This is a genomic window from Bradyrhizobium sp. CAR08, from assembly GCF_052871955.1.
Genome location: NZ_JBIXJX010000005.1, coordinates 1 through 113482, shown reverse-complemented (window position 1 = coordinate 113482; position 113482 = coordinate 1). Strand labels below are relative to the sequence as shown.

Below are 113482 nucleotides of genomic sequence, written 5' to 3'. Positions count from 1 at the left end.
TCTCATCAGGCTCGGCTATTTCAGCGATCAGAAAGCCAAGGTTTTTCAGGATCTTAAGGCGATAGGCCGGGCCTTGGGCATGCCCACCTCGGTGCTGGTCGATCCTCAAGGCTGCGAGATCGCGACGATCGCGGGGCCGGCGGAATGGGCGAGCGAGGATGCGCTCAAGCTGATCCGGGCTGCGACGGGCAAAGCCGCAGCGTCGTTCTAAGCGATGATGTTTTAGGCGGTGACGTTGAGGTTGCTGCCGACGCCAGCGCCGACATTGGCAAGCGAGGGCTGTCCGGCGCCGAGCAGCGTCAGGACGGTGGATTTCTCCGCATCCGCGTTCTGCTTCATCAGCGTCGCCGAGATATTCGACTGCAGCGCGCCTTGCTGAGAGGCCAGCATGCTGCTGACCATCGCCATCATGTCCATTACGCAAACCCTCGTACCGGCGGTAACCTAGAGGCGGGCGGTTAACGGGACATGAATTGTCGCGAGTCGCCGTAAGGTAGGCTTTCTCCGTCTCCCGGCTCTGCTGCGTATCGCTAACGCGCTGCGCAATGTCCCGGCACGAAACCCCTTATCTCGTCGGAATCGGCTTGGCGCCGCGGTAGTCGTAAAAACCGCGCTGGGTCTTGCGACCGAGCCAGCCCGCCTCGACGTATTTCACCAGCAGCGGGCACGGGCGGTACTTGGAGTCGGCGAGGCCCTCATGCAGCACCTGCATGATCGACAGGCAGGTATCGAGGCCGATGAAATCAGCGAGCTCCAGCGGGCCCATCGGATGGTGCGCGCCGAGCTTCATCGCCGCGTCGATCGCCTCGACGTTGCCCACGCCTTCGTACAGCGTGTAAATCGCCTCGTTGATCATCGGCAGCAGGATGCGGTTGACGATGAAGGCCGGGAAATCCTCGGAGACCGCGACCTGTTTGCCGAGCTTGCCTACGAATTCCTTTGACGCCTCGAAGGTCTGGTCGTCGGTGGCGATGCCGCGGATCAACTCCACCAGTTCCATCAACGGCACCGGATTCATAAAGTGAATGCCGATGAAGCGTTCGGGCCGGTCAGTGGCGGCGGCCAGCCGCGTGATCGAGATCGAGGAAGTATCGGAAGCGACGATCGCCTCGGGCTTCAACACAGCGCAGAGATCGTGAAAAATCTTGCGCTTGACCTCTTCCTTCTCGACGGCGGTCTCGATCACGAGATCGCAGTCCGCGAGATCGTCCAGCTTCTCGCCGGCTACGATACGCGCCATCGCCTTGGCTTTGTCGTCCTCGCTGACGGCCTTCTTGGAGACCTGGCGCGTCAAATTGCCGTTGATCGTGGCCATGCCTGACTTGAGGCGGTCGGTCGAAATATCGTTGAGCACCACGTCGAAGCCGGCCAACGCAGCGACATGCGCGATGCCATTGCCCATCTGCCCCGCGCCGATCACGCCGACCTTCTTGATTACTGCCGCCATAATGTCATCCACCGGAACGGCGCGCTATCAACCGCGCCTGCCTATCCCCCTGAGCCGGGAGGTCTGATTTAATCAGAACCCGGCCTCGAAACCTAGATTGGATCGCTTCGAAGGCGTGTCCCGCGCCAAAGAAAACGCCTCAAAAAGCAACACCGGCCGGAGTTTATAGCTCCGGCCGGTGTTTAGCGCGTTTTACTTGCCGAGCTTGCCGAGTTCGGCCGTCAGCTCCGGAACCGCTTGGTAGAGGTCGGCGACCAGGCCGTAATCAGCGACCTGGAAGATCGGCGCGTCCTCGTCCTTGTTGATCGCGACGATCACTTTGGAGTCCTTCATGCCGGCCAGATGCTGGATCGCGCCGGAAATGCCGACCGCGACATAGAGCTCGGGGGCCACGACCTTGCCGGTCTGGCCGACCTGCCAGTCGTTCGGCGCATAGCCCGCATCCACCGCCGCACGCGAAGCGCCGACACCGGCGCCAAGTTTATCGGCGAGCGGCTCGATGTACTTTGCGAAGTTCTCGCGGCTCTGCATGGCGCGGCCACCGGAGACGATGATCTTGGCCGAGGTCAGCTCGGGACGGTCACTCTTCGCGACCTCCTCGCCGACAAAGGACGACAGGCCCGGATCGGCCGCCGCCGCGACGCTCTCGACCGACGCGCTGCCGCCTTCACCCGCTGCGGCGAAGGTGGAGGTGCGCACCGTGATGACCTTCTTGGCGTCCTTCGACTTCACCGTCTGGACGGCGTTGCCGGCGTAGATCGGGCGCTCATAGGTGTCGGGGGCGATCACCTTGGTGATCTCCGAGACCTGCATGACGTCGAGCAGGGCCGCGACGCGCGGCATCACGTTCTTGAAGCGCGAGGTCGCGGGCGCGACGATGGCGTCATAGGACGGCGCCAGCGAGACGATCAGCGCGGCCAGTGGCTCGGCCAGATCGTGCGCGTAAAGCGCGCCGTCGGCGAGCAGCACCTTCTTCACACCGGCGAGCTTTGCGGCGGCGTCCGCCGCGGCCTTGGCGTTCTCGCCGGCCACCAGAACCTCGACGTCCGCGCCGAGCGCGGCCGCCGCGGTCAGGGCCTTGTTGGTCGCATCCTTGAGCGACGCATTGTCGTGTTCGGCAATCAGAAGCGTCGTCATCAGAGCACCCCGGCTTCGTTCTTGAGTTTCGACACCAGCTCGGCGACGTCCTTGACCTTGACGCCCGCCTTGCGGCCCGCCGGCTCGGTCGTCTTGAGAACCTCGAGGCGCGCGGTGAGATCGACGCCATAATCGGCGGCAGTCTTGTCCGCAATCGGCTTCTTTTTGGCCTTCATGATGTTCGGCAGCGAGGCGTAGCGCGGCTCGTTGAGACGGAGATCGGTGGTGACGATCGCCGGTCCCTTCAGCTTCACGGTCTGCAAGCCGCCGTCGACTTCGCGGGTGACCTTGAAGTCGCTGCCTTCGACCTCGAGCTTCGAGGCGAAGGTCGCCTGCGACCAGCCGAGCAGCGCGGCCAGCATCTGGCCGGTCTGATTGCTGTCGTCGTCGATCGCCTGCTTGCCGAGAATGATGAGGCCCGGCTGCTCTTCGTCCGCAATCTTCTTCAGGATCTTGGCGACCGCGAGCGGCTCGACCGCACCCTCGGCCTTCACCAGGATGCCGCGATCGGCGCCCATGGCGAGACCGGTGCGGATCGTTTCCGACGCCTGCGCCGGTCCGATCGAGACCACCACGACTTCGGTCGCCTTGCCGGCTTCCTTCAGGCGCAGCGCTTCTTCGACCGCAATTTCGTCGAACGGGTTCATCGACATTTTGACGTTGGCGAGTTCAACACCCGATCCATCGCTCTTGACGCGGACCTTGACGTTGTAATCGACCACCCGCTTTACCGGCACCAAGACCTTCATCGATCCTCTTTCACTCAATCTGGGAGGGGGTTATCAACTGGCGCGGAACCTAAAGGCCTGATCCGGCCCGGTCAACGCGCGAAGGGGTCTAATTTTGGCGCCCAGAAATGCGCGGCCCAATGGGTCAGCGATTCTGGCCCGGAACCCAGAGCACGTCGCCGGCGCCGTCTTCGTTGACCGCGCGGCTGGCCACGAACAGGAAGTCCGACAGGCGGTTCATATACTGGATGCCAGCGGCACCAACAGGTTCGTCCGGCCGGGCCGCCAGTTCCACCATCACGCGTTCCGCTCTGCGGCAAATCGTACGGGCGACATGGAGGTAGGCCGCGGCTGGCGTGCCGCCCGGCAGCACGAAGGAGGTCAGGGGTGCCAGCTTGTCGTTGAGCGCGTCGATGTCGCGCTCGAGCCGCTCGACCTGGCTTGCCACCACCCGCAGCCGCTCCGCCTTGCCCTCACGTTCGGGCACCGCGAGGTCCGCGCCGAGGTCGAACAGATCGTTCTGGATGCGGCCAAGCATCGCGTCGAGCTCGGGCGCATCCCCGGTGTGAAGCCGGACCACGCCGATCGCAGCATTGGTCTCATCGACCGTCCCATAGGCCTCGATGCGCAGATCGTATTTCGGCCGGCGCTCGCCCGAGCCGAGCGCTGTCGTGCCGTCGTCACCGGTTTTCGTATAGATGCGGTTGAGCACGACCATGTTAACGCCCCATCGCCCACACGGCGGCCATCGCGATGACGATCGCCACGAACTGAAGCAGCACGCGCCAGCGCATCAGCTTCTGCGAGGTGTTGGGCGAGCCGCCGCGCATCATGTTGATGAGACCGAGCAGCAGCACCAACGCCACGGCGCCGACCGCAATCGGCAGGATGAAAGTACTCAGGAGAGATGCCATTCGAGGGTAAATAACACCCTCCGCGCCGGTCCGCCATGGCGTTCCCGATCTGGCTTTTAAGCCAATAATATCAGAAGCTAGCTGGATGAATCTGGATTTGCGCCAATTGCCTATCCTCTTGACCTGTCCCCGCCTGCGGGGAGAGGTCGGAATGCGTTTCCCGCGCGCGGGAAGCGGAAGCAGCAACAGCAGTGCAGGTGGTGCGTGAAGGCAATCCGCACCATCTACCTTGTCGTAATGGACGCGTTCTACACGTTCCTCGCCGATGACGGCTGGGCGATCGCGAGCCACATCGCGCTGTCGACGCTGATGGCGCTATTCCCGTTCCTGATCGTCCTGACATCGCTCGCCGGCTTCTTCGGCTCCAAGGAACTCGCCGATCAGGCTGCGAGCCTCATGCTCCAGGTCTGGCCCAAGCAGGTCGCGGATTCGATCTCGGGGGAAGTCCACGACGTGCTGACCACGACCCGCACCGGCCTATTCACCATCGGCGCGGTGCTGTCGGTCTACTTCGCCTCCAACGGCGTCGAGGCGCTGCGGGTCGCACTGAACCGCGCCTATGCGGTCGTGGAGATGCGGCCCTGGTACTGGCTACGGCTGGAATCGATCGCCTACACGCTGATTGCGGCCTTCACCGCGCTCGCCATGGCATTCCTGATCGTGCTCGGGCCGCTGCTCATCGAGGCCGCGCGTGCGCACATCCCGCTGTTCGTTGAATCCAACGAGAGGATCCTCACCTGGCTGCGCTACGGCATCACCGTTGGCGCGTTGGTGGTGGCGCTGATGATCCTGCATACCTGGCTGCCGGCGGGACGGCGCCGGTTCCTCCAGATCCTGCCCGGCATCGTCTTCACCATCGTGGCGTCGCTGATCTCGGGCATCGTGTTCGGGCAATATCTGGCGCGCTTCGCCAATAATTATGTGACGATGTATGCGGGGCTCGCCTCGGTGATCATCGCGCTGGTGTTCCTGTATTTCATCGCCGCGATCTTCGTTTACGGCGGCGAGCTCAATGCCGCGATCATCAAGTCGCGGCTTCCTCACGGCGTGTCGCTGCAAGCAGCGCAGTCGCTAGCGCCCGCGGAGACACGGGCTTGACCAGAAATGCGTCGGCGCCGGCCTCGCGTGAGGCGACTTCGTCTTCGCCGCGACCTGACACCCCGATGATGGGGATCTGAGCCAGCGGCGTCGCCATGGTGCGGATCCGCCTGATCGCCTCGACGCCGTTGATGCCCGGCAGCACCATATCCATCAGCACCGCGTCGAAGGCGCCCTGCGCGAGCCGGTTCACCGCGTCCTCGCCGCGCCCGATGAATTCGGCATGATGACCGAGCTCGGTCAGGATGGTGTTGAGCACGACGCGGCCGAACGGATTGTCCTCGACGCTGAGCAAGCGCAGCGCCGGGACCGCATCCATCTCGGCTTCGCCCTTCGACTTGCGGGACTTGCCCGATCCCGTGGCACACACCGACACCGTCAACGTAAAGGTGGCGCCGCCGCCGGGCCGAGGGGCGACCGTGATGTCGCCGCCCATCGCGCGCGCCAATTGCTTCACCGACGACAGGCCCAGGCCGGCGCCGCCGAAGCGCGAGGCAATGGTGACATTCGCTTGGGTAAACGGCCGGAACAACCGTTTGATCTCGGGCATGGTGAGGCCGATGCCGCTGTCGGACACCGCGAAGGCGACACCGACGCTGCCTTTGCCCTTTGCTTTACCTTTGCTCTTGCCCTTGACGGAACGCCAGGGAGCGACCGTGAGCGCCACGCCACCGTGCTCGGTGAATTTCACGGCATTGTCGATCAGGTTCTCGAGCGCGGCGCGCAGGCGGACGGGATCACCGACCACCAGCCCCGGCAGCTTCTCCGAGATATCGACCTCGGCCTGGAGACCCTTGGCCGCGGCGCGACCGGCCAGCGAATCGCCGGCGTTGCGGGCGAGCGTCCGCAGGTCGAACAAATCCTGCCGCAGCGAGCTTCCACCCCCGACCCCCTTCCCGGTCCCCTTGCCACTTCGGGCGGCATCGACGAACAGGGTGGCAAGGTTCGCCAGATGCTCGGCCCCGGCCTTGATCGTGTCGGCCCAGCGTCTTTCCCGTTCCCCGAGATCCGAAGTCGCGAGCAGGTCGCTGATCGCGAGAATGCCGGTCAGGGGGGTGCGGACCTCATGGGCAAAGGCGGCAAGCGCGGCCTGGACGACGTCCGGCTCGACCCGCTTGGTGCTGCGCTTGCGCAACCGGGCGGTCGGCCCGGAGCGCTTCCGAGCCACTCGCTTGGACGTCCGCGTAGTGCGCGCTGCGCGCGTTTTCGCCGCCATAACTCCCCTTCGAAGTATCCCCTTCGAACCCCGCGCTGTCAGGCGAGCATGGCACGGCGGAACACCCGGAGTCACGGCGCCGTTTGGCTAACCCCCAGAGAAACTTAACCTAATCCCACCAACCGGCGGATACCGGCCGGCGTGGCGCCGCCGGCGCGCAGTTCACGAAGGCCGGTCGAGCTGGTTGATTTCGACAGCTTCCGGCCGCGCTCGTCGCGAAGTAGCCCATGGTGGCGGTAGACGGGTTCGGGCAGGTGGAGCAGAACCTGAAGCAGACGGTGGACCGAAGTGGCGTGGAACAGGTCCTGGCCCCGCACGATCTCGCTGATGTCCTGGAGCGCATCGTCGACAACAACGGACAGATGGTAGCTCGTCGGCGTCTTCTTGCGGGCCACAATGACGTCGCCCCAGGCTTCTGGCCGCGCCGGGACGACGCCACGCTCACCATCCGGCCCCTCGCCCAGTTCGTTCCAGCTCAGGCCCACAGCGCGGCGGCAGGCGGCTGCCATGTCGAGCCGAAGCGCATAAGGCGCACCGGTGTCGATGAGGCGGTCGCGCTCGTCCGCGGACAGCGATCTGGCGGCGCCGGGATAGAGCGGCACGCCGTCGGGATCGCGCGGCCACGGCCCATCCGCTTCACGCGCCGTAACCAGCCTTGCGATCTCGGCGCGGCTTTCGAAGGCTGGATAGACCAGGCCGAGCGCCGAGAGCCTGTCCAGCGCCGTCCGATACGCATCGAGATGCTCCGACTGCCGCCGCACCGGCGTCTCCCAGGCGATGCCGAGCCAGGCGAGGTCTTCGTAGATCGCTGTCTCATATTCCGGCCGGCAACGCGTCGCGTCGATGTCCTCGATCCGCAGCAACAGCCGCCCACCGGTCTCGCGCGCGCGGTCGGAATTGAGCAGCGCGGAATAAGCGTGGCCGAGATGCAGGTAGCCATTCGGGCTGGGGGCAAATCGGAAAACGGGTGGCGACATGCTTCGGAACTCATCATGGCCGGGCATAGCCGTCTAGACGGATGGCGTCGCTTCCGCTCGCCTGTGTCCCGGCCATCCACGTTCTTCGGAGCGGCGCACCGATCGTGTCAAGGTCCCCGAGAATGCGATGATCACCAGCCGTGCTAACAATGATGCACGTTGGAAAGACGTGGATGGCCGGGTGAAAGCCCGGCCATGACGCCGGAGAGAGTTGACGATTGCCATGACCATCCACCTCGAAACCCAATCCGATCTCGAAGAGGCCGTCCACGCGCTGGTCAAGCGCGATCCGCGCCTGAAGCCAGTGCTGGCGACTGCCGGCATGCCGGCGTTGCGGCGGCGCGAGCCGGGTTTTGCGGGGCTTGCCCACATCGTCTGCGGGCAACAGCTCTCGACTGCGAGCGCCGCGGCGATCTGGGGACGGTTGTCCGCCGCGTTCGATCCGTTCGACCACGAGGCTGTCCGCCGCGCCCGCACCGACCGGCTGGGGCGGCTCGGCCTGTCCGCCGCCAAGATCAAGACGCTGAAACATCTCGCGCGCGAGATCACCGCAGAACGGCTGAACCTCGACGTGCTCGCGGAAGAAGACGCCGATGCCGCGCATCACACGTTGATCGCACTGCCCGGCATCGGACCCTGGACCGCGGACGTCTATCTGCTGTTCTGCCTCGGCCATGGCGACGCCTGGCCGGCCGGCGACCTCGCCGTGCAGGAAGGCATCCGCATCGGGCTCGGCTTGCAGGCGCGGCCAACGGAGAAGCAGATGGCGCCGCTCGCCGAACCCTGGCGCCCCCTGCGCGGAGCGGCGGCACATCTGTGGTGGAGCTATTATCGCGCGGTGAAAAAACGCGAAGGCGTCATCGCGGGATCAGCCTAGAGCTAGTTCCGTTCCGATGGAATCGGAACGGGGCTCTAGTGTTTTGTTTTGACGCGTTTTCTTGACGCGAACCGGTGTCCACTTCGCTCGAAAACGCTCTAGCCCCGCAGCCTGACGCGATCGGTCCGGGCGCAATCGGCGACGAAGTCGATGACGGCCCGCACCGCCGGCAGTTCGACGAGGTCGGGATGGGCGAGCAGCCACAGGTCCGCCACGCTGGCGAGCTTCTGCGGCGCGACACGCACAAGATCGGGATAGCTTTCGGCGACAAAGCACGACAGGGCGGAGATTCCGAGTCCGGCGCGGACCGCCGCCAGCATGTCGCCCTGGGACGAGCAGCGCATCACCACCCAGGCCTGACGCGTGACGACGTCGCTCCAGCGCGCAAGCTGGAGATTGGAGGTCTGATCGGCGAAACCGATGACGCTGTGCCCCTTCCACTCGCCGCGCCGTTCCGGCAAGGACCGCCCGCCGGCGTAGCCGCGCGAGGCGTAGAATCCCGTGCCGAGACGGCCGATCTTGCGGCCGACCAGATTTTCCTCGCCGCTGTCGAAGGGGCGCAACACCACGTCCGCCTCGCGCCGGCGCACGCTCGCCGGAAACGGATGGGTGATGATCTCGAGCTGGACGTGATCGTGCGCGCGCAGGAACGCAGGCAGGCGCGGCATCAGCCAATGCGAGGCCAGCGTTGCGCCGATCGATAGCTTGACGGTCCCGCGCGCCTTATGCCCTCCGGCCGAGACTGCCGTCTCCGCCCGCAGCGCGGCCGCCGCCATTACCTCGGCGTGCTCGCGCAGCGTCCGTCCATCCGCCGTCAGCGCAAGGCCGTCGGCGGCACGCGCCACCAGCCTGGTGCCGAGCTGGGCTTCCAGCGCCGCAATCTTGCGGCTGACGGTGGGATGGCTGCTGTGCAGCCGGCGCGCCGCGCCGGTGAAGCTGCCGGTATCGGCGACCGCGAGGAAGGTCTTGCAAAGGTCCCAGTCCATGAGCGGCCTCTGTTCAAATCTGAATAGTCGCCGTTCAATATTGAACGATAGGAGGCCCCACTCCAACCCCTATAATGACGTCAAATGAAACATGGGCGGCAACTCGCCCGCGACAATCAAAGAAGGAAACGCCTCGTCATCCGCCTGCCGGCGGGCTGCGTTTCCGGGAGGACATTATGGCGCTGCCCGCTCTCTTGAAGGATTCGCTCGAGCTGCCCGTGGTCGGCTCGCCGCTCTTCCTCGTCTCCGGCCCTGAGCTGGTGATCGCCCAGTGCAAGGCCGGCGTGGTCGGCTCGTTTCCGGCACTCAATGCCCGTCCGGTGGAAAAGCTCGACGAATGGCTGAGCCGCATCGAGGACGAACTCGGCGAATACAAGTCGCGCAATCCCGGCAAGAAGGTCGCACCCTACGCCGTCAACCAGATCTGCCACGCCTCCAACGACCGGCTGATGAAGGACATGGAGACCTGTGTGAAGCACAGGGCGCCCATCATCATCACCTCGCTGCGACCGCCCGCCGAGCTCGTCGAGGCCGCACACTCGTACGGCGGCCTCGTGTTCCACGACGTCATCAACGTCAAGCACGCGCGCAAGGCCGCCGAGCAGGGCGTCGACGGTCTGATCCTGGTCTGCGCCGGCGCTGGAGGACATGCAGGAACGCTCTCGCCTTTCGCACTGGTACGCGAGGTCAAACAATGGTTCGACGGTGCGATCCTGCTGTCGGGCGCAATCAGCGACGGCTTCGCGATCGCCTCCGCGCTGACGCTGGGCGCCGACCTCGCCTATATGGGCACGCGCTTCATCGCGACGAAGGAAGCCAACGCTGACGAAGCCTACAAGTCGGCGCTGACGCAGCACACCGCGCATGACATCGTCTACACCAACCTCTTCACCGGCGTGCACGGCAACTATCTCGGGCCTTCGATCGCCGCGGCCGGGCTCGATCCGGACAATCTGCCGGCGGCCGACAAGACGAAGATGAATTTCGGCTCCGGCGGCAACATGAAGTCCAAGGCGTGGCGCGACATCTGGGGCTCGGGCCAGGGTATCGGCCAGATCGCCGACGCGCCGCCGGTCGCCGAGCTCGTCGACCGGATGAAACGGGAATTCGACCAGGCCCGACAGGATTTCCTGATGCGCGTCAGCGCCTGACGTCTCGGACCGACAATAAAACGGGAGGACACCATGAAGCTGGCAGCCGCACTGATCGGGATGTCGTTGCTGATGCTCGCCGGCGGCAGCGCCCATGCCGAAGGCAGCGACGAGATCCGCATCGGGCAGACCCTGCCCTACAGCGGCCCGGCCTCCGGCTTCGGCGCGATCGGACGGACGCAGGAAGCGTTCTTCGAGAAGGTCAATGCCGAAGGCGGCATCAACGGCCGCAAGGTCAAGTTCATCACGCTGGACGACGCCTATTCGCCGCCGAAGACCGTCGAGCAGACCCGCAAGCTGGTGGAGCAAGAAGAGGTGCTGATGATGTTCGGCTCGCTCGGCACCGCCACCAACAGCGCCGTGCAGCGCTATCTCAACGCCAAGAAAGTGCCGCAGCTGTTCGTGCTCTCCGGCGCCACCAAATGGGCCGATCCGCAGAAGAACCCGTGGACCATGCCGGGCATGGCGGCCTACGAATCCGAGGGCGTGGTCTATGCCAAATACATTTTGCAGGCCAAGCCCGACGCCAGGATCGCGATCCTCTCGCAGAACGACGATTTCGGCCGCGACTATGTCGCCGGCTTCAAGCGAGCGCTCGGGCCTAAGGCCGCAAGCATGATCATCGCGGAAGCGAGCTACGAGACCAGCGCGCCGACGATCAGCTCGCAACTCTCGACCTTGAAGGCCTCGGGCGCCAACGTGCTGTTCGGCGTCGTGCTCGGCAAGTTCACCTCGCAAATGGTCAAGGGCGTGGCCGAGATCGGCTGGAAGCCGGAGCTGTTCTTCGTGCCGACCTCGGCGTCGTCGATCTCTTTCCTGGAACCGGCAGGGCTCGACAACGCGGTCGGCCTGATCTCGTCGAGCAATCAGAAGGACACGATGGACCCGCAATGGGTCGACGATCCCGGCGTGAAGGAATACTTCGCCTTCATGAAGCGCTACATGCCGGCCGCGGACCTCTCCAACTCCAACTACGCCGCGGGCTATCACTATGCCACGCTGCTGATGACGGTGCTGAAGGGGTGCAAGGATGATATCAGCCGCGACAACATCATGCGCCAGGCGGCCTCGTTGAAGGATGTGAAGCTGCCGCTGCTGCTGCCGGGAATGGCGGTTACGACCGGCCCCGACGACTATCTGCCGTTCCAGCAGCTTCAGCTCCGGCGCTTCAATGGCAAGAGCTGGGTCGGCTTCGGCGACGTGCTGGATGATCGCTAGACGAGCGGGATGAGGAGACGCCATGATCATCAGCGGCGAACGCCAGATCAGCTATGACGACATCCGGGCTCGGATCAGGCGGGCGATGAGCGGCTTCCGCGCCCTGGGGCTTGCCGAGGCCGCGCCGGTCGCGATGATGCTGCGCAACGATTTCGCTCTGTTCGAGGTGGTTGCGGCCTCGGCCGCGCTGGGCAGTCCGGTGGTGCCGATCAACTGGCATTTGAAGGCCGAGGAGGTCCGTTACATCCTGGCCGACAGCGGGGCGAAGATCCTGGTCTGCCACGCGGATTTGCTGCCGCAGATCCGTGACGGCGTACCGGCGGATGTCCTTCTCCTGGTCGTCGCGACGCCGCCCGAACTCGCAGCGACCTTTTCGATCCCTGGGGAACTGACCGAGATCCCGGTGGGACTGACCGATTGGGACCGCTGGCGCGACGACCATCCGCAGGCGCAGGAGCCGCCGCGGCGGGCCGCAGCGATGATTTATACATCCGGCACCACGGGCATGCCGAAGGGCGTGCGGCGCATGCCGATGCAGCCCGAACAGGCGGCCGCCTCCGAACGCGTGGGCGGGATTGCCTATGGCATCAAGCCGCGGGAAGACCAAATCGTGCTGATCAACGGCCCGATGTATCACTCGGCGCCGCATTCCTACGGCATGCTGGCGTTCCGCAGCGCTTGCACCATCATCCTCCAGGCGCGGTTCGATGCCGAGGAGCTGCTGGCGCTGATCGAGCGCCACCGCGTCACGCACATTCACATGGTACCGACCATGTTCGTCCGGCTGCTGCGGTTGCCCGAAGCGGTCAGGCAGCGCTACGACCTGTCGTCGCTGCGTTTCGTCGTGCACGGCGCCGCCCCCTGCCCGCCGGACGTCAAGCGCGCCATGATCGACTGGTGGGGACCGGTCATCAACGAATATTTCGGCTCCACCGAGACCGGGATCCCGGTGTGGCACTCGGCCGAGGAAGCACTGAAGAAGCCTGGCACGGTCGGCCGCCCCATCGAAGGCGGCATCGTCAGGATCTTCCGCGATGACGGCAGCCCGTGCGGTGCAAACGAAGTCGGCGAAATCTACATGCGCCAGACGTCAGTGCCCGATTTCGACTATCACGGCAGGTCGCAGGCAAGGGCCGAAGCCGGCCGTGACGGCCTGGTCAGCGTCGGCGACGTCGGTTACCTCGACGCGGACGGCTATCTGTTCCTGTGCGATCGCAAGCGCGACATGGTGATCTCCGGCGGCGTCAACATCTATCCCGCCGAGATCGAGAACGTGCTGATCGGAATGCCCGGCGTGCGCGACTGTGCCGTGTTCGGCATCCCCGACGCGGAATTCGGCGAACGGCTGTGCGCCTTTGTCGAGCCTGAATCGGATGCCGAGCTCTCGGCCGACGCCGTCCGATCGTTCCTGCGCGGGCGGCTTGCCAATTTCAAGGTGCCAAAGGACGTCGAATTCCGTGACGCGCTGCCGCGCGAGGCCACGGGAAAGATTTTCAAGCGCAAGCTGCGGGAGCCCTATTGGACGATGTGAGGACAGGCAACGCCGTCCGAGAGTGCCGGACCGCATAAACGGGAACGAGTGGCAATCGTTCCTGCGCCTCTCCAATATTCGGCAGATTGAAGACGCGCGCTTCCGTCGCAAATGGAAGAGCAACCAATTCGAATCTCGCCTGTTGTCGACCGGCACAATCAACAGCCGGAGAATAAAAAATGTCTCGTCTCACCATGCTCGCCGCAGCTCTGCTGCTGCTCGGATCAGCGCCTGTCAGTGCACAGTCACAGCCTGCGCAGAGCGGGCCGGGCAACAACGCCGTCAACAGCTCTGATCACAACAACTCCAACGCACCGGTCGCGGGCCGCAACAGCTTCACCGAGGGCCAGGCGAAGTCGAAGATCGAGGGCGCGGGTTATTCCAATGTTTCCGGACTGCAAAAGGACGACAACGGCGTCTGGCGCGGCAAGGCCGACAAGGCCGGGACCAAGGCGGACGTGAGCGTCGATTTCCAGGGCAACGTGAACCCCGCCAAGTAAGGAGGATGAAACATGACGACCACTATTTCTCGACTCTATGACACCTATTCGGATGCGGAACGTGCGGTCAGGCGTCTGGAGGCCGCGGGCGTGCCGCACTCCGACATCAGCATCGTCGCGAACAATTCCGATAACTGGTACGGCTCCTCCACCGGCAAGGTTGACCGTGATCGCGACGGCGTCGACGATCGCGCCGAAGGTGCCGGCACGGGTGCCGGCATCGGCGCAGGCCTCGGAAGCGCGGCCGGCCTGCTTGCCGGACTCGGCCTGCTGGCCATTCCGGGACTCGGACCGGTGGTTGCCGCCGGATGGCTGGCTTCGACCGCAGTTGGTGCCGCGGCCGGCGCCGCGACGGGCGGCATCGTTGGCGCGCTGACCGAAGCCGGCGTCTCCAAGGATGATGCGTCGCGCTACGCGGAGGGCGTCCGTCGCGGCGGAACGCTGGTATCGGCGCGGGTACCCGACCAGGACAGCACACGTCTCGATGCCCTTCTGCACGAGAAGGCCGTGAACCTGCAGGAACGGAGCGCCGCCTGGCAAAAATCCGGCTGGAACGGCTTCGATGCCGCAAGCCCGCCGTTGTCACCCGACGATGTCGGCCGTGAGCGTGAGCTGTACGGCGCCGGCACGCGGATGAGGTAGGGATGTTCCGCTCGCCGCCACGCCAGCGGCTGTGAATCCCAAGAGCGCGAGGGAGGCTCCACCAAGGTGGAGCCTTTTTCGCGTGCCCCTCCTCGAACACCACGAGGGTGCCGCAGGTCTCTCTCAACGAGCGCATTCCGCTGAAGCAGGGCCACATGTTCTCACTGCTCGGGTAATCGGCTATTGGCCGTCTGCGAAACAGTATAGCTTTCGACCGTAGAGGAAACGCCGCGGAGACGGCACGAGGTCGCGCATGCTGGACAGGACCAAGGACATTGTCGCATCCGCGCAAGCCTGGCTCGATGAGGTCGAGCTAACGCTGGGCGCAGCCGATAGCGCTGCGCTGGATCGTCTTTTCCTCGCCGACAGCTATTGGCGCGATGTGCTGGCACTAAGCTGGAACCTGCAAACGATCGGCGGCGGCGACTCGATCAAGCGGGAGCTGACAACGCTCGCGGCAAAGGCTGCGCCGGGCAGCTTCAAGATTGCGCCGAACCGAGCGCCACCGCGCTGGGTGACGCGTGCCGGGACCAACACTATCGAGGTGATCTTCAATTTCGAAACCGCACTGGGGCGCGGCAGCGGCATCGTCAGGCTTGTGCCCGACGCCACCGACGGCGACCGCCTGAAAGCGTGGACGCTCCTCACCGCGCTCGACGAGCTCAAGGGCTTCGAGGAGCAGCTCGGCACCTCGCGGCCGCGCGGCCAGGCCTATTCGCGCGACTTCCGTGGACCGAACTGGCTGGACTTGCGCAACGGCTCGCGCGACTACGCCGATCGCGATCCCGCCGTGCTGGTGGTCGGCGGCGGCCAGGCCGGGCTCGCGATCGCGGCGCGGCTGAAACAGTTGAACATCGACACCCTGATCGTCGATCGCGAGGCGCGGATCGGGGACAATTGGCGCAAGCGCTACCACGCGCTGACCCTGCATAACCAGGTGCAGGTCAATCATTTGCCCTACATGCCGTTTCCGCCGAGCTGGCCGACCTATATCCCCAAGGACAAGCTCGCCAACTGGTTCGAAGCTTACGTCGAGGCGATGGAGCTGAACTTCTGGACCGGCACCGAATTCGAGGGCGGCGCCTACGACGATGCGAAAGACCACTGGACCGTCACACTGCGGCACACCGACGGCAGTGAGCGTATCATGCACCCGCGCCATGTGGTGATGGCAACCGGCGTCAGCGGCATCGCCAATGTGCCTGTCATTCCGACCCTGGATAACTTCAAGGGCACGCTGCTGCATTCGAGCCGCTACGAGGACGGCGAGACCTGGACAGGCAAACGCGCCATCGTCATCGGCACCGGCAATAGCGGCCACGACATCGCGCAGGATCTTCACTCCAGTGGTGCCGAAGTGACGCTGGTGCAGCGTTCACCTACGCTCGTCACCAATATCGAGCCGTCGGCCCAACTCGCTTATGCGACCTACAATGAGGGCACGCTCGAGGACAACGATCTGATCGCGACCTCGATGCCGACACCGCTCGCGAAAAAGACCCATGTGATGCTGACGGAGCAGTCGAAGGAGCTCGACAAGGAACTGCTCGACGGGTTGCGGCGCGTCGGCTTCAAGCTCGATTTCGGCGAGGCCGGCACCGGCTGGCAGTTCAAATATCTCACCCGTGGCGGCGGCTATTATTTCAATGTCGGCTGCTCCAACCTCCTCATCGAGGGCGCGATCAAGCTCAGGCAGTTTTCCGACATCGAGAGCTTCGTCACCGAGGGCGTTCGCATGAAGGACGGCACAACCCTTTCGGCCGACCTGATCGTGCTCTCGACCGGTTACAAGACACAGGAATATCTGGTGCAGAAACTGTTCGGCGACGCCGTCGCCGACCGGGTCGGCCCGATCTGGGGCTTTGGCGACGGCCTCGAGCTGCGTAACATGTATACGCGCACCAGGCAGCCCGGCCTCTGGTTCATCGCCGGCAGCCTCGCGCAATGCCGGATCAACTCGAAATATCTGGCGCTGCAGATCAAGGCGATCGAGGAAGGGATTTTGGGGCAGGCTGGAGCGGCAGCGGCGAGCACCGCTTGAACAACACCGTAGAAGCAGTGTCGCACCACGATAACGAACAAGAGGAGAATTCATGCCAGCCATTCTCGGCACCGGCGAGCACCGCTACCGCGTCGTTGAAAACTTCGCAAAGCTGCCGGACGGATGGCAGCTCACCGACGTCGCCTCGGTCGCGGTCGACAGCAAGGACCGCGTCTACGTCTTCAACCGCGGGGCCCATCCGATGGTCGTGCTGGACCGCGAGGGCAATTTCTTGCGAAGTTGGGGCGAAGGCCTGTTCTCGCGCGCCCACGGCCTGCACATCGATGCCGACGACAATCTCTATTGCACCGATGACGGCGACCACACCGTGCGCAAGTGCACCACCGACGGCAAGGTGCTGCTGACGATCGGCATCCCCGAGAAACCGTCGCCGTTCATGAGCGGCGATCCCTTCCACCGCTGCACCCACACCGCGCTGTCGCCGAAGGGTGAAATCTACGTCTCCGACGGCTATGGCAATGCGCGCGTGCACAAATTCACGCCCGGCGGCAAGCTGATGACAAGCTGGGGCGAACCCGGCACCGATCCCGGCCAGTTCAACATCGTGCACAACATCGCCACCGACGCCGACGGCTTTGTCTATGTCGCCGACCGCGAGAACCACCGCGTGCAGGTGTTCGACGGCAACGGCAAGTACGAGACGCAGTGGAACAATCTGCACCGCCCTTGTGCGCTATGCTGTTGCGGTGGGGCTAAGAGCCCGACCTTCGTCATCGGGGAACTCGGCCCTGGCCTGGCCGTCAACCGCAAGGTGCCCAATCTCGGCCCGCGGCTCTCGATCGTGGACGCCAAGGGCAACCGCATCGCGCGGCTCGGTGGCGAGGAAGGCCCGGGCGTTGCGAGCGGCAAGTTCCTGGCGCCGCACGGCATCGCACTGGATTCCAGGGGCGACATCTATGTCGGCGAGGTCGGCGTCACCGACTGGAAGACCAGCTTTCCGGACGAGGAGATGCCGGCCGTGGTGCGCGCGACGCGATGTTTGCAGAAGCTGGAGCGCGTGCGGGAGTAGCTGCCTCGGCACATCCACGTCGCGCTGTCAGGATGACGCTGCCTCAACGGCCTCGGACTTGGAAATCACAGCGTTTTGCGCGCTTTGCCACCCCCCGGCCGCATTGCTTGTGCCGGAATAAGTCGCTCAACGGGCTTCACAATCCCGTCACGCTGCATGTAGTATGTCAGTTACGTGCTGCTTCGCAGCGTACATTGGAGGCCAGGAGCGTTACTTGAACGCACATGTCTCGCAAGGCCATTGGCCGGTGTTGGTGCTGAATGCGGACTTCCGGCCGCTGAGTTACTACCCACTGTCTTTGTGGTCGTGGCAGGACGCGATCAAGGCGGTATTCCTCGACCGCGTCAACATCGTCGCGCATTACGATCAGGCGGTCCATAGCCCCACGCTGCAAATGCAGCTGCCGAGCGTCGTCTCGCTCAAATCCTTCGTCAAGCCGACCACCCACCCTGCCTTCACCCGATTTAACGTCTTCCTGCGCGATCGTTTCGCCTGCCAATATTGCGGCTCGCCCGAAGACCTCACCTTCGACCACATCATCCCGCGCAGCAAAGGCGGCCAGACCACCTGGGAGAACGTGGTCGCGGCGTGCTCGCCCTGCAATTTGCGCAAGGGCAATCTGACGCCGGTGCAGGCCAAGATGTTTCCACGCCAGCACGCCTTCGCGCCGACCGTGCACCAGCTCCACCGTAACGGCCGCCTGTTCCCGCCGAACTATCTGCACGACAGTTGGCTGGATTATCTCTACTGGGATACGGAGCTGGATCCGTAACGTCGGCGTGCAGGCCCTCGGCAATCCATCGTTGACTCGCGCCGCCCAACGCCGGGAGAGATCAGCGAGCTTCTATCTGCGCGCCTGCTCCAGATCGATCTGATAGACGGAAATCCGGTCGATCTCGAATGCGACGGTAGGCGGCGACTCCGCGTCGACCGGACCGACGCCGAGAAAGAATTTGGATCCGATCGCGAGATTGACGATCATGTACATGGGATCGTCGAAACCGATCGGCACCTTGATGTCGGACACCGGTCTGCGGTCGATGAAATAGACCAGGCGATCCTCCTCCCACAGCACACCGTAAGTGTGGAATGCGCTCGACGCGTCGCCGACCGCGAAGTCGAAGCCGCAGGACTGAATCTTCTGGGTCGAGGGAATCCGCCAATGCGTCGTCATCACGAGATCGCCCGGCTTTTCGCCGCGGCCTTCCAGCACGTCGACCTCCGGCGGCCAGCCACCGTCATCCGCCAGCATCCAGAACGCCGGCCACACTGCGTGCCCGACCGGCACCTTGGCGCGGATCTCGAAATAGCCGTGCTTCTGCGCGAACGTGCCCTGGGTCGTCAGTATCCCGGAGATGTACTCGTTGTCGAACAGCACCGGCTTCAACCCCGGCGGGGTACGGCTGGCGACGATCGACAGCACGCCGTCCTTGACCTTGAACGGATCGAGCCCGAGCGGCGCCGCGTTGCGCCCCGCATAGCGCGGATCGACATAGATCTGTTGCTCGCCATTGGCGCTGGTCTTGCGCTTGAAGTCGGAGCCGTCGCCGCCCCAGTAACGCGCCTCCGGCCAGGCCGCGCCGCCGGCGTAATGCGGCACCCAGCGTCCGTTTGCCAGCGGATGCTCGTCAAAATCCTCGTTGAAGGTCCGGCGTAGCGGCAAGAAGACCAGCGAGGCCGGATTGACCTTCTCCAGCCGACGGCACTCGATGGTGGAGGGATCGGTCGTGACCTGCAGCGACATGCTCATCGGGGCACCGTCGAGATCGTCCTGCGCGATGGCCGGCGCGGGCACAACGCAGAGACCGATCGCAGCCAGAGCGCCCCTCGTCCAACGCTCGATCATCACCGCACTTCGAAGACGCCAGAGGAAAGGCCGAGGTTAGCTTACTCATATCGGAACCGGCAAGAGCGGGCCGGCGACCGCGCGCCAATTCAGGAGCGCCGCTTGCACACGCGATCCAGATTTTCGTGCACTTAGAAAAATTGGGACGCCTAGGCAGCGCTCGGAAGGCGAGCGGCAGGCTCCTGCCGGGACGGAACTCGGGGCGCCGGCATCCGTTCAGAGTCGAGGCCGGATGTCGCGCGGGCGCCAGTTGTCCGCGACAGACATATCCGGTCCCGCCACAGCACGAGGGGAGAATAGTCATGGCCACAAGCGAGACGGATCACGTCTACAAGATCCTGGAACTGGTCGGATCGTCCGAGACGTCGATCGAGGATGCGATCAAGAACGCGGTCAGCCGGGCCGCAAAGACCGTTCGCGAGATGAAATGGTTCGAGGTGGTGCAAACGCGCGGCCATATCGAGAACGGTGCCGTGCGCCACTACCAGGTGACGCTGCGGGTCGGCTTCACGCTGGATGAGTGAGGCAGAAAGGCCCGGCGCGCGGGGTCAGCCTGGTTAGCTCGACGATAGCCCGTCAATTGTCGAGGATTGTTCCGACCGGAAGCGCACAATCCGCACGGAAGTTGCAACAGCCCGTTAAGGCCAAAGTGAGAGGTTTGCGCCGAAATGGAGCAAGCCTGATGACCACGGGCCGCGAACTCGGAAAGACGCGCCTTCCGCTCTGGGCAGCGGGTTTCGTCATCCTGACCTGCTTCGCCATCCTCGGCTTGAGCGCCTGGCGTGAATGGGAAACACGCAATGCCGATCTCAAGAACGCCGAGATCGACGTCGCCAATCTGGCGCATTCGCTGATCCAGCACGCGGACGACACCTTCGAACTCGTTGATACAATCCTCGTAGGCCTGGTCCACCGGCTCGAAATCGACGGGACGGGTCCGGACACGATCACCAAGCTTCAGGCCTATCTGCCGACACGAAAATCATCGGACCGGATCCGCGGCATCTTCGTTTATGACGCGAGCGGGCAGTGGCTTGCCACGACCGAGCGGCTCGACTTCTCCAAGCTCAACAACAGCGACCGCGAATATTTCCAGCGTCATCGGGACTCGCCGGAGATGGGCACGCTGATCGGACCGCCCGTGAAGAGTCGAGCCGGGGGCCAATGGGTCGTCACCGCGTCCCGCCGGATCAACGATGCCGACGGCGGCTTCGCCGGCGTTGCCCTGCTCACGATCGACGTCGGCTATTTCGTCAAGTTCTACGAGCGGTTCGACATCGGTACGAACGGCTCGGCATCGCTGCTCAACGATAGCGGCATCATGCTGGCGCGCAGCCGCGACGACAGTGGCGCCTTTGTCGGACGCGACCTGTCCAATGCGCCCTTGTTCAAGGGATGGGAAAGTCGCCCCGCCGCAGCAGTCTACTATTTCAAGTCGCCGCTCGATGGCGTCCAGCGGCTGAGCTATTACCAACGCAGCAGCCGCTATCCCCTAATGGTGCTGGCGAGCAAGTCGCGGGACGACGTGCTGGCGCCGTGGCGGCAAGCCGCGGCTGCGCGCACCACCTTCGTCCTCGGCCTCGTGCTGCTGATCGCGGTGATCGGCTTCTACCTGGTCCGTCAGCTCGTACAGCGGCAGCGTACGGCCCAGGCCCTCGTCGTCAACGAAGCAAACTTCCGCCTGTTGGCCGAGCAATCCAGCGACATGGTGACCCGGATCGGGCTGGACAACCGGCTGCTCTACGTTTCCCCCTCGTGCGTACGCATCACGGGCTGGTCCTCCGACGAGCTGCTATCCACCTCGGCCCTGGCCGGCATTCACGCCGACGACATGGAGCGGGTCGAGCAGGCTATCGCCGCGCTTAAGAATGGCGAGGCCGAGGAGACGCGGTTCGTCTATCGCCACCGTCATCGCGACAAGGGCGAGATTTGGGCGGAGGCGGCGTTGCACGTGACCCTGGCGTCGGACAGCGGTGAGATCGACGGCGTCGTCGCGGTGGTGCGCGACATCACCGAGCAGAAGGATCTTCAGGACAAGCTCGCCTCGCTTGCAACGACCGACGGCCTCACCGGACTCGTCAACCGGCGCGCGTTCGACGAGCGCCTCGCCGAGGAATGGGCCCGGGCCCGGCGCGATGGCACGCAGCTCTCGCTCCTGCTGATCGATGTCGATCATTTCAAGAAGTTCAACGACCAATACGGGCATCTGGCGGGCGACGGATGCCTGCGCGCGCTGGGCCGGATCCTATCAACCCACACCAAGCGCCAGGCCGACGTCGCGGCGCGCTACGGTGGCGAAGAATTCGCCGTGCTGTTGCCGAACACCGGTCCCGAGGGCTGCGCCGAGGTCGGCGAAGGGATTCGCAAGGCTCTGCACGATCTCGCCATGCCGCATGCGCAAAGTCCCCCCTCGCGCCTGGTGACCGCAAGCGTTGGCGGCGCGACGAGTCTGCCGTCCCAAACCACGGCGGACTGCAGCACGCTGGTCGGCGCCGCCGACCGCGCGCTCTACGCCGCCAAGGACAACGGCCGTGACCGGCTGGTGATGTCGGGACAGGTCGTTCCCTGGCCCGCCAGGAGCGCGTGACGGATCGACCGTTGGCCCGATTTGTTGCCTGCGCTCCAGCGCGGTATGGCTTGGATCACGGCCGGATGTTCGGCCAATCCGAGAGTGCTGCGGTGACCGGTCAAATCAAACTCGTCCTCTTCGACATGGACAATGTCCTCTGCGACTACGACAGGGCAAAGCGTGTCGCATGGCTGGCGAAGGTTGCGGGGACCACGAGCGAATCCGTCCACAAGGCGATCTGGGACAGCGGCTTCGAGCTGCTCGGCGATTCCGGCACACTCGATGCCGCGGACTATTTGCGGGGTTTCGGCGACCGCATCGGCTATCCGCTGTCACTGGACGAGTGGATCGAGGCGCGACGCCGTTCAATGCAGGCCGATCGTGCCATGCTGGAGATTGTCGGCAGCTTGCGTCAAACCGTCGACATTGCCGTCCTGACCAACAACACGACGCTGGTCGCCGACCATATCGCAGCGCTGCTGCCGGAATTGCCACCGCTGTTCGGCTCGCGAATCTACGCCTCGGCCCGGTTCAAGACGGCGAAGCCGGACCCGCGCTGCTTCCGCCTCTGTCTGTCGGAGCTCGACGTCAAACCGGAGAACGTCCTGTTCGTCGACGATCTCATGGCCAATGTCGCCGGTGCGCGAGAGGCGGGCCTGTTCGCGCATCACCACACCTCGGTTGAGGCTTTCAGGCGGGCCCTGTCGGAGCACGGCCTGCTTCACGCATGAATGCGCGATCCGCTTTTCCCGGCGTCAGGCGAGATGGCACGCCACAAAGTGCCCGCCTGCTCCCTCCTTCAGCTCCGGTGCGCTTTCCGCGCAACGCGGCTGGGCGATAGGACAGCGGGTGTGGAAGTGGCAGCCCGACGGCGGCTTCATCGGGCTCGGAACGTCGCCCTTGAGGCGGATACGCTCGCGCTTGAGCTTGGGATCGGGCACCGGCACCGCCGATAACAGCGCCCTCGTGTAGGGATGCTGCGGATTGCGGTAGAGGTCGCTGGCCTTGGCGAGCTCGACGATACGGCCAAGATACATCACCGCGACTCGGTCGGAGATGTGCTCGACCACCGACAAATCGTGCGCAACGAAGAGATAGGTGAGGTTCAGCTCCGCCTGGAGATCTTCCAGCAAGTTGATGACCTGCGCCTGGATCGAGACGTCGAGCGCAGACACCGGTTCGTCGCAGACGATCAGTTTCGGCTCGACCGCGAGCGCACGCGCGATCACGATGCGCTGGCGCTGACCGCCGGAGAATTCATGCGGATAGCGGCGCATGTGCTCGGCCTTGAGCCCGACCTTCACCAGCAGGCTCGCGACGCGATCCTCACGCTCCTTGGCGGATGAGCCGAGCTTATGGATGACGAGGGCTTCGCCGAGGATGGCGCCGACCGTCATGCGCGGATTGAGGGAGGCGAACGGGTCCTGGAACACAAGCTGCATGTTCCGCCGCATCGCGCGCAAATCGTTGCCGCCGAGCTGGCGGACATCCTGACCGTCGAACACGACCTCGCCGTCGGTCGGTTCGATCAGGCGCAGCACGCAGCGTCCCGTCGTCGACTTTCCGCAGCCGGATTCGCCGACGAGGCCGAGCGTCTCGCCGCGGTTGACCGAGAACGAGACCCCATCGACGGCATAAACGCTGCCGACCTGGCGCGACAACAGGCCGCCATGCACGGGAAAATATTTCTTCAGGCCGCTGACGCGGAGCAGGGGCTCGGTCATGCTGCGCCTCCCAACTGCGTATCTCCCAGATGACAGGCCATACGGTGGCCGGGCGCGATCTCGCGCAGCAGCGGCTCCCTCTCGGTGCAGACGCTCATGGCGTGGCGGCAGCGCGGGGCGAAGCGGCAGCCGACCGGCGGATTGATCAGGATCGGCACCGAGCCGCCGATCGCCTCCAGCCGCACCTTGTGCTCGCTGGCGAGATCGATGCGCGGGATCGAGCGGATCAGTCCCTGGGTATAGGGATGGCCGGGATTGCCAAAGAGGTCGTCGACGGGCGCCTCCTCCACCACCTTGCCGGCATACATCACGACGACGCGTTGCGCGGTCTCGGCGACGACGCCCATGGCATGGGTGATCAGCATCACCGCCATGCCGAAGCGTTCCTTCATGTCCTGGAGCAGGTCGAGGATCTGCGCCTGAATAGTGACGTCGAGGGCCGTGGTGGGCTCGTCGGCGATGATCAGTTTCGGCTTGCAGGCGAGAGCCATCGCGATCATCACACGCTGGCGCATGCCGCCGGAGAACTGATGCGGATAGTTGTGCACGCGGCCTTCGGCGTTGGGAATCTGCACCAGCTTGAGCATCTCGATGGTGCGATCGAGCGCCTGTTTCCTGGTGACATTCTCATGGCGGCGCAGGCTTTCGGCGATCTGCTCGCCGATGGTCAGCACCGGATTGAGCGAGGTCATCGGCTCCTGGAAGATGAAGCCGATCTCCTTGGCGCGGATCTCGTCGAGCTGACTGCTCGTCAGCGGCACGAGATCGCGGCCCTCGAAGATGATCTCGCCTGCCGCGATGCGGCCCGGCGGCATCGCGATCAGCTTCAGGATCGACATCGCGGTGACGGTCTTGCCGCAACCGGATTCGCCGACGACGCAGAGCGTCTCGCCGCGGTTGATGGAGATGTCGACACCGTCGACCGCCTGGAGGATGCCGTCGTCGGTGGAGAAGTGGGTTTTCAGTCCCTTGATCTCGAGCAGCGGCGCCATCAGATCACCCGCCGCGCATCGAGCGCGTCACGCAGGCCGTCGCCGATGAAGTTGATGGCGACCACTGCGATGAAGATCGCGCCGCCCGGGAACAGCGCCCAGTGCGGGCCGATGTCGAGAAAGTCTTTCGCGTCATAAAGCAGCCGGCCCCAGGTCGGCGTATCCGGCGGGAAGCCGAGGCCGAGGAAGGACAGCGTCGATTCCGCGATGATGGCTGCGGCCACGTCGATGGTGCCGGCGATGATCACCGGACCGAGCGCATTGGGCAGGATATGGCGCACCACCTGCCGTACCGGGCTGGCTCCGAGAGCGCGCGCGGCTTCGACGAATTCCTTCTCGCGGATCGACAGGAACTGGGCGCGAACGAGGCGAGCGACCGGCATCCAGCGCAAGCCACCGATCACGAGCACGATCAGGATGAAAATGCCGCCCTCGGGGCCGAACGCTGCCTTCAGCCCGTCGCGGAAGAGATAGATCAGCAGCAGCAGCAGGGGCAATTGCGGCAGCGACAAAAAGAGATCGGTGAGCCACATCAGCCCATGGCCGAGCGCGCCGCGCGACATGCCGGCGAGCGCGCCGATCAGCACACCGACAAAGACCGAGACCAGCATCGCGGCGAGACCGACCGCGAGCGAGATGCGCCCGCCATAGATCATGCGGGCGAGGATATCCTGCCCGAGATCGTCGGTGCCAAAGGGATGGGCCAGCGACGGCCCCTGCATGCCCGCCACGATGTCGATGTCGTCGATCTTGACCCGCCAGATAAAGGGGCCGACCACCACCGCCAGGATCAGAACGAGGAGCAGGAACGCGCTGACCACGGCAAGCTTGTGGCGGCTATAGCGCCGCCACGTCTCGCGCCAGGGCGAGTAGACGCGCCGCTCAGCGGAGGGAGATGCGAGGGTCAAGCCAGCCATAAAGAACGTCCGCGATGAGATTGAACAGCACGACCAGGCACGCAAAGACGAAGGTGACGGCCATCACCACCGGCGTGTCGTTGGAAAGGATGGAGGAGATCAGCAGCGAGCCGATGCCGGGGATGCGGAAGATCTGCTCGGTGACGATGGCGCCGCCGAACACCGCCGGGATTTGCAACGCAATCAACGTGACGACCGGGATCATCGCGTTGCGCATCACATGCTTGATGATCACCCGCCTCTGGCCGATGCCCTTGGCGCGCGCGGTGGTGACGTAGTCGAGCCGGATCACGTCGAGCATCGCCGAGCGCACGAAACGCGTCATCGACGCAGCCTGGAACAGGCCGAGCACCGCCACCGGCATGATGGCCTGACGGATCATCTCCAGCACCCAGTGAATTCCCGTGCCCTTGATGTCGGTCGTGTAGACGAAAGGCAGCCAGTCCAGCGTGACCGAGAAGATCAGGATGAACAGGATGCCGGTGAAGAAGGTCGGCAGCGAGAAGCCGACAAAGGCGAGCGTGTTGGCGACCTGGTCGAACAGCGAATAAGGTTTCGTCGCGGCGTAGACCCCGACCGGGATCGCGATCAAGAGCGCAAGGATCTGCGCCGAGCCGATCACGTACAGCGTCGTTGGCAGTCGCTGGAGAATGAGCGTGTCCACGTTCATCCGGCTGACGAAGGAGAAACCCCAGTCGCCGTGCAGCATGGCGTTGAGCCAGTGCAGGTAACGAAGGTAGATCGGATCGTCGAGGCCGAACTTCGCCCGAAGCGCGAGAGCGACTTCGGGCGGCACGTTCGGATTGGTCGCTAGCTCGGAGAAGGGATCGCCCGGGGCGAGTGCGAGCACGACGAACAGCACGAGCGAAATTCCGAGCAGGCTCGGAATCGCGATCAGGAGGCGACGCAGGACATACTGGCTCATGAAGAAGGACCGCTCTAGGCGTGCGTGATCATTCTTCGCGGTACCAGTCGAACAAATTGTCGGTCTCGTTGGCCCAGCCGGAAACGACCGGGCGCAGATTGTTGGCGGCCGCCTCGACCTTCAGACGGTGCTGCACCGGGATGAAAACGATGTCCTGGTACATGAGATCATTGGCCTTGATGTAGAGCGCCGCGCGCTTGACCGGATCCATTTCGCCGTCGGCGGCCAGGATGGTCGCGTCGTACTCCTTGTTGACCCAGCGCGGGAAGTTGGTGCCCTGCCACTTGTTCTCCTTGGTGGCGACGAGGTTCGAAAGGTAACGACGCATGTGCTGCGACGGATCGGGCTGGCTCAGCGGGATCTGGAACATCTCCATGTCGGCGTAGAACTTGGAATAGGTGTCGGGATTGCCGACGTCGGAGGAGAAGAACACGGAGGCGACGACCGATTTCAGCTCGACGTCGATACCCGCCTTCTGGCAGGCCTGCTTGACGATGGCCTGCGTCTTCTGGCGCGGCCCGTTGATCGCGGTCTGGTAGAGGAGCTTCAGCTTCTTGCCGTCCTTCTCGCGGATGCCGTCGGCGCCCGGCTTCCAGCCGGCGTCGTCGAGGATCTTCGAGGCCTTCTCCACGCTGAACTCCCACGAGGTGTTCTTGGACACGAATTTTTCGGGCCCGTTGAGGAAGTTGGCGGTGGTGCGGCCGGCGCGGCCGTAGATGGCCTTCTTGACCGATTCGCGATCGATCAGCAGCGAGAGCGCCTTGCGCACCGCTGGATCAGAAAACAGCGGGTGCTTGGTCTTTATCGAGGAGCGTTCGCCATCGACCTCGGTGTTGGGATCGGTGAAGTTCAGCGCGATGAATTCGGTGTCGCCGCCGACGGCGTAGACGGTTTTTCCCTTGCCGCCCTTCTCCAAGCGCAGCAGCACGTCGTCCTCGACCTGAATGTTCCAGCCGAAATCATATTCGCCAGTCTGGATCACCGCGCGCGCGGCAGAGACGGCGTCGCCGCCGCCCTTCATCTCGATCGAATCGAAATAGGGGCGGTTGGCCATGTGATAATCGGGATTGATCACGCCGCGGACAAGATCGCCCGGCTTGAACTCGACGAACTTGTAGGGGCCGGTACCGACCGGCGAGAGGTTGGTCGGCGCCTCCCGCGACTTGGACCCCATATAGTCCTTGAACAGATGTTTCGGGATGATGGTATTGGGAGCCCCGACAAAAGCGTCGGCCCAGAACGGCGTCGGCTTGTTGAAGAGGATGCGGACCGTGAGGTCGTCCACCTTCTCGACCGTGATGTCGCGGAGCGTCGCAATGGTCAGTGCGGAGGTCGCCGGATCCTTGGCATATTCCCAGTTGAAGACGACGTCGTCGGCCGTGAACGGCGTGCCGTCATGCCATTTGACACCGGGCTTGAGCTTCCAGGTCACTGACTTGCCGTCGGCGGCGAGGCCGCCGTTCTGGATCGAGGGAATTTCGGCGGCCAGGACCAGCTTCATGTTGCCGTCGGGATCCCAACAGGCAAGCGGCTCGTAGAACAGGCGCGCGCCGTCCTGGTCCTTGGTGCCGGTGGCAAAATGCGGATTGAGCAGGGTCGGCCCCTGCCACCACAGCAGCTTGAGCGCACCACCGCCGCCGCGCTTGGTCGGCTTGTAGGTGGAGGCGCCCTCGGCCATGGCGACGCCGCCAAGGGCGAGGATCTGGTTGGCCAAAGGCGCGGTGAGACCCACGGCGGCAAGACGCTGAATGAAGCCGCGGCGATCCATCCGCCCGTCCTTCACGTCACCGATCATCGAACGCAGTTCTTTATCCAGCATGGTTGTCCCCGTCTGGTTCCCGTATGGATGCAGGCGGTCGCGCGAGGCGACCACCGGGCTTGGCTGGCGGTAGATGGCACACCGAATGGGGTGCGCGTCAACTGCGACCGTGTGTATGCAAACGGTCTTCTGACTGTCTGTTGGGCAAAACCATATTCCGCAGCCCATCCGCTCGGCAATCCAGCATCAAAACACGCTGAATTCCGCGCTGCACTGCAGAAAATTTGATCGCCGCATCAGACGAAGTATCGAGGCGAAATTCTACGCCACGGACATGTCGAGCGGCGGCGCGACGTGGTCTGGCAGCGGACAGACGTAAGGCGTCTTGGCTGTCCGCTTCTGGAGGTCAGCCTTGGCAGCCTTGATCAGCTCCGGGTCCGTCAGCGCCTTGATACCGATGCCGGCCATCGCCTTGGCGGCCTGCACCATGGCCTTGTGCGCATGCGCGCTCTTGCCCTGCGCGACCACCTGCCAGGTGTGGAAGGGCGTACCGATTGCAACCGTGGGTGCGTGGACCTGCACGGTCGGCACCACCCAGCTCACGTCGCCGACGTCGGTCGAGCCGACCAGCGGATTGCGCTTGGCATCCAGTGGCACCAGGAAGTCAGCCAGCGGCCGGTCGGTCGGCTCCATGCCGATCGCGTAATAGACCGACTCGATGTCCTTGTCGCTCAGCGTTGCGCGGATCTCCGTGGCAAAGCCCTTGTCTGCGTCGTCGAAATGCGGCGGTCCGAGCTCTTCCATGACCCGATGCAGCGCCTGCTCCAGCGGCGTGTTCGGCAGGATGTTGGAGACCGCGGAGATGATCTTCATCTCGACCTTGGTCTCGGTCATCAGCGCCGCGCCGTCCGCGATCTTGCTCACGCGTCCGACCAGCTCGTTCATGCCGGGCAGATCACGGGCGCGGATCGAATAGCGCACGCGCGCATGCGCCTGCACCACGTTCGGGGCGATGCCGCCGGTGTCGAGCAGCGCGTAGTGCACGCGCGCGTCGCTCGGCATGTGCTCGCGCATATAGTTCACGCCGACATTCATCAGCTCCACGGCGTCGAGCGCGGAGCGGCCGAGATGCGGCGAGGCCGCCGCATGCGAGGTACGGCCGGTGAAGATGAAATCGGCGCGGGTGTTGGCGAGTGACGGCGTCACCGCGACTTCCCAGAAGCTGTGCGGATGCCAGGTGATGGCGATGTCGGCGTCTTCGAATGCACCGGAGCGCACCATGAAGGCTTTTGCCGCGCCGCCCTCCTCCGCGGGGCAGCCGTAATAGCGCACGCGGCCCGGCACCTTGTTCTCGGCAAGCCAGTCCTTCACCGCCGTCGCGGCGAGGAGAGCTGCGGAACCCAGCAGATTGTGACCGCAGCCATGGCCGTGGCCGCCAGTCTCGACCGGACGATGCTCCGCGACGCCGGCCTCCTGGCTCAGGCCCGGGAGCGCGTCATATTCCCCCATGAAGGCAATGACCGGTCCGCCCTCGCCCCATTCGCCCGTCACCGCGGTCGGAATGCCCGCGACCTGCTCGGTGATGCGGAAACCCTGATGACGCAACTCGGCGAGATGCTCGGCGGCGGATCGCGCCTCGGTGTAGCAGACTTCGGGCATGCCCCAGACCTTGTCGCTGAGGTCGATGAAACGTGCCTTGATCGTGTCGATGCCACGCCAGATGTCGCTGCGGTTGTCCATGCTTCGGCCCCGTGATCCCTCGGTCAAACGAAGCGGCAATGGTTAGCAGCTTCATTGTACCGCGCCTAGCACCTCGCCGGACAGCAGCCATGCGGCCAATGCCGGAGGCCCGCTCGACCGACCGTGCATCAAGCCTTCCCGCGCCTTTCAAAGATTTCATCCGGTGCCTCGGGAATAGTTGGGGAACGAGGCTTTCAAGACGGCCTCCTCCGGCCTAAATTATCCGTGCTTCGCGCGTCGTTCCGCTAATCGGCGGAGCGATGCTCTCAGCCAGGAGAACTCCATGCCCGCCCTGACCGAATGGAGAGTGCCACCGGCCAATCAGCCGCGTGCGAGCGATTACGGTTTCGATCTCGACCGCGCGCTCGCCTCCGTCGTCGGCCTGCATGCCATCATCCCGCCGGACGCCTTCAGTGCCGAGACACTGGGCACCGAACGCGCCGGCAACGGCGTCGTGATCGACGATGGGCTGGTGCTCACCATCGGTTACCTCATCACCGAAGCAGAGTCGGTGTGGCTGCATGTCGGAGACGGGCGCGTAGTGGAGGGACATGTGCTCGGCTTCGATGCCGTCACCGGCTTTGGCCTGGTGCAGGCGCTCGGCCAGCTCGATGTCGCCCCCTTGCCGCTCGGGATCTCGGCCGAGACCCGGCTCGGCGACCGCGTCGTGGTCGGCGGCGCCGGCGGACGCACGCGTTCGGTCGCGAGCCAGATCGTGGCCAAGCAGGAATTCGCCGGCTACTGGGAATATCTGCTGGACGAGGCCATCTTCACCCATCCCGCGCACCCGAATTGGGGCGGCACGGCGCTCCTCAACGAGCGCGGCGAGCTGATCGGCATCGGCTCGCTGCAGCTCGAACGCGAGCGCGAGGCCAAGGCCGAGCACGTCAACATGATCGTGCCGATCGACCTGTTGAAACCGATCCTGGACGATCTGCGCAAATTCGGCCGCGTCAACAAGCCGGCACGGCCGTGGCTCGGACTGTTTTCGACCGAGATCGACAACCGCGTGGTTGTGATCGGGATCTCCGCCAATGGTCCCGCCGCCCGTGCCGAGCTCAAGACCGGCGACGTCATCCTCGCGGTCGACGGCGAGAAGGTCACGAGCCAAACCGGCTTCTACAAGAAGCTGTGGGGCCTCGGCGCTGCCGGCGTCGACGTGCCGCTGACGGTACATCATGAAGGCGTCACCTTCGACGTCACGGTGACCTCGACCGATCGCTACAAGCTCTTGAAGGCGCCGAAGCTGCACTGACGATCAGAACTGACGCAGGGAAGCGACGATGAGCGAGGCCGTCGTTGACGATATCGTGGCCGTGCTGCCGCCGCTGCTCAATGCGCTGGAGGCGCTCGCCTTTTTTCAGCGCAACCTGCACCCGCCGGCCTTCGGCTCCGTGATGAATGCGATTGGCGCTCCCGACGAGGCGTTGCAAACGGCGCGTGCGGCAATCCGAGCATGGCCGGAGCAGTTCACCGGACTGCGCGAGCAGCTCGATCGTGCCTGCGACGAGACGCTCGCCGCCTTTGCCGGCCTGCGCGAGGTCGAACGTGGCAATGGCGACCTCGTCGCGGTCTTCCGCGCACTACGCCATGTGCCGCGCGCGCAGGAGGCACTCTATCCGCTGGCCGTGCGGTTTCCGCCGGTCAGCAGCTTCTTCTTCAACGCCGCGAATCGCGAGAATGCCGACCTGTTGTCGCGGCTCGAAGCCGGCGCGGACGCGCACACCGGCATCATCCACGATCACAACGAGCCCGGCAGCCGCGGCGGCTTTTCGGTCTACGTGCCCGAATATTATACGCCCGATCGCGCCATGCCGCTGGTGATGGCGTTGCACGGCGGCAGCGGCAACGGCCGCGGTTTCCTGTGGAGCTGGCTGCGCGATGCCCGCAGTCTTGGTGCGATCCTGGTGGCGCCGACCGCGACCGGCCCAACCTGGGCGCTGATGGGTGACGATTCCGACACGCCCAACCTCATGCGCATTCTCGAAACCGTGCGCAGCCGCTGGACCATCGACGCCTCGCGCATGCTGCTCACCGGCATGAGCGACGGCGGCACCTTCTGCTACGTCACCGGCCTCGACGGCGCCTCGCCCTTCACGCATCTCGGGCCGGTGTCGGCGACCTTCCATCCGCTGATTGCCGAAATGGCTGACGCTGCGCGTCTGCAGCGCCTGCCGATCTTCATCGCGCACGGCAAGCTCGACTGGATGTTTCCGGTGCAGACCGCGCGGCAGACGCAGGCGGCCCTCGCCGCCGCCGGCGCCGACGTCACCTATCGCGAGATCGACGACCTCAGCCACACCTATCCGCGCGAGATCAACGCGGAGCTGCTGCAGTGGCTGAATGAAGAATGAACAACCTCTCCTTACCTGCGCCCTACTGCCGCGGAACAATCGATCCGGGCCGACGTTATCGCCCGTCATCGGAGGTTTCGCCATGCGGATGTTTCTTGGAATGATTTTGGGCGCGCTGCTGCTCGGCTGCGGCGTGTATGTCTATGACTCCATGCAGACGTCGTCGGTTGCTCATGGCGAGGTCGCGACGACCAATCGCACCATCGTAAACTGGGATGTCGCCAAAGCCGATTGGGACGCGCTGCGCGATCGCGCGCACAAGGACTGGGTCCGCATCTCCTCCAAGTAACGACGTGGTATCGTGAATGAGGCGCCGTCGCGGGTCCGCGGCGGCGCCTTCGTATTGCGCGGTGAATATCGCTCGGCTCAGTTCATCTTGGCCTTGCGGGCGTCGGCGATGACCTGCTCGAACTCGTTCATGCTGAGCACGCCGGGCACGCGGTATTTGCCGACGATGAAGGACGGCGTGCCGCGGAAACCGAAGGCTTCGGCCTGCTCGTTGTTGCGCTTGAGCACGGCGTCGATGTCCTTGGCGTGATCGGCGAGATCGCGCTTCAACCGATCCATGTCGACGCCGGCCGCCGCGAGCAGTTCGTTGATGCGCGGCTCCGTCAGGCGCGAGCTGACGCCCATCATGGCGTCATGGGCCTGGTGGTACCTGTCCTGGAATTTCGCCGCCAGCGCGGTCCGCGCCGCCGTGACCGAAACCGGACCGAGAATCGGCCAGTCCTTCATCACCAGCCGGACCTTGCCGTCGTCCTGGATGACCTGACGCAACTCGGGCTCGAGCTTGCGGCAATAGGGGCAGTTATAGTCGGACCATTCGATGATGCTGATATTCCCGTCGGGATTGCCGGCCACGGGAACGTCGGGATCGCGCAGCACCTTGGCTTCGGTCAGCACCTCGTCTTCGTCGATTGCCGCCCGCGCCGCGGTGATCCCACCGGCGACAAGGGCGCCCGCTCCAATCAGCGTCAGCGCCGCGCGCCGCGTCGGCACAAGGCTCTTATTCCTGAATCCAGCCATATCTCGTTCCATTTCGGTCCCATTTCCGTGGATACGGTCCGAGACTGGGAGTTGTTACAGGTCATATAGAGTGTCGCGGCGCCGATGTCATCGCCACGCTATGCCGGTATCGGGGCCGGCGCTTGGGAAGCGGCAACGCGGGGCAGCATTGCCATCAGCGTGCCGGTCATCGTGGCGATCAACGTGACCTTGCCCTCGTGCTCGGCAAACGCCCTGGCCTCGCAAAAGGTCAGCGTGCGGCCGGGCTTGACCACCTCTGCCTTGAAGACGAAACGCTCGCCCCGTGCCGGCGCGAGCAGCGTAGTCTTGAACTCGACGGTGAGGATATCGGCCTCGCGCGGCATCAGGGTGAAGGCGGCGACACCACAGGCATTGTCGAGGCCTGCGGTAATGATGCCGGCGTGGACAAAGCCGTTCTGCTGTGTGAGGGCCGGCGAATGCAGCATGGCTAATTCAGCCTCGCCCGGCGCAAGGCGGACGATCACGATACCGTGCGTGTGCATCGCCGGCTGGCCGTCGAACATGGCGATGGCAGCCGCGCGATAGCCCGGGTTCTTCGGCTCATATGCAGCCATGGCTCAGGCCTCCGCCTTCTCGGCGAGGTGCCTCAAGGCCACCTCGCGGATGGCATCCGTGAACGGCACCGATTTGCGCTGGCTCCGGTCCATGTGCACGCCCGTGATCTCGCAGAACGCGGCGATCTCGCCGGTCTCGGCATTGGTCATGTCGTGCCGGAAGCGGATCGATTTGTCGCGGATCTCAAGCAGATGGCTGCGGATCTCGACGATGTCGCCGGCGCGCAGCTCGCGCTTATAGGTGATGTTCTGCTGCACGGCGGCCATGCCGCGGCCGGAGCCGCGCAGATAGCTCGGCGTCAGCCCGAGGCGGGCGAACAGATTCCAGTTGGCCTCGTCGAATTTGCCGACATACCACATGATGTTCATATGGCCGACGTGATCGCACTGCCATGGATAGACCGTGCCGCGATAGGTCGCCTCCTGCTCCATCGCAATTCTCCCTGGCCTTTTCTGCCTTTGATTGTCGATACGGTAGCGTATCAACCTCCTCCCGCGTTAGCAATACGGCACCGTATCAAGAATCGGCGAGGCTGCCTGCATGAGTGACGGCAAAGGCGATGTCTGGGTCGAGGCAGGGCTCACCGAGCTCGCCCGATCGGGAGTCGAGGGGGTTCGGGTCGAGGTGCTCGCCAAGAACCTGGGCGTCACCAAGGGCGGCTTCTACCGCCGCTTCGCCGACCGTGCCGCGCTGCTCGGTGCCATGCTGGAGCGCTGGCGCGAGGGGCGCTCAATGGCGATCGCGCAGCAGACGAGCCTTGATGGCCAAGAGCCCCGCGAACGGCTGCGGGCGGTGATCCAGCTCTATTCCGAGCGGCTCAATCCCGACGGGATGGCAATCGAGCTTGCGATCCGGCAATGGGCCCGCTCGGACGAGGGCGCCGCCGCGGCGGTGGCGAACGTAGACGCGGCGCGGCTGAAGCACGTCACCGAGCTCTATCGCGCGACCGGCCTCGATACCGAGGCAGCCGAAGCGCAGGCCTTCCTGTTCTACTGCTTCATCTTCGGCCAGAGCCTGCTGTTCGTCGAGCGCGGCCCGCGCAAGCGATCGCAGCTCGTCGCGAAATCGGCCGAGAAGCTACTGGATTAAAGCAAGAGGCCGGAGCTTGGCTCCGGCCTCTGCGTCGTCTGGAAGCGTCAGGCGGCGCCCTTCAGCTTCTTGTTGCATTCGCTGTAATAGCCGCCGCCCTTCTCGATCCACTTCATGCCGCCATTGCCGTTGGTGGCCTTGTTGGCGTTGTACTGGTCGACGCAGGTGTGCAGGCGCCCCTTGCCGGGGGTCTCCTTGGCGTATTTCGGATCGACCGCGTTCGGATAGATCGCGGGGCCGGCCGGCAGGGTCGGGGCAGCAGCCGGGGCGGCCTCCTTCTTCGCCTGCTTCGGCTCGGCGGGAGCGGCGGGCGCAGCAGGAGCGGCCGCGGTCGGCGCAGCCGCTGGCGTCGCGTCCGCGCCGCACTGGGCCTTGCGGAAGTCATTCCACTTCGTGGTGCCGAGCGACCCGTCCTTCTTGGCGGCCTGGTATTTCGCGCTGCACTCCTGCGAGGTCAGCGCCTGCGCCGGCGCACTTGCCACCAGCGCGGCAAAGCCCGACAGCGCAACTGCACATAGCAACTTTGATTGAATGGTCATCCTTGGTCTCCTCCTTGATCTTCCCCCGAGGGAAGTGAACCGAGGATTGCTATCCTAGCGTGCCGCCCGCCCGCGACAAGGAAGCGATGGCTGCTGCCGCCAAAATATAGTGATCCTCCACGTTCCAATTATTCATGTCGCGTTCAGCAACGCCAGCCGACTTTCGCGCCCTTCGCAATTCCCGCAAGAAGAGTGCAGCACCATGACCCTCACATCTCGCCTCGCCGTCGTCGCTCTCGCCTCCCTGCTCGCCACCGGCACCGCCTTCGCGCAGACCGCCGCGCCGGCAGCAAAGACCGACACCAAAACCACAACCGCCGCCCCCATGGACAAGAAGGCACCGAAGGAGCACTCGGCCGAGTCGCTCGAATGCTCCAAGCAGGCCGACGCCAAGGGCCTGCACGGCAAGGAGCGCAAGAAATTCCGCTCCGAATGCATCAAGACCGCCAAGGCCGGCATGGCCGCGCCGGCTGCGGAGAAGAAGTAAATCCTTCCCCCCTGCTCGCGGCTTCGGCGAGAGGCGCGCGCATTGCGGTATGACGTGGCCGCAATTGTGCGCCTCTTGTTGATTTGCGATAAGGTGGTGTGAAGCAAATCACCGCCTCCCTGCCGTTCGAATGGCCGAGCCGTGCCAAGATGTTGAGCACGGTGGAAACGCTCGTCATTGGCACCGCCGGGGGCCTCGTGTTTCTGCTCGCGGGCCTTCCGGGGGGATTGATCTCGGGCTCCATGATCGCGGTCGGGATCGCCGCGATCGCCGGTCGCCAGCTGACGCTGCCGCCGATCCTGACCCAGACGGTGCTGGTGCTGCTCGGCATTTCGTTAGGATCAGTCGTCTCTCGCCACCTGCTTCAACAGGTCAGTGCCTATCCGCTCACCATCGGGCTGCTCGCGCTCGCGACCTTCTGCTCGACCTTCGGCTCCAGTTATTATCTCCAGCGCATTCACGGCTGGGACCGCACCTCGGCCTTCCTCGCCGGCAGCCCCGGCGCGCTGTCGCAGATCACGATTTTGGCGGTCGAGCGCGGCGCCGACCTGCCGGGCATCGCGGTGGTGCAGACCATGCGCGTCATCATCCTCACCGCGGCCCTGCCGATGGTGCTGGCGTTCGCCGGCGTCGCGCCCTCCGTCGCGCCATCGCTGACGACGACGATCGCCTCGCCGCTCGACCTCGTCGAGCTGGTCGCGGCCTCGCTGGCCGCGGCACTCCTCCTGCGGCTGATCAGGTTTCCGGCGAGCTGGATGTTCGGTGCGATGATCGGCTCAAGCGTGCTGCATGGCGCCGGTTGGGTCGAGGGCGGCCTGCCGGACTGGGTACGCGGCGTGGCGCTGGTCGGCATCGGCGCCCTGATCGGCAGCCGCTTCGCGCGGATGAGGATCAAGACGCTCGCCGGCCACATCAACGCGGCACTGGGCTCGTTTGCCATCGCCATCGCCGTTTCCGCGATCTTCGTCGGCATCGTGGCGCTCACCACGCAGGTGAAATTCTCCGACGTCGTGGTCGCCTACGCACCGGGCGCGATGGACGCCATGCTGGCGCTGGCCCTGACGCTGCACATCGATCCGATCTTCGTCGGCGCACATCACCTCTCGCGCTTCGTCTTCGTGACGATCGCGACGCCGGGCATTGTGCACCTGTTCGGCCGGACGCAGGACGATGTGGATGATTGAGCCTCAGCGCTTCACCGTCGCAACGAATCCCCACGCGGCGATCGCAGCCATCAAGAGCGAGATCAGCACGTTGTAGCCGGCAAGCGAGAGGCCGAGGAAGCGCCACTGCACCTCGTCGCAGCGGACCACCTTCACGGTGTCGAGCCGCGACAGCAGGTCGGTGGCGCTGCCGAGATTGACGACGGGACCGGAGCAGTCGGTCGGTCCCTTCCAAAAGCCCCATTCGACGCCGGAATGATAGGTGCCGAGCCCGGCATTGGCGATGCTCGCGAGCGCAAGGATCGCCAGGCCCGCGAGCAGCAGCGGTCTCGGCGCACCGCCCCGCGCCGCGAGTGCGATGAGCAGGCCGAGCGGGATCACGAGGTAATAGGCGTAGCGCTGCTCCAGGCAGAGCGGACAGGGCACAATCCCGAGCACCAGCTGGAAGAACCAGGCGCCCGCGATGGTCGCGGCTGCCGTCAGCGCGACCGCGAGCGAAGCGGCCAGCGCAGGGGTCGTGGCCGCCGGTTTGAACGCAGGTATTGCGGCACTCTGGGTTGTCACGGCAGCCTCTTTTCGATGGGTCGCTTTCCAAGGCTGTAACCCCGGCTCATGCGGCTGTCGAGAACGGCCCGGATCACTTTGGCGCGGGTTGACCCCGCTTGGTCCATGGCTATAGTCCGCCGGCTTCGCGACGCCCGCCTAGGGCCGACCGAGGGCCCCTGTGGCGGAACTGGTAGACGCGCTCGACTCAAAATCGAGTTCCGCAAGGAGTGCTGGTTCGATTCCGGCCAGGGGCACCAACTAGGCTGTTCAAGCCCGTTCTAAATCGTCCGCAACCATCCGCAGTACTCCAAACCTGGCGTTGCTCGGTACGCGTCAGGCCCGACTTCCGGCTCGATCTTCAGATGGCCGAGATGTCCAGCTTCGAGCCATCGGTCAGACGCGACAGCCGGAACGGTGCGGGATCGACGCAAGGAGTGTCGTTGACGAGAAGCTGTGCGGCCAGATAGCCAAGGCCCGGGCCCAAACCGAAGCCGTGACCCGAGCAGCCCGCTGCGAGGACGAGGCCTTCCACCCGGTCCACCTTCGACACGACAGGCACTGCATCCGGCGTGCAATCGACGAAGCCGCCCCAAGCGCTACCGAGCTTTATTTCGCCGAGTTGGGGGAAGGTTTTCCGGACACTCGCCACCACTTGGCTCACCAGCCATTTCAAGGGCGGAGGATCCAGCACGCGATTCTGTTCGAAGATCCGATCGTCGTTGGTCAGCAGCGCCGTCATTGAATCCGGCCCCGAAACGAACGATTGGCCGACGCCAATCCTGACGTTCTTCAGGCGACGCAAGAACTGCGGCATGAATTCCCGGCTGTACCGGATAGCCTGGGGCGTGATTTCGAGGTTCGCCTTGCCGCTGATCGCAAGCGTATAGCTGCCGTCCAGTCGACGCGTGATCGTGCAGTAGGGTGTGGAGACCGCCTCGCCTATGTTGATTGTCGGGGTGGAACGCAGCGCGGTCTGACGGATGCTCGCTTGGGGAAAACTGATCCCGAGCGGCCGAAGGAAGCGCGAGGACCAGGCGCCGGCGGCGCAAAGCACCGCGCTGGTTCTGATATAGCCCTTCTCCGTGTGCACGCCTGCAATCTTGCCATTGGCCAAGTCGAGCGCCCGCGCGGCGCATCCCTGGTGGATCGTGGCGCCCAGAATTCTGGCCCCTTCGGCGATAGCCGGCGCGGCGAGCGCAGGTTCGGCCTTGCCGTCCCGAGCCGAATAGGTCCCGCCGACCCATTTGTCGCGCGCTTCGGGGACGCGCTCGGCCACCTCCGCCCGGCTCAGCACGCGGGTGTCGACGTCGTACTCCCTGGCGACCTCGCGCCACCTTTCCCAGCCGGCGAGCACAGCCTCGTCGTGGGTCGCATAGACGAGTCCGCAGCGCCGAAATCCGAGGTCCCGATTGATATCGCGCGTGAGCTCGTCCCACAGCCGCATAGAGATCACCGAGAGTGGCAGTTCGCGGCGATCGCGGTTCTGCTGCCGGCACCAACCCCAGTTTCGGCTCGATTGTTCACAGGCGACGTGACCCTTCTCGAGGAGCGCCACAGAGAGGCCGCGCTTCGCCAGGTAATAGGCGGCCGTAGCGCCGAGGATACCGCCGCCGACTATGACGACATCGGCCTCGGCCGGGAGACGCTCATCGCTGTGAATGCGCTCGACATGGGGCGACATGTTCCAACGAACCTCGGCTGCCAAGAACGCGGAAGCAAAATTCCGATCAACCCTTCATCGCATCAGGCGCCCGATAGAATGTGCTGAAATCATCTAGGACTTCGCAAGATGTTCGGGTTTTTGAGCGCTTGAGCGATACGAGCTGCTCAAGCGCGATCGTCCCAGTTCGGCGCAACGGCGGCGCGACCTGCTTGTCCACGGAGACTGGACCGCTTTTCGATGCCCCAGAAAAATGGACCCAGACCGTCGCGATTGGCTCGGCGACACCGGGACGAGTGATGTCCTGAACCACGAGCGTCGAGAAGGCACCAGCGCGGCGGCAAAGCCCATTTCGGCGCCCGAAGTCATCTTCCGCACTGTCTCGATCGTCTTCCATACGCCGACATAGCCGGGTTTCATCACAAAGCTGTCGCCGGCGCGGAAAATGCGAGGCTCCTTGCCTTCCTCGGTCAGCTCCACCACGCCGGAAAGGATGTGGCAGTACTCAAAGGTCTCGCCCTTGATCGAGCGGTTCTCGCCAGGCGTGGCTTCCCAGACTCCGGTCTTCACCGAGTCGGCGCGGGAGGAGTCCTGCTCCCAGGTCCTGAGGTCATCGAGGCCGGACCGGCGAAGGCCGGTCGACGGCGTCAAGCGTTTGCTCCGATCGCAGGCAGACGGTCTAGCCTTCGAGGTCGTGAGCGGTGCCGGCATCCATGGATGTGCCGGGTTCGAGCAGCACGACCTCGCAGACGTCGTCCAGCGCGACAGGGCAATGCTCTACCCCATGCGGGACCACGATGAACTCGCCTTGCTCGATGATCTCGTCCCGATCACGAAACTTCATCAGCAGGCGGCCTTTGTGCACCAGGAAGAGTTCGTCACCGCTCCTGTGAAAGCGCCAGGCGAACTCGCCCGCGAACTTGGCGAGCTTGATCTGCATGTCGTTAATCTGACCCGCGATCTTCGGAGACCAAGTCTCCTTGAGCTGCCCGAACGAGCTGGCCAGGTTCTTCTTGTGGAGCGGCGAGAGATGCCGGTTCAGAGCGGCCACGTCACGGATGATGGCCCCAAGCTGGCGAGCGACGTCCTTGTCGTCGGCCGGATACTTGCCGTCCAACGCGGCCGTGCCGATAGTGAAGCCGGCGGCTCCTGCGTCCTTCAGGATGGCGATCCGCTCAGGCGTATCAATCGAGCCGGCCACATAGACGGGCTTGGGCACCGCCGCGCACACCGCCTTGATGAGGGCCGGGACGTCTTCCTTGGAGCGATAGGCGAGCAGGTCGAGGCCATACACGCCCTCCCGCACGGCGAGCGCCTGGGCGCTCTCAACGATCTCCTCGATGCTCCCTTCGAGCACGCTCGGATGACCGGTGATGCGACCCGGGAAGGGGCAGTATTGAATGCCGGTGCCAGCAAGGATCGGCAACACGTCGTCAACATGTGTGCCGCCGAGCAAGACGTCGACGCCGATTTCAACCGCCGCTTTCGCCGAAACGATCTCACTTTGCCGGTCGAGTGAGACGACTTCGAGATAGGAGGTGGCGCCGTCTGCCTTGATGACCCGGTTGAGAACTTTGAGTCGATCAATCGGCAGGCCGATGTCCTTGAAACCGATGTGGCGAACGCCAAGCCTCAGGGCGGTCTTGAGTTGTTCAGAGGCGTCCCCGACGGTGCGATCGTTGCGCGTGAGCATGAAGATAAAGCGAAGGCCCATTAGACTACCCCTTCTTTGGTCTTAATTTGCGCGGCGACGAGCCTTCGCGCGTAAGCCAGCGCGGTCTCGAGACTGCCGGTGTCGGCGATGCCTCGGCCCGCAATGTCGAATGCCGTGCCGTGATCAGGGCTTGTACGGACGAACGGCAGGCCGAGCGTGATGTTCACACCCTTTTCGAGGCCGAGATATTTCACCGGAATCAGGCCCTGATCGTGATATTGGGCCACGACCACATCGAAGCGGCCCTTGCGGGCCTGCATGTAGACAGTGTCCCCGGGCCAGGGGCCACTGGCGTTGATGCCCTCGGCGCGGGCCGCTTCGATCGCAGGCCGGATGATCTGGATTTCTTCGTCGCCGAAGAGACCACCTTCGCCGGCATGGGGGTTGAGCCCTGCCACTGCAATGCGCGGCGCCGCGATCCCGAGGGCCTTGCCGCCCTCATTTGCGAGCCGGATCGCCGACATCTGGGCATCGAAATCCGCTTGGTCGATGGCTTTGCGCAGCGACATGTGGATGGTGACGAGAACCGTGCGGATATCATCGTTGGCCAGCATCATCGCAACGCGCTCCGCACCACCATAGTCGGCGAGGATTTCGGTGTGCCCGGGATAGCGAATGCCCGCGCTTGCCATCGCTTCCTTGTTGATCGGTGCGGTGACGATGCCGCTGACCTTGCCGGCCTTGGCTGCCGCGACGGCGGCGACGACGGCATCGAAGGAAGCTTGGCCGGACATGGCGCTGACGCTCCCGAGCGGAGGCGGCGCGATGATTTGCGTCGCCTCGACAACTTCGATGGACCGCGGCTCAGAGCGCGCCTCTTCAGGTCCGGCGATACGCCTGACCGTCAGCTCGAGACCCAAACGATGGACGATATTCTCCATCACGGCGTAGCTGCCGAATACAACCGTGCCTTCGCCGGCCTTGGCCAATGTCTTCGCCACGATCTCCGGGCCGATGCCGGAGGCATCGCCCATTGTGATGGCGAGGGGAGCGGATTGGGTCATGATACAACCAGTTCTAATACCGAGGTGCCAAGGCGGAGCTGCGTGATCGCACGACGCAGCGTATCGTCGTCGCCAAAGCCGCCTGCCTTCATGGCGATCAGCAGCTCTCGTCCATCTCCGAGGGACGTGCGGCCAAGCGGAAAGCCTGGCTCCAGCTCTTGCAGGATCTCGAACTCACAAATGTCCAGGCCATCCAGGATCGCCTCCATGGTGTCCCCGCCTGTGGCGATCACCATATCGAAACGCTTGTCGGCCACCCGTCGAGCCGCATTTTGAGCAATGTCGCGCAGGACGGATCCGGGATCATTCATCCGTTCGATCGGAGCCTGCAGCAGAGCGATTCCAGGCTCCATTGCGATGCAGCCGGCCTGACGATGGCTGCGCGGATTGGCGCTGCCGATCGCAACAAGAATGTCGCCACTAACCGCGGCGGTCACGTCCGACGCAACCGCAAGCGGCGCAAGACGCTTCGCCAGGGCAAGGGCCATGCCCGGAGAGCCCACCCATAGGATCGACTCCGGATCCGGCAGGGCCGCAACTTGTTTGTCGAGATCGGCCTGTGTCGCAGCATCAAGGATGACGACCCTTCCGATGGAGGCCGGAACGACCTCAGGCAGCCGAGAATGTCGCGCCGGATGGACGGGGTCGCGACCGTATTCGGTCTCCGTTACAGGAATGCCGTCCACAAGCTGAACGCCGTCGACGGTTGTACGCCCAGCGCCAGGGAACGCAGGTGCAAAGACCAGCATCTTGCGGCCGCTTACGGTGAAGGCCGCTTCCATCTCGGCCGTCACATGCCCGCGAAGAGTCGAGTCGACGGTCTTGTAGAGGACAACCCGCGAAGCGAGCTGCTGGGCAAGTTCTGACTGCCGCCGCGCCGCTTGCGAAGCCGGCACTGATCTAGATCCGCTATCAACGGCGACAATCGTGGCCTCCTGGTGCGGCAGCCGGCACCGGCCGACAACGGCTTGCAAACCGCGCTCGACAAACGGACCGGCCCCATCGGCGGCGCTGGTCAGGTCGTCGGCTAGGATACCGATTGTGTATTCGCCATTGGTTCGCATGGATCAATTATGCTAAGCAAATTCAACATAAAAAGCGATATTTTTTGCGCTACATTGGTGATATGAGATCACCAATGAGGCGATCAGAAATACCTTCATTGGACGACTTGCGTGCGTTCGAGACCGCTGCGCGGCTGGGGTCGGTTCGGCTTGCCGCGAACAGCCTTGCCTTGACCCATGGGGCTGTGAGTCGCCGTATCACCAAACTGTCGGAAGACCTTGGCTTCAAACTCTTCGAAAAAAGCGGACGTGGCTTGAGTCTCACTGCCTCTGGAGAAGTGCTCAACCTCACACTCGGCCGTTTCTTCACCGAGCTGGCGACAACCGTTGAGAGCTTGCGTGCTGCCAACGCACAGCAGAACTCCCTCGTTCTCTCATGCGAGCCTTCAGTCGCTATGCGCTGGCTTATTCCACGGCTTGCAAGCTTTCAGGCCGTCCATCCCGACATCGCTCTACATCTGTCAGTCGCCGGCGGCCCCGTCGAGTTTCGCCGCGATCGGATCGATATGGCTATACGTCGGCTCGACTTTGCGCTCCCAGAGGCGTGGCACGTCCGGCGCCTTTTTCCTGAAAGGGTAGGACCGGTCATGAGCCCTCAGCTCGCAGCGGTGTTTGCCTCAGGAAACTACATCGCCCTAGGTTCGAAGACTCGGGCGGACGCTTGGTCGCGATGGCTTTCCACCCACCCGTCGGTGCGGCGCCCCGCGGAGATACGCTTCTACGATCACCACTTCCTCATCGTCGAAGCAGCATTGGCGGGATTGGGCGTTGCCCTCAGCCCGCGGGTCCTTGCAACGGACGACGTAGATAGAGGGCGGCTCATCGCACCTGCCGGTTTCGATCCGGACGAAAGCCACTATGGCCTCATCTGGGCGGGAGAAACTGAACTGTCTGGGAAAGCGAACTATCTTGCTTCATGGCTGCAGGAACAGTGCAATCTGATCTAATGATTCAACTTCGCGCTCCTCAAGGGCTCGGCGCTATCAAGCGTTGAACCCGACTTGAGAAGGTGTTCTGCGATCCGACGCGTGTGCGATCACCGCCGGAAACACTTTCGCGTCAGCGGAAGCCGATTCGCTTTCCGAGATGAATTTCATCGATAGAATCCGAGAACGGCCTTGGTCTCGAGATATTCTTCCATGCCCTCGCGGCCGTATTCCCTGCCGTTTCCGGAACGCTTGTATCCGCCAAAAGGTGCGTTCGGGTCCCAGTCGGGATAGTTGAGATGAACTTGACCAGACCGGATCTGCCCGGCGACCGCCTGCATCGTTTCAATATCCGTGCCCTGCACATGCGCGCCGAGGCCGTAGACGGTATCGTTGGCGATCTCGACCGCCCCGTCGACCTTATCGTAGGGAATGATCGACAGCACCGGGCCGAAGATCTCCTCCTGCGCAATTCTCATGTCGCGATTGACGTTCGAGAAGATGGTCGGCCGCGCATAGAGGCCGACCTGAAGGTCGTTGGGCCGCCCCGGCCCGCCAATGACAAGCTTGGCGCCTTCCTCCAGGCCGATGCCGATCATGGCCTGGATACGCTCGAACTGCGGCGGGTTGGCGATCGGACCATGGGTCGTGCTTTCCGCAAGCGGATCGCCGACCACCAATTCAGAAGCGGCCGCCGCCGCCAGGATCTCGACCTTTGCCATCTGTGAGCGGGACACAAGCATACGCGTCGGTGCGCTGCAGGATTGGCCGAGATTGCGGAAGGCGGCGGCGACACCGAGCGGAACAGCCCGGCTCAAATCCGCATCCGGCAAGATGATGTTCGGTGACTTGCCGCCGAGCTCCTGTGCGACGCGCTTGACGGTGGGCGCCGCTGCTTGCGCGACGAGAACGCCTGCCCGCGTCGAGCCGGTGATCGAGATCATGTCGACTTGCGGATGCGACGCCAGACCGGTCCCCACGACTGGACCTGCCCCGTTGACGAGGTTGAAGACGCCGGGCGGACAGTCGGCATCGTCCATCACCTTGGCGAACAACAGGGCACTCAGCGGCGAAAGTTCGCTCGGCTTCAACACCACCGTGCAGCCAGCTGCCAGCGCCGGAGCGACCTTGGCCGTAATCTGGTAGAGGGGCCAATTCCAGGGGGTGATGAGACCACAGACGCCGATTGCCTCGCGCATAATCGCGGTGCTGCCGCGCGCGGCGATGAACGGATAGGTCGCGAGATTGTCACGCGCGACGCGGATATGTTCGGCAGCGAGCGGCACCTGGGCGCGGCGCGCGTAAGTGATGGCGGCCCCCATCTCGCACGTGATGGCCTGCGCAAACAGCTCCAGCCTATCGAGAAGCAAACCGTGAACCCGGTCGAGCAGCGCCGCCCGCTCGGCAGCCGGCTTACGGGACCAGCCGGTAAAGGCTTTTCTCGCGGCTGCGACCGCGCAGTCTACATCCTCATCATCGCCGAGCGCGATTTCTGCGACCGGCTGCTCGATCGCCGGATTGACGACGATCGCCGTCGCCAACCCGGTCGGCTTCCGCCATTCTCCGTCGATGTAAAATTTGCCGAGGAAGCCGGCTTCCGTCAGGTATCGAACGGCCGAGGTCATTGGAAGCGATCCTTGATCCGGTAATAGGCGCCGACCAGCGGAAGCTGGGCATGCGCAAATCGCCGCCCGATTCTGTTTCAGATCTACCAACCGCGCATCCGCGGCCACTGAGCTTCGATTGCGTCACTTCCCGCCGAGATGACATTGTAAAGTTCGTGCTGTGACGCCATCGCGCAGGCATGATTGGGCAGAATCCTGACCTTCGCGCCGATCGGGATATGCGGGAGGGCTGCAGCCGATCTGGACCTTATGGCGAGGATGCCGTGCTCCTGGCTCGCCTGCGCGACGATCAGATTCGGATAGAGTTGGCCGGACAGATCGCAGACGAGACCGTAACCTTGGTCGACCCGCTGCGCCGCGGTGCCGCGATCACGTGACAGTGCCATCCAGCCCGCATCGACCAAAATCCATCCCTTCTCCGGCTTCGTGCCGATGACGGTGGCGAGAACCGAGATCGCGATGTCGTCGGTCGTGCAGACACCGACGCCGTGCATCACCAGATCGAAGAACATGTAGACGCCGGCCCGCATCTCCGTGACGCCGGTCAGGCCTTCGGCGAAATGGGCGGTCGGCGTCGAACCGACACTTACGACCGGGCATTCATGCCCCGCCGCCCGCAATGTCTCCGCGGCCGCCACGGCCACGGCCCTTTCGTTCTCTGCGGCCGCGACGAGGGCATCGGACGAGCAAAGGCTGTAGGATTCGCCGGCATGGGTGAGAATGCCGGCGAGCGTGACGCCGGCCTCGGCCAGGGCCGCCGCGACGGCGATGAGCTTGGGATCGGTGGCGGTCAGCCCGCCGCGATGGCCGTCGCAGTCGATCTCGATGAAGGCGGAGGGCGTCACGCCGGCGGCGCGCGCTGCCGTTCCCAACATCGCCGCCTGTTCAGGCGAATCGAGCAGCACCTTAAGGTCAACGCCGGCTTTGCGGAGACGCATCGCCCTTTCAGCGGTGTGCGGTGCCACGCCGACGGCATATGTCACGTCACGGAAACCGTACTGCGCGAAGTACTCAGCCTCCGCCAAGGTGGAGACCGTGATCGGCCCCGGCCCGGAGGGATAGGCGCGCCGGGCAACCTCGATGGATTTCGCGGTTTTCATATGGGGGCGCAGCACGACGCCAGCCGCGGCCATACGAGAGGACAGACGGGCGAGATTGCGATCCAGCCGGTCTTTGTCGAGCAGGAGGGCCGGCGTCGCCAGTGCGCCGACCGTCGCGGTTATCTTGCGTGGCGCGGCGTTCTGGCTATCCGTCCGGCGCATATCGGGGCGTTGCATCTCAAGGTCTCCTAGCCGAACGACTGGTTGGCGACCGCGAACGTGCGCGCCGGCCCGGTCCATGGCATCTGCGTCCCCAAGACCATGGTGGTGGCGTCGCTGACCTTCTGCAGGCCGATGTTTCCAAGCCAGTCACCGAGTTGCGAGGAGGCCGAGGTGTCGATCCGGACGAAAACACTCCCGAGGGGCGCGAGCGCGGCCCCGATTAATGCGCGCGCATCGGTCGGGCTTTCGGCGACCACAGGGCCGATGACATGTCCGCGGCCGAAGAGACGGGAAATGGCGTAGCCGCGGGGTATGCCGTCACGCAGCAGGACATAGCCGCAACCGACCTCGATCAGCCGGTTCAGCATCTCGCGCCTCATCCAGCCGGTGGCCTCGTGATCGAGACCGACTATGGCCTCGAAGTCCGACGGAACCATCGCTCTGACGTTCCCGACCGGCGGCATGTCGCGGCCCTGGCGAGGAACGCCGTGATGCTGGTGCAGCATGCCGATGCTGGCGAAGCCGCGGCGTGCGTAAAGCGCAAGGCCTTCGGCGGTCGAATTCAGCGTGACGATTCGTGGTCGTGCCGCCGCGAGCAGCGCGTCCATCAGCCGGGCCCCGTACCCCCGTCCCTGAACGGCTTTCGAGACGATGACCATTCCGGCGGAAGCATGGGTGTCGCCGTAAGGCCACCACAGCGCGGTCCCCACCACAGCACCCGCACTCGTCACCACGAAACCGCGGCCAAGCTGCAGCGCAAATTCCCAATCCTTGAGCAGATACGGCCAAGACATCTCCTGCGAGAGCTTCAAGGCACCTTTCAGATGCGCTCTCGCGAAAGGGACTAGGGCCACGTCTTCAATCTCGCGTTCTCCGGCTTGGGTAGCTTCGGTTGCCATGATGCGTCGACGTCTCATGCTTGGGTTAGCGGACTAATCGTCAGTGCCTGACACGGCGAGGTCCATCTGACGATGTTCCCGCGAATTGCAGCGTATCTTGGCTGCGACAGCATTACGCGATCAGACTGACACAGAGTTCGGCAGGGAATTGCATTGATGATCCGATAGAAGGGACGATGTGCTGTCAGCGTCTCGCCACGCCGCAGCGCGATCCCGTTCCGGCATCCGATGGCCCGGAACGATACCGGGCATCAACCGCGGATCGCTCCGATAGCGCGCTTGAACGAACGCTGCGACCTCGTCGGGTGACAGCACCGTAAATACAGCCACGGCTGAAACACTCTTCGATCCGGAATCGACCCTTCAACAGGTTGCACCCTGCGTGATGTCCGCAATGTAGTTCTTTATAGCTTGTGCATTCGGGGGAAGGACTTTGACTCGCCTCGGCAGCCCTTCTAGTCCATCGAACCGTAGCGGACGATCTGGTTGCCGGCCTAACGCTTCCTTGATCGTCGTAGCGAATTTGATTGGCTGTGCAGTTTCGAGCACAAGCATCGGCGTCTCGGGGCTCACATGCATGCGCCCGACCGTCACACCATCCGCAGTGTGAGGATCGATCATTGTGTTGTAGCGCTCCCACGTGTCACGGATCGTCGCCAGTCGATCGGCATGAGTGCTCCTGCCGCTGCGGAATCCGAAACGCGCCGCCGCCGTTACGAAGCTGGGATCACCGCTGAGGTCAAACGAACCGCATTCCCAAAGTTGGTTCTCAAACAGCGATTTCGTCCGACGGGCGTCGCGACCGAGCAAGTCGAACACGAAACGCTCGAGATTTGACGCCTTGGAGATGTCCATGGAAGGACTCGATGTTTCAAGCGTGTCAGCTCGGCTTCTGACGCGATAAATGCCGCTGCGGAAAAACTCGTCGAGCACGTCGTTTTCGTTGGTCGCAAGGACGAGACGGGATATTGGAAGTCCCATCATGCGCGCAACATGACCAGCGCAGATGTTTCCGAAGTTTCCTGAAGGCACGGAAAAGTCAACGCCTGCTGACCTCCCTTCGGAGACTTGAAAATAGCCGGAGAAGTAATAGACGACCTGCGCGACCAGTCGGGCCCAGTTGATCGAATTCACCGCACCTATCTTATATCGTCGTTTGAATTCCAGATCGCTGGACACACATTTGACGATGTCTTGGCAGTCGTCGAACACGCCATCTATGGCGATGTTGTGGATGTTGTCGTCCTGCAGGCTGAACATCTGAGCTTGCTGAAAGGAGCTCATCCGTCCGAGGGGCGACATCATGAAGACCCGCACCCCTTTCTTGCCGCGCATTGCGTATTCCGCAGCGCTCCCGGTGTCGCCACTGGTCGCCCCAAGAATGTTCAATTCGTCGTGCCGCCGTGCCAGTTCGTACTCGAGCAGATTGCCGAGCAACTGCATGGCCACGTCCTTGAACGCCAGCGTAGGACCGTTCGACAATTCCTGGAGGTAAAGCCGCGTCTCCAGCTTTCGAAGCGGAACGATGTTCGAGGTTCCAAAGATCTCGGGCGTGTAGGTCTTTTCGCAGATTGCCTTCAGGTCAGCGGGCGGAATATCGCTGACGTAGAGCGACAGGACCTCGAAGGCCAGGCTGGGATAGGACAAGGCACGCCACGCATCCAATGTAGCGGCGTCCACACGCGGGTAGGTCTCAGGTACGTACAGCCCGCCATCCTCGGCGAGGCCTTCAAGCAATGTTTCGCAGAACTGTCTGCGACCTGAATGTCCGCGCGTGGATACGTAGTGCATCGATGCTCTTCTTTCGAGAGGCGGCAGTGCCGCCAGCTCCATGACCTGAGTTGTACCTTTGGGAATGCCCGATGGAGTTTCCAGCCGTCAGCGGCGGTCGCGCCACAGCGCGAAACGATCCTGCATCCGATATCCCCAGATCATGGCGGGCATGAACCAGGGATCGCCACGATAGAGCGGGATGGAGTCCGGCGGACGGAAGTCAAAGGCGGTGCGCGCCCGTTCGTGGTTTCCGATCAGCTTGTGGGCCGCGTGCATCCCGATCCAAGGCGCCCAGACGACGCCTGAACCGCAGAAGCCAGTGGCATAAACCACACCGTCCTCTTCGAAGATGCGCGGGAGCATGTCGCGATTCATCGCCACATTGCCGAACCAGCTGTGCGAAAGGCGAACATTCTCGAGTTCGGGGAAAAGGTTCACCAACCCCTTGCGCAGCAGGAGCTTTGGAGCCACCGGGTTACCGACACGAGAGCTGTCGCGCCCCCCTAACAGGATACGTTTGCCGTCGGGCGATGGGCGGTAATAGAACCCGACCTGGCGGTTCTCGGTCATCATCATGCGTTTGGGCATCAGCCGCTCCATGACGTCAGGTGCGAGCTCCTCGGTTGCAATGATCCGGCTGCGAACCGGGACCAGCCTGCGGCGCAGGAAGGGAACGGCGCTATCAGTATAGCCATTCGTGCAAACCAGCACCTGACGCGCCTGCACCGAACCGGCCGAGGTCACGATACGGAATCCGGAACCATCTCTCTCGATGGAGATGACGGGCGTATCCGCATGAACCGCGACGCCCGAAGCGAGCGCCACGCGAAGCAGTTCAGCGTGAAACTTCGCCGGTTGTAGCCCTCCGATATCCATCCGGACTGTTCCACCCCGGTAGACATCGGTGCCGATGTAGCTGTGCTGCTCGGCATAAGGTACGGCGTGAGACTCGATCCGCAGCCTCTTCGCTAATACTTCCGCGCTACGCGCCATCGTGTCGTACTGCTCATATCCGAACGCGCCCTTGAACTGCCCGACCAGCTGGAAATCGCAGGCAAGCCCCTCGGTCTTGATGAAATCGTAAAGGAACTCGCGGGCGATCTTGCCTTCCGCCTCGATTGCCAGCGCCTTGTCTGCGCCGAAGCGTCGGGAGATCGCGGCGTAATCCGGCCGTATGCTCGCGCTGGTTATTCCACCGTTGCGCGTCGAGGCTCCCTCGCCCGGACTCATCGCGTCAAAGGCCGCAACCGAGCGTCCCTCGCGCGCCAGCACCAGCCCGGCCGAAAGAGAGGCATAGCCAGCGCCCACGATCAGCACGTCAAGTTTCTTGGGAAGAGTCTGTTGAGGCAGCGACCTAAGTGGTGCAGCTTCCCACCAATAGGGCGTGTCCTTCTTTGCGGCTCTGGGCTCGTGCATGTCGCTGACTTCTCGTGTGTTAAAAGTGGCCTTGGATTACTGACAAGACGGATTCTGATCAGCCAACGCGATGCTTGCGACGTCTACGCTATCAAGAGGTTCTGCTGGATAGCCTTCAACGCTGTCCGCTGCCTGCCACCTGGGCTCAAGCCGTCAAATGTGGTCATCTCTAACGTCAAGCGCATCGCGCAGCCCGTCGCCGATGAAGTTGAAGCTGGTCACTGCGATCGTAATCGCAGCGCCTGGAATGATGGCAAGCCAGGGAGCGCTGGCCAGATATTGCTGGGCGCCGTTGAGCAGATTGCCCCAGCTGGGCAGCGGTGGTTGGATGCCGTAACCAAGGAAACTGATATAGGCCTCCAGAAGAATCGCACGGGCGACGGTGAGGCTTGCGGCCACGATGATCGGACCCGTGGCATTGGGCAGAATTTCGCGAAGCATGATGTGCCTGCCGCTCAGACCGACCATGCGCGCGGCCTGGACAAACTCGCGCTCGCGCAGCGAACGGACCTCGGCTTCGACGATCCTGGCAACCTCCATCCAGCTCGTGACAGCTATGATGACAGTGATCATCATCGGGCTGGGCCGGAGCGTCGCGGCCAACGCCAGCACGAGGAAAATCGAGGGGAAGGAAAGAAAGCCATCCACCGTGCGCATCAGCGCGGCTCCGATCCAGCCCCCGCGATAGCCTGCGGTCACGCCGACGAGCGTTCCGATCAGCGTTGACAACAACATCGCGGAGAATCCCACCAGTAGCGAGACACGCCCGGCCATCAAGAGTCGCACGGCCAAGTCTCGCCCCAACGGGTCGGTGCCGAAATAATGATGACCGCTCAAGGGAGGAGCAAAGCGGGCGCGCAGATCTATATAGAGCGAATCGTAAGGCAAGGCGTAGGGGCCCACGACGCACGCCAACACGAGCAGGGCGATCATCGCGAACCCGAGCAGCGCCAGATGGTGTCGCATGAACCGGCGCACCCCGCGGCTGTGCCACCAGCGAATTGGAGGGAGGTGGGCGGAGATGTCAGTCATAACGGGGGACTCCTGTTGACGGCACGAACCTGCGTCTTCAGCTGAGACGAATGCGCGGATCGACGAGTGCGACAAGGATGTCTGCGACGAGATTGCCCAGCACGACAAGGATGGCTGAGAATATCAACAGCCCCATGACCATCGGATAGTCACTGTAGCCGAGGCTGTCGAGAAACAGCCGCCCCATTCCCGGCCAAGTAAAGATGGTCTCAGTGACCAACGCGCCGGTCAGAATGCTCGGCAACTGCACCCCAGCCAGGGTGATCATCGGCAACAGCGCATTGCCGACGACATGCTTCAGCAGGATGCGGCGCTCACTTAGGCCCTTGGCACGAGCCGTCTTGACGAAATCCTGGCTCAGCGCATCAAGGGTCGCGGTGCGCATGTAGCGGCTCCAGACCGCGACATGGACCAGCGACAGCACCAAGCTTGGCAAGATCAGGTGATGCAAGTAGTCCAGCACCGATCCGTCGCCGATCGTGTACATGTTCCCTGCAGGCACCCAACCGAGCTTCAACGTGAAGATATAGATGCCGACGAGGCCGAACCAGAAGGTCGGGACCGACAGCGCGACCATGGCGCCAATCGTCGCGCAATAATCGAACAGGGAATAGCGGTGGGTGGCACCGCGGATCCCGATCCAGGAACCAAGGGCGATGGCCAGTGCCGTGGACGTCCCCATCAGCAGCAGCGTAGCGAAGAGGTGACGCCCAATCACCGCCAGCACCGGCGTTCCGTCGCGGAAAGAGTGACCCCAGTCGCCCTGAACCAACCGCCAGGCCCAATCAAAATACTGAATCCACAACGGCCGGTTCAGCCCGAGCTGCTCTGCCAGTCGCTCAATGTCCTTCTGGGTCATGCCGGGATCCAGCCCGAACTGCGCGAGAGGACCGCCCGGCATGAAGTTGAGCACCGTGAAGCCAATGATCGAGACGATCACCAACAGCACGATGCTCTGCGAAAAGCGATTAAGCAGGAACCCGGGCATTCGAGTCTCCATGTTAGCTTGACAGCGCCTAGGCGCCGCCCTGCGCCTATACGGGCCTCGGGCGGCGATACGTCAACTCGCCCAAGACCAAGCCAGCGCGTTCCAGGATTCGGTGCGCGTGTTGACGTTCGGCACGACGCCGGAAATGCCCTTCTTGTTACCCTGGACCGAATTGGTCTGGTACAGCGGTAGGAAGGGCAGGTCGCGGCGAACGAGCTCTTGTACGCGACGGTAGATCGAGCGCCGCGCGTCCGGATCGAAGCTGCGAGCGCCTTGGTCGAGCAAGGCATCGACCTCTGGATTTGAATACTGCGCATTATTCGAACCACGCCCGCCCTTCGCTGCAATCGCACGCGAGTGCAAGCGATTGGTCACGTCCGGGTCGGCGCCGATCAGATACGTGCTGCCGACGATCACGGAATCGAATTGCGATTGCTGCCAGAACTCGCCCCACATCACCGCGGCGGGCAAGTTCGATATCTTCATCTCGACGCCCAACTGAGCAAATGTCTGCTGCAAGAACTGCTGCACCTGCTCGCGAAGCGGATCGCCTGACGTGGTCGAGCTGGCAAAGGACAGACGGACGCCGCTTTTGGCACGAACGCCATCCCGCCCGGGCGCCCAGCCGGCTTGGTCGAGGATCTGGCGCGCGCGGTCCAGATTGTATGCGTGTGCCGGAAGATTGGAGTTATAGTAGGTGGACTGCCTCGGCATGAAGGTCTCCGTCGGAGTCGGCACGCCGTAATAGAGCCCCTGGATGATCGATTCCTTGTCGATCGCTGCGTAGAGCGCCTCACGGACTGCAAGTTCCTTGAACTGTGGACGCTCCAAATTCAGGTAAAAGGACTCGAATGAAGCCTTTGGGACCAGTGTCACCACTCGGTTCGCCAGCGCCTTGGCTTCCTCGTAATGATCAGCTGTGATGTACGGCTGCCCCATCAGGTCCACATCACCGCTCTTGAACTGAGTGTAGAGGACGGTGAGATCGGGAATGTATTTGAAGATCAGCTTCTCGATGTGTGGGCCTTCTCCGAAATATTCGGGGTTAGCCACGAGTTCGAGATGATCGCCTGCAACCCGCTTACCCCATTTGAATGCGCCGGTGCCGACCGGCGCCTGGTTGAAGGCGGCGTTGTTTGGATTGGCCTCCTTCTCGAGGATGTGCTTGGGCACGATGAAGGTTTCGGTCAGGAACGAAAGATAAGGCGCAAAAACCTGTTCCATTCGCCACGAGATCTCCGTGGGCGAGATCACCGTGATGTCGCGCACGAGGGCATGGCCAGCTGTGCGCCAACTCCGGAAGGCGGGATTGGTGATCAGTTCGAGGGTGAATTTCACATCCTCGGCCGTGAAGGGTTTGCCGTCGTGCCAGCGCACACCGTCACGCAGACGGATGCGCCATTTGAGGCCGTCCTCCGAAATGCCGCCGTTCTTCTGGTTCGGTACTTCGACGGCAAGGTTGGGCTCAATCTCACCCTTTGGGTCGATCCGGAAGAGCGCGTCGAAAACCGAGAAATGCACACCATCATCGACTTCAATGTGCGCCATCAGCGGATTGAAGACGGTCGGCTCTTGTCCAAGTCCGACGACGATGCGACCGCTCGGTTTGGCGGGGGCCTTCTGAGCGAAGGCGGGCGTACCCAACAGGCCTGGTGCAGCGAGGCCGGCAGCCCCGGCCACCATCAATCGAAGTGCATTGCGCCGTGAATAGCTCGAGTCAAAATAGGCTTCCGTCATGACCTCTCCTCGTTCTTGGCTGTGTCCCGCCGGTATTCATTGACTCCCGCGAGCGCGCGAGCGCCCCTTGGCTGCTCGCCGGGGATGGCAGCGACGAGCTCGCGCGTGTAGGCGGATTTCGGGTCCAGGAAGATCTGCGACGGCGGTCCGCGTTCGATGATCTGTCCTCGATGCATGACGGCGATCTCATCGCAAATCTGGCTGGCAACGCGCAAATCATGCGTGATGAAGATCATCGAGACGCCGGTCTCCCGCTGAATCTGATCCAGCAGCTTCAGGATTTGGGCCTGGATCGAGACATCAAGCGCGGAGACGGCTTCGTCGGCGATCAGCAGTTGTGGTTTGAACATCAGCGCACGGGCGATGCCGACGCGCTGGCGCTGACCGCCGGAAAATTCGTGCGGATAGCGGTCGAAGGCGCCTGAATCCAGGCCGACATGGGACAGAAGCTCCCGCGCCCGCTCACCAGCCTCTCTGTGCGGCACGCCATGCGCGACCGGCCCGACTGTGAGAATTTGCCCGACCGTCGAGCGCGGGTTGAGCGACGCAAAAGGATCCTGGAAGATCATCTGGATTTTTGGCCTTAGCGGCCTAAACTCGGCCTCGGTAAGCCGGGCGACGTCGCGGCCTTCGAAGAAAATCGAGCCACCGTCGCTCTCCATGAGCTTGATCAGCAGCCGCCCGAGCGACGATTTGCCCGAACCGCTTTCTCCGACAACGCCTAGCGTGCGGCCCTGCGTGAGATCGAACGAGACACCATTGACCGCAGGCACGATGCGCTGCGTACGGAAAAGCGCACTGCCGCTACAATAGGTCTTGACCAGACACTCGACCTTCAGGATTGACGCCCTGTCGGCGGCTTCCAAGGGATTGCGGTCCTTGCCGGTCAGATGCGGCACGGCCGCGATCAGGCGGCGCGTATAGAGGTGACTGGGCGACTTGAGCACCTGCTCGGCACTGCCTTGCTCCACGCAATGACCCTTCTCCATCACCACAACGGAATCGGCAATCTCCGCCACGACTCCAAAGTCATGGGTGATGAACATCACGCTCATTCCCTTGCGGCGCTGAATGTCGCGGATCAGTTTGAGGATCTGCGCCTGCGTCGTCACGTCGAGGGCGGTCGTCGGCTCGTCCGCAATCAGGATCGCGGGCTCAAGAGCCAGAGCCATGGCGATCATCACCCGCTGCCGTTGCCCGCCCGAAAGCCGGAAAGGATACTGGTGATACATGAGTTGCGGATCGGGAAGGCCGACCTCAACCAACAAGTCTATGGCGCGGCTGCGACGGGATTTCGCGGTCCCAACGTCGTGCGCTGCCATCACTTCCTCGATCTGCGCGCCCACGGTCATCAGCGGATTGAGCGCTGAGAGCGGATCTTGAAAGATCATCGAGACGACGCGGCCGCGAAGGTTGCGGAGCTTATCGGGCGAGATGGCTACGATGTCGGTCCCATTCAGGTCGATCGAACCCGAGGCAACACGTATCGCCTTGGGCAGAAGCCCCATGATCGCATTGGCTGTGACCGACTTGCCCGATCCGGACTCTCCAATGATGCACAGTATCTGACCCCGCTTCAGATCAAAGGAGACGTTCTCGACGGCGTGAGCCCGCTCCATCCCGGCCGGCAGGCTCACGGTCAGGTCGCGCACCGAGAGTGCCACATCTTCCGAAGCTACAGCCTGAGAGGCAGAGGCCATTTGAACAGTCTCCCCTTTCAACGGCGTTGGGTCATTCTGCTGCGGATTGGCTCTTCGGCCATTGTTGCCGCCGCGACGATCGGACAGGTCGAAAATTCGCCGCTCATTTTGCCATTCCCTGTTCGGAGAGTGCGACATGATTCAAAGCTTGGTGCTCGACAGGAAAAAGCTGTCGCTCAAGCCAAAACATCGGACGAGCGGCCAACTCGATCACTGAATCGAAGTTCGTGGAGCTAACAGTCCCATCCAGCTTGATTGCTCTTGTGGAGGTCTGTTCCTGGACAAGGCTCATCCAGCGTCCCTTTAGAACTTCTGCCACTGATCGACATTGACCCGGCATTCGCGAGTTTGACTGCTTCAATCACCCCAGAGTCGCCGAAACGCGCCGTATGGGCAGCAGGAAGTTCTGAAAACGAAGTGCCATCTGGCATTTCAGTCTGCGCCGCGACGAGAGAACTCTCAGGCGGCCTGCCTTGTGCACGGCACGGCTGCACGCGCTCAACGCCTGATGCCCTGGTGCTTTGGCGAATGAGGTGGGCGCGAGCAACGTGTTCTCGCAATAATAGCTTGAACAGTAGTCGGCAAACCGCAGAATATTCCGTCTAATCACAAATTCCCGCAGAGCACCTGCCGCGAATGCTCAGCTACGATAGGTCAAACGCCGGGAGTCCTCGCTTCATGAGTGCGCCGCTCATCCATATTGAATCAAGCCCGTCTCTGCCTCAAGAGGCTGACGTCGTCGTCATTGGCGGCGGCGTGGTGGGCGTGTTCACGGCTTACTATCTCGCCCGCCGCGGCGTTAAGGTCGCCTTGCTAGAGAAGGGGCGTGTCGCCGCCGAGCAGTCCAGTCGCAATTGGGGATGGTGCCGTCAACAGAATCGCGACGCACGCGAGCTACCGATCGCCACCAAGAGTCTCGATCTTTGGGAGAGAGTAGCACAGGAGACCGGGGAAGACACGGGCTTCCGCCGCTGCGGGCTTCTCTATCTGTCGAATGACGAGAATGAGCTGACCGGCTGGGCGAAATGGCGCGATTTTGCAAAGACGGTCGGCGTTACGACACACATGTTGAGCACGAACGAAGCGAGCGAGAGAGGCAAAGCGACGGGCCGCAAATGGAAAGGCGGCGTCTCCTCTCCGACCGACGGAACGGCAGACCCTTCGAAGGCTGTGCCCGTGGTCGCGCGTGCGATGATGACGGCTGGCGGCACGGTGCACCAGCACTGCGCCGCTCGCGGCGTAGAGCTCCGTGCCGGCCGGGTGAACGGCGTAGTGACCGAAATGGGCACAATCCGGACCAACGCGGTGGTCATGGCAGGAGGGGCCTGGGCATCTTCGTTCTGCAACCAGCTCGGCATTCGCTTCCCGCAGGCGTCCGTGCGCCAGTCCATTCTCGCCGTGGCTCCTGGCGCGGCGGGTCTGCCCGACGCCCTGCACACCGCAGTCGTGTCGCTCACGCGGCGTGGCAGCGGCGGATACACGCTGGCGATAAGCGGGCGCGCGCGAGTCGATCCAACGCCGCAGCAATTCAGGTTCGCCCGCGAATTCGTGCCGATGTTTGCTCGCCGCTGGCGCAGTCTCGCCCCTGGAGCATTCGAGGGCATACGCCAAGGTCATGAATCCTGGGCGAAGTGGGCGCTCGATGAGACGACCCCGATGGAGCTGAACCGGACACTTAATCCCCGTCCCGACATGCGGCAGATTCGGCTGACACATAAAAGAGCTTGCGAATTGCTGCCTGAACTCCGTCGCGTCGCAATCTCCAATGTCTGGGCCGGCTATATTGACAGCACACCGGATGGCGTTCCCGCCATCGGTGAGGTCGGGGCGATTCCGGGCTTTATCCTTGCGGCCGGGTTCAGCGGACACGGTTTTGGGATTGGTCCCGGCGCAGGGCACCTGATCGCGGACATCATTACTGGTACTGCACCGATCGTCGACCCGCGTCCATACAGGCCGGAGCGGCTGAAAACGGGTGCCTGGGGCAAGGTCGCCGAGTTCTGAAAAGCAATCTCTCCGCCCGGTGGGAAAGGATGCTGGTTGGTGCTATGACAGTGCGTATGACGCTGAAGCCTCAAAGCCTTGACGCCGCTATGGCTCCCATCTCATGGCATTGCCTATGAAGCTCGATAAGATCGACATCAGGATTTTATGCGAACTGCAAAAGAACGGGCGGACTTCCAACGTCGAGCTCGCAGAGCTGATAAACCTTTCCCCGAGCCCGTGCCTGATGCGCGTCAAGAGGCTCCAGACGGAGGGCTTCATCACCGGCTATTCCGCCCAGATCGACGTCTCCAAGCTCGGACAAACTCTGACTGTGTTCGCCGAGATCACGCTCAAAAATCATCGCCAGATCGATTTCGCGCGCTTTCTCACGACTATCGAAAAGATAGATTCGGTCGTCGAATGTCATCTGGTTTCGGGCGGATATGACTACCTGGTGAAGTTTATCACAGCGGGAATCAGCGAATATCAAGCGCTGATGGAACGTCTCGTCGAGATGGATATCGGAATCGACAAATACTTCAGTTTTGTCGTGCTGAAGTCCCCGATCGTGAAATCCCATCTGCCTCTCGAAAGCATATTCAATAGCTGAAGAACAATCCTCCACCCCGGGGAGCATGGGCAGATCGCCGGGCCGGCGCTACGGCTCAGGCTTTTTCTGGCCTCGGAATGACAGGCGCAGTGATCATCCTTTCATCGCCGCGCGGACGTCCCTGTCTTCGAGGGTTTGGTCGAGCGTCATGCGAGTTCGTTCGATGATGCCGTCGATGTCCGCATCCGTGCAGCAGAGCGGGGGCGCAAGACCCAGCACGCCCTGGGCAAAGGCGCGGATGACGAGGCCGTTGTCCCATGCGCGGTCGAATATGCGGCGCGCGGCGTCAGCTTCCGCCGGCAGGGGCGTCTTGCGCTCCTTGTCCGTGACGAGCTCGATTGCGGCCAGCATGCCGCGACCACGGACATCGCCGACAAGTGGATGATCGGCAAGCGCGCGAAGGCCTTCCATCAGGCGGTGCCCCGCCTTTCGGCCGTTTGCCAACAAGCCATTTTCGTAAAGATCCAGGCACGCGAGCCCGACCGCTGCACTGACGGGATGCGCGGAATAGGTGTAGCCGTGGCCGACGGCCGTCTTGCCGGCTCCGTCCGCAATCGTGTTGTAGACGCGGTCGGACATGAAAACGGCTCCCATCGGCACATAGCCCGACGTCAGACCCTTTGCGGTGGTCATGAAATCCGGCACGACGTCGTCTTCTTCGCAGGCGAAAAATGGGCCGACACGACCAAAGCCAGTGATGACCTCATCGACTACGAACAAAATATCGTTCTCCTTGCAAACGGCGTGCATGGCTTTCAACCAAGATGGCGGTGGCACGAGGACACCCCCTGATCCCTGAATTGGCTCGACGTAAAAAGCCGCAATGCGATCTGCGCCAAGTTCGGCGATCTTGGCTCGCAGGGCCGCGACCGACGCAGCAATGATAGCCTGAGGATGGGAACCGACAGGATTACGATAGGTATAGTGCGACGGAATTTTGTGCTGCCAGCTATAAGGTACCCCAAAGCCCGCATGAAAGGCGGGGATCGCGGTCAAGCCGGACCCTGCCGTCGACGATCCGTGGTAGCCATGCTCGACGGAAATGAACTGATCCTTCTGCGGCGTACCCTTGGCATGATAATAGTACCGAATAAATCGGATTGTGCTGTCGACGGCATCGGAGCCACCTAGCGTGAAGTAAACATGGTTCAGATCGCCAGGCGCCAATTCGGCCAACCTGGCGGCCAGCCGGATGGCCGGATCGGAGCCCAACCCGAAATAGCCCGTCGCGTAAGGCAGCTCGCGCAACTGCTTCGTGGCAGCTTCAACGATGCTCTCTTGTCCGTACCCGACGTTGACACACCACAGACCAGCAAACCCGTCGAGCAATTGATGTCCCGATGCATCGGTCAGGGTGGCGCCCTTCGCTGATCTTAACACCCGCACACCCAAGGCCTCGTGACCGCGATAGGATGAGACCGGGTGAACCAGATGTGCGCGGTCCAGCTCGATCAGCGAATTGCTCAACATTTCGGCCTCCATATCAACCCGAAACGCAAAGTAGGATATCGACGACAGCAGTTCCTCCCAAGCTGCGCCTGAGCCGAAGGAGTTTTGACTTTCGTTTTTGATCGACGCCGCATCTTATACCGCGGCGGCGTCCGCCGCGTGGCGGTGCTGTTCAACTCGAAAGGTTGCTTGGCGCAACTCTCTGCCAAGGCTTCGAGCCGATACGACACAATCTGCTTCCGGCTCCAGCGAAAGCGGCGCTTTATCTTACGCGATGCTCATTATGATGCTTGTCGTACTGGCACGCGGTGCCGAGAGGATTGGAGGATACCACGACATGACCGAGTTCCGACCGAAATATATCACTTTCGATTGCTACGGCACGCTGACGAATTTCGACATGGCCGGTGCGGCAAGGCGAGTCTACGGCTCCCAGCTTTCTGCCACGACGATGGCAAGTTTCATCAAGGATTTCGCCGCCTATCGCCTGGACGAAGTTCTTGGCGCGTGGAAGCCATACTTCGAGGTCGTGCATAATTCGGTAGAGCGCGCGTGCAAGCGCAACGGTGTCGTATTTCGGCCGGAGGATGCCCAGCGTATCAATGAAGAGATCCACACATGGGGTCCACACCCCGACGTCCCGGCGGGTCTGGCCAAAGTTGCCAGGGAGATTCCGCTGGTCATCCTGTCGAATTCCATGAAGAACCTCATCATGTCGAACGTCGAGAAGCTCGGCGCGCCCTTCCACACGGTCATCACGGCCGAGGAAACCGGCGCCTACAAGCCGCACATGAAAGGCTTTGAATACATGCTGGACAAGCTTGGCTGCGGTCCGGAAGATATCACCCACGTCTCATCCTCCTTCCGCTACGACCTGATGACAGCCTACGACCTGGGCATCAAGAGCAAGGTGTGGGTGAACCGCGGTCATGAGCCCGCGAATCCCTTCTATGAATACACTGAGGTCGCTGACATCGGCGAGCTCGCCGCCGCAGTCGGCTTGGAGCCCCTTCGAAGAAGTGCGTGAAGGCGTATCCTTTTCGGGCTCTTTCGCGGCACGTAGACCTTCGAAAATTTCAGTAGAGACTGTTGCGTGATGAATAAAGGGGGCGGTTCAACCGCTCCCTTTTTCTGTGTTCGAACTACTCATCCGACAGAATTGTGTTACTTTGCTGTCGAGGCATCATGCTGTTTACCCGCGCGGACGCGGTCCGCCGCAAAATCGAAGAACCCTTCGATTCCCTCTCCTGAAACCAGGAATCGCCCCCCTTATTCCAATCCGCCGACATGAAGCGTTTTGATCTCAAGATATTCATCTATCCCGAGCTGGGATCCTTCGCGCCCCAGCCCGGACTGCTTTACACCGCCGAACGGCGCGACCTCGGTCGAGATCAGGCCGGTGTTCAGGCCCACCATGCCGAATTCCAGCGCCTCGGCAACGCGCCACGAGCGCTTGAGGTTTTCAGTGTAGAAGTAGGCGGCAAGGCCGAAGGGCGTGCCGTTCGCGATCGCGATCGCTTCGTCCTCCGTCTCGAAGCGGAAAAGCGGCGCGACTGGTCCGAACGTCTCTTCTGAGGCCAAGAGCATGTCAGTCGTTGCCTCACCGAGCACGACGGGGCGGGCATATTGCCTACCTTCCGGCATACGTTCGCTCTGCGAGATGATCCTCGCGCCTTTGTCCAGGGCGTCTGTGACGTGCCGCTTGATCTTTTCTATCGCCGCGCCATTGATCATTGGTCCGATTTCGACACCTTCTTCGGTGCCGGCACCGACCTTCATTTTTGCGACCCGGCTGGCGAGCCTTTTCGCAAAGGCATCGTAAACGCCGGATTGCACCAGAATGCGGTTGGAGCAAACGCAGGTCTGTCCGCCATTACGAAACTTCGACGCAATCGCGCCCTCGACGGCCCGGTCAACATCGGCATCATCAAAGACGATGAACGGCGCGTTGCCGCCGAGCTCGAGGCTGAGCTTCTTGATGTTGGCGGAGGCGCCTTTCATCAGCAATGCGCCGACGCGAGTCGACCCGGTAAACGAGATCTTGCGGACAGTTTCATTGTCCATCAGTTCCTGGCCGATTTCCGCGGGCATGCCCGTCACGATATTAATCACGCCCGCCGGGATCCCTGCCCGCTGCGCAAGAACGCCGATCGCGAGCGCCGAAAATGGCGTAAATTCAGATGGCTTGATGACCACGGTGCAGCCCGCAGCAAGCGCAGGTGCCACCTTGCGCGTGATCATGGCGTTAGGAAAGTTCCAGGGGGTGATGATCCCGCAGACGCCTACCGGCTCTTTCCGCACCAGAATGCGGCGATCGGCAGTGGGTGAAGGGATGGTCGATCCGTTGATCCGGCGTGTCTCTTCCGCAAACCATTTTACGAAGGATGCCCCATAGCGGATTTCTCCGAGCGATTCAGCAAGCGGCTTACCCTGTTCCAGAGTCAGCAAGAGCGCCAGATCCTGCTCATGCTGCCGCATCAGCTCATACCAACGCTCCAAAAGTGCCGCGCGTTCTGCATGAGTAGTCTTCTTCCAAGCTTTGAACGCATCAGCCGCAGCGTTGATTGCAGCCGCAGTCTCGTTACGCCCCATATCGGGGATGGTACCAAGGACGTTCTGGCTGGCAGGATCAATGACATTGACAGTGGCTTTCGCGCTCGCATCTCGCCAATTGCCGCCGATCAGCCCTTGCTGGCGAAACAGATCCTTGTCCTTCAATGCAATCATCTACATGTTCCTTTGCCTTCGGGCCCAACTCCGCCATTCCTGCTTGCCAACCGAGCAGGTCTGCACGACGAGAACGCTCTTGGATTTGCGACTGGCGAGCAAAGCCGGCTCATTTGAGCAATAAAGGCCGCACACCGCATTTTTTCATCGAGAATTGCCTGACGGCGCTGAAGCCGGTCAGGCGCGACTTTGAAAGTCGATTGTTCTGCCAAGCCAGATTTCGACCGCTCTGAGCATTGCGCTCAGTCATAAGCGCTGACGTAGATCTTTCGCACGGTCTCGATCGTGCGCCAGACGCCGACAAAGCCCGGTTTCATCACGAAGCTGTCGCCGCCGCGGTAAGTCCTGGTCTCACCACCCTTTTCCTCAATTTCGATGAGACCCGAGATGATGTGGCAGAACTCGTAAGTGGTGCCTTTGATGGAATGGGTCTCGCCGGGCGTTGCTTCCCAGACGCCGGTCAGCACCTTCTCGGCTTTGGAGGCGTCCTGCGCCCAGGTCTTGAAGGATGGATTGCCCGAAATGAGTCGTTCCGGAGCAGGCAAGGTGTTCTTTGGTGCGAAGTCCGGATTGGTATCGATAGTAATCAGAAGTGACATGGCATTATCCCTGGTTAATAGCCGAGTGTTCGATCAACAAGCCCGATCGGATTTTTTCCCGCGCGGTGGCGCCTGATGTTTTCTACGACGGATTGTGCCGCCGTATGCGGTTGCGTCACGGATGCGATGTGCGGCGTTATCATGACCTTCGGATGTGCCCAGAGCGCATGGCCTTCCGGCAGCGGCTCGGGGTCAGTGACATCGAGCATAGCTGCTGCAAGGCGGCCGCCGTCGAGCGCCTCGATGAGTGCGGCCTGATCGAGCTGCGGGCCGCGGCCGACATGCAGCAGTCGCGCTCCCATCGGCAAAAGCGAGAAGAGTTTTGCGTTCAGGAGGCCGCGGGTTTGCTCCGTCAGGGGCAGAAGACAGACGAGAATATCCGTTCCACTCAGGAAACTGCCCAGCTGATCGTCGCCATGAAAGCAGGTGACGCCCCCGACCACCTTTTTGCTGCGGCTCCATGCGGCAAGGGAAAATCCAAAGGGCTTGAGGCGATCGATTGCCGCTTGCGCCAGCATCCCAACGCCCAGGAAACCCACGCGGCGTTCGGTCGCCTGTGGAGTGACAATATCTTGCCACTCGCCCCTTCTCTGCTGCTCCCGATATGCGAGCATCTCGCGATGGAGCGCCAGCACGCCAAGCACGACGTATTCCTGCATCATGCGTATGATGCCATCCTCGACCATACGCACCAGCATCACATGATCGGGTATGATCTCGGGCACGAACTGGTCGACTCCGGCACCGATCGAAAAGAGCACCTCCAAATTGCGATAACGCGAGACGTCGTCCGGCACGTTCCAGGTCAGCAGATACCGCACCTTTTCCGGGTCGATGCTTTTCCTACCCTGGTAGAATTCCAGATCGGGGAGCTCGCGCGCAAATATCTGGCGGAAAATTGCGCCCCGAGCGGCATCGGAATTGAAAAGAAACCCCATCTAGGGACCCTTCGTGTCACGCGGCGAGATGCTCGATGACTTGTTGGCGCGCAGCGAGCTCGCCGGACATCTACAGCCTAGCGGCAAGCAGAAGCTTTCTCTGCCGAATATCGGTGCGCTATATGCCGAACATTTCGAACACTTGCACCAAAACAGGTGAAACCTGCTGGCTTTCCGTGCAATGCTGCGGCAAACACGTCTGCTGTCGCAACTGGGCAGCAGGTTCATAAAGCACGACAAGCCATAGACGTTGGCATTCCGCGAAGGAATGAACTGAGATGGGACGATCCGTACGCCTGAAGTCCTTCGAATTGGTCGCGCGCGACATTCGAGACGTTGATGTGAAGCTGCTCCACGCGCTCTCGATTGCCGTCGGCTGGCCGCATCGGCCAAAGGACTGGGATTTCCTGCGCCGCGCCGGTCAGGGCATCGTCGCTGTTGACGGCATCGGGCGCGTTTTCGGAAGTGCGATGTGGTTCCCCCACGGACGCGAATTCGCCACCATCGGCCTGGTACTCACATCGCCGCGCACCCAAGCACAAGGTACCGGCCGATGGCTGATGGAACAGGTGTTCGAACGGTGCGAGGATCGGAATCTTGCCCTGAACTCGACCGATGCTGCCTATCATCTTTATCTGTCCCTCGGCTTCACCAAGGAAGCGGTCGTGTATCAGTGGCAGGGAGAGATCGTATCACCCCTTCCACCGACATCAGTTCTGGATGGCGAATTGAGGTCGGCGTCAGCCGAAACTCTCAATGAGATTGCGGCGCTGGATGAGCGCGCGTTCGGCACGAGCCGCCGGGAGCTGCTTGCTCTGCTTTCGGAAGGTGCGTCAATCTGTGTACTGCGCCGCGACGGCAAGACCGTCGGCTACTCCATGAAGCGCGAATTCGGGCGTGGTCACGTGATCGGTCCCATTGTCGCCAGCAATGATTATGACGCGATCCATCTCACGGCCGTGCATCTTAAGGATCTCACCGGCCGTTTCGCCCGCGTCGATACCCGGGAGCAGACGGGCCTGTTTGCTGACTATCTTCAGCAGAGCCGCCTCGCGATCAGCGAGACGGTCACAACCATGTCCAAGGGGCGGCGATTCCTCAACCGAAAGGAAAACGAGCCGTGGGTCTACGGATTGGCCGCTCACGCGTTGAGCTGAGCTGTGAAGCGAATTGTTAGTGGCGCCTGTCCCACGAATATAAATGATAACGACCACTTATTCGGCAACTTCGATTCCGGAGTGTCGGAAAAATTTTCGCGGCGAATTTCGACATTCCGAGCAACAAAACTAAACCGCTGAATGTTGCGACTATTCCCTACGTGGCCGCTCCCTCCCCATTCAAGCTACGGCCCGAAACGGTTTCCGCCCATGCGTTGTTCCGCGATGCCGGCAGCCGCTCAAGTGGCAGAACTCTGGATGCTACCCATGCAGAGGTATTTGATTTCCAGATAGTCCTCGATGCCGTATTTCGAACCCTCACGGCCGTTGCCGCTCTCCTTGACGCCGCCGAACGGTGCAACCTCGGTCGAGATCAGGCCTTCGTTGATACCGACGATGCCGTACTCGAGCGCTTCGGCAACGCGCCAGACCCGTGATATCGCGGCCGTAGAAATAGGCCGCAAGTCCGAACTCGGCATCGTTCGCAAGGCGGATCGCTTCCTCTTCAGTCTTGAAGCGGAATACGGGCGCGACCGGGCCAAAAGTTTCCTCCCGGAAGATCAACATGTCCGGCGTGGCGTCCGCCAATACCGTCGGTTCAAAAAACGTGCGGCCAAGCGCATGGCGCTTCCCACCGATGGCGACGCGCGCTCCCTTGGAAACCGCATCGGAAACATGCTCTTCGACTTTCTCCACGGCGGCGATGTCGATCAGCGGACCAATCGCGACGCCGGGCTCGAACCCGTCACCGATCTTGAACGCACTAACCGCCTCAGCCAGACGCGAGACAAACAAATCGTAAATCTTGTCCTGCGCAAGGAAGCGATTGACGCAAACACAGGTCTGGCCGGCATTGCGGTATTTCGAAGCCATCGCGCCCTTGACCGCGGCATCGATGTCCGCATCGTCGAAGACGATGAACGGCGCGTTGCCGCCGAGCTCCATCGATGTCCGCTTCACCGTCGACGCGCTCTGCGCCATCAGCTTCTTGCCGATTTCGGTCGAACCCGTGAATGTCACCTTGCGTACGATCGGATTGGAGGTCATTTCGCCGCCGATCGCCGACGCCGAACCCGTGATGACGGACAGCACACCTTGAGGGACGCCTGCCCGCTCCGCCAGCAGCGCAAGCGCCAGCGCGGACAGTGGTGTCTGGCTTGCCGGCTTGACGACCATGGTGCAACCCGCCGCCAGGGCCGGGCCCGCCTTGCGCGTGATCATCGCGGCCGGAAAATTCCACGGGGTGATTGCGACACAAACGCCGATCGGCTGCTTTAGCACGATGATGCGTCGGTCGGCCGTGAACCCCGGGATCGTATCGCCATAGACGCGTTTTGCTTCCTCGCCGAACCACTCGACGAAGCTTGCGGCATAGGCGATCTCGCCCTTGGCTTCAGCGAGCGGCTTGCCCTGCTCCGCCGTCATGATCGCACCGAGATCGTCCTGGTTCGCCATCATCAGATCGAACCAGCGTCGCAGGATCACGGCGCGCTCTTTCGCGGTACGGGCTCGCCACGCCGGTAGCGCAGCGTTGGCGAATTCGATCGCCCGCCGGGTCTCGGCCATCCCCATGTTGGGGACATGTCCGACCACGGCGCCGGTCGAGGGATTATCGACCGTGATGGTGGCGCCGTTATCGGCGGCTACCCACGCACCTGCCACCGGACAGGCATCGCGCAACAGGGTCGGATCTTTGAGCGTGAGTTTCGAAGCCATGATGAAGACAGCCAGGTTGGAATTAACACGTTATGATGCAGTTCGGCATGAAGCATTCAGCGCTAAGTGGAGTCGTGGCCGCTCAGAAACTGCGTCACGACCTCGATCTGTTCGTCAGCGATCAGGGCCGGCGCATGCCCGCAGTCCGCGACGGTGTGAACGCGGACATTGCGATTGCGCCGCATCATGTCCATGAGGACGCCTTCGGAAAGCAAATCCGATTGCTGCCCGCGTATGACCAGAATGGGGGCATCGATCGCATCCCAGTATTTCCAGAGATCGACGCTGTAGTGCCAAGGGTTTCGAAAGGCCTGAGCGATGTTCGCATCGCACAGCGGCTTGAAGCAGCGCCCCTCCACGCTCCAGGCCACGCTATGCGTTGTCAGATGCCGCCAGTGCACATCCTCCAATCGCCCGAAAGGCGCCAGAACCCGCCGGTAGTAGCCTTCGGCCTGTTCGATCGTCTCAAACGATTTGGGCGCCTCGTTGAGATTGGCACCGAGACGAAGCAATCCGGTCCAGGGCAGATAGGGTCCGATATCGTTGATGACGATGCGACGGATCGGACTGCCCGGAAGGGCGGCCAGCACCATCCCGATCAAGCCGCCAAGCGACGTTCCAACCCAATCGATCTCCGTTGCACCAAGAGCTGCCATCAACACGGTCATGTCGCTGCAATATTGCGGCAAGGCATAGTCGCTGCTGTCGTGCAGCCGTTCGCTTTGTCCGCGGCCCGGCAAGTCCGGGCAGACGACCTGCCGCCCTGCCATTGCGAGAACTGCGGCGAGGTGATCGAAGTCGCGGCCGTTTCTGGTCAAGCCATGGACGCAGAGCACCGGCCGCACCGCGGGCGCGGGCCCCCAATCCGTGAATGCGATACGATGGAAGCTGCGCCGGGTCAGCCCGCGCACCGATCCGGTGCGGTCGGGCGCCCTCTGCCGTCCTTCAGGCCAGTCCGCGGGGCGCAACTCGGTGGATTTCAGCCCCATCGGTCTATTCGACAAACCGGTGGGCGTCGGCCGAGGTTTCGAAGATATGCGGCGCGACGTCGCGGCGGGCCAGCGCGTCGCCGAGCTTCAGGCGCATGAATGCGCTGGTGGTGTAGCGCGAAGCATGATCGTAGCAGGTCCGCTCGACCTCGGCGGCCATTGAAAACCATTTCTCCGTCATGTCGGGAGCGATGTAAGACGAATCGTAGTTGACGACTGCGGAAAACCGGCGTCCGACACGATGGAAGAGTTCGAGGATCGACGCCCGGATTACCTCGACGTCGGCATCTCTATGGACCCGATAGCCGTCAAGTCCGAGAAAAAGCGTGTTGCGATCGGCATCGTACGACAGCCGCTCCGCCAGCGGCCGATTGAGCAGCCGGTCGTCGAGCTGCATCAGGGCCTCGCTGAACAGCGAAACATCCATGGATTTCGGTGCGCGAATGATGGGCCGAAAGCCCATGAGCGCGAGAATGTCGCGCTCCATATCGATACCCGGCGCGATCTCGATCAGTTCGAGACCCTCGGGAGTGAGGCGGAACACGCATCGCTCCGTCACATAGAGAACGGGCTGCCTGGTGGTTGCGGCAAGCTGGCCCGAAAACGTGATCTGATCCACCTTGTCGATGAATTTCGAGGACTTGCCTTCGCTGAGGATCTTGAGCTGACCATCCACGACCGACGTCTTGAGCCCACCGGTGGTGAAGGTGCCTGCGAAGATCAGCCGGCGCGCATTCTGGGATATGTTGATGAAGCCGCCCGCGCCGGCCAGGCGGCCATTGAACAGGCTGACGTTGACGTCGCCGTGGCCATTGACCTGAGCCATGCCGAGACAGGCCAGATCGAGCCCGCCGCCGTCGTAGAAATCGAACATCTGGTTCTGGTCGATGATCGATTCTGCATTGATCGAAGCACCGAAATCGAGGCCGCCTTGCGGAATGCCGCCGATGATGCCGGGCTCGGCAGTCAGCGTCACAAAGTCGAACAGCTTTTCTTCGGCGGCAACCGAGGCAACTCCCTCCGGCATGCCGATGCCGAGATTGACCACGCCGCCCATCGGCAATTCCAGGGCGCAGCGGCGCGCAATGATCTTGCGGTTATCCAGCGCCATCGGAACATTGCGATCGGCCGGCGCGCGCAATTCGCCCGAAAATGCTCCGTTGTAACCAGTGGCATAGGTCTGGACATGGTTTTCGGGCTGCGCAACGACGACGCAGTCGATCAAGACGCTCGGAATTTTGACGTGACGCGGATTGAGCGAGCCGGAGGCGGCGATGCGCTCCACCTGCGCGATGACGAACCCCTTGCAGTTCTTGGCAGCCGTTGCCAGCGCCAGATTGTCGAGGGTCAAGGCCTCCTTTTCCATCGAGATATTGCCGTTGTGGTCGGCGGTGGTACCTCTGATGATCGCAACGTTGAGGGGAAATGCCTTGTAGAACAGCCATTGTTCGCCGTCGATTTCGATCATCCGCACTAGCTCTTCGGTGGTGCGCGCATTCAGCTTTCCGCCACCATTGGCCGGATCGACGAAGGTGCCGAGCCCGACCTTGGAGAGTAGCCCGGCCTTGCGCCCCGCAATTTCGCGAAACAGATGCGATACGCATCCGAGCGGCAAGTTATAGGCCTCGACGTGATTGTCGACCGCCATCCGGGCGAGCTTCGGAACCAGGCCGAAATGTCCGCCGACCAGGCGTTTGATCAGGCCGGGATGCGCCAAGCGGTTGAGGCCGCGATCGGCGCCGTCTCCCGGCGCCGCCGCGAACACCAGCGAAAGGTCCCGCGGCTCTCCGGTCTGGACGAAGCGCCGCTCCAGCGCCTTGATGATTTCATCGGGCGTTCCCACGCCGACGAAGCCGGACGAGGCGACGGTGTCACCGGAACGGATGATGGCAACCGCCTCGGCGGCGTCGACGATCTTGTTGCGCATCAGGATTCACTTCCGGGATTGGCGTCGCGGGCGACCAGCCAGTCGGCGATGCTCTGGCTCAGCTTGCCCTGCGATTTGCTGGAGACGAACAGGCCGACATGGCCGCCGGGCAGCGGGATTTCGGTATAATCCGTGCTGCCTATCTTCGCTCCGAGCGCGCGCGAGCAGTCCGGCGGAATGATGTGGTCGTCCAGCGCAAAAACATTCAGCACGGGAGCCGTGATCGACTTCAGATCGACCCGGCGGCCGGACAGCTCAAAGCTGCCCTCCACCAGGCGGTTCTCCTGGTAGAGATCCTTCAGCCACTGCTTCGCCGCTTCGCCGGGATGATGCGGACGGTCCGCGAGCCACTTTTCCATGCGCAGGAAATTCATGAACTTGGCCTCGTCATCGACGATGTCGATGAGATCGACATTGTATTTCGTCAGTGAGCGCATCGGCGTCATCATCGAGAACACCGAGCTCATGAACTCGCCCGGCAGCACGCCGTAAGTATCGACCAGCTTGTCGATGTCATCAGGATCGAGGCTGCGGGTCCAAAGGTTGAGGAAGCCGTGGTGAGCGGCCTTGTCCTTGACATCGGCATGGAAGTCGATCGGAGTGATGGTGATGACGAGATTTTTCACCTTTTCCGGATGCAGAGCGGCGTAGCACGTCGTAAAGACGCCGCCTTCGCAGATGCCGAGCAGCGTGATCTTGTCATGGCCGGTTTCCTGCGCGATGCGGTCGACTGCGGCATCGATGTAGTCATCGACGTAATCATCAATTTTCAGCCATCGCTCTGTTCGGCCCGGCTGGCCCCAGTCGATCAGCCAGAGATCGAGCCCTTTTGAGAGAAGGCTGCGCACCAGCGAGCGGTCAGGCTGTAAATCAGCCATGGTATACCGCCCGATCAGGCCGTAGGCCAAAAGGACGGGCGTCTTCGCCGTCGCTTCTGCCATCGGCTCATAATGGAACAGCTCGACCTTGTCGCGGCGCATCACGAGATGCTTCGGTGTCGTGCCGATGGCGACGTCTTCATCCCGCGTATTGGCGATCAACTGTGTCGCCTTGAACATCTTCTCGGCGTTGGCCGCCATGTCACGGGCGAAGCGCGAGGTTTGGTTCTCCTGATCGCTCATCGTGCGGCTTCGCTCTTCTGGTCGCGGATCTGGCGGGCGAGCGTACGGACTTCTCGGCGGAGTTCGGTCAATTGCTGCGTCACGTCGTCGAAATCCTTGCGGGTCGGCAGCCCCAACATGGCTGACGCGGCCTCAGCGACATCATCCTGCCGGCTCCGTAACTTCAATCCCGCCTGCAGCAGTTCCTTCTGAGCTTGCAAGAAGCCGTCGGTGCGCTGATTCCGGATCAGTTCCTCGTTGGAGATTTCGCTCCATTTGGCGAACGCCTCGCGCCACTCCGGATGCGGGGAGCCATCGCTACCGGTGGCGGACATCGTCTCGTAAAACCGCTTCGACGCTTCATGCCATGGAGCGGCAGCAACCGCATTGTAGCTCGCAAGCCGCTGGCGCATCTCGATCCAGGCCCCAAAGGCCAACGCCATTTTCCGGTCGATGTCCCAGACGTCGGCCAGCCGCGGCCCCTGCGCCATCCGCTCGATCGCCGCCGACAGTTCGTTGCCGTCGCCAAAACCACCCGACTTTTCCGACAGACGCGCCAGCATGAACGGTGCCATCGACCCCGACCACGCCTCGACCATGCGGTTCGAGGATTCGGCCATCGTCTGCCACAGCTTCGCCCATTCGAGGCCGGGATCGGAATCAGCGGAAGCCGATTTGTCGTTCTCGCTCATGCTGCTCACTCTTTGTGCCGCTCAGGCCGCCGCGCGGTTGCCGAACGCCTCGGTGTAGATCGCCAGCGCATCGTCGAAGCTCAATTCCCGCGGATTGTTCACGAGAAGCCGCGTCTGCTTCATCGCATCCTCGGCGAGCTTCTTCAGGTCGCCCCTCGCAATGCCGACATCGGCCAGCGAGGCCGGCACGTTGCAATCCCGGCAGATCGCCGCGATCGCATCGACGAACAGCCGTGCCCGCTGGCTGACGCTCATTCCTTCCGATTTGGGATCGACGATCGGCGCCAGTTCGGCGTAGAGGCCTTCCGCCTCCGGCAAATTGAACCGCAGCACCTGGGTCAGCACCAAGGCATTCGACAGGCCATGCGGCACGTGGAACAGCGCGCCGATCGGATAGGCCAGCGCGTGCACGGCGGCGACCGGGGAATTGGCGAACGCCATGCCGGCCAGCATCGAACCCAGCAGCATTTGCGACCGCGCTTCGAGATTAGATCCGTCCGCACAGACCGTCCGGACATTCGCCGACAGCAGGGCGAGAGCCTGCCGTGCCAACTGGTCCGACATCGGATTCTTCCGGTGCTTGCTGGTATAGGCTTCGATCGCATGGACCATGGCGTCGATGCCGGTCGCCGCGGTGACATGCGCGGGCAGGCCGAGCGTCAGCTCCGGATCAAGGATCGCCCAATCCGGAAGCAGGCGGGGCGCAACGACGCCCTTTTTCTCGGTCGTCGGCGTGGTGACGATCGCAATCGGGGTCACCTCCGAGCCCGTTCCGGCCGTTGTCGGCACCAGCAGCAGCGGAAGGCGTTCGCCCTTGGCAAGGCCGACGCCGTAGATATCTTCGAGGCGATCAGGCGTTTTGGCCAGATAGGCCACCAACTTCGCGGTATCGAGCGCGCTGCCGCCGCCGATTGAGGCAACCAGCTCGATGTCCTTGTCACGACACAGTGCGACCGCTCGCTCGATGATATGCGACGGCGGATCCGCCTCCACATCTTCGAATATCGTCAGTTCGCAGCCGCCGGCAACCAGGCCAGCCTCGGCGTTTCTGGTCAGGCCTGCATTGCGTACGCCCTTATCCGTGACCAGCAGAACACGTTTTGCCCCGTATCCAGCGACCAACTCCGCCAGCTTTTTCGATGCGCCTGCCTCGAACAGGATGTTGGGGGGTGCCTGGAAGGTAAACGCTTTCATCTGACATCACTCCTGATCTGATCGGACGTTACTGCCGCAAGCGCCGCGGCGAGCTGTTCGGTCACGGCGTCAATCGGCTGCAAACCGTCGACGACGTTGAGCAGTCCCTGCGACCGGTAGTATTCCGTGACCGGCGCGGTTTGCTCGCGATAAACGCCGAGCCGGGTCTTGAAGACCTCGGGATTATCGTCGCGGCGCACCGGCTCGCCTCGGCTTGCCGCATCGTCGGCGCGCCCTTTGATGCGGTCGAGCAGCGCATCTTCGTCGACCTCGAGCTCAAGCACCGCATCGAGCTTGATGCCCCGGGTGGCGAGTTCCTGATCGAGCGCTTCGGCCTGCGCGACCGTGCGCGGGAAGCCGTCAAGGATAAAGCCGCTTACCGCATCGGAATGGTCGATACGATTAGCGATCACCGATACCACGACGTCGTCGGGCACAAGTTCACCCCGATCCATGATGTGCTTGACGCGCAATCCCGCAGCCGTGCCTTCCGCAACCGCCTGGCGCAGCATGTCGCCGGTCGACAATTGCGGGATCGCAAATCGAGTGACGATCCTCGTCGCCTGCGTGCCCTTACCTGCGCCTGGCGGCCCCAACAGAACCAGTCTCATATCATTGCCCATATCTCGGTTTCAGCTCTTTGCCCGCGCGATGGCCTCGACGATCAGCCGGCGCGCTTCGGCACTGTCGCCCCATCCGATCACCTTCACCCACTTCCCCGGCTCCAGATCCTTGTAGTGTTCAAAGAAGTGCTGGATCTGCTCGATCGCGATCTGCGGCATGTCGGCGATCCCGTTGACGTGTGCGTAGCGCATCGTCAGTTTCGGCATCGGCACGGCGATGATCTTCTCGTCGCCGCCGCCCTCGTCATCCATCTTGAGCACGCCGATCGGCCGCACATTGATTATGGCGCCAGGAGCGATCGGCCGCGAATTGGCCACGAGCACGTCGATCGGATCCCCATCGTCCGAAAGCGTGTGCGGAACGAAGCCGTAATTTCCGGGATAGCGCATCGGCGTATACAGGAAGCGGTCGACGAACAGCGCGCCCGCCGCCTTGTTCATTTCGTATTTGATCGGTTCACCGCCGATCGGAACCTCGATGATGACATTGACGTCCTCCGGGGGATTGTCGCCGATCGAAATCGCGTCGATATTCATTTCCGCGCCGCCTTTTGGCTATGGCGGTTTTTGATGAGATCATCGACCACCGCCGGATCGGCCAGGGTTGAGGTGTCCCCGAGCGCGCCGACTTCGTCCTCGGCGATTTTGCGCAGAATACGACGCATTATCTTTCCAGAGCGGGTCTTGGGCAGGCCCGGCGCAAACTGAATGACATCGGGTGCGGCGATCGGTCCGATCTCCTTGCGGACCCAGGCCACTAGTTCCTTGCGCAACTCTCCGGAGGGCTCCGCATCCGACATCAAGGTGACGTAGGCGTAGATGCCCTGCCCCTTGATGTCGTGCGGAAAACCGACAACAGCGGCTTCGGAAACCTTCTGATGTGCGACGAGCGCGCTTTCGACTTCGGCTGTCCCCATGCGATGACCGGATACGTTGATGACGTCGTCGACGCGGCCGGTGATCCAGTAGTAGCCGTCGGCGTCGCGCCGGCAGCCATCGCCGGTGAAATACTTGCCCGGATAGGTCGCGAAGTAGGTCTGCATGAAGCGCTCGTGGTCGCCGTAGACCGTGCGCATCTGGCCTGGCCAGGAATCGGCAATGACGAGATTGCCTTCGCATGCGCCGGTCAGCACGGCACCACTTGCGTCCACCACTTCCGGCATCACTCCGAAAAACGGCAGGGTTGCCGAACCGGGCTTCAAAGCCGTCGCGCCGGGAAGCGGCGAGATCAAGATGCCGCCTGTCTCGGTCTGCCACCAGGTATCGACGATCGGACAACGTCCATCGCCGACCACGCGGTGATACCAATCCCACGCTTCCGGATTGATCGGCTCGCCCACCGAGCCGAGCAAGCGCAGCGACGCACGGCTGGTCTGTTTGACCGGCTCTTCCCCCGCACCCATCAACGAACGGATCGCGGTCGGCGCGGTGTAGAAGATGTTGACCTTGTGTTTGTCGACGACCTGCCAAAAGCGCGATGTTGAGGGATAGTTCGGGATCCCCTCGAACATCAGCGTGGTCGCGCCGTTGGCCAGCGGCCCATAGACGATGTAGCTGTGGCCGGTGACCCAGCCGACATCGGCGGTGCACCAGTAGATGTCGCCGTCGTGATAGTCGAACACATACTGGTGCGTCATCGACGCAAAAACGAGATAGCCACCCGTGCTGTGAACGACGCCCTTTGGAGCACCGGTTGAACCCGACGTGTAAAGAAGGAATAGCGGATCCTCCGCGTTCATTTCGACCGGCGCGCAGTCGGCCGAGGCCTTTGCCACCTCGTCCGCGTACCAGACGTCGCGGCCGTCGACCCAGTCGATGCCACCGCCGGTGCGCTTGACCACGATCATCGTCTTCACGATGCCGGCCACCTTCTTCAGCGCATCGTCGGCATTGACCTTCAGCGGTACCTTGCGCCCGCCGCGCAGCCCCTCATCGGCGGTGACCAGGACTTTGGACTGGCAGCCCTCGATACGTCCGGCCAGGGCATCCGGCGAGAACCCGCCGAACACGATGGAATGGACCGCCCCGATTCGCGCGCAGGCGAGCATGGCATAGGCGGCTTCCGGAATCATGGGCAGGTAGATCGTGACGGTGTCGCCTTTCTTCACACCGTGACTTTTCAGGACATTCGCGAAACGACAGACCTGATCGTGCAACTCCGCGTAGGTGATGTGCCTGGATTCGGCGGGATCGTCGCCCTCCCAGATGATCGCGACCTGACCGGCACGCCGGGCAAGATGCCGGTCGATGCAGTTCATCGCCACATTCGTGGTGCCGTCCTCGAACCACTTGATCGAGACCTTGCCGGGCGCAAAGGAGGTATTCTTCACCTTCGTGAACGGCTTGATCCAGTCGATCCGCTTGCCATGCTCCGCCCAGAAAGCATCCGGCGTCGACACCGACGAAGCATACATGCTGCTGTATTTCGCAGCGTCAGCATGAGCCCGCCGTGCCCAGCCGGCCGGCACGTCATGGATCAGCGTATCTGACTTTTCCGTGCCCACCTTGGAGCCTCCCCGACGCACTGCGATGCGATTGTCTTGATCGGATGATGCATCGTCCGCGCTCGGAACGCGTGCAGGCAACATCCTGTGATCAGCGATTTGATTTCGCTCTGAGGCGACCGGCGCTACTTATTCAGGTCAACAGTCGACGGCTGGTTCATTGCACTTGCAAGCTCGCGAAACTGGGCATTCATTTTGTCCATCTGCTCCTTGAGATGGCTTTGATAAACTGCACCCATTTCCTGCGGGTCCTTGGCATGCAACAGCCGTTGCGCAAGCTCGAAGCCCGAAGCCACATTTTCCTCGGCGAACGCGACGGCTCTTTCGTTCATCTCCTTCGCCGCCGAATAGGTTGAGCGAACGCTGGAATCGGCCTTCTCTCTCAACTTCTGGGATTCGGTTATGTATTTCGACACAGCCTCTTTCGCCTTGTCCAGCGTGGTCTGCGCCATTTCCCGCATCTTCTCAGCCTGCTCGTTGATCTGCTCACTCATTGCACTCTCCATTGCCGGCGCTTGCGACCACGCCAATTTCAGCTCAGCTCATCAATCGGCCCTCGCCGACGGCTCACACGGTCGGCTCAATAACCTGCTTCAGCTTCTCGCGAAGTTCATCCACGAGCACGCGGGTATTTTCGCTGTAGTCGATCGGCACGACGACGAGGTGCACACCGCCACCTTTGAAAGCGTTTTCGAGCGTCGGAATCAACGAATCCGTGCTTTCGACCCGCGAGCCTTTCGCGCCGTAGCTCTCGGCGTATTTGACGAAATCCGGATTCCCGAACGTGAGGCCAAAGTCCGGGAAACTATCGACCGCCTGTTTCCAGCGGATCATGCCATAGGCCGAATCTTCCAGGATCAGCACGACGACATTCAATTTAAGGCGAACCGCGGTTTCCATCTCCTGCGAATTCATCATGAAGCCGCCGTCTCCGCAGACCGCGAGCACGCGGCGTTCCGGATGCAGCATCGCCGCCATCATGGCGGATGGCAGCCCGGCGCCCATTGTCGCGAGGGCATTGTCCAGCAGCAGCGTGTTCGCCACATAGGTGCGGTAGTTGCGGGCGAACCAGATCTTGTACATCCCGTTATCCAGCGCGACGACGCCGTCTTCAGGGATGACCTTTCGCACATCGTGCACGATGCGTTGCGGCGTCGGGGGCCAACGGTCCTCGGTCGCGCGATCGCCGATCCGGGCCAGGATACTTTCGCGAAGGCTTAACAGCGCGCCGGCATGATGCAGCCGCCCCTCGAGACGATCGGCCAGCAACTCCAGGCTCGGTCCAACATCGCCGACCACTTCGCACTGCGGAAAGTAGACCCGCTCCACGTTGGCCGGCGTGTAGCTGACGTGGATGACTTGAGGACCTTTCGGGCCCATGATGAAGGGCGGCTTTTCGATGGTGTCGTGACCTATGGCAATAATCAGATCGGCTCGGTCGACCGCTTCATGAACGTAATCGCGCTCGCTGAGTGCAGCCGTCCCCATGTAGAGGTTGCTGCCGCCGGGTACCGTTCCCTTGCCCATTTGTGTGGTGAAGAACGGAATTTTCGTGCGGCGGACGAAGCCGCCGATGCCGGCCGTGCTGCGCGGCCGGGACGCGGCGGCGCCGAGCATGATCAAGGGCCGCTTGGCCTTGAGGATCATGTCGGCAGCGCGATCCAGCGAGGCACGATGGGCGACCGGGATCTCGATCGGATGCGGCGCCACCATCGCGACGTCTTCGGATTCCTCGCCCGCGATGTCCTCGGGCAATTCCAGAAGAACCGGACCCGGACGCTCTTCCATGGCGATCCGGAAGGCATCGCGAACGATTGTCGGAATGCCGCTTGTGCTGACGATCTGGAGCGACAGCTTGGTCAACGGTTTGAAAGCGCTAACCACATCGACGATCTGGAATTTGGCCTGTCGGCTGCTCATGATGCCCTTCTGGCCCGTGAGCATGATCATGGGCATGGCGCCGAGCAGCGCGTAGGCGGCGCCAGTCGTCAGGTTCAATGCGCCAGGGCCAAGCGTGGTGATGCACACGCCGGGCTTGCCGGTCAGCCGTCCATAAGTCGCGGCCATGAAGGCCGCGCCCTGCTCGTGGCGTGTCAGGATCAGCTTGATCGACGAGTTGCGCAAGCTTTCCACGACATCGAGGTTCTCCTCGCCGGGAACGCCGAAAATTCGGTCGACGCCCTCGTTCTCGAGTGCGGCAACCAACAAATCTGATCCCTTGGCCATCAGCGCGTCTCTCCCATTCGAATTCAATGCTCTCCGGACGCCGTCGCAGGCATGACGGGGCCGTCGTGTTTCAGTTCAGATCCGGCCATCGCCGTCGAGATAGCCTCGCGTCCGCGTATCCGGCATCCAGAGCGACGCGACCAGGGCGACCAGCGCCATCGCCGCGACGTACCAGAAGAACAGGGTTTCGTATCCGGACGATTTCAGCGACAATGCAACATATTCCGCCGTTCCGCCGAACATCGCATTGGCAATCGCGTAGGGAAGTCCGACGCCTAGGGCGCGCACCTCGGGCGGAAACAGTTCGGCCTTCACGACGCCACTGATCGAGGTATAGAAGCACGCAATCACAAGACCGATCATGATCAGGCCAAAAACGGCGTAGACGTTGGTGGTGCTGGACAATGCCATCAATAGCGGCACCGCAGCGAGGGTAGCGCATGCGCTGAACAGGATCATGTTGTTGCGCCGGCCGATCCTGTCCGATAGCGCCCCGAACACCGGTTGCAGCAGCATGAAGGCGATCAGGGCAGCGGTCATGATCGAGCTGACCGTCTTGGCATCCAGCTTCACGCTGTTGACCAGGAATTTCTGCATGTAGGTCGTAAACGTATAGAAAAATAGCGATCCGCCGATCGTGAATGCGAGAACGATCAGCAGCGCGCGCTTATGATGCCAGAGGCCGGAGAGAGAACCTGCCTCCTTGCGGTGCATGGTCTCCGCCGAGGCCGTCTCCTGCAACGAGCGGCGGAGATACAACGCCACAACGGCCGCGACGGCGCCGAACAGGAAAGGCACCCGCCATCCCCATTCCTTCAGCTCGTCGAGCGACAAGGTTTGCTGCAGAACCACGACAACGAGGAGTGCGAGAAGTTGACCGCCGATGAGCGTGACATACTGGAATGACGAATAGAACCCGCGGTTGCCCTTGCCGGCAATCTCGCTCATATAAGTTGCCGCCGTTCCATATTCCCCGCCGACCGACAGGCCTTGTGCCATGCGCGCAAACAGTAGGAGCGCCGGCGCCGCGGCGCCGATTGTTTGGTACGTGGGGAGCATTCCGATCATCAGCGATCCCGCGCACATCAGCAGCACCGACAGCACCATCGAATTCTTGCGGCCATGCGCATCGGCGATCCAGCCGAACAGCCAGCCACCGAGCGGCCGCATGAAGAACCCTACGGCGAAAATGCCGGCCGTCGCCAGCAACTGGCTGGTCTGGTCGCCAGACGGGAAGAACGCCGCCGCGAAATAGATCGAGGTAAATGCGTAAGCATAGAAGTCGTACCACTCGACCAGATTTCCGGACGACGCAGCCACAATCGCCTTGATACGCGACAGCTTTTGCGCCGTGCTGTCAGCGGGGATTGCCGGGTGCGATGCAGCAACAGCGGTCATTTGCTTACCCTCCCAATCGACGGATGATGCTTTGAGTGAAGTCGCCAGTGGACGCTTTGCCGCCCAGATCGGGCGTGCGAACGCCGTCCTCGCGCAAGACCTGATCAATTGCCGTTCTAAGACGGTTTGCGAGATCAGGCTGATCAATGTGCTCCAGCATCAGCCCGACCGCCAGCAATAAAGCGAGCGGATTGGCGATTCCCTTGCCGGCAATATCCGGTGCCGAGCCGTGCACGGCCTCGAAGATCGCCGTATCCGGACCGATGTTGGCGCCGGGCGCCATGCCGAGGCCGCCGACCAGACCGGCGAGCTGATCTGACAGGATGTCACCGAACAAATTGGTAGTGACGATGACATCGAACTGCCAGGGATTCATGACGAGCTGCATCGCCGTGGCATCGACGATGCGATCGTCCATCTTGACCCTGCCCTCGTACTTCTTTGCAACCTCGTGACCGACCTCGAGAAAGATGCCGGTCAGCGCCTTCAGCACGTTGGCCTTGTGCACGACGGTCACCTTCTTGCGACCGTTCTTGAGCGCGTAGTCGAATGCGAATTCGATGATCTTGCGCGATCCTTCACGCGTATTGACCCCGGTCGAAATGGCGACCGCGTGCGGATCTTCCCCAATTGGAATATAGTGTTCGAAAGCGACATAGAGCCCGCCGAGGTTCTCGCGAACCAGCACGATATCGATTTCGTCGAATCGTCCTCCGGGAACCATGCTTCGAACCGGCCGCAAATTGGCGTAAAGGCCGAATTCTTCGCGCAGACGAACATTGATCGAGCGGAATCCTCCCCCCACCGGCGTCGTTAGCGGGCCCTTCAGGGCGAGCCGCGTACGTCGGATGCTGTCCAGCGTCGCCTGCGGCAGCGGATCACGGCTTTCCTCGATCGCGGCCAGGCCACCCTGCTGGATGTCCCATTCGAATGGAGAGCCGAGCGCTTCGAGAATGTCGACGGCCGATTTCACGATCTCGGGGCCGATACCATCGCCTGGAATGAGCGTAGCGGGCCGCTTCGTTTTGGATTGAGCAGGCATTACTATGTCCTCGAAGATGAGAGCCGCGGGGTTTTGTGAATGTCAGACATGCTGCCTTGCACTCAATGTACGGGGCTTGCGGCGGAGGTGGCGGGTAGCGTTTCCTGCTTGCTGATCCAAAGCACCGCGATGATCCCGGCGATTTGAAGCAAAGCCAGCGGTATCAAGGCCATGGGGAAGCTACCCGTCGCCTCCTTAATGACGCCGAGCAGCCACACCGCGCCAGAAGTGCCGATGTGCGACAGGGTATTGATGCCGGCAATTCCGGCCGCAGCAGTTGCCGGAGAGAGTGTCCCAGTCGCCAGGGCCCAGAATGGTCCCTTGATCGAATAATTACCGATCAAGACCACGCTCATAATAGCAAGCGTCACGGGCAATGAGCTCGTGAGCATGGTCGCAAGCAGCGCCGTTGCGCATAACGCAAGTGGTATTGCGGTGTTTTGGGCATGGGCGTTCGACCTGTCCGAATATCTTCCCCAAAAGATCATCGCAACGGAGGCGATGCCAAATGGGATGGCATTCAGGAAGCCGGTCTCCATGTTGGACATCCCGAACGATTTCACGATCTGAGGCTGCCACAGCGACAACGCGTTGCTCGTGGCCGAGCTTCCCGCATAGATCAAACCGAGGATGAGCACATATTTGTTGGTCAGAATTTGCCACAGCGACATGTGGCCGACCTGCTTCGCCATCGATCGTTCCGACTGCAGGCGCGCGTCGAGCCAATTGCGCGCCTCCGGCTCGAGCCATTTTGCATCAGCGGGTTTGTTCGGAAGCCCGAAGAACGAGACCAGGCCGAGCAGGACGGCCGGAATGGCTTCAACGATGAAAAGCCATTGCCAACCACGAAGGCCGAGCACGCCATCCATCGCCAGCAAAGCGCCGGATATTGGCGATCCCAAAAAGCTCGATAGCGGTATCGCCACCATGAAAACCGCAACGATCCGTGCGCGATAGGCCGCCGGAAACCAGAAGGTCAGATACAGGATCACACCAGGAAAGAACCCGGCCTCCGCTGCACCCAACAAGAAGCGGCTCAGATAAAAAGTAATCGGCCCTACCGCAAAAGCGGAGAGAATACCGACTATCCCCCATGTGATCATAATGCGCGCGATCCAGATCCGCGCGCCAACTTTCTGCATCGCCAGATTACTGGGGACCTCGAAAAGAATGTAGGCGATATAGAACAGCGCCCCGCCCGCCCCGAAGGCAGCCTGCGTCAGGCCCAGATCCTTGTTCATTTGCAGGGCCGCAAACCCGGCATTGACGCGGTCAACGTATGAAATGAAATAGCACACCATGAAAAACGGAAGCAGGCGCCATGTAATGCGGCGCATGGTTTCCGCTTCGATCCTCGGTAGCGGCGCGGAATTCGTTGGCATGGCGTCCTCGTTTCGGGTTGACGGTCAGGCAGCGAGTTGGCGCAGGACGTATTGAAAAATTCCGCCGTTGCGGAAATATTCGAGCTCGTCGAGCGTATCGATGCGGCAGGTCAAGGGTATGATGGCCTTATTCGCACCATCGGACTCGCGGATCTCGATCGCGAGCTTCTGGAGATGCTGGGAAGGCCATTCTTTTCCGCTGCGGCAAGCGAATAGTAGGCGTAGCTCTTTGCACCGACGACAAGTGTCTGGCGTGCGCCGAAGCTGTTGAGATACTGCTTCATTATCAAGTCCCCCTTCGCTGGAATCGTCCGCCTCGCGCAGATCTGAAGCGGTCTATTTCTCCGATGCTGCAAAGGGATCGAGACCCGCTTTTTTCAGGGCCGGAGCAGCAGCAGCGGAAGCGAGGAAGGCAATCAGGGCCCGTCCGGCTTCCGGCTGACTGGCACCGGAGGTTATGCCTGCAGAAAAGATCGTGATTTTCTGGACGTCTGGCGGGAGCGGCCCGACAAGGTCGGCTCCAGCGATCGGCAGAAGTTCACTGATCTGTTGAAAGCCGAGTTCGGCGTCACCGCGTGCAACAACACTCGCGACCGGCTCCGCCGGAATCATTTTGGCCTTGTCCTTCATCTCGGCGGCGATCCCGAGACGCTTGAACAGCTCGGTGCCCACATAGACGCCGCTGGCGCTGTCGGAGTATGCAACTGACTTCGCGTTCAACAGTGCCTGCTTCAATGCGTCAGGAGTACCGATATCAGGCTTTGGCGTTCCGGCGCGTACCGCGATCCCGATCGGCGAGCGTACCAGGTCGACGCGGCTGGTTCTGACCGCCCTGCCCTGCTCGATCATCTCGCCAAGCGCGTCGCCGACCATGATGAGCACGTCCGCCGCCTCGCCGCGTGCCAGTCGCACGGGGATGGCGTTCTCCGTCGTTCCCATCGAGGGGCCATAGGCCGTGACGACCGTATTTCCCGTCGCGCGTTCAAATTGCGGTACGAGCTCCTTATAAGGCGTCGCCAAGCCTCCCGAGATCATGACCCTGACTTCGGACGCCTTGGCGATTCCAGCCGCGGCCGCCAAGACAATCAGCAAGCTTAGCGCAACTCGCCTGCGCACGACGATCGTCACGCTCATCGGCAATTTCCTTCGATGCAATTATTCGAGGACTGTGCTTGCTCGATGACGGTCGACGTCATCGAGCACTTTGGTGGTCACGTCCCTATCACCGTCTCGACCGAATTGGCGCCGGATAGCGCGCGTCGTTGTTGCGGCCTGTAAACGAGGTACGTCCCGGCCAGACCACAGAGCGCTGCCGCGCTCATCCAATATCCCGGCGACGCATTGTCACCAGTGGCAGCGATCAGCCAGGTGCAGATCGCTGCCGTAAACCCGCCGAACGTCGTTGCCAGACTATATGCGAGGGAGAATCCCGACGTTCGTACACCCACCGGCATGACTTCGGTCAATGCGACGATCATCGCGCCGTTGTAGCTGGCGTAGATGAAAGACAACCAAAGTAGGACCGTCAGCATCTTCGGGAACGTCGGGCCTGCGGCCAACCAGGAAAGCGCGGGATATGCAGTCAGAAATGCCAAAGTCGAAAAGGCGATGAGGATCGGCCGACGACCAATCCGATCGGACAACGAGCCCATGATGGGAAGCCAGATGAAGTTCGATATTCCCACGCAAATCGTCACGATCAGGCCATCGGCCGCGGTCAGCTTGAGGACCGATTTGCCGAATGTCGGCGTGTAGACGGTAATGAGGTAGAACGACACCGTGGTCATGATCACCATCATCATCCCGGCAAGCACAATGCTCCAGTTTGCGAGGATGGAGCGATAGATCTCGCGGGGTGTCGGATGATGCTTCCGCGCCAGGAATTCATCGGTTTCCTGCAGCGAGCGTCGAATGAAGAATACGAAAGGAACGATCAGGCAGCCGATGAAGAACGGAATACGCCAGCCCCAATCGTCAAGCTGCGCCGGTGCAAGCCATGCATTGAGAGCGAAACCCAGCGAGGCCGAGACGATGATCGCGACCTGTTGACTTGCCGATTGCCAGCTGGCGTAAAAACCCTTCTTTCCCGGTGTGGCCATTTCCGAGAGATAGACGGAAACCCCACCAAGCTCGACGCCAGCCGAGAAGCCTTGCAGCAGGCGTCCGATCAAGACGAGGATCGGGGCCAATATGCCAATGGTTGCGTAACTTGGCACGAACGCGATGAGCACCGTGCCGGCAGCCATGATCGACAGTGTAACGATCAGGCCTTGGCGCCGGCCGATCCGATCCACGTAGGCGCCGAGGATGATGGCGCCGAGCGGGCGCATCAGAAAGCCTGCGCCAAACGCAACGAAGGTCAGCAGCAGTGACGCGTATTCATTTTCGAGTGGGAAGAATGCCTTGGCGATGTACGACGCGTAGACGCCCGACAGAAAGAAGTCGAACATCTCAAGAAAGTTGCCACTGGTGACGCGGAGCACCATGCCAAGCTTCGACTGTCCGGTGGTAACCGTCATGCCGTCCTCCCTTTTATCGTTTATGTTTTTTTGTCTTGTTCACCCGTCTTGCAGGTGTTGCAAACTTGATCGCGGCCGGATTGACCGATACGCGAGGAGCGATCGTTCAAGCTACGATTGCTGCCTCATCGTATATCAGCTGCCTGTCACCAACCTGTCGCTGCCGCACTCCGCAAGAAAATCGGTTTGAAGACGACGCGCTTGATGAGCCGGCAGATATGGGGGGCTTCTCTCGGATGTTATTCCGTCTGAAATCCAGATCCCTGGATTTCTATCGATCCTGCAACGCGCGGCGCCACTCTTTGAGGAAGCTCGCTCGTTTCGATTGATCGAGATAGGTGAGCAATTCTGCACCAATATGGATCGGCTTGACTGCGCCGCTGCGATCCGCAGGTATCACGCCTTCCGCGCCGAGACCGAGGCGCACAGGACCGACTGACCGGGCCAGGAGAAATTTCTGGCCGCGTTCTGAAAGCAGGTAATCAAGAAACAATTTCGCGGATTCCGGGTGGGGCGCGGTGACGGGTATAAAGGCTATTCGCGACATCAAGGTGATGTAGTCGGCAGGAAACACGATTCCGATAGAGGCATCTTCCTTGGCCCGTTCGATCGCGTAAGACCCTATCATATTGTAGGCGAGCAGATGTTCGCCGGATGAAATCCGATCAAGCACCGTTCCGGTGGTCGAATAGAGCTTGATACCGGCGCTGCCAAACGCACGGACCAAATCCCACGTTGTCCTGGTGATTCCGGCATCGCGCGTGATGAACAGGAAACCGGTCCCGCTCTGCTCCGGGTCATAGGTTGCGATCTTACCTCGATAGATGTCAGGCTTTCGGCTTAGAAGGCTCTTCAGGTCAGTGCGGGTTCGGGGTACATCGGACTCCGCAACGAGGTTCTTGTTATAAACAATGACAATCGGCTCCGCCGTGATGGCATAGGCTTCGTCTTTCCAGATGGCCCAATCCGGGATATGCGCAATTTCCTTCGAGACATAGGGTTGAGCATAGCCGTCATTGACGAGCTTGATCTGCAGATCCATCGCGGAGCTCCAGACAATGTCTCCGGGTGCTGCGCTGGAGGTCGAGGGATCCACGACTTGATTGTAGATATCGTTCGAGTTGATCTTTGTATGGACGATCTCGATGTCCGGATGACTTGCCCGGAAATCGGCAAGCAAGTCGGCGACGTCCGCGTCCTGGGTCGTCGATACGATGTTGAGCTGCTCTCGAGCTCCGGCGATAGCGGATGCTTGCCCTTTGAGAGGGCCGAGCTGCGCCTGCTCCGACATGGCAGGCCACGTCAGCAAGATCCCAACGCACAAGGCCAAGGCTTTGGCAGCCGCCATCGTGACGTTTCCTCGTCCATGAGCCGCTTTGCGGACTTCAGTTTGTTCAGGACCGCAGCCATTCGTACGGCAGCGCACAATCCGGCCTCAACTTGAGCTTTCACCATCACGCTTGGCAAGAGGAAAGCTCACGGAAACCCGCAGACCCCGGCCTTCCGGGCCAGGTGCAAGCACGATTTGGGCCCCGAGACGGTCCGACAAGGCTTTCACGATGGCTAGTCCAAGACCACTGCCTGCAGGGCCGTTCGCCATCGGAATCCGATAAAAACGCTCGAAAACGCGGGCCCGATGGGCCTCCGGAATTCCCGGACCGGTATCCTCGACTTCAATTCGCGCGGTCGTGGCGTCAACAACCGCGCGAACCAGGACCATCCCCCCGGGGCGGTTGTAGCGGATCGCATTGTCGATCAGGTTTGCCAGCAATTCGCTAATCAGGACCGTATTGCCGGCGATGACCGCGGGACAGTCGGATCGATCGAACTGGACGTCGATGTCGTTCGCGAAAGCCTGTGGGGCACGCTCCGACAGGACATTGAAGGCGACCTCATTCAGGTCAACGTTCTCCGCGGCCGGTTGCGCAATGTTCTGCTCGTCGGCCCGTGCCAGTGTCACGAGCTGCCCGAGCAGCCGTTCAAGGCGGTTGATGGCGTTATCGACCTCGTCGAGGGCAGATTGGCCCGCCGGCGTTTCCGACCCCAGGCGTCGCACCAGATCGAGATGCGTCCGCAGTATCGCCAATGGGGTTCGCATCTGATGCGAGGCATCGGCTGTGAATCGGCGCACCAGTCCGATGGCCAGATCCAGCCGCTGTAGCAGGGAATTTACCGCGAGCGCCGGTGCTAAAGCTTCCTGCGGCACCCGGGAAAGGTCGAGCGGACTGAGATTTGGACCGCCCTGAATACCGCGCGCGTCGATTTCTTGCTTGAGTTCGCCAAGCGGCCTCAGGCCTCGATCGACGGCGTACCAGCCGAGGCAAGCGATGAGGCTAATCAACCCGGCCTCGAGCATCGCCAGTCCGATCAGCATTTCACGTTCGACGACGCGGCGCGCCTGCACCGTTTCGGCCACTGCGACGAGGACCAGCTCCGGCCTGCCGTAGACCTGCCGCGCCTGCGCGCCGATACGAACCGTTTTGCCGCGATACGCGCCATCGCGATGGCCGGTTTCGCCAGCCTTCAATCGATCGAAGCCGGATAGTGGAAGATCCTTGTAACCGGTGATCAATTCGCCGAGGTAAGTCACGCTGTAATAGATGCTGTCGTGCGACTGGCTTTCCAGCATGCCGAGCGCAACCTGCGGCAAGTCGACCGTCAGTTCGCCATCTTCCACGCCGACGCGTTCGGCGATGGCGAGAACCGACCCATCGAGCAACCGGTCATGAACTGTCTGCACAACGCGCTGGATCAGCAACATACCGCCGATTCCAAGCACCATCGCCAATACAATGGCGGGCGCCACCAGATTGGTGAGGAGCGTTCGCCTCAACGACGGCCGCCAGGTGGCGATCACTGTACCTCCAGCAGATAGCCTAGCCCGCGGACGGTTCGGATCCGCGGCCCGTCAGGACCGAGTTTCTGGCGAACGCGACCAACGTAGAGTTCCGCCGCGTTCGGCGCTACCGCCTCGTCGAAGCCAAATACCTCCGCGATCAGGCGCTCCTTGGAGACGACTTTGCCGGCGCGGGTCATCAGCACTTCCAGCACGGCAAACTCGCGCCGTCGCAATTCAAGCGGCCGGCCGCTCAGTGTAATCGTGCCCGCGGCGCGGTCGAACGCGAGCGGGCCACAGATCAAGGTTGGATTTGGAAGCCCCTGTCCCCTTCTCACGAGCGCGCGAACGCGGGCATCAAATTCGGCGATATCAAATGGCTTGGAGAGATAATCGTCAGCGCCGAGATCGAGCCCGCTGACCTTATCGCCGGTCGCGTAACGGGCAGTCAGAATCATGACCGGAACGGTCGACCCGGCTTGCCGTATCTTGTGCAGGACGCCGAAACCCGACACGTTCGGCAAGTTGATGTCCAGAATGATGAGGCTGTAGGGTTCCAGCAAGGCGGTCTGCGCCGCCGAAGCCCCGTCAGACTCGATATCGACGGCGAACCCGGACAGCTTGAGCCGCTCGGCAAGGCCGCGCGCCATGGCGGCATCGTCCTCGACAATCAGAATCCTCACTGAACAAACCCTTGCGTTCGCACCACCCGTGCGCGGGAGACGTCACCGTGAGGCTAGAAGGACAGTATCGAAAGATCAAATCGGAGCTTCCTCGCGGATGTACGGCTCGCATCCTTCGGACACTTCGCCAGGAGAGGGCCGCGTGCTTCCCGGCATCCCCTCCCTCGACGGTTCGACTTTGCCAGGCCAGTCCCCATATCGTGTGGCAACACGTAACGATACAGCGAGCAGCTTTGATGGCCAGGAGACGCGTGACGGAAACGGAAGCCGACGATCTCCCCCGCTATTTCGTCTGGGTGCGCGGTCTTGAGGGCCCCGAACCGCAGAAATGGATGGCGATGGATTTCGGCGTCGGTGACTGGAAACGGCCGCTCGTGCTCGCCTATCTCGAGCTACCTGAGGGCGAGCGACACTTGCCGTTGTCGGCGCTGGCCCGGCGATATCCGCCGCCGCGGGCAGAGGCTTCGTAGAGGGGCCATCCTGGACGGACGCGAGGATCTCGCCACCCCGTCAACCCAGGGCGAGCAACGCCGCATCACTGGCAGTACTGTTTTCCGCCATAGGTATGACATTTGCCGCCCTCGCTGCTGGCCGGAGCAGACGGCGCGCGCGGGCTCGGTTCGTGGCGGGACACCGCCTTTGGTTTCTGGGGCGACGGATCGGGACGCACTGGCACACGCCCTGGGCGTCCAGCACGAATTTGTTGTCACAGACGATCTGGACGCAGCGGTCGCCAACCGCCTTTTGCCCCCTCGCACAAACCAGCGGGCAGATGCGATCGGGCCGGGCGCGCACCGCATCGAGCGCGTCGAGGCTTGCGACCTTCACGTCGAATTTCGTACCGGCATATCTGTTGAAGCTGTCGAGCGCCTTTTGCGACGGTGCAGTCCAGGCGCCATCGGCGGCACCGGGATCGCAACCGACACGCTTCAGGTGCGCCTGGAGCAAGCGGGCGATGTCCGCAGGATCCATCGCTGGCACGCTAGTCGGCGCCACGGCGAGAGCAGCAGCGGGCGCGGCGGGCGGGGTCAGAGCGGCAAGCGTAGCCTGGCGCTCCTTCTCGCGCCGGTCTGCCTCGCGCTTCGCCGCCTCGATCTGTTGCTGCGCCTCCAGCGCGGCCTGCTTCATCGCCTGCTCGACCTGAAGGGCCGCGTCCTCCGCCTGCCGGCGCGCCTCCGCAACCTGCCGCCGGGCATCGTCGAGCTCGCGCTTGGCCTGCTCGGCGATGCGTTGGCGCTCCTTCTCCAGATCGCGCCGGGCCTGCTCGGAGATCTGCTGCGTGGCCCGTTCCGTCTCACGCGCCGCCTGCTCCTCGATCTGTTTCCTGAAATCGTCGCTCTTCTGCCGGACCTGCTGCTCGGCCTGCCGCTGTACGGCATCGGCGTTTTCGCTGATTTTTTCTGCGGCCTCGAGCTTGTCGAGCGCCGCATGCGCAAAGTTGGCATAGATGCCGGTGGCATGAACGGCGAGAAAGGAAAGCCAGGCCTGCTTGGTGCCGGCCTGCGCTGCAAGCTCATAATCCCGCCGGGCTCCCGCGTTCGGATCGATCGGCGGTGCAACCGGCGGCACCAGCGCCACGGTGTCGCCGCCGAGCGATCCGTAGACGAAGGGCTCCTGCCGCCGCCCCGTGCTCTTGAGCACCTCGTCGCGAACCCGGCCAAGCGTCAGGCGAAGGTCGAGGCCCGATGTCGCCAAATGATTGAGGAGCGCGGTCGCAAACGGGCTGTGCGCACCGTCGCCGTCGCCGGCGACCGCGCCGGCCTTGGCGGCGAACGCAATCAGCGTATCCGCCGTGGCGGGCTCGATCTTGGCGAGGCCGCGGCCCATCGAACGCGTGGCGACACTGCGTGTCATCCGCTCTGCAAACGGATTGTCGCGGCAGGCATCGAGGATGACGAGCCGCAGCCGCTTCGCCGGATTTATCGCCTGGAGAATCCGGTCCAGCGGAACCGCCTCGTCCTCGACGTCGAAATCGCTCTGCAGCCTGGCATCTGCCGGAATCAGGAAATTCGCGCCGTTCACCTCGATGCCGTGACCGGCGTAATAGACCACGGCCATGTCGGAATCCGCGGCAACCGCAGCAAAATCGCGCACCGCCCGCCGCATCTCGATGACGCCGAGATCGCGGCGAAGCTCCACGATATCGAACCCCATCCGCTTGAACACGTCGCTGATGGCGGCGGCGTCGTTGTCAGGATTGGCCAGCCGCGCGACGCTCTGGTAGTTGGACACACCAAGGACCAGCGCCACTCGCTTGTCGGCCGGCGCGGTCGTCGCCGCTGCCAGCATCAGAGCAATCGCCAGCGCAACACGGCCGGCCAGACGCTGCAGGCGTGACATCGGAGCCGGGAGGATCAATCCGACCATGGTGCAGGCTTCAATCCGTCAAGGGCCCTAGGCTGGCTCCGGGATGATTTCGAGGGTCTCCTCCCGTAAGTCAACCCGTCTGTGGCCTATCTCACTTCCCGGTGCCGCCGTGGGCGTCAGGCCAAACCTCCGGCGGCATGACTGCGGCCGACGAAGCTCGACGTGATCAAGGAGCCGTATCAGCAGTTCTACAAGAACAATGCCGGTACCGCGCGCATCTGGTGCAGCGACTGCCGGGCCCGCCCATGCCGCCGGACGAGCCAGTGCGACGAAGCAGTAGGCATCGCGTCGGGAACGCCAGACCATGCCTTGCGACACCATGATTATGGGTGTCGCGGCGCCCGCACCGCGGCTAAACTTGGCCCTGCGCCGCGGGGGACACGCGGTGCAGGACGACGATGATCATGACCGAACAGGGCGAGACGGGTGAAGCCATCACCATCCTCCTCGTCGAGGACGACGCGCCGACCTGCTGGCGGCTCCAGGACGCGCTGGTCAAGGCCGGCTACGAGGTGCGAAGCGCCGGTACGCTGGGAGAGGCTCGTTCGGCGCTGAGCGCGGCTGTGCCGCGCGTGCTGCTCACCGATCTGCGGCTGCCCGACGGCCACGGCGTCGAGCTGATCCGCGAGACAAGGCAACGCTTTCCCGACACCGAGATCATGGTGATCTCGGCGCTCGGCGACGAAGAAAGTGTGATCTCCGCGATCACGGTTGGCGCCACCGGCTATCTCCTGAAGGATGCGTTCCCCACTGATATCGCCACCACCGTGCGCGATCTTGTCGCCGGCCATTCGCCGATCTCGGCCTCGATCGCCCGCTTCATCGTGCGCAGGACGCAAGGTTCCGCGCAGAATGCGGCCGAGCCTCCGCCGGGCCCCGCGCTCAACACCGCAAGGCTCACCCCACGCGAGATCGACATCCTCTGGGGCATTGCCAAAGGTTTCAGCTACGCCGAGATCGCAAGCCATCTCGGCCTGTCCCGGCAGACCGTGCCCGGCCACATCAAGAACATCTATCGCAAGCTCGAAGTGCACACCCGCAGCGAAGCGGTGTTCGAAGCGGTGCAGCAGGGCCTGATCAAGCTGTGAGCGAGATCGTGGCCAAGGCACCGGTCAAACCCGGGCGGCGCCGGCTGCTGGTCTCGCGTCTCGTGCCCTATCTGCTGCTGCAGGCGCTGATAGTGGTCGCGACCGTCCTCGGGCTGCGGCTGCTCCAGCCCAGCGACCCCGACGACTTTGCGCTGAGCGAATTCTCGCTGCGCGAGGACGGCGTGGCACGTCCCGTGACGCTGCCGCATTTCACGTCGTCACGCTATTCCCTGGCCGACCCGCCGCTCTACACCGGCGCCTTCACGTTCCGCCGCGGCGATGTCGCGTCGGGATGGTCGGTATTCCTGCCGCGCTTCAGCAACGCGGTGGAAGTCTCAATCAACGGCGTCGTCATCCTGGATTCCCGACGCGATGCCAACGCCAACCGGCCCGACCGCAACACTCCGCAGATCGGGGCGATCCCGTCCTCGCTGCTGCGCGAGGGCGCGAACGAGATCGCGGCACGGCTGTTGGTTTGGGGACCGCTCAAGGGCTTTCTCGACACCGTCTATGTCGGGCCGGATGCGGCCTTGCGGCCGGCCTACGAGACACGCACGCTGATGTTCGTCACGTTGCCCGTGGTGTTCTCCGCCTGGCAGTCGATCCTCGCCGTCATCCTGGCGATCATGTGGCTGATGCGCCGCCGCGAGCCGGTTTACGGCGTGCTGGCCGCGGCGATGGTACTCGGCGTAGTGCAGGCCTTTGCGCCGCCACCGGTGCCCCCCCTCAACACGTCCCGGCTCGCCGCGGTATTGCTCGCGTCCGCACCGATCGAGAGCGCCCTGGTCGTCGTCTTCGGCGTGCTGTTCTTCGGCTGGCGCTGGCCGCGCTACGGCATGCTGCTGTTCGCGCCGGGGCTCGTCGTGTTCGGCGTCGGACTGATCGCCGGCCCGCCGCTGCCGCGCATTCTGTTTCTCCTGCTTGGCATTCCTACCGTCGGTCTCTGCCTGCTCCTGATGGCCTGCGTCACCGCTGCCGCGGTGGTGCGGCGGCAGGACGCGGCAAGCTTCACGCTCGGCTGCGCGGTGACCATCGTGCTGATCTGCTGGGTCCACGACATGCTGTCGGTGTTCGAGATCGTGACCGACGAGCGCATCTTCCTCTCGCGCCTGTCCTACTCGGCGATGCTGGTCGCGATCGGCGCCGGCTTGACCTGGCGGTTCGCGCGCGCGCTGAACCAGGTCGACAGCTTTGCCGACCAGCTCGTGACGCGCGTACGTGAGGCCGAGGAGCGGCTGAAGGCGAGCTTTGCCCGCGAGGAGGAGCGCGCAAGGGCAGCCGCGCTCGCCAATGAGCGCACGCGGCTGATGCGCGACCTGCATGACGGCCTCGGCGGCCAGCTCATCAGCATCGTGGCACTGTCCGAGCGCGGGCACGAGGGCGCGACCATCACCGACGCTGCCCGTGCGGCGCTGAAGGACCTCCGCCTCGTCATCGACTCCATGGACGACATCGGCGGCGACCTGATGCTCGCACTCGGCTCCTGGCGCGAGCGAGCGACCGCGCAATTGCGACCGCACGACATCGCGCTCGACTGGCACGTGGCCACGCCGCAGGGGCTGCCGCTGCATCCCGAGCTCAGGCCATGGCATGTCATCCAGATCGTGCGCATCCTCGACGAGGCCGTGACCAATGCGGTCAAGCACGCACAGGCCCGCCGCATCGCGGTCACCATCGAGACGGTCGACGAAGGTCAGGGGCCGTTCGGTGTGATCAAGGTCGCGGATGATGGCAAGGGCTTTGCGAACGGTTCTGCGCCGGTCGGCAGCGGCAGAGCCACCGACACGGGCCAGACCGCGCGGGGGCTTCGCAACATGAGGAGCCGTGCCGCGCGCTGCGGGGCGATGCTCGATCTGAGCTCGGATTCCTCAGGCACGCGCGTGCGGCTGCAATTGCCGCAGATTTTCCCCGACAGCGGTGCCGCCGTCGGCTGAAAAGCCCCCTCTCCGAACGTGTGGGACGCGCGGAGAGAGGGACGGGCCGGATGATTTGCCTGCGGAAGACGGGGGTTCGTCCGCAAGGCTCCTTCGCCCGAACTCTTTCGTCTTTCTCAGCGCACGCCGACGCGATTGACCGGACCACCGCGATTCATCGGCGTGCCCGCACGCACGCCGACACCGGGCGCACCGACCCCGGGTGTCGCGACCGCGACTGCGGCGGCCGGCGCAGCGACCACTGCCGCTCTCGGCCGCACCACGCAGCCCTTGGGTATGCCGACCGTCTTGCAATAGACCACCGCCTGCGCCGGGCTCGTGCCCAGCGAGACCGTCGCCGCACCTGCCAGCGCCAAAATTGTCAGCCCGGCGCTCAGCGCTCCCGCTCTTTTCGACATCTTGCTCTCCTGCTTCCCGTTCGGCGTCCCGATGCAATCGCCGGGTCTCGCGGCCGACGTGCAGCCTGAATGACAAAAGACGGCGCGCTGATACATGCCATGAAAATGGGGGTACGGCGGCGGGACGGGCTGGCCGATGCCATGAACATGGCATGGACCTGCGCCCGGCGCTCGCGAGATGGTCCGGCCCGCTTGATCCCAGGCGGGACCAACGACATTCCCAAGGAGGTGTTTTATGAAGATCTCGGTTCTTGCCGTGCTGCTGCTCGCCGCTACCGCCCAGAACGCCGCTGCGCAATCCGGTCCGACGCCGCAGGAGCAGATGACCTGCCGAAGCGACGCGAACAAATTCTGCGCCGAACATATCGGCAAGCCGCCACAGATGAATGCCTGCCTGCGCGAGAACAAGTCGAAGCTTTCGGACGGCTGCCGCAAGGTCGTGGAGTCACACGGCGGGTGAGTGCTCGCGTCCACAACACAAATCTCGGCGGCGTCAAAGCCGTCAGGCCATAGACGTCGATGCGCCGGTCATAGGTCGGGCGCGCGCACGACGGCGAGGATGGACGCTAATCGTCGTCGCCGAATAGCCTGATCTGCGGAAAGCCGCCGCGCGGCCTGCTCGGGACCTCGCGCGCATCGGCATCTTCGCGGATGTTGCGCGCGACGTCGTCCCAATCGGTGCGGTCGCGCATCCCACGCGGCTCGCGGAAATCGTAGTGGCGGCGCTCGGCCCAGCGCTCACGGCGCTCCGTCCGGCGCCGTTCAGACGTGGCGCGCTTGACGTCAGAATCCCTGGCCTTGGCATAGGCGTTGTCGGATGAGGATGACGGCTCTGTCGATGCTTGCCGCTCGGCAGGCTTTGCGACTTGCGGAGGCGACGCCGGTGGCGGTTTCGGGGGCTCCACCGCTGCCGCCTGCGAAGGCTGTTGCGCTGGCTGTTCAGCGTTGGCTTGAGTGGTCTGCGTGTCGGGCTTCACCGCTTCGGACTTTGCCTCAGGCTTGGACTCGGCCTTGGCGTCGGATTTGGCTTCGGCCTGCGCTGGCGCGGCGACCATGGCGCCGAAGGCTTGCGAGCCGGTGAGATATTGCAGGCGCTCGGATGGCGCTTCCGTCGTGGCGGGCTTGGCGTCAGCGCGCTGCGCGATCTTGCTGGTATCAGGCCCCTGCTTGGGCGAGACCGGATTCATGATATTGCCGGCGACAATGCCGCCGCCGAGACCAATGGCGATGGCTGCGACGATGGTTCCTGCACCGACGAAATAGGCTGTCGAGGCGCGCATTGGTCCACTCCCTCTTTGGAGCGGGCAACGCTTGTCAATTGCAGGATGTTCCCGATATAGCCGCAGTTCCGGAAGGAACTTGCGCGTCAGATCTGCTGCGCCACCTTCTCGAGCCCAATGATGCGGGCGAGCTTGCGCACTTCCTCTTTCTGGTCGTCACGCAGCTGGAACAGCAGCGGCATCGCGGCCGACTTCAACTGCTGGACCTCGTCGCAATTGGGATCGATCGGCACGCCCTGCACGTTCGGATTGGACAGCTTGTTTGCCGAGATCTTGCGGACAACGTTGCGCAGCGCGGTCTCGACCGACGGCCAGTAATATTCCTGCGACGACGACAACTTCAGACGGTCCCTGATGCCCGCAATCTGTACGTCGGACAACAGCGAATAGGATTTCTGCGGCTGCGGCTTGGCGACGACCTTCGGCTTGGCCGGGACTTCGACGGCAGGAATCTCTGCAGCGGCCGGAGCCTCGTTCACGCTCGCCTTGGGCATCGGGAAATCGGATGGCGTGGCGGCGGCAAACGCCTGACGCAGCGGCTCGGTCAGCACGGGCATTTGCGAGAGCTTGTCCGCCGGAACCTGAACCGGGTCGATGGCGGCCGAGGCTAGCGCCAGCGTCGGAACCAGACGGTCGGCCTTGGCGGCCCGATTGGTTGCAAGCAGCTTGGGCGCCGGCGCCTGCGTGATCATTTCGGCGCTGACGCTGGGCACGCTGTCGCGGCCGAGAATGGCGGTGGTGGCGGCGCCGAGGACGAGGAAGCAGGTCAGCACGACGATGGTGATGGCTTTCGACAAACGTCTCTCCGCAACCGGCTTCAAGTCCACGTGATCACTGCCCGCAAACTGGGCGAAAATTAAGGCTTAACCGTGCCATCGCGGCGGCAATCGCGCGGACTGCGGCGACATCATCTGGAAAGGTCAACAAAATCAAGCAGCTAGCGCGAGATCGTAAGCGTCCTGGATGTCGGCCACGATCTCCGAGGCCTCCCAGACACCACGCGGCTCGACCGATTGCAGCGCCACCGTCCAATTGCCGCCCCGGCGGGTGCGGGGGACGCTGACGATGTCGAAGCGAACATTGCGGCACAGCGGGTGGCGGGCCAGCGCGTGGGCTACGCGAACGCGAATTTCGTCCAGCGAAGCCGCCGTCTTGGCGTTGAGAAAGTCGAAGTCCATCGCCTGTCCCTCTCGGTCCTGATTGGCGCCTGAGGTGGATTCTGGGCGATCGATGGTTAATCTGCCGTTAAGTGACGGCTTCTAAGGAGCGCTCGATTAACTGTGATGGAGGCGACGGGCCCTGTCGGTCTCCGGGTTTTTACGGGGAGAGGCGGCCACCCGCCTCTCGATACTCGGCGACCGTCCGCGCGACGAGATCGTTGACCTCCATCACTTCGGTCACACCCGATATCGAATGCCCGCCGCTCCAGATATCGCGCCAGCGCTTGGGGCGGCTCTCGCGCGCGTTGACGTCGATGTCCTTGCCGACGTCGATTGCACCGCGCGCCGGCAGATCGTCGGGGTCGAGACCGGCTGCCAGGATCGACGGTTTGAGCATGCTGGTCTGCAGGCCCGTGAACGCGGTGGTCAGCAAGATGTCGTCCGCGCTGCCGTCGACCAGCATTTGCTTGTGACGCTCATCCGCCATGCTCTCCCGCGTCGCGATGAACTTCGTACCCATGTAGCCGAGATCGCAGCCGAGCACTTCGGCCGCGCGCAATGCGTGGCCGTCGCTGATGCCGCCCGCGAGCACGATGATGCCATCGTAGAACGCGCGCACCGCGCGGACGAAGGCGAACGGGTTGAGCCAGCCGGTCTGCCCGCCCGCGCCCGCAGTGAGCAGCACGAGCCCGTCGGCACCTGCTTCCGCCGCGCGTTCGGCGTGGCGGATCGAGGCAACATCCGCAAGCACCAATGCGCCGACGTCGTGCAGCGGCTTGAGCACCGTCGTGGGCGAGCCGACCGAGGTGATGACGATCTCCGGCCTGTGGTGCAGCAACACGGCGAGATCCTGCTCCAGCCGTGCATTGGAGCGGTGCACGATCAGGTTTGGGCAAAGCGGCGCGGCCTTTCGGCCGGTTTGATCTTCATGCCACCGCAGCCGCGCTTCGATGTCGGTGAGCCATTCATCGAGTTGTTCGGTGCTACGGCAATTCGCGGTGGGGAAGCTGCCGATCACGCCGTTGCGGCAGGCCGCGACCATGAGCTCGACGCCCGAGACCAGAAACATCGGCGCGGCAATCAGCGGCAGGGCGAGACGACCGTGGAAATGTTGCAGCCGATCTGACGTCACGCGTGCCTCCCTCGCGCGGGCTTAGTCGTTCCATCCCGCATTCCCTGTGCTAGCGTCGCGGTAAACATTGGCACGCCGGAAGCCGATGACAAAGCAGCGAGGAAACATATGTCCGATCCGCTCCATGCATCGTCCCCGACTTGCGCGCAGGCGCTGCGGGCGCTGTCGCGCTATCCGGGCCGAACCGCGTTCGCGTGGCCCGGCGGATCGCTGAGCTATCAGGGCACCATCGACCTGATCGGGCGCATCCAGGGCGTGTTCATGCGGCTTGAATTGCAGCCCGGCGCGCGGGTCGCCTTCCTCACCGCGAACCGCGCCGACACCTGGTGCGCCGGCGTTGCCGCGCAATTGTCGCGGCTCTGCGTCACCTGGCTGCATCCTTTGGGATCGCCGGGAGACCAGATGTTCCAGCTCGAGGATTCCGAGGCCGAGGTGCTGGTGGTCGATGCGGCCGCCTTCCACGATCGCGGCGGCGAGCTCGCCGCGCAGGCGACCTGGCTCAAGGCGGTGTTCACCACGGGACCGGCCAACTATGGCGTCGATCTCTTGCAGGCGATCGAGATCGAAGGCCATGCCAGCGCGCATTGCCTCGCCCGACCCGACGACCTCTCCACGCTGAATTACACCGGTGGCACCACCGGCAAATCCAAGGGCGCGTTGCGCTACCACCGCGAAAATGCCGGAGCCGCGGCCGCGATCCTCGCCGACTTCGAGATTCCCGATGGCGCGCGCTACCTCGCGGTGGCACCGATCAGCCATGTCGCCGGCACGAAAGTGCTACCGACCTTGATGCGGGGCGGCACCGTGCACATGCTGAAGGGTTTCGATCCCGAGGCGGTGCTGGGGACTATCGCACGCGAGCGCATCAACTTCACGCTGTTCGTGCCGACCATGGTCTATGTGCTGCTCGATCATCCCGCATTGAGCAGGACCGACCTCTCCTCGCTCGAGCTGGTGCTCTACGGCGCCTCCGCGATGTCGCCGAGCCGGCTGGTCGAGGGCATCGAACGGATCGGGCCGGTGTTCTCGCAGCTCTACGGCCAGACCGAATGCTACCCAATCTCGGTGCTGCGCAAGGCGGATCACGATCCCAAAACGCCCGAACTGTTCCTGTCCTGTGGCTTCCCGATCGCGGCGTGCGAGGTCAAGATCCTCGACGACAACGACCAGGAGGTGAAGACGGGCGAGGCCGGCGAAATCTGCGTGCGCGCTCCGCATGCGATGGCGGAGTACTGGAAGCGGCCCGACACCACCGCCGAGACGCTCAAGAACGGCTGGGTGCACACCGGCGACATCGCTCGTAAGGACGATCGCGGCTACATGTTCATCCTCGACCGCAAGAAGGACATGATCGTCTCCGGCGGCTTCAACATCTTTCCGCGGGAAATCGAAGACGTGCTGTCACAGCACGCCGATGTGGCCATGGTTGCGGTCGTCGGCATCCCCGACGAGAAATGGGGCGAGGCCGTGACCGCTGTCGTCGTCCTGCGCGAAGGCGCAAAACCTGACGCCGATGAACTGATCAATCTGGTGAAGACGCGAAAAGGCTCGGCTCATGCACCGAAGCAGATCCAGTTCGTCAAGCAACTCCCGATGACCGGCGTCGGCAAGGTCGACAAGAAGATGCTGCGCGCGAGCTTTTGGAGCGGGCGGGGCCGGATGGTGGGATAGATAAGGTGCCTCACCGCTTCTCGATCACCAGGCTTTGCACGGCTCGGCCGAAATAGCCCTGCCGGTCGGCGAGCCGCGACATCGCAAGCCCGGCACCATCGGGGCCGATCCAGGAATCACCGTCGAGCAGGATCCATTCGCCGACCGGCTGGCGCGCAAAGCTCACGGTGAGGTCAGCGTTGATGTAGGTCCAGGCGCGGAAATCGAGCGACGAGGCGGTGCCGTTGGAAAAATCGGCCGCGACCACGGCGCGCATCGCCTGGGAGAGCGGTTCGCCCGCGATCAGGGGATAGTCGACGCGAAACCAGATCGCGCCGGCGCCGGCTTGCCCGAAGCGGCCGCGCGCAGCGCGCATCGAGACTGAACGTACGAACGGGCTGGTAGCGGCATGACCGTCCTCGAGCAGCGAGTCCTCCGGCGACGGCAGCGTAACCGGCAGCGCCTTGACGTGCTCGGGCAGCGTCAGCGCCTGGCGCTTGATCTTGAGCACGGTGGCGCCGACCACCTGGACGCCGTCGGCGAGCAGCTTGACTCCGCAGAGCTGGATCTTGCGGCCCTCGCGCAAGATCTCGGTCGCGATCGTGAGTGGTGCCACCGGCACCGGGCGCATCAGGTCGATGGTGACGCGCGCGATGTCCATTGCAACTGGCGTCGGAATGCGCTCAGCCGCCCACGTCACCAGCGCGGCCGGCGCCGAACCGTGCTGCATACGCCGGTCCCACGGGCCCGCGGCATCCGGGCTGGTGACGACGCTGTCGCCGTCGACGCGGTAGATGGGGGGCATCGTTTCTCCGTGATGCACATTCGGTGCTGAGCAAAAGCTGTCGTCCCGGCGAAGTTCACAACGGCGGATCGACCGCCTCGTCGTATTCCTTCTTGAAGCGCGCGATCATTTCGGCGGCTGGCACGATGCCGTCGATGCTGCCGACGCCCTGGCCCGAACCCCAGATTTCCTTCCAGGCTTTTGGCTTGGCGCGCTCGCCGGAGGCGTCGGTGCCGAAGTTCATCTTGGAGGGATCTGACGTCGGCAGGTTCTCCGGATCCATACCGGCGGCGAGAATCGACGGCTTCAGATAGTTGCCGTGCACGCCGGTGAACAGGTTGGAATAGACGATGTCGTCAGCCGTCGCGCCCGCGATCATCTCCTTGTATTTGTCGACGGCATTGGCTTCCTTGGTGGCGATGAAGGCCGAGCCGATATAGGCAAAGTCGGCGCCAAGTATGCGCGCGGCGCGGATCGCCTTGCCGTTGCCGATCGCGCCCGACAGCGCGATCGGGCCGTCGAACCATTTTCGCGTCTCGGCAACGAACGCCAATGGCGAGATCGTGCCGGCATGGCCGCCGGCGCCCGCCGCGACCAGGATCAGGCCGTCGGCGCCCTTCTCGATCGCCTTGTGCGCAAACTTCTGGTTGATCACATCGTGGAAAACGATGCCGCCCCAGCCGTGCACGGCCTGATTGAGCTCCTCGCGCGCGCCGAGCGACGAGATAATCATCGGCACCTTGTACTTAGCGCAGAGCTGCATGTCGTGGTCGAGCCGGTTGTTTGACTTGTGCACGATCTGGTTGACCGCGAACGGCGCCGACGGCTTGTCCGGATGCGCGCGGTCATAGGCCGCGAGCTCTTCGGTGATGCGCGCCAGCCACTCGTCAAGCAACTCCGGCGGACGCGCATTCAACGACGGAAACGAGCCGACCACGCCCGCCTTGCACTGCGCGATCACGAGATCGGGCACCGAGATAATGAAGAGCGGCGAACCGATCACGGGGATCGACAGGCGTCCCTTGAATACGGCAGGCATGGACATTGCGAGACGATCCTCTGTTGGCGGTCAAATCGAAGTTGGGAGCCATACCAACAAGGCAATCTTTCCACTGTCAAGTATTGCGTTTTGGCGCCGGGGAGGACGCCGCTACCGCAATTCCAACGTGCGGAATTCATCGCAGGACAACGCCATCACGCAATCAGATCCGGATTGATCAGCCGCTCGAACGAGAACATCTCGTCCCATTTCTCTTGGGTCAGCAGCTTGCGTTCGACCACGACGATCTGGTGCAGCGACTTGCCGCTCTTGTAGCCCTCGCGCGCGATCTCGGCGCATTGCTTGTAGCCGAGCAGCGGCTTCAGCACCGTAACGATACCCAACGAGTTCAGCACCATGTTGCGGGTATGCTCCTCGTTGGCAGTGATTCCCACGACGCAATTCTCGCGCAGGCTGTTGACCGCGCGCTCCATGGTGCGGATCGAGAAGAACAGCGCGAACGAGATCACCGGCTCCATCACATTGAGCTGGAGCTGACCCGCGGACGCCGCGAGCGTCACGGTGGTGTCGAGCCCGATGACGAGGAAGCTGGTCTGGTTGACGACCTCGGGAATCACAGGATTGACCTTGCCGGGCATGATCGAGGAGCCCGGCTGAAGCTGCGGCAGGTTGATCTCGTTGAAGCCGGCACGCGGGCCCGAGGCGAGCAGGCGGATGTCGTTGCAGATCTTCGTTAGCTTGCTCGCGGTACGCTTGAGCACGCCGGACAATTGCACATAGGCGCCGGTGTCGGAGGTCGCCTCCACGAGATCGCCTGCTAGGATGAAGTCGACGCCGGTGAGCGCGCTCAGATGCCGGACCGCGAGCTTGGGATAGCCGTGCGCCGCGGTGACGGAGGTGCCGATCGCGGTGGCGCCGAGATTGATCTCGCGCAGCAGCGCGCGGGCCTCGGAGATTCGATCGACCTCCTCGCCCATGGTGGTGCCCCAGCCGCGGAATTCGGCGCCGAGCGACATCGGCACCGCGTCCTGCAAATGGGTGCGGCCCATCTTCAGCACGCGCTCGAACTCCCTGCCCTTGGCGAAGAACGCCTCCTGGAGCTGACGCAGCGCCGTCATGTAGCTCTCGAGCCGCAGGATCAGCGCCAGCCGAAAGGCGGTCGGATAGGTGTCGTTGGTGGACTGGCCGTAATTGACGTGATCGTTGGGGCTGACGTGCTGGTAGTCGCCCTTGGCAAAGCCGAGCGATTCCAGCGCGAGATTGGCGATCACCTCGTTGGCGTTCATGTTGGTGGAGGTGCCGGCCCCGCCCTGGATGAAGTCGGTGACGAACTGGTCCATCATATCGCCGGCGATGACGCGATCGCAGCCCACGATGATGGCTTCCGCGACTTTGGTGTCCACCGCGCCGAGATCGCGGTTAGCCATGGCGGCGGCCTTCTTGACGTAACCAAGCGCCTTCACGAAGTAAGGCTCCTGGTTCATCGGAATGCCGGTGATGTGGAAGTTCTCCTTCCCGCGGATGGTCTGGACGCCGTAATAGATGTCGTCGGCGATCTCACGCTGTCCGAGGAAGTCCTGCTCCGTGCGGCTCATGGGCGCTCCTTGCTTGCTCGCGCGACGTCCTCAGTTCTGGCACAGCGCGCTGGTGACGAAGGTATCAGTGCGGCAGTCATCCGGTTTGCGTTGCCTGCCCGGGATCAGAACCTTGGCCGAGCACTTTTCCGCGGAGTCGGCATTCAGGCTCTTGCCTTCCGTGTAGCCCTTGCTCTGGCAGAGTGTGTCGGCGGCGAGCTTGCAGTCGGGCGCGCCGTTCGACGAGGCCGGACAGGCCACGCGTCCCGACACCATGGTCGACGGCTTCGCCAGGCGCGACAAATCGTTCATGGTCTCGCTCGGGCTTTTGATCGGCGGCAGGATCGAGGGCAGCTTTTCGAACAGCTTGCCCATTTCGTTGATCAGCCCGGGGTTTTCCTCATGCGCCGGCGGCGACGAAGGAGCTGTCGAAGGCGCCGGTGCGGCCTGCGGTCCTTGCTCCTGCAAGCCGAGCGCCGGCGGTGCGGATTGCGGCCATCCGGTACCGCCGGCAGCGAGCAGGACCGAAAGCGCCGCAAATGTCATCGTGCCCAGTCGCAGGACCGGATTGCCGGATCGAAGCATCATGGCGGCAACCGTAGCCGAACGAGGCGCGGTGGCAAAGCGCCTTGGGCGTTAGATCAATTTGATTGCGACGACAAAGCCGAGCACGAGCACCGCGGCGCCGATTGCCACCACCAATCCGAGATGCTTCTCGATCTTGATCCGGATCCAGTCGCCGTAGCGGTTTAGCAGGATCGCCACGATAAAGAAGCGCCCGCCACGCGCCACGATCGAGCACAGGATGAAGAGCCCGAGATTGTAGCCGGCAAAGCCGGACGTGATGGTCACGAGCTTGTAGGGGATCGGCGTGAGGCCCTTGAGCAGGATGATCACGGCGCCCCATTCGGCATAGGAGGCGCGGAAGGCGTCGACCTTGCCGCCGAGGCCATAGACTTCGATCAGCCAATGGCCGACCGAGTCGAAGAGCAGCGCACCGATAGCGTAGCCCAGAAGGCCACCCAGCACCGACGTCGCAGTGCAGATCGCCGCATAGACCCAGGCGCGTTGCGGGCGCGCCAGTGACATCGGGATCAGCATCACGTCCGGCGGGACGGGAAAGAAGGAGCTTTCAGCGAAAGCCACGGCGCCCATGATCCAGAGCGCGTAAGGCTTGTGAGCGGCGTCGATGCACCAGTCGTAAATACGTTTCAGCATGGCGCCGCGATGAAGCACCATGGGACGGATTTGTCCATGCCGAGATGGGACCGATTTGTGCCAATACTAGTGGCGCTTGCGCGCGGTGCGGCCTTCGAGCGCGACGATTGGCCGCCTGGCGGCGACACGCGGTGACGCAACTTTGGGCAGTTTCATAGCCGACTTCGGCAGTTTCTCGGCGATGCCGAGCATGTCTTCACGCCGCGTCATCTCGCGCCAGACGTCCTCGGGGCGCACGCCGGCCGAGGCCCAGAGCACGGTCAGATTGTAGAGTAGATCTGCGCTTTCCCGGATCACGGCTTCGCTATCGCCGTTGACCGCGTCGATGACGACCTCGATGGCCTCTTCAGCCAGCTTCTTCGCCATTTTTGACGGGCCGCGCTGAAACAGCCGCGCTGTGCGCGATGTTGCCGGATCAAGGTCCCTGGCCGCGAGCACAGCCAGATATAGCCGCTCAAGCGAATCACTCATGTACGCGACGCTACTCTAAACCCATGGCCAGCGCGTTAACGCGCGATAGTAGAGCCCAAAAAGGGGCCGCCGCGGCAAGCACGACGGCCCGTTTGTGGTCAACCTTTTGTTGTGGCCAAAACTAGTAGCAGTTGGTGCGGTGGCCTTGGCCGCAGAGCTCCGACGGAGCCGTGCCGCCGTAACGCTGATACTGGTAGTTCGGGCCGGGTCCGTAATACGGGCCGTCGCCGTAATAGGCAGGGCCGCTGTAATAGGCGGGGCCGCCATAATAGGGGCCATCGTCATAGGCGTAGGCGTTGCGGGTCGCGGCGATCGCAAGACCGGTGCCGACGATGCCGGCAAACGCTGCAGCAGCCGCCGCGCCACCGCCGCCACCATGCCAATGACGGCCGCCCGCGTAGGAAGCGGTCGGGGTTATTGCGGTCAGCGCCAGCACCGCGGCGGTAGCGAGAACGGCCTTACGGCCGGCAAATCCTGAAAATCTGTCAAACATGTCCTGGACCCTCCTTGGGACCTCGAATGGTGCCTGATGACAGGCTCGTGTCTCTCAAACACCCGCATCCCATGTTGGGTTCCCCAACCCCAACACAAGCTGAACGGGGTTGCGTGATCGTGACGCAACCGCCGCTCATCCGCCGTTCATGTTGGCGCGAACAAGCTTGTCGCCAGCCGGCGCTCCGAGCGTCACCAAGCCATAACAACACCGGACCGGCGCGACTGATGTTCGAATTCACGACAATTGCTCTTCGCGGTCTGCTGGCCGCTGCAATCTCGCTTGCGGTGCTGACTGCGCGCGATGCTACCGCGGCCGAGACCGTCGTGCCCTCCATTGCGATCCACTTCACCTTCGACCGCCCGATCGATGCGAGCATGGCGCCGTTCTTCCTTGCCGCCAAGGACGGCAGCTTCGGCGCCGAACGTCTCAACGTCTCCTTCAGCAGCGCGGCCGGATCGCCGGAGGCGCTTGCGCGCGTCGCCAAGGGCAACAGCGAGCTCGCGCTCGTCGACATCAACGAGCTGATCCGCTTCCGCGACAAGGATGCGACCCCGGTCAAGGCGGTATTCGTGCTGTTCAACCGCGCGCCCTACGCGATCGTCGCCCGCAGGAGCCGCGGCATCCACCTCCTGCCCGACCTGGACGGCAAAACCGTCGGCGTTGCCGATAGCGATCTGTCGATGCGGCTGTGGCCGGCGCTGGCGCAGCAGAACGGCATCGACACGGCTCACGTGAAATTCCACAAGATCAGCGCCGCGGTGCGCGAGCCGATCCTCTCCGCGGGACAGGTCGATGCCGTCGCCGGCTTCAGCTATCTCTCGGCAGTGAACCTGCGCGACCGCGGCGTGCCAGGCGGCGATCTCGTCGCGCTTCGCTATGCCGATTATGGTTGCGAGGCCTATGGCTTTGCCGTCGTGGTCAACCCGGCTTTCGCCGCGGCCAAGCCGGACACCGTGAAGGGATTCGTCCGCGCATTGATCGCCGGCATCAACGCGACCGTCAAGGACCCGGCGCGTGCGGCGGACGAAGCCGCGAGCCGCATCGACGGCGGCGATCGCGATCTTGAGCTGGAGCGGCTGCGCACCGTCCTCGTCGACAACATCCTGACGGACGAGGTCCGTCGCAACGGCCTCGGCGACATCGACCCGGCGCGCATGGATCGCGCGATCGACCAGATCGGGCAGGATTTCAAATTCCGCAACCGGCCGGCGGCGGGCGACATCTTCGACAGCGGGTTCTTGCCGCCAGTTGCAGGGCGGTTGATCAACTGAGCAAAACCGACAGCTTCCGCTATATCTCACGGGCGATCCCTGATTAGAGTATGCGCTCACTCCGTTCCAGCCGCCCGAGCTCCTCGCCCATGCCCATTCTCCGCCTCTACACCCGCGTTCTCGAGCTGCTCGGTAAGGAGGCACGGCTGGGCTGGCTGCTTGCGGTCGTCAATCTCCTGCTTGCGGGCTCGCAATTCGCCGAACCGGTGCTGTTCGGCCGGATCGTCGATGTGCTCTCCGGCAAAACGGTCGCAGGCTCCAACTCGGCCTGGCCGTTCCTGGTTGCATGGGTCGCGTTCGGACTGTTCACCATCGTCTGCAGCGCGGTCGTAGCGTTGCAGGCCGACCGGCTCTCCCACCGCCAGCGGCAGGCGGTCCTGACGGACTATTTCGAGCACATCCTGCAGCTGCCTCTGACCTTCCATTCGGGCACCCATTCGGGCCGGTTGATGAAGGTGATGCTGAACGGCACAGATGCGCTGTGGCGGTTATGGGTCGGCTTCTTTCGAGAGCATTTTGCCGCGATCCTCTCGGTCGTGGTGCTGCTGCCGCTATCGCTCTACCTGAACTGGCGGCTTGCAATCCTGCTGTTCGTGCTCTGCATCGTCTTCACCGCGCTGACCACCTTCGTGGTGCGCAGAACCTTCGGCATGCAGATGGAGGTGGAGGAGCACTACAGCGAGCTCTCCGCGCGCGCGTCCGACGCCCTTGGCAACGTCGCGCTGGTGCAGAGTTTCGTCCGCGTCGAATCCGAGGTGAAGGGCCTGCGCTCCGTCGCCGACGAGTTGCTAGCGGCGCAAATGCCGGTGCTGTCGTGGTGGGCACTCGTCACCGTCATCACGCGCGCCTCCACCACGATCACCGTGCTCGCGATCTTCACTTTCGGCATCGCGCTGCACGACCAGGGGCTGACCTCTGTCGGCGAGATCGTCATGTTCGTGAGCTTCGCGACGCTTCTGATCCAGAAGCTGGAGCAGGTCGTGAGCTTCATCAACAACGTGTTCATGGAAGCCCCGCGCCTGCGCGAGTTCTTCAACGTGCTCGATGCGGTTCCTGCGGTGCACGACCGGCACGACGCGATCGATGCGGGTCGGCTCTCCGGCCTCGTTGAATTCAACGACGTCACCTTCTCCTATGACGGCAAGCGGCCGGCGGTCGAGGACCTCTCCTTCACCGCGCTTCCCGGCCAGACCATCGCACTGGTCGGCGCGACGGGCGCCGGCAAGTCGACGGCGATTGCGCTGCTGCATCGCGCCTTCGATCCGCAGTCCGGCTTCATCAGGATCGACGGCATGGACGTGCGCGGGGTGACGCTGACATCGCTGCGGCGGAACATCGGCGTGGTCTTTCAGGAGGCGCTGCTGTTCAACCGCTCGATCGCGGAGAATTTGCGCGTCGGCAAGCCGGACGCCACCGAGGCCGAGATGCGCAAGGCGGCGGAGCGCGCACAGGCGCTCGAATTCATCGAGCGCAGCGGCGGCTTCGAGACCAATGCCGGCGAGCGGGGCCGGATGCTGTCGGGTGGTGAGCGCCAGCGGCTGTCGATCGCACGTGCACTGCTGAAGGATCCGCCGATCCTGATCCTGGACGAGGCGACGAGCGCACTCGACGCCGTCACCGAGGCCAAGGTGAATACCGCTCTCGACGAAGTGATGAAGGGCCGCACCACCTTCGTGATCGCCCACCGTCTCTCCACCATCCGCAATGCCACGCGTATCCTGGTGTTCGAGAACGGGCGCGTGATCGAAAGCGGAACTTTCGATGAACTCGTGGCCAAAGGCGGCCATTTCGCCGACCTCGCCAGGGCTCAATTCATGATTCAGGAGAACGCACGGGCCAGCGTGACAGCGGCTGAGGCTGCCGCGACGGCCGCCAAGTCGCCTTAACAAGCCGCCTTGGCAAGTCCCCATCGTATCGTCGAAATTCGGCCCATTTCATTGCGGAATACCCCGCTGATGCCCCTATTCCCGACGCACCAGCCGGTATAGGTTTGCGGCGCCGCAAGCGGCGGCGCTGGATTTCAGAACCGAACATCAGATCACGAGAGCCGACCGGAACCGGCGGGTCTCCAAGGACCGGAATCGGATAGTGCACGCTCTTCGCCCGCTGCTTCGTCAATCCCTGTTCAACCTGTTCGCCGCGGCACTCGCGTGTGCCGCGTTGCTCGCGCGGCGAGCGCCGAAGCGCTGCTCCTGATCGAGGCCGATAGCGGCAAGGTGCTGCAGGCGGAGAACGCGACCATTCCTTGGTATCCGGCTTCCGTCACCAAGATCATGACCGCCTATGTGACGCTGAAGGCGGTCAAGGACGGCAAGCTCACACTCGACACACTGCTCACGGTTTCGCCGACGGCAGCCTCGCAGTCGCCCTCGAAGATGGGCTTTCGCCCGGGAACGCAGCTTACCGTCGACAACGCGCTCAAGATGATGATGGTGAAATCGGCGAACGACATGGCCGTCGTGCTCGCCGAAGGCGTTGGCGGTTCGATCGATGGTTTCTCGGCGCTGATGAACGACACGGCGCAGAAGCTCGGCATGACGCAGACGAGCTACGTCAATCCGAACGGCCTGCCCGCCGACGGACAGATCACCTCCGCGCGGGATCTTGGCATTCTCGCGCGCTCGTTCCTGCGCGACCTGCCCGAGTACGAGTATTTCGTGCACATTCCGGCAATCCGCTTCGGCAAGCGCGTCACCGGCAATTTCAACAAGCTGATCGGCCGCTATCCCGGCGCCGACGGTTTCAAGACCGGCTTCATCTGCGCCTCCGGCTACAATCTCGTCGCGTCGGCCACCCGCAACGGCCGCCGGCTGATCGCCGTCGTGCTGGGCGCCAACTCCGGGACCGCGCGCGCGGTGAAGGCGGCGCAGCTGCTGGAGCGCGGCTTCTCGCAAGATAATCTCACCTGGCTCCGCCCCTCGCTCGGCACCGTCGACAAGCTGGTGCCGGTCGACGCCTCGCCGCCGAACCTGCGTGACGACATGTGCGGCGGCCATCGCAAGCGGCCGGCCAGCGACGATGACGACGCGCTGATCGCGGCCAATGGCGGCACGTCCGGGTCCGCCTCGGCCACCGGCGGCGAAGCCCAAGTCACCTTCTTCACGGCCGGGCTTCAGCCGCCTCTGATGAAGGCCTCCGAGCTGATGGCCTCGGCCCCGGCGGCGGCCGAGCCCGTGCTGGTGTATACCGGTCCGACCCGCACCGGGACCGCCCTGATCGCGGCGGTCGCGGCCGATGCCGACCAGCAGGCTACGCCAAAGCCGCGTGGCAAGAAGTCGCGCGTCGCCAAAAAGCCCGACGCGGCAGACAAGCCGAAGGATGCCAAGACGGCGGCGGCGAAGCCCGATGCCAAGACGGCGGCGGCCGCAAAGCCGGCCGACGGCAAGTCCGCAGCTAAGCCGGCCGGTACCAAGCATGCCGCAGCCAAGCCCGATGCGGTGGCAAAGCCTGCGGTGGGCGGCGAGGCGGCCAAGCCCGCCAAGCCCAAGGCCGCGACCAAGCCCGCCAAGCCCGCCAACAACAGTTAACAGCCGACGCGAGGCGAGACCGCGCCGCACTTCGCAGTTGCGGCAGCGCCATTTGCAAGGATTCCGGTAGCCACTCCCTGACGTTTGTCCTAAGCCTCGACCGCTTGCCACCCGTTCCGGCAGGCTCGATACTGACGGCAACGAGGCAAGCCCGAGACACAACGGGCTCTGGTCAATGAGGGGAGTTTCCATGGAGCGCATCTGGCTTAAGCAATATCCGCCCGGCGTCCCCGCCGATATCGAGCCGACGCAATATTCATCGCTGGTCGACCTCCTGGAGGAGAGCTTCGCCAAGTTCGCCGACCGCAAGGCGTTCATCTGCATGGACAAGTCGATCAGCTATCGCGACCTCGACCAGATGTCGCTGGCGATGGCGTCCTATCTGCAAGGGCGCGGCCTGCAACGCGGCGCCCGCGTCGCGATCATGATGCCGAACGTGCTGCAATATCCGGTCGCGACCGCAGCCGTGCTGCGCGCCGGTTTCGCGGTGGTCAATGTCAATCCGCTCTACACGCCGCGCGAGCTCGAGCACCAGCTCAAGGATTCCGGCGCCGAAGCCATCATCGTGCTCGAGAACTTCGCCCACACCGTCGAGCAGGTGATCGCGAAGACGCAAGTCAAGCACGTCATCGTCGGCAGCATGGGCGACCTGCTCGGCTTCAAGGGAGTGATCGTCAATCTGGTCGTCCGCCGCGTCAAGAAGATGGTGCCGGCATGGTCGCTGCCGGGCGCGGTCTCCTTCAACGACGCGATCTCCGCCGGCCGCTCTCTGGCCTTCAACAAGCCGAAGCTGTCACCCGGCGACGTCGCCTTCCTGCAATATACCGGCGGCACCACCGGCGTGTCCAAGGGCGCCACCCTGCTTCATCGCAACATCGTCGCCAACGTCCTGCAGAACGACGCCTGGCTGCAGCCGGCGATGGCCGCGCCGCCGCATGTCGATCAACTCATGGTCGTTTGCGCGCTGCCGCTCTATCACATCTTCGCGCTGACAGCCTGCTACCTGCTCGCGGTGCGCGCCGGCGGCTGCAATCTCCTGATCCCCAATCCGCGCGACATCCCGGGCTTCATCAAGGAATTGGCGAAGTACCAGGTCAACAACTTCCCTGCCGTGAACACGCTCTACAACGGCCTGATGCATCATCCCGACTTCAAAAAGCTCGACTTCTCCAAGCTGAAGATCTCGAACGGTGGCGGCATGGCGGTGCAGCGCCCCGTCGCCGAGCAGTGGAAGGCCATCACGGGCTGCTCCATCGCCGAAGGCTACGGCCTGTCGGAGACATCTCCGACGCTGACCTGCAACACCACGACCAATCCGGAGTTCAACGGCACTATCGGCATCCCCGTGCCCTCGACCTGGATCTCGATCCGCGACGACGACGGCAACGAGATGCCGCTCGGCCAGCCCGGCGAGATCTGCGCCAAGGGCCCGCAGGTGATGTCGGGCTACTGGAACAGGCCGGAGGAGACGGCCAAGGTGATGACCGCGGACGGCTATTTCCGCACCGGCGACATCGGCATCATGGACGAGAAGGGCTACACCAAGATCGTGGACCGCAAGAAGGACATGATCCTGGTCTCCGGCTTCAACGTCTATCCGAACGAGATCGAGGAAGTGATCGCGAGCAACCCCGGGGTGCTCGAATGCGCCGTCATCGGCATTCCCGATTCCAAGTCGGGGGAGGCGGTGAAGGCGTTCGTGGTCAAGAAGGACCCGAACCTCACGGCGGAGGCCCTGGTCAAGTTCTGCCAGGAGCAGCTGACGGGTTACAAGGTGCCCAAGCACATCGAATTCCGCACCGACCTGCCGAAGACCAATGTCGGCAAGATCCTTCGGCGGCAGCTGCGCGACGAGAAGAAGGCGGAGGCGGCGTAAGCGCCTCTTTCGTTCATGACCGACGACAGCAACATCAGTCCGGCCGGCATCCTCGCCTTCTGGCGCGAGGCCGGCCGCGATGCCTGGTACGAGCGCAACGACGCATTCGACGCGGAGGTCAGGCGCCGCTTTCTCACGCTGTGGCAGAAGGCGGTCGCCGGCGAACTCTCGTCATGGGAGGCGACCGACGAGGGCGCACTCGCGCTCGTCATCGTGCTCGACCAGTTTCCACGTAACATGTTTCGCGGCACGTCGCAGGCCTTTGCCAGCGATGCGCTGGCGCGCGACGTCGCCCGCCGCGCCATTGCGGGGGGCGCAGATCAAAGGGTCGATCCGGTCCTGCTCGAATTCCTCTATTTACCCTTCATGCATTCCGAGCACCTGCCCGACCAATTGCACTGCGTCGCGCTGTTTCAAAACACCGACAATGCCGAAAATCTGAAATACGCGCGTGAGCACGCCGACATCATCCGGCGGTTTGGCCGCTTCCCCCACCGCAACCGTCTGCTCGGCCGCGACACCACCCCGGACGAGCAGGCCTTCCTCGACGGCGGCGGGTTCGCCGGCTGATGACATAACGTTGAAGGGTCCCGCCCTCACCGCCTGCCCTACCGGCAACATTGTGCAGCGCCGCCGCACGGTCTAAAAAGCGGGACCGATTTTCAGGGAGACTGACGATGGCGATCCAGACTGGCGACAAACTGCCCGAGGCGAAATTCCGCGTGATGACGGCCGAAGGCCCGCAGGTGAAGACCACTGACGACATCTTCAAGGGCAAGAAAGTGGCGCTGTTCGCGGTGCCCGGCGCCTATACCGGGACCTGCCACAAGATGCATCTGCCGAGCATTTTCCTCAACGCCTACGCCCTCAAGGACAAGGGCGTCGACACCATCGCCATCGTCTCCGTCAACGACGCCTTCGTCATGAACGCCTGGAAGCGCGATACCGACCAGCGCGACGAGGCCATCTTCCTCGCCGACGGCAATGCCGACTTCACCAAGGCGATCGGCATGGAGCTCGACGCCTCCGGCAACGGTCTCGGCATCCGCTCCAAGCGCTATTCGATGCTGGTCGAGGACGGCGTGGTCAAGAAGCTGAACCTCGAGGCGATGCCCGGCAAGGTCGAGGTGTCCGGCGGCGATACGCTGCTCGGGCAGCTGTAAGCTTTAGACGCCGCTTTCAGCCACAAACGACACTGTCATGCCCCGCGAAAGCGGGGCATTCAGTATTCCAGAGACAGTTGTTGTTGAATCGAGCGGCCGCTGCGTACTGGATCGCCCGGTCAAGTGTTTAGACCGGAGACATAGCTGACGCCTGTTCGGACACATCACTGACAGTTTGGCTGCGCGTCAAGTCGATTGATCCGACCTGCCAACTGGCAAAGAAGATTCCGTAGCGGCCGTCGCGGTCGAGC

Annotated in this window: 106 protein-coding genes, 1 tRNA gene and 4 pseudogenes (1 of these 111 cut by a window edge); 38 read left to right on the top strand and 73 right to left on the bottom strand. The window is 62.8% G+C overall.

Translation table 11 applies throughout. The features are described 5' to 3' along the window. Nucleotides 1–211 carry the 3' end of a thiol:disulfide interchange protein TlpA gene (gene tlpA, locus ACIPUD_RS12920; RefSeq protein WP_446480784.1) on the top strand. It extends 479 nt beyond the left edge of the window, so 211 of the gene's 690 nt are visible here — the last part of the coding sequence; the start codon falls outside the window, past its left edge; it ends in the stop codon at nt 209–211. Nucleotides 212–222: 11 nt separating this feature from the next. Here the strand turns inward: tlpA and ACIPUD_RS12915 are convergent, their stop codons facing one another. The 6 genes from ACIPUD_RS12915 to ACIPUD_RS12890 form a co-directional block, all read right to left on the bottom strand. Next, entirely contained in the window at nt 223–417 is a 195-nt protein-coding gene (locus tag ACIPUD_RS12915; protein ID WP_007615312.1) for a hypothetical protein, read from the bottom strand. 148 nt (nt 418–565) lie between these two features. Further along, the gene (locus ACIPUD_RS12910; protein WP_018453241.1) at nt 566–1447 is read right to left on the bottom strand and encodes a 3-hydroxybutyryl-CoA dehydrogenase; all 882 of its coding nucleotides are present in this window, start codon (nt 1445–1447) and stop codon (nt 566–568) included. A gap of 192 nt (nt 1448–1639) precedes the next feature. After that, the gene (locus ACIPUD_RS12905) at nt 1640–2584 is read right to left on the bottom strand and encodes an electron transfer flavoprotein subunit alpha/FixB family protein (protein ID WP_018453240.1); all 945 of its coding nucleotides are present in this window, start codon (nt 2582–2584) and stop codon (nt 1640–1642) included. Further along, complete coding sequence (locus ACIPUD_RS12900; protein ID WP_018453239.1) at nt 2584–3333, bottom strand: electron transfer flavoprotein subunit beta/FixA family protein; 750 nt, start codon at nt 3331–3333, stop codon at nt 2584–2586. The genes ACIPUD_RS12905 and ACIPUD_RS12900 overlap by 1 nt, the downstream gene beginning before the upstream one ends. Before the next feature lie 124 nt (nt 3334–3457). Then, a complete protein-coding gene (locus ACIPUD_RS12895; RefSeq protein WP_446480783.1) occupies nt 3458–4030 on the bottom strand; it encodes a cob(I)yrinic acid a,c-diamide adenosyltransferase in 573 nt (190 codons plus the stop codon). Nucleotide 4031: 1 nt separating this feature from the next. Beyond that, complete coding sequence (locus ACIPUD_RS12890) at nt 4032–4226, bottom strand: twin transmembrane helix small protein (protein ID WP_018453237.1); 195 nt, start codon at nt 4224–4226, stop codon at nt 4032–4034. A gap of 204 nt (nt 4227–4430) precedes the next feature. Between ACIPUD_RS12890 and ACIPUD_RS12885 the strand changes: the two genes are divergently transcribed. Continuing rightward, on the top strand, nt 4431–5324 hold the full coding sequence (locus ACIPUD_RS12885) for a YihY/virulence factor BrkB family protein (protein ID WP_446480782.1): 894 nt from the start codon (nt 4431–4433) through the stop codon (nt 5322–5324). Here the strand turns inward: ACIPUD_RS12885 and ACIPUD_RS12880 are convergent. Both ACIPUD_RS12880 and gluQRS read right to left on the bottom strand, forming a co-directional pair. Next, nucleotides 5251–6540 (bottom strand): ATP-binding protein, encoded by a 1290-nt coding sequence (locus ACIPUD_RS12880; protein WP_446480781.1) that lies wholly within the window; start codon nt 6538–6540, stop codon nt 5251–5253. The genes ACIPUD_RS12885 and ACIPUD_RS12880 overlap by 74 nt on opposite strands. A gap of 104 nt (nt 6541–6644) precedes the next feature. Beyond that, on the bottom strand, nt 6645–7517 hold the full coding sequence (gluQRS, locus tag ACIPUD_RS12875; protein ID WP_085350826.1) for a tRNA glutamyl-Q(34) synthetase GluQRS: 873 nt from the start codon (nt 7515–7517) through the stop codon (nt 6645–6647). A gap of 223 nt (nt 7518–7740) precedes the next feature. Here gluQRS and ACIPUD_RS12870 point away from each other — a divergent pair, with 223 nt between their 5' ends. Continuing rightward, nucleotides 7741–8394, top strand: coding sequence for a DNA-3-methyladenine glycosylase family protein (locus tag ACIPUD_RS12870; protein WP_085350750.1), 654 nt, complete (start codon nt 7741–7743; stop codon nt 8392–8394). A 98-nt stretch (nt 8395–8492) separates the two neighbouring features. On the opposite strand, the gene ACIPUD_RS12865 is transcribed toward ACIPUD_RS12870, so the two are convergent. Then, nucleotides 8493–9380 carry a LysR family transcriptional regulator gene (locus tag ACIPUD_RS12865; protein ID WP_085350751.1) on the bottom strand — a complete coding sequence of 296 codons (888 nt, stop codon included), beginning with the start codon at nt 9378–9380 and terminating at the stop codon, nt 8493–8495. A gap of 176 nt (nt 9381–9556) precedes the next feature. Between ACIPUD_RS12865 and ACIPUD_RS12860 the strand changes: the two genes are divergently transcribed. The 8 genes from ACIPUD_RS12860 (at nt 9557) to ACIPUD_RS12825 (ending at nt 18265) form a co-directional block, all read left to right on the top strand. Further along, complete coding sequence (locus tag ACIPUD_RS12860; protein WP_018453231.1) at nt 9557–10531, top strand: NAD(P)H-dependent flavin oxidoreductase; 975 nt, start codon at nt 9557–9559, stop codon at nt 10529–10531. Nucleotides 10532–10564: 33 nt separating this feature from the next. Next, nucleotides 10565–11749, top strand: a complete 1185-nt coding sequence (locus tag ACIPUD_RS12855; protein ID WP_085350752.1) for an ABC transporter substrate-binding protein — start codon at nt 10565–10567, stop codon at nt 11747–11749. A gap of 22 nt (nt 11750–11771) precedes the next feature. After that, the gene (locus tag ACIPUD_RS12850; RefSeq protein ID WP_085350753.1) at nt 11772–13280 is read left to right on the top strand and encodes an acyl-CoA synthetase; all 1509 of its coding nucleotides are present in this window, start codon (nt 11772–11774) and stop codon (nt 13278–13280) included. Between the two features lie 179 nt (nt 13281–13459). Continuing rightward, nucleotides 13460–13780: a hypothetical protein gene (locus ACIPUD_RS12845; RefSeq protein WP_026232489.1), complete on the top strand. Its 321-nt coding sequence runs from the start codon at nt 13460–13462 to the stop codon at nt 13778–13780. 12 nt (nt 13781–13792) lie between these two features. Further along, a complete protein-coding gene (locus tag ACIPUD_RS12840; RefSeq protein ID WP_085350754.1) occupies nt 13793–14422 on the top strand; it encodes a general stress protein in 630 nt (209 codons plus the stop codon). A gap of 253 nt (nt 14423–14675) precedes the next feature. Continuing rightward, nucleotides 14676–16463, top strand: a complete 1788-nt coding sequence (locus ACIPUD_RS12835; protein WP_446480780.1) for a flavin-containing monooxygenase — start codon at nt 14676–14678, stop codon at nt 16461–16463. A 52-nt stretch (nt 16464–16515) separates the two neighbouring features. Then, nucleotides 16516–17493, top strand: coding sequence for a peptidyl-alpha-hydroxyglycine alpha-amidating lyase family protein (locus tag ACIPUD_RS12830; protein WP_018453226.1), 978 nt, complete (start codon nt 16516–16518; stop codon nt 17491–17493). 214 nt (nt 17494–17707) lie between these two features. After that, nucleotides 17708–18265 carry an HNH endonuclease gene (locus tag ACIPUD_RS12825; protein ID WP_007597381.1) on the top strand — a complete coding sequence of 186 codons (558 nt, stop codon included), beginning with the start codon at nt 17708–17710 and terminating at the stop codon, nt 18263–18265. Between the two features lie 72 nt (nt 18266–18337). On the opposite strand, the gene ACIPUD_RS12820 is transcribed toward ACIPUD_RS12825, so the two are convergent. Continuing rightward, entirely contained in the window at nt 18338–19339 is a 1002-nt protein-coding gene (locus ACIPUD_RS12820) for a glycoside hydrolase family 16 protein (protein WP_018453225.1), read from the bottom strand. A 302-nt stretch (nt 19340–19641) separates the two neighbouring features. Here ACIPUD_RS12820 and ACIPUD_RS12815 point away from each other — a divergent pair, with 302 nt between their 5' ends. The 3 genes from ACIPUD_RS12815 (at nt 19642) to ACIPUD_RS12805 (ending at nt 22639) form a co-directional block, all read left to right on the top strand. Beyond that, nucleotides 19642–19863, top strand: coding sequence for a dodecin (locus ACIPUD_RS12815; RefSeq protein WP_018453224.1), 222 nt, complete (start codon nt 19642–19644; stop codon nt 19861–19863). Nucleotides 19864–20021: 158 nt separating this feature from the next. Beyond that, nucleotides 20022–21926: a sensor domain-containing diguanylate cyclase gene (locus ACIPUD_RS12810; protein ID WP_204512480.1), complete on the top strand. Its 1905-nt coding sequence runs from the start codon at nt 20022–20024 to the stop codon at nt 21924–21926. A 65-nt stretch (nt 21927–21991) separates the two neighbouring features. Beyond that, nucleotides 21992–22639, top strand: a complete 648-nt coding sequence (locus ACIPUD_RS12805; protein ID WP_446480779.1) for an HAD family hydrolase — start codon at nt 21992–21994, stop codon at nt 22637–22639. Between the two features lie 24 nt (nt 22640–22663). Here the strand turns inward: ACIPUD_RS12805 and ACIPUD_RS12800 are convergent, their stop codons facing one another. From ACIPUD_RS12800 to ACIPUD_RS12775, 6 genes are all read right to left on the bottom strand, one after another. After that, entirely contained in the window at nt 22664–23632 is a 969-nt protein-coding gene (locus tag ACIPUD_RS12800; protein ID WP_007597389.1) for an ABC transporter ATP-binding protein, read from the bottom strand. Further along, a complete protein-coding gene (locus ACIPUD_RS12795) occupies nt 23629–24624 on the bottom strand; it encodes an ABC transporter ATP-binding protein (RefSeq protein WP_085350758.1) in 996 nt (331 codons plus the stop codon). Before ACIPUD_RS12795 ends, ACIPUD_RS12800 begins: the two co-directional genes overlap by 4 nt. Continuing rightward, nucleotides 24624–25541, bottom strand: coding sequence for an ABC transporter permease (locus tag ACIPUD_RS12790; protein ID WP_007597392.1), 918 nt, complete (start codon nt 25539–25541; stop codon nt 24624–24626). Before ACIPUD_RS12790 ends, ACIPUD_RS12795 begins: the two co-directional genes overlap by 1 nt. Beyond that, on the bottom strand, nt 25507–26466 hold the full coding sequence (locus ACIPUD_RS12785) for an ABC transporter permease (RefSeq protein ID WP_007597394.1): 960 nt from the start codon (nt 26464–26466) through the stop codon (nt 25507–25509). The genes ACIPUD_RS12790 and ACIPUD_RS12785 overlap by 35 nt, the downstream gene beginning before the upstream one ends. 28 nt (nt 26467–26494) lie before the next feature. Beyond that, nucleotides 26495–28285 carry a peptide ABC transporter substrate-binding protein gene (locus ACIPUD_RS12780; protein WP_204512484.1) on the bottom strand — a complete coding sequence of 597 codons (1791 nt, stop codon included), beginning with the start codon at nt 28283–28285 and terminating at the stop codon, nt 26495–26497. A 261-nt stretch (nt 28286–28546) separates the two neighbouring features. Further along, complete coding sequence (locus ACIPUD_RS12775) at nt 28547–29965, bottom strand: M20 family metallopeptidase (protein WP_377828978.1); 1419 nt, start codon at nt 29963–29965, stop codon at nt 28547–28549. A gap of 283 nt (nt 29966–30248) precedes the next feature. On the opposite strand from ACIPUD_RS12775, the gene ACIPUD_RS12770 reads away from it, so the two are divergent. The 3 genes from ACIPUD_RS12770 to ACIPUD_RS12760 all read left to right on the top strand — a co-directional run bounded on the left by ACIPUD_RS12770 (nt 30249) and on the right by ACIPUD_RS12760 (nt 32608). Continuing rightward, nucleotides 30249–31220 carry a S1C family serine protease gene (locus tag ACIPUD_RS12770; protein WP_018453218.1) on the top strand — a complete coding sequence of 324 codons (972 nt, stop codon included), beginning with the start codon at nt 30249–30251 and terminating at the stop codon, nt 31218–31220. Nucleotides 31221–31248: 28 nt separating this feature from the next. Then, nucleotides 31249–32319, top strand: coding sequence for a phospholipase (locus ACIPUD_RS12765; protein WP_446480778.1), 1071 nt, complete (start codon nt 31249–31251; stop codon nt 32317–32319). An 82-nt stretch (nt 32320–32401) separates the two neighbouring features. Beyond that, entirely contained in the window at nt 32402–32608 is a 207-nt protein-coding gene (locus ACIPUD_RS12760) for a hypothetical protein (RefSeq protein WP_377828976.1), read from the top strand. A gap of 77 nt (nt 32609–32685) precedes the next feature. On the opposite strand, the gene ACIPUD_RS12755 is transcribed toward ACIPUD_RS12760, so the two are convergent. The 3 genes from ACIPUD_RS12755 to ACIPUD_RS12745 form a co-directional block, all read right to left on the bottom strand. After that, a complete protein-coding gene (locus ACIPUD_RS12755; protein WP_446480777.1) occupies nt 32686–33345 on the bottom strand; it encodes a DsbA family protein in 660 nt (219 codons plus the stop codon). A gap of 98 nt (nt 33346–33443) precedes the next feature. Next, nucleotides 33444–33920: a PaaI family thioesterase gene (locus tag ACIPUD_RS12750; protein WP_446480776.1), complete on the bottom strand. Its 477-nt coding sequence runs from the start codon at nt 33918–33920 to the stop codon at nt 33444–33446. A 3-nt stretch (nt 33921–33923) separates the two neighbouring features. After that, nucleotides 33924–34352 (bottom strand): acyl-CoA thioesterase, encoded by a 429-nt coding sequence (locus tag ACIPUD_RS12745; protein ID WP_018453213.1) that lies wholly within the window; start codon nt 34350–34352, stop codon nt 33924–33926. A gap of 109 nt (nt 34353–34461) precedes the next feature. On the opposite strand from ACIPUD_RS12745, the gene ACIPUD_RS12740 reads away from it, so the two are divergent. Then, nucleotides 34462–35010 carry a TetR/AcrR family transcriptional regulator gene (locus tag ACIPUD_RS12740; protein ID WP_085350765.1) on the top strand — a complete coding sequence of 183 codons (549 nt, stop codon included), beginning with the start codon at nt 34462–34464 and terminating at the stop codon, nt 35008–35010. Nucleotides 35011–35057: 47 nt separating this feature from the next. On the opposite strand, the gene ACIPUD_RS12735 is transcribed toward ACIPUD_RS12740, so the two are convergent. Next, on the bottom strand, nt 35058–35549 hold the full coding sequence (locus ACIPUD_RS12735) for a hypothetical protein (RefSeq protein ID WP_085361101.1): 492 nt from the start codon (nt 35547–35549) through the stop codon (nt 35058–35060). A 202-nt stretch (nt 35550–35751) separates the two neighbouring features. Here ACIPUD_RS12735 and ACIPUD_RS12730 point away from each other — a divergent pair, with 202 nt between their 5' ends. Both ACIPUD_RS12730 and ACIPUD_RS12725 read left to right on the top strand, forming a co-directional pair. Further along, nucleotides 35752–36036, top strand: a complete 285-nt coding sequence (locus tag ACIPUD_RS12730; RefSeq protein WP_018453210.1) for a PsiF family protein — start codon at nt 35752–35754, stop codon at nt 36034–36036. Between the two features lie 98 nt (nt 36037–36134). Further along, nucleotides 36135–37220 carry an AbrB family transcriptional regulator gene (locus ACIPUD_RS12725; RefSeq protein WP_085350767.1) on the top strand — a complete coding sequence of 362 codons (1086 nt, stop codon included), beginning with the start codon at nt 36135–36137 and terminating at the stop codon, nt 37218–37220. A gap of 3 nt (nt 37221–37223) precedes the next feature. On the opposite strand, the gene ACIPUD_RS12720 is transcribed toward ACIPUD_RS12725, so the two are convergent. Beyond that, nucleotides 37224–37763 (bottom strand): disulfide bond formation protein B, encoded by a 540-nt coding sequence (locus ACIPUD_RS12720; RefSeq protein ID WP_018453208.1) that lies wholly within the window; start codon nt 37761–37763, stop codon nt 37224–37226. A 154-nt stretch (nt 37764–37917) separates the two neighbouring features. On the opposite strand from ACIPUD_RS12720, the gene ACIPUD_RS12715 reads away from it, so the two are divergent. Then, a tRNA-Leu gene (locus ACIPUD_RS12715) sits at nt 37918–38002 on the top strand. Nucleotides 38003–38103: 101 nt separating this feature from the next. Here ACIPUD_RS12715 and ACIPUD_RS12710 read toward each other — a convergent pair. The 5 genes and pseudogenes from ACIPUD_RS12710 to ACIPUD_RS12690 form a co-directional block, all read right to left on the bottom strand. Then, nucleotides 38104–39426 (bottom strand): NAD(P)/FAD-dependent oxidoreductase, encoded by a 1323-nt coding sequence (locus ACIPUD_RS12710; protein ID WP_018453207.1) that lies wholly within the window; start codon nt 39424–39426, stop codon nt 38104–38106. Nucleotides 39427–39771: 345 nt separating this feature from the next. Continuing rightward, nucleotides 39772–40116, bottom strand: a pseudogene (locus ACIPUD_RS12705) (cupin domain-containing protein); the annotation flags it as partial. After that, nucleotides 40085–41119 carry a cupin domain-containing protein gene (locus ACIPUD_RS12700; protein ID WP_085350769.1) on the bottom strand — a complete coding sequence of 345 codons (1035 nt, stop codon included), beginning with the start codon at nt 41117–41119 and terminating at the stop codon, nt 40085–40087. The pseudogene ACIPUD_RS12705 and the gene ACIPUD_RS12700, both read right to left, overlap by 32 nt. After that, entirely contained in the window at nt 41119–42123 is a 1005-nt protein-coding gene (pdxA, locus tag ACIPUD_RS12695; RefSeq protein ID WP_446480775.1) for a 4-hydroxythreonine-4-phosphate dehydrogenase PdxA, read from the bottom strand. The genes ACIPUD_RS12700 and pdxA overlap by 1 nt, the downstream gene beginning before the upstream one ends. After that, the gene (locus ACIPUD_RS12690; protein WP_446480774.1) at nt 42120–43187 is read right to left on the bottom strand and encodes a four-carbon acid sugar kinase family protein; all 1068 of its coding nucleotides are present in this window, start codon (nt 43185–43187) and stop codon (nt 42120–42122) included. The genes pdxA and ACIPUD_RS12690 overlap by 4 nt, the downstream gene beginning before the upstream one ends. On the opposite strand from ACIPUD_RS12690, the gene ACIPUD_RS12685 reads away from it, so the two are divergent. After that, a complete protein-coding gene (locus tag ACIPUD_RS12685; RefSeq protein WP_446480773.1) occupies nt 43163–44134 on the top strand; it encodes a LysR family transcriptional regulator in 972 nt (323 codons plus the stop codon). The genes ACIPUD_RS12690 and ACIPUD_RS12685 overlap by 25 nt on opposite strands. Nucleotides 44135–44280: 146 nt before the next feature. Here ACIPUD_RS12685 and ACIPUD_RS12680 read toward each other — a convergent pair whose 3' ends face one another. The 10 genes from ACIPUD_RS12680 to ACIPUD_RS12635 all read right to left on the bottom strand — a co-directional run bounded on the left by ACIPUD_RS12680 (nt 44281) and on the right by ACIPUD_RS12635 (nt 56837). Further along, nucleotides 44281–45738 carry an aldehyde dehydrogenase family protein gene (locus ACIPUD_RS12680; protein ID WP_204512488.1) on the bottom strand — a complete coding sequence of 486 codons (1458 nt, stop codon included), beginning with the start codon at nt 45736–45738 and terminating at the stop codon, nt 44281–44283. A gap of 83 nt (nt 45739–45821) precedes the next feature. Then, the gene (locus tag ACIPUD_RS12675; RefSeq protein WP_446480772.1) at nt 45822–47015 is read right to left on the bottom strand and encodes an alanine racemase; all 1194 of its coding nucleotides are present in this window, start codon (nt 47013–47015) and stop codon (nt 45822–45824) included. Between the two features lie 11 nt (nt 47016–47026). Continuing rightward, entirely contained in the window at nt 47027–47812 is a 786-nt protein-coding gene (locus ACIPUD_RS12670; RefSeq protein WP_446480771.1) for a GNAT family N-acetyltransferase, read from the bottom strand. A gap of 450 nt (nt 47813–48262) precedes the next feature. Continuing rightward, a complete protein-coding gene (gene thrC, locus ACIPUD_RS12665) occupies nt 48263–49690 on the bottom strand; it encodes a threonine synthase (protein WP_446480770.1) in 1428 nt (475 codons plus the stop codon). An 87-nt stretch (nt 49691–49777) separates the two neighbouring features. Beyond that, nucleotides 49778–51088: an NAD(P)/FAD-dependent oxidoreductase gene (locus ACIPUD_RS12660; protein WP_446480769.1), complete on the bottom strand. Its 1311-nt coding sequence runs from the start codon at nt 51086–51088 to the stop codon at nt 49778–49780. A gap of 153 nt (nt 51089–51241) precedes the next feature. Further along, nucleotides 51242–52120 (bottom strand): ABC transporter permease, encoded by an 879-nt coding sequence (locus tag ACIPUD_RS12655; RefSeq protein WP_026232479.1) that lies wholly within the window; start codon nt 52118–52120, stop codon nt 51242–51244. Nucleotides 52121–52157: 37 nt separating this feature from the next. Continuing rightward, on the bottom strand, nt 52158–53108 hold the full coding sequence (locus ACIPUD_RS12650) for an ABC transporter permease (protein WP_018453192.1): 951 nt from the start codon (nt 53106–53108) through the stop codon (nt 52158–52160). Between the two features lie 72 nt (nt 53109–53180). Then, the gene (locus ACIPUD_RS12645) at nt 53181–54845 is read right to left on the bottom strand and encodes a peptide ABC transporter substrate-binding protein (protein WP_085350774.1); all 1665 of its coding nucleotides are present in this window, start codon (nt 54843–54845) and stop codon (nt 53181–53183) included. Continuing rightward, the gene (locus tag ACIPUD_RS12640; RefSeq protein ID WP_446480768.1) at nt 54842–56545 is read right to left on the bottom strand and encodes an ABC transporter ATP-binding protein; all 1704 of its coding nucleotides are present in this window, start codon (nt 56543–56545) and stop codon (nt 54842–54844) included. The genes ACIPUD_RS12645 and ACIPUD_RS12640 overlap by 4 nt, the downstream gene beginning before the upstream one ends. Nucleotides 56546–56648: 103 nt before the next feature. Then, nucleotides 56649–56837: a hypothetical protein gene (locus tag ACIPUD_RS12635; protein ID WP_018453189.1), complete on the bottom strand. Its 189-nt coding sequence runs from the start codon at nt 56835–56837 to the stop codon at nt 56649–56651. A 386-nt stretch (nt 56838–57223) separates the two neighbouring features. Between ACIPUD_RS12635 and ACIPUD_RS12630 the strand changes: the two genes are divergently transcribed. Both ACIPUD_RS12630 and ACIPUD_RS12625 read left to right on the top strand, forming a co-directional pair. Next, nucleotides 57224–58549 (top strand): NAD(P)/FAD-dependent oxidoreductase, encoded by a 1326-nt coding sequence (locus ACIPUD_RS12630; RefSeq protein WP_446480767.1) that lies wholly within the window; start codon nt 57224–57226, stop codon nt 58547–58549. Nucleotides 58550–58664: 115 nt separating this feature from the next. Continuing rightward, nucleotides 58665–59141 (top strand): Lrp/AsnC family transcriptional regulator, encoded by a 477-nt coding sequence (locus ACIPUD_RS12625; RefSeq protein WP_018453188.1) that lies wholly within the window; start codon nt 58665–58667, stop codon nt 59139–59141. A 93-nt stretch (nt 59142–59234) separates the two neighbouring features. Here the strand turns inward: ACIPUD_RS12625 and ACIPUD_RS12620 are convergent, their stop codons facing one another. Next, a complete protein-coding gene (locus ACIPUD_RS12620; RefSeq protein WP_026232478.1) occupies nt 59235–60611 on the bottom strand; it encodes an aspartate aminotransferase family protein in 1377 nt (458 codons plus the stop codon). 316 nt (nt 60612–60927) lie between these two features. On the opposite strand from ACIPUD_RS12620, the gene ACIPUD_RS12615 reads away from it, so the two are divergent. Next, complete coding sequence (locus ACIPUD_RS12615; RefSeq protein WP_377787970.1) at nt 60928–61617, top strand: haloacid dehalogenase type II; 690 nt, start codon at nt 60928–60930, stop codon at nt 61615–61617. A gap of 242 nt (nt 61618–61859) precedes the next feature. On the opposite strand, the gene ACIPUD_RS12610 is transcribed toward ACIPUD_RS12615, so the two are convergent. The 3 genes from ACIPUD_RS12610 to ACIPUD_RS12600 form a co-directional block, all read right to left on the bottom strand. Beyond that, nucleotides 61860–63317: an NAD-dependent succinate-semialdehyde dehydrogenase gene (locus tag ACIPUD_RS12610; protein WP_377828959.1), complete on the bottom strand. Its 1458-nt coding sequence runs from the start codon at nt 63315–63317 to the stop codon at nt 61860–61862. Nucleotides 63318–63559: 242 nt separating this feature from the next. Continuing rightward, nucleotides 63560–63916 carry a cupin domain-containing protein gene (locus ACIPUD_RS12605; RefSeq protein WP_018453184.1) on the bottom strand — a complete coding sequence of 119 codons (357 nt, stop codon included), beginning with the start codon at nt 63914–63916 and terminating at the stop codon, nt 63560–63562. Nucleotides 63917–63930: 14 nt separating this feature from the next. Continuing rightward, nucleotides 63931–64854, bottom strand: a complete 924-nt coding sequence (locus ACIPUD_RS12600) for a 2-hydroxyacid dehydrogenase (protein ID WP_446480766.1) — start codon at nt 64852–64854, stop codon at nt 63931–63933. 278 nt (nt 64855–65132) lie between these two features. Between ACIPUD_RS12600 and ACIPUD_RS12595 the strand changes: the two genes are divergently transcribed. Next, nucleotides 65133–66011: a GNAT family N-acetyltransferase gene (locus ACIPUD_RS12595; protein ID WP_085361110.1), complete on the top strand. Its 879-nt coding sequence runs from the start codon at nt 65133–65135 to the stop codon at nt 66009–66011. Nucleotides 66012–66250: 239 nt separating this feature from the next. Here ACIPUD_RS12595 and ACIPUD_RS12590 read toward each other — a convergent pair. The 14 genes and pseudogenes from ACIPUD_RS12590 to ACIPUD_RS12525 form a co-directional block, all read right to left on the bottom strand. After that, nucleotides 66251–67727: pseudogene (locus ACIPUD_RS12590) on the bottom strand (succinate-semialdehyde dehydrogenase). 62 nt (nt 67728–67789) lie between these two features. After that, nucleotides 67790–68716, bottom strand: coding sequence for an alpha/beta fold hydrolase (locus ACIPUD_RS12585; RefSeq protein ID WP_446480765.1), 927 nt, complete (start codon nt 68714–68716; stop codon nt 67790–67792). Between the two features lie 4 nt (nt 68717–68720). Then, a complete protein-coding gene (locus ACIPUD_RS12580) occupies nt 68721–70643 on the bottom strand; it encodes an acyl CoA:acetate/3-ketoacid CoA transferase (RefSeq protein ID WP_446480764.1) in 1923 nt (640 codons plus the stop codon). After that, nucleotides 70643–71764 (bottom strand): class III poly(R)-hydroxyalkanoic acid synthase subunit PhaC, encoded by a 1122-nt coding sequence (gene phaC / locus ACIPUD_RS12575; protein ID WP_446480763.1) that lies wholly within the window; start codon nt 71762–71764, stop codon nt 70643–70645. Before phaC ends, ACIPUD_RS12580 begins: the two co-directional genes overlap by 1 nt. Beyond that, entirely contained in the window at nt 71761–72435 is a 675-nt protein-coding gene (locus tag ACIPUD_RS12570; protein WP_085350831.1) for a poly(R)-hydroxyalkanoic acid synthase subunit PhaE, read from the bottom strand. The genes phaC and ACIPUD_RS12570 overlap by 4 nt, the downstream gene beginning before the upstream one ends. Nucleotides 72436–72456: 21 nt before the next feature. Then, complete coding sequence (locus tag ACIPUD_RS12565; RefSeq protein WP_085350782.1) at nt 72457–73629, bottom strand: iron-containing alcohol dehydrogenase; 1173 nt, start codon at nt 73627–73629, stop codon at nt 72457–72459. Beyond that, entirely contained in the window at nt 73626–74240 is a 615-nt protein-coding gene (locus tag ACIPUD_RS12560; RefSeq protein WP_026232477.1) for an adenylate kinase, read from the bottom strand. Before ACIPUD_RS12560 ends, ACIPUD_RS12565 begins: the two co-directional genes overlap by 4 nt. A 21-nt stretch (nt 74241–74261) precedes the next feature. Next, nucleotides 74262–74789, bottom strand: coding sequence for an inorganic diphosphatase (gene ppa / locus ACIPUD_RS12555; protein WP_018453173.1), 528 nt, complete (start codon nt 74787–74789; stop codon nt 74262–74264). Next, a complete protein-coding gene (gene acs, locus ACIPUD_RS12550) occupies nt 74786–76840 on the bottom strand; it encodes an acetate--CoA ligase (protein ID WP_240543312.1) in 2055 nt (684 codons plus the stop codon). Before acs ends, ppa begins: the two co-directional genes overlap by 4 nt. A 41-nt stretch (nt 76841–76881) precedes the next feature. Then, entirely contained in the window at nt 76882–77250 is a 369-nt protein-coding gene (locus tag ACIPUD_RS12545) for a phasin family protein (RefSeq protein WP_446480762.1), read from the bottom strand. Nucleotides 77251–77323: 73 nt separating this feature from the next. Then, entirely contained in the window at nt 77324–78982 is a 1659-nt protein-coding gene (locus ACIPUD_RS12540; protein ID WP_446480761.1) for an acetolactate synthase large subunit, read from the bottom strand. Between the two features lie 75 nt (nt 78983–79057). Beyond that, on the bottom strand, nt 79058–80380 hold the full coding sequence (locus ACIPUD_RS12535) for an MFS family transporter (protein ID WP_018453169.1): 1323 nt from the start codon (nt 80378–80380) through the stop codon (nt 79058–79060). Between the two features lie 4 nt (nt 80381–80384). Beyond that, entirely contained in the window at nt 80385–81422 is a 1038-nt protein-coding gene (locus ACIPUD_RS12530; protein WP_377828950.1) for an isocitrate/isopropylmalate dehydrogenase family protein, read from the bottom strand. Nucleotides 81423–81484: 62 nt separating this feature from the next. After that, nucleotides 81485–82804, bottom strand: a complete 1320-nt coding sequence (locus tag ACIPUD_RS12525; protein ID WP_446480760.1) for an MFS transporter — start codon at nt 82802–82804, stop codon at nt 81485–81487. 36 nt (nt 82805–82840) lie between these two features. Between ACIPUD_RS12525 and ACIPUD_RS12520 the strand changes: the two genes are divergently transcribed. After that, on the top strand, nt 82841–83020 hold the full coding sequence (locus ACIPUD_RS12520; protein ID WP_143273402.1) for a hypothetical protein: 180 nt from the start codon (nt 82841–82843) through the stop codon (nt 83018–83020). A 120-nt stretch (nt 83021–83140) separates the two neighbouring features. Here the strand turns inward: ACIPUD_RS12520 and ACIPUD_RS12515 are convergent, their stop codons facing one another. From ACIPUD_RS12515 to ACIPUD_RS12495, 5 genes are all read right to left on the bottom strand, one after another. Then, nucleotides 83141–83938, bottom strand: a complete 798-nt coding sequence (locus ACIPUD_RS12515; protein WP_018453165.1) for a substrate-binding domain-containing protein — start codon at nt 83936–83938, stop codon at nt 83141–83143. Nucleotides 83939–84015: 77 nt separating this feature from the next. Continuing rightward, nucleotides 84016–85323, bottom strand: a complete 1308-nt coding sequence (tcuC, locus tag ACIPUD_RS12510; RefSeq protein ID WP_018453164.1) for an MFS transporter — start codon at nt 85321–85323, stop codon at nt 84016–84018. Between the two features lie 271 nt (nt 85324–85594). Continuing rightward, a complete protein-coding gene (locus tag ACIPUD_RS12505; protein WP_085350789.1) occupies nt 85595–86671 on the bottom strand; it encodes an ABC transporter substrate-binding protein in 1077 nt (358 codons plus the stop codon). A gap of 87 nt (nt 86672–86758) precedes the next feature. After that, entirely contained in the window at nt 86759–88180 is a 1422-nt protein-coding gene (locus ACIPUD_RS12500) for a sensor histidine kinase (RefSeq protein ID WP_446480759.1), read from the bottom strand. Beyond that, the gene (locus tag ACIPUD_RS12495; protein ID WP_018453161.1) at nt 88177–88842 is read right to left on the bottom strand and encodes a response regulator transcription factor; all 666 of its coding nucleotides are present in this window, start codon (nt 88840–88842) and stop codon (nt 88177–88179) included. The genes ACIPUD_RS12500 and ACIPUD_RS12495 overlap by 4 nt, the downstream gene beginning before the upstream one ends. A gap of 236 nt (nt 88843–89078) precedes the next feature. Between ACIPUD_RS12495 and ACIPUD_RS12490 the strand changes: the two genes are divergently transcribed. Then, nucleotides 89079–89312 (top strand): hypothetical protein, encoded by a 234-nt coding sequence (locus ACIPUD_RS12490; RefSeq protein ID WP_026232472.1) that lies wholly within the window; start codon nt 89079–89081, stop codon nt 89310–89312. Nucleotides 89313–89352: 40 nt separating this feature from the next. Here ACIPUD_RS12490 and ACIPUD_RS12485 read toward each other — a convergent pair whose 3' ends face one another. Next, complete coding sequence (locus tag ACIPUD_RS12485; protein ID WP_446480758.1) at nt 89353–91209, bottom strand: caspase family protein; 1857 nt, start codon at nt 91207–91209, stop codon at nt 89353–89355. Nucleotides 91210–91613: 404 nt separating this feature from the next. On the opposite strand from ACIPUD_RS12485, the gene ACIPUD_RS12480 reads away from it, so the two are divergent. Together ACIPUD_RS12480 and ACIPUD_RS12475 are read left to right on the top strand one after the other, a co-directional pair. Next, nucleotides 91614–92297, top strand: coding sequence for a response regulator (locus ACIPUD_RS12480; RefSeq protein WP_018453158.1), 684 nt, complete (start codon nt 91614–91616; stop codon nt 92295–92297). After that, nucleotides 92294–94231, top strand: a complete 1938-nt coding sequence (locus ACIPUD_RS12475) for an ATP-binding protein (RefSeq protein WP_446480757.1) — start codon at nt 92294–92296, stop codon at nt 94229–94231. Before ACIPUD_RS12480 ends, ACIPUD_RS12475 begins: the two co-directional genes overlap by 4 nt. A gap of 116 nt (nt 94232–94347) precedes the next feature. Here ACIPUD_RS12475 and ACIPUD_RS12470 read toward each other — a convergent pair whose 3' ends face one another. After that, a complete protein-coding gene (locus ACIPUD_RS12470; protein ID WP_026232471.1) occupies nt 94348–94629 on the bottom strand; it encodes a hypothetical protein in 282 nt (93 codons plus the stop codon). A gap of 235 nt (nt 94630–94864) precedes the next feature. On the opposite strand from ACIPUD_RS12470, the gene ACIPUD_RS12465 reads away from it, so the two are divergent. Next, nucleotides 94865–95089, top strand: coding sequence for a cysteine rich repeat-containing protein (locus ACIPUD_RS12465; RefSeq protein WP_085350793.1), 225 nt, complete (start codon nt 94865–94867; stop codon nt 95087–95089). A 106-nt stretch (nt 95090–95195) separates the two neighbouring features. Here the strand turns inward: ACIPUD_RS12465 and ACIPUD_RS12460 are convergent, their stop codons facing one another. The 4 genes from ACIPUD_RS12460 to ACIPUD_RS12445 all read right to left on the bottom strand — a co-directional run bounded on the left by ACIPUD_RS12460 (nt 95196) and on the right by ACIPUD_RS12445 (nt 98201). After that, nucleotides 95196–95909 carry a hypothetical protein gene (locus ACIPUD_RS12460; protein ID WP_085350794.1) on the bottom strand — a complete coding sequence of 238 codons (714 nt, stop codon included), beginning with the start codon at nt 95907–95909 and terminating at the stop codon, nt 95196–95198. 86 nt (nt 95910–95995) lie between these two features. Then, nucleotides 95996–96706 (bottom strand): hypothetical protein, encoded by a 711-nt coding sequence (locus ACIPUD_RS12455; protein WP_018453153.1) that lies wholly within the window; start codon nt 96704–96706, stop codon nt 95996–95998. A gap of 132 nt (nt 96707–96838) precedes the next feature. Further along, nucleotides 96839–97087, bottom strand: a complete 249-nt coding sequence (locus tag ACIPUD_RS12450) for a hypothetical protein (protein ID WP_018453152.1) — start codon at nt 97085–97087, stop codon at nt 96839–96841. A 139-nt stretch (nt 97088–97226) separates the two neighbouring features. Next, nucleotides 97227–98201, bottom strand: a complete 975-nt coding sequence (locus ACIPUD_RS12445; RefSeq protein ID WP_446480756.1) for an NAD(P)H-dependent flavin oxidoreductase — start codon at nt 98199–98201, stop codon at nt 97227–97229. Between the two features lie 108 nt (nt 98202–98309). Between ACIPUD_RS12445 and ACIPUD_RS12440 the strand changes: the two genes are divergently transcribed. Next, the gene (locus ACIPUD_RS12440) at nt 98310–99872 is read left to right on the top strand and encodes an AMP-binding protein (protein WP_446480755.1); all 1563 of its coding nucleotides are present in this window, start codon (nt 98310–98312) and stop codon (nt 99870–99872) included. Between the two features lie 10 nt (nt 99873–99882). On the opposite strand, the gene ACIPUD_RS12435 is transcribed toward ACIPUD_RS12440, so the two are convergent. From ACIPUD_RS12435 to ACIPUD_RS12405, 7 genes are all read right to left on the bottom strand, one after another. Beyond that, on the bottom strand, nt 99883–100656 hold the full coding sequence (locus ACIPUD_RS12435) for a thioesterase family protein (protein WP_446480754.1): 774 nt from the start codon (nt 100654–100656) through the stop codon (nt 99883–99885). A 55-nt stretch (nt 100657–100711) separates the two neighbouring features. Beyond that, nucleotides 100712–101680 carry an NAD(P)H-dependent flavin oxidoreductase gene (locus ACIPUD_RS12430; RefSeq protein ID WP_446480753.1) on the bottom strand — a complete coding sequence of 323 codons (969 nt, stop codon included), beginning with the start codon at nt 101678–101680 and terminating at the stop codon, nt 100712–100714. Between the two features lie 149 nt (nt 101681–101829). Next, complete coding sequence (locus ACIPUD_RS12425; protein WP_211398962.1) at nt 101830–103230, bottom strand: aspartate ammonia-lyase; 1401 nt, start codon at nt 103228–103230, stop codon at nt 101830–101832. 30 nt (nt 103231–103260) lie between these two features. After that, a complete protein-coding gene (locus tag ACIPUD_RS12420) occupies nt 103261–103797 on the bottom strand; it encodes a hypothetical protein (protein ID WP_446480752.1) in 537 nt (178 codons plus the stop codon). Nucleotides 103798–103845: 48 nt separating this feature from the next. Beyond that, the gene (locus tag ACIPUD_RS12415) at nt 103846–104448 is read right to left on the bottom strand and encodes a YqaA family protein (RefSeq protein WP_085385485.1); all 603 of its coding nucleotides are present in this window, start codon (nt 104446–104448) and stop codon (nt 103846–103848) included. Between the two features lie 45 nt (nt 104449–104493). Next, nucleotides 104494–104898 (bottom strand): phosphoribosyl-ATP diphosphatase, encoded by a 405-nt coding sequence (gene hisE, locus ACIPUD_RS12410; protein WP_007597487.1) that lies wholly within the window; start codon nt 104896–104898, stop codon nt 104494–104496. Nucleotides 104899–105019: 121 nt separating this feature from the next. Beyond that, nucleotides 105020–105391: a hypothetical protein gene (locus ACIPUD_RS12405; protein ID WP_018453145.1), complete on the bottom strand. Its 372-nt coding sequence runs from the start codon at nt 105389–105391 to the stop codon at nt 105020–105022. 227 nt (nt 105392–105618) lie between these two features. Between ACIPUD_RS12405 and ACIPUD_RS12400 the strand changes: the two genes are divergently transcribed. The 6 genes and pseudogenes from ACIPUD_RS12400 to ACIPUD_RS12375 all read left to right on the top strand — a co-directional run bounded on the left by ACIPUD_RS12400 (nt 105619) and on the right by ACIPUD_RS12375 (nt 113231). Further along, nucleotides 105619–106665, top strand: coding sequence for an ABC transporter substrate-binding protein (locus tag ACIPUD_RS12400; protein WP_018453144.1), 1047 nt, complete (start codon nt 105619–105621; stop codon nt 106663–106665). Between the two features lie 89 nt (nt 106666–106754). Next, the gene (locus ACIPUD_RS12395; RefSeq protein ID WP_085350799.1) at nt 106755–108551 is read left to right on the top strand and encodes a glucan ABC transporter ATP-binding protein/ permease; all 1797 of its coding nucleotides are present in this window, start codon (nt 106755–106757) and stop codon (nt 108549–108551) included. A gap of 202 nt (nt 108552–108753) precedes the next feature. Continuing rightward, nucleotides 108754–110192: pseudogene (locus ACIPUD_RS12390) on the top strand (D-alanyl-D-alanine carboxypeptidase family protein). 190 nt (nt 110193–110382) lie between these two features. Next, complete coding sequence (locus tag ACIPUD_RS12385) at nt 110383–112068, top strand: long-chain fatty acid--CoA ligase (protein ID WP_018453141.1); 1686 nt, start codon at nt 110383–110385, stop codon at nt 112066–112068. Nucleotides 112069–112083: 15 nt separating this feature from the next. Continuing rightward, nucleotides 112084–112638, top strand: a complete 555-nt coding sequence (locus ACIPUD_RS12380; protein ID WP_368506973.1) for a DUF924 family protein — start codon at nt 112084–112086, stop codon at nt 112636–112638. A gap of 107 nt (nt 112639–112745) precedes the next feature. Beyond that, on the top strand, nt 112746–113231 hold the full coding sequence (locus ACIPUD_RS12375) for a peroxiredoxin (protein ID WP_018453139.1): 486 nt from the start codon (nt 112746–112748) through the stop codon (nt 113229–113231). A gap of 127 nt (nt 113232–113358) precedes the next feature. Here the strand turns inward: ACIPUD_RS12375 and ACIPUD_RS12370 are convergent. Beyond that, a pseudogene (locus ACIPUD_RS12370) lies at nt 113359–113482 on the bottom strand (IS481 family transposase); the annotation flags it as partial.

Coding starts and splice junctions, on each gene's coding strand:
- ACIPUD_RS12710 (WP_018453207.1), bottom strand. CDS start 39,426: ATGTCGCCCCATGTCGAGCGCATTCACAGCGATGAGCGTCTCCCGGCC.
- ACIPUD_RS12835 (WP_446480780.1), top strand. CDS start 14,676: ATGCTGGACAGGACCAAGGACATTGTCGCATCCGCGCAAGCCTGGCTC.
- ACIPUD_RS12890 (WP_018453237.1), bottom strand. CDS start 4,226: ATGGCATCTCTCCTGAGTACTTTCATCCTGCCGATTGCGGTCGGCGCC.
- ACIPUD_RS12880 (WP_446480781.1), bottom strand. CDS start 6,540: ATGGCGGCGAAAACGCGCGCAGCGCGCACTACGCGGACGTCCAAGCGA.
- ACIPUD_RS12395 (WP_085350799.1), top strand. CDS start 106,755: ATGCCCATTCTCCGCCTCTACACCCGCGTTCTCGAGCTGCTCGGTAAG.
- ACIPUD_RS12380 (WP_368506973.1), top strand. CDS start 112,084: ATGACCGACGACAGCAACATCAGTCCGGCCGGCATCCTCGCCTTCTGG.
- ACIPUD_RS12865 (WP_085350751.1), bottom strand. CDS start 9,380: ATGGACTGGGACCTTTGCAAGACCTTCCTCGCGGTCGCCGATACCGGC.
- ACIPUD_RS12525 (WP_446480760.1), bottom strand. CDS start 82,804: ATGCCAACGAATTCCGCGCCGCTACCGAGGATCGAAGCGGAAACCATG.
- ACIPUD_RS12650 (WP_018453192.1), bottom strand. CDS start 53,108: ATGCCCGGGTTCCTGCTTAATCGCTTTTCGCAGAGCATCGTGCTGTTG.
- ACIPUD_RS12440 (WP_446480755.1), top strand. CDS start 98,310: ATGTCCGATCCGCTCCATGCATCGTCCCCGACTTGCGCGCAGGCGCTG.
- ACIPUD_RS12600 (WP_446480766.1), bottom strand. CDS start 64,854: ATGGGGTTTCTTTTCAATTCCGATGCCGCTCGGGGCGCAATTTTCCGC.
- ACIPUD_RS12470 (WP_026232471.1), bottom strand. CDS start 94,629: ATGTCGAAAAGAGCGGGAGCGCTGAGCGCCGGGCTGACAATTTTGGCG.
- ACIPUD_RS12820 (WP_018453225.1), bottom strand. CDS start 19,339: ATGATCGAGCGTTGGACGAGGGGCGCTCTGGCTGCGATCGGTCTCTGC.
- ACIPUD_RS12740 (WP_085350765.1), top strand. CDS start 34,462: ATGAGTGACGGCAAAGGCGATGTCTGGGTCGAGGCAGGGCTCACCGAG.
- ACIPUD_RS12640 (WP_446480768.1), bottom strand. CDS start 56,545: ATGGCCTCTGCCTCTCAGGCTGTAGCTTCGGAAGATGTGGCACTCTCG.
- ACIPUD_RS12840 (WP_085350754.1), top strand. CDS start 13,793: ATGACGACCACTATTTCTCGACTCTATGACACCTATTCGGATGCGGAA.
- ACIPUD_RS12385 (WP_018453141.1), top strand. CDS start 110,383: ATGGAGCGCATCTGGCTTAAGCAATATCCGCCCGGCGTCCCCGCCGAT.
- ACIPUD_RS12485 (WP_446480758.1), bottom strand. CDS start 91,209: ATGGTCGGATTGATCCTCCCGGCTCCGATGTCACGCCTGCAGCGTCTG.
- ACIPUD_RS12785 (WP_007597394.1), bottom strand. CDS start 26,466: ATGAGCCAGTATGTCCTGCGTCGCCTCCTGATCGCGATTCCGAGCCTG.
- pdxA (WP_446480775.1), bottom strand. CDS start 42,123: ATGACCCAATCCGCTCCCCTCGCCATCACAATGGGCGATGCCTCCGGC.
- ACIPUD_RS12420 (WP_446480752.1), bottom strand. CDS start 103,797: ATGATGCTTCGATCCGGCAATCCGGTCCTGCGACTGGGCACGATGACA.
- ACIPUD_RS12900 (WP_018453239.1), bottom strand. CDS start 3,333: ATGAAGGTCTTGGTGCCGGTAAAGCGGGTGGTCGATTACAACGTCAAG.
- ACIPUD_RS12460 (WP_085350794.1), bottom strand. CDS start 95,909: ATGCGCGCCTCGACAGCCTATTTCGTCGGTGCAGGAACCATCGTCGCA.
- ACIPUD_RS12910 (WP_018453241.1), bottom strand. CDS start 1,447: ATGGCGGCAGTAATCAAGAAGGTCGGCGTGATCGGCGCGGGGCAGATG.
- ACIPUD_RS12855 (WP_085350752.1), top strand. CDS start 10,565: ATGAAGCTGGCAGCCGCACTGATCGGGATGTCGTTGCTGATGCTCGCC.
- ACIPUD_RS12450 (WP_018453152.1), bottom strand. CDS start 97,087: ATGGACTTCGACTTTCTCAACGCCAAGACGGCGGCTTCGCTGGACGAA.
- ACIPUD_RS12635 (WP_018453189.1), bottom strand. CDS start 56,837: ATGAGCCTTGTCCAGGAACAGACCTCCACAAGAGCAATCAAGCTGGAT.
- ACIPUD_RS12780 (WP_204512484.1), bottom strand. CDS start 28,285: ATGCTGGATAAAGAACTGCGTTCGATGATCGGTGACGTGAAGGACGGG.
- ACIPUD_RS12565 (WP_085350782.1), bottom strand. CDS start 73,629: ATGAAAGCGTTTACCTTCCAGGCACCCCCCAACATCCTGTTCGAGGCA.
- gluQRS (WP_085350826.1), bottom strand. CDS start 7,517: ATGTCGCCACCCGTTTTCCGATTTGCCCCCAGCCCGAATGGCTACCTG.
- ACIPUD_RS12435 (WP_446480754.1), bottom strand. CDS start 100,656: ATGCCCCCCATCTACCGCGTCGACGGCGACAGCGTCGTCACCAGCCCG.
- ACIPUD_RS12765 (WP_446480778.1), top strand. CDS start 31,249: ATGAGCGAGGCCGTCGTTGACGATATCGTGGCCGTGCTGCCGCCGCTG.
- ACIPUD_RS12660 (WP_446480769.1), bottom strand. CDS start 51,088: ATGCACGAGCCCAGAGCCGCAAAGAAGGACACGCCCTATTGGTGGGAA.
- ACIPUD_RS12870 (WP_085350750.1), top strand. CDS start 7,741: ATGACCATCCACCTCGAAACCCAATCCGATCTCGAAGAGGCCGTCCAC.
- ACIPUD_RS12675 (WP_446480772.1), bottom strand. CDS start 47,015: ATGCAACGCCCCGATATGCGCCGGACGGATAGCCAGAACGCCGCGCCA.
- ACIPUD_RS12625 (WP_018453188.1), top strand. CDS start 58,665: ATGAAGCTCGATAAGATCGACATCAGGATTTTATGCGAACTGCAAAAG.
- ACIPUD_RS12490 (WP_026232472.1), top strand. CDS start 89,079: ATGGCCAGGAGACGCGTGACGGAAACGGAAGCCGACGATCTCCCCCGC.
- ppa (WP_018453173.1), bottom strand. CDS start 74,789: ATGAATATCGACGCGATTTCGATCGGCGACAATCCCCCGGAGGACGTC.
- ACIPUD_RS12580 (WP_446480764.1), bottom strand. CDS start 70,643: ATGCGCAACAAGATCGTCGACGCCGCCGAGGCGGTTGCCATCATCCGT.
- ACIPUD_RS12585 (WP_446480765.1), bottom strand. CDS start 68,716: ATGGGGCTGAAATCCACCGAGTTGCGCCCCGCGGACTGGCCTGAAGGA.
- phaC (WP_446480763.1), bottom strand. CDS start 71,764: ATGAGCGATCAGGAGAACCAAACCTCGCGCTTCGCCCGTGACATGGCG.
- ACIPUD_RS12730 (WP_018453210.1), top strand. CDS start 35,752: ATGACCCTCACATCTCGCCTCGCCGTCGTCGCTCTCGCCTCCCTGCTC.
- ACIPUD_RS12795 (WP_085350758.1), bottom strand. CDS start 24,624: ATGGCGCCGCTGCTCGAGATCAAGGGACTGAAAACCCACTTCTCCACC.
- ACIPUD_RS12540 (WP_446480761.1), bottom strand. CDS start 78,982: ATGGCCAAGGGATCAGATTTGTTGGTTGCCGCACTCGAGAACGAGGGC.
- ACIPUD_RS12375 (WP_018453139.1), top strand. CDS start 112,746: ATGGCGATCCAGACTGGCGACAAACTGCCCGAGGCGAAATTCCGCGTG.
- ACIPUD_RS12570 (WP_085350831.1), bottom strand. CDS start 72,435: ATGAGCGAGAACGACAAATCGGCTTCCGCTGATTCCGATCCCGGCCTC.
- ACIPUD_RS12545 (WP_446480762.1), bottom strand. CDS start 77,250: ATGAGTGAGCAGATCAACGAGCAGGCTGAGAAGATGCGGGAAATGGCG.
- ACIPUD_RS12595 (WP_085361110.1), top strand. CDS start 65,133: ATGGGACGATCCGTACGCCTGAAGTCCTTCGAATTGGTCGCGCGCGAC.
- ACIPUD_RS12805 (WP_446480779.1), top strand. CDS start 21,992: ATGTTCGGCCAATCCGAGAGTGCTGCGGTGACCGGTCAAATCAAACTC.
- ACIPUD_RS12605 (WP_018453184.1), bottom strand. CDS start 63,916: ATGTCACTTCTGATTACTATCGATACCAATCCGGACTTCGCACCAAAG.
- acs (WP_240543312.1), bottom strand. CDS start 76,840: ATGTTGCCTGCACGCGTTCCGAGCGCGGACGATGCATCATCCGATCAA.
- ACIPUD_RS12860 (WP_018453231.1), top strand. CDS start 9,557: ATGGCGCTGCCCGCTCTCTTGAAGGATTCGCTCGAGCTGCCCGTGGTC.
- hisE (WP_007597487.1), bottom strand. CDS start 104,898: ATGAGTGATTCGCTTGAGCGGCTATATCTGGCTGTGCTCGCGGCCAGG.
- ACIPUD_RS12775 (WP_377828978.1), bottom strand. CDS start 29,965: ATGGACAACCGCAGCGACATCTGGCGTGGCATCGACACGATCAAGGCA.
- ACIPUD_RS12810 (WP_204512480.1), top strand. CDS start 20,022: ATGACCACGGGCCGCGAACTCGGAAAGACGCGCCTTCCGCTCTGGGCA.
- ACIPUD_RS12830 (WP_018453226.1), top strand. CDS start 16,516: ATGCCAGCCATTCTCGGCACCGGCGAGCACCGCTACCGCGTCGTTGAA.
- ACIPUD_RS12400 (WP_018453144.1), top strand. CDS start 105,619: ATGTTCGAATTCACGACAATTGCTCTTCGCGGTCTGCTGGCCGCTGCA.
- ACIPUD_RS12745 (WP_018453213.1), bottom strand. CDS start 34,352: ATGGAGCAGGAGGCGACCTATCGCGGCACGGTCTATCCATGGCAGTGC.
- ACIPUD_RS12800 (WP_007597389.1), bottom strand. CDS start 23,632: ATGACCGAGCCCCTGCTCCGCGTCAGCGGCCTGAAGAAATATTTTCCC.
- ACIPUD_RS12700 (WP_085350769.1), bottom strand. CDS start 41,119: ATGGGCCTTCGCTTTATCTTCATGCTCACGCGCAACGATCGCACCGTC.
- ACIPUD_RS12895 (WP_446480783.1), bottom strand. CDS start 4,030: ATGGTCGTGCTCAACCGCATCTATACGAAAACCGGTGACGACGGCACG.
- ACIPUD_RS12905 (WP_018453240.1), bottom strand. CDS start 2,584: ATGACGACGCTTCTGATTGCCGAACACGACAATGCGTCGCTCAAGGAT.
- tcuC (WP_018453164.1), bottom strand. CDS start 85,323: ATGACGGTTACCACCGGACAGTCGAAGCTTGGCATGGTGCTCCGCGTC.
- ACIPUD_RS12405 (WP_018453145.1), bottom strand. CDS start 105,391: ATGTTTGACAGATTTTCAGGATTTGCCGGCCGTAAGGCCGTTCTCGCT.
- ACIPUD_RS12560 (WP_026232477.1), bottom strand. CDS start 74,240: ATGAGACTGGTTCTGTTGGGGCCGCCAGGCGCAGGTAAGGGCACGCAG.
- ACIPUD_RS12815 (WP_018453224.1), top strand. CDS start 19,642: ATGGCCACAAGCGAGACGGATCACGTCTACAAGATCCTGGAACTGGTC.
- ACIPUD_RS12770 (WP_018453218.1), top strand. CDS start 30,249: ATGCCCGCCCTGACCGAATGGAGAGTGCCACCGGCCAATCAGCCGCGT.
- ACIPUD_RS12655 (WP_026232479.1), bottom strand. CDS start 52,120: ATGACTGACATCTCCGCCCACCTCCCTCCAATTCGCTGGTGGCACAGC.
- ACIPUD_RS12755 (WP_446480777.1), bottom strand. CDS start 33,345: ATGGCTGGATTCAGGAATAAGAGCCTTGTGCCGACGCGGCGCGCGGCG.
- ACIPUD_RS12620 (WP_026232478.1), bottom strand. CDS start 60,611: ATGTTGAGCAATTCGCTGATCGAGCTGGACCGCGCACATCTGGTTCAC.
- ACIPUD_RS12680 (WP_204512488.1), bottom strand. CDS start 45,738: ATGACCTCGGCCGTTCGATACCTGACGGAAGCCGGCTTCCTCGGCAAA.
- ACIPUD_RS12415 (WP_085385485.1), bottom strand. CDS start 104,448: ATGGTGCTTCATCGCGGCGCCATGCTGAAACGTATTTACGACTGGTGC.
- ACIPUD_RS12430 (WP_446480753.1), bottom strand. CDS start 101,680: ATGTCCATGCCTGCCGTATTCAAGGGACGCCTGTCGATCCCCGTGATC.
- ACIPUD_RS12505 (WP_085350789.1), bottom strand. CDS start 86,671: ATGGCGGCTGCCAAAGCCTTGGCCTTGTGCGTTGGGATCTTGCTGACG.
- ACIPUD_RS12645 (WP_085350774.1), bottom strand. CDS start 54,845: ATGACGGAAGCCTATTTTGACTCGAGCTATTCACGGCGCAATGCACTT.
- ACIPUD_RS12760 (WP_377828976.1), top strand. CDS start 32,402: ATGCGGATGTTTCTTGGAATGATTTTGGGCGCGCTGCTGCTCGGCTGC.
- ACIPUD_RS12515 (WP_018453165.1), bottom strand. CDS start 83,938: ATGAGCGTGACGATCGTCGTGCGCAGGCGAGTTGCGCTAAGCTTGCTG.
- ACIPUD_RS12535 (WP_018453169.1), bottom strand. CDS start 80,380: ATGACCGCTGTTGCTGCATCGCACCCGGCAATCCCCGCTGACAGCACG.
- ACIPUD_RS12690 (WP_446480774.1), bottom strand. CDS start 43,187: ATGCGAACCAATGGCGAATACACAATCGGTATCCTAGCCGACGACCTG.
- ACIPUD_RS12425 (WP_211398962.1), bottom strand. CDS start 103,230: ATGAGCCGCACGGAGCAGGACTTCCTCGGACAGCGTGAGATCGCCGAC.
- ACIPUD_RS12845 (WP_026232489.1), top strand. CDS start 13,460: ATGTCTCGTCTCACCATGCTCGCCGCAGCTCTGCTGCTGCTCGGATCA.
- ACIPUD_RS12530 (WP_377828950.1), bottom strand. CDS start 81,422: ATGCCTGCTCAATCCAAAACGAAGCGGCCCGCTACGCTCATTCCAGGC.
- ACIPUD_RS12630 (WP_446480767.1), top strand. CDS start 57,224: ATGAGTGCGCCGCTCATCCATATTGAATCAAGCCCGTCTCTGCCTCAA.
- ACIPUD_RS12790 (WP_007597392.1), bottom strand. CDS start 25,541: ATGGCTGGCTTGACCCTCGCATCTCCCTCCGCTGAGCGGCGCGTCTAC.
- ACIPUD_RS12915 (WP_007615312.1), bottom strand. CDS start 417: ATGGACATGATGGCGATGGTCAGCAGCATGCTGGCCTCTCAGCAAGGC.
- ACIPUD_RS12735 (WP_085361101.1), bottom strand. CDS start 35,549: ATGACCATTCAATCAAAGTTGCTATGTGCAGTTGCGCTGTCGGGCTTT.
- thrC (WP_446480770.1), bottom strand. CDS start 49,690: ATGCACTACGTATCCACGCGCGGACATTCAGGTCGCAGACAGTTCTGC.
- ACIPUD_RS12480 (WP_018453158.1), top strand. CDS start 91,614: ATGACCGAACAGGGCGAGACGGGTGAAGCCATCACCATCCTCCTCGTC.
- ACIPUD_RS12610 (WP_377828959.1), bottom strand. CDS start 63,317: ATGATTGCATTGAAGGACAAGGATCTGTTTCGCCAGCAAGGGCTGATC.
- ACIPUD_RS12850 (WP_085350753.1), top strand. CDS start 11,772: ATGATCATCAGCGGCGAACGCCAGATCAGCTATGACGACATCCGGGCT.
- ACIPUD_RS12465 (WP_085350793.1), top strand. CDS start 94,865: ATGAAGATCTCGGTTCTTGCCGTGCTGCTGCTCGCCGCTACCGCCCAG.
- ACIPUD_RS12615 (WP_377787970.1), top strand. CDS start 60,928: ATGACCGAGTTCCGACCGAAATATATCACTTTCGATTGCTACGGCACG.
- ACIPUD_RS12750 (WP_446480776.1), bottom strand. CDS start 33,920: ATGGCTGCATATGAGCCGAAGAACCCGGGCTATCGCGCGGCTGCCATC.